Annotated in this window: 112 protein-coding genes, 7 tRNA genes, 1 rRNA gene, 1 pseudogene and 3 other annotated features (1 of these 124 running past the window's edge); of the genes and pseudogenes, 53 read left to right on the top strand and 68 right to left on the bottom strand. The window is 62.7% G+C overall.

Annotation, left to right across the window (positions count from 1 at the left end):
* The 3 genes in view from folC to HMPREF0291_RS05365 are tightly spaced (at most 40 nt apart) and all read right to left on the bottom strand, a layout consistent with a single transcriptional unit that may run on beyond the window.
* A protein-coding gene (gene folC, locus HMPREF0291_RS05375; protein WP_083770350.1) for a bifunctional tetrahydrofolate synthase/dihydrofolate synthase crosses the window boundary here: on the bottom strand, window positions 1-878 show its 5' portion. The gene continues 556 nt to the left of window position 1, outside the view; the window shows 878 of its 1434 coding nt (coding positions 1-878); it begins with the start codon at window positions 876-878; its stop codon lies off the left edge, out of view.
* A 28-nt stretch (window positions 879-906) separates the two neighbouring features.
* On the bottom strand, window positions 907-3669 hold the full coding sequence (locus tag HMPREF0291_RS05370) for a valine--tRNA ligase (RefSeq protein ID WP_198002237.1): 2763 nt from the start codon (window positions 3667-3669) through the stop codon (window positions 907-909).
* A gap of 40 nt (window positions 3670-3709) precedes the next feature.
* The gene (locus tag HMPREF0291_RS05365; protein WP_005289103.1) at window positions 3710-4693 is read right to left on the bottom strand and encodes a malate dehydrogenase; all 984 of its coding nucleotides are present in this window, start codon (window positions 4691-4693) and stop codon (window positions 3710-3712) included.
* A gap of 195 nt (window positions 4694-4888) precedes the next feature.
* Here HMPREF0291_RS05365 and HMPREF0291_RS05360 point away from each other — a divergent pair, with 195 nt between their 5' ends.
* Entirely contained in the window at window positions 4889-5707 is an 819-nt protein-coding gene (locus HMPREF0291_RS05360; protein ID WP_005289100.1) for a TetR/AcrR family transcriptional regulator, read from the top strand.
* Window positions 5708-5721: 14 nt separating this feature from the next.
* Here HMPREF0291_RS05360 and clpX read toward each other — a convergent pair whose 3' ends face one another.
* Window positions 5722-7002 (bottom strand): ATP-dependent Clp protease ATP-binding subunit ClpX, encoded by a 1281-nt coding sequence (gene clpX, locus HMPREF0291_RS05355; RefSeq protein WP_005289097.1) that lies wholly within the window; start codon window positions 7000-7002, stop codon window positions 5722-5724.
* Window positions 7003-7203: 201 nt separating this feature from the next.
* On the opposite strand from clpX, the gene HMPREF0291_RS05350 reads away from it, so the two are divergent.
* From HMPREF0291_RS05350 to HMPREF0291_RS05340, 3 genes are all read left to right on the top strand, one after another.
* Window positions 7204-7977 carry an alpha/beta fold hydrolase gene (locus HMPREF0291_RS05350; protein ID WP_040424254.1) on the top strand — a complete coding sequence of 258 codons (774 nt, stop codon included), beginning with the start codon at window positions 7204-7206 and terminating at the stop codon, window positions 7975-7977.
* Between the two features lie 108 nt (window positions 7978-8085).
* The gene (locus HMPREF0291_RS11280) at window positions 8086-8595 is read left to right on the top strand and encodes a hypothetical protein (protein WP_005289092.1); all 510 of its coding nucleotides are present in this window, start codon (window positions 8086-8088) and stop codon (window positions 8593-8595) included.
* 95 nt (window positions 8596-8690) lie between these two features.
* Window positions 8691-9197, top strand: a complete 507-nt coding sequence (locus tag HMPREF0291_RS05340) for a hypothetical protein (RefSeq protein ID WP_005289090.1) — start codon at window positions 8691-8693, stop codon at window positions 9195-9197.
* Between the two features lie 234 nt (window positions 9198-9431).
* On the opposite strand, the gene HMPREF0291_RS05335 is transcribed toward HMPREF0291_RS05340, so the two are convergent.
* From HMPREF0291_RS05335 to HMPREF0291_RS05320, 4 genes are all read right to left on the bottom strand, one after another.
* Window positions 9432-10052: an ATP-dependent Clp protease proteolytic subunit gene (locus HMPREF0291_RS05335; RefSeq protein WP_005289088.1), complete on the bottom strand. Its 621-nt coding sequence runs from the start codon at window positions 10050-10052 to the stop codon at window positions 9432-9434.
* A gap of 26 nt (window positions 10053-10078) precedes the next feature.
* A complete protein-coding gene (locus HMPREF0291_RS05330) occupies window positions 10079-10660 on the bottom strand; it encodes an ATP-dependent Clp protease proteolytic subunit (protein WP_005289085.1) in 582 nt (193 codons plus the stop codon).
* Between the two features lie 160 nt (window positions 10661-10820).
* On the bottom strand, window positions 10821-12245 hold the full coding sequence (tig, locus tag HMPREF0291_RS05325; RefSeq protein ID WP_040423542.1) for a trigger factor: 1425 nt from the start codon (window positions 12243-12245) through the stop codon (window positions 10821-10823).
* Between the two features lie 72 nt (window positions 12246-12317).
* A tRNA-Pro gene (locus tag HMPREF0291_RS05320) sits at window positions 12318-12391 on the bottom strand.
* Between the two features lie 349 nt (window positions 12392-12740).
* On the opposite strand from HMPREF0291_RS05320, the gene HMPREF0291_RS05315 reads away from it, so the two are divergent.
* Complete coding sequence (locus HMPREF0291_RS05315) at window positions 12741-13928, top strand: IS481 family transposase (protein ID WP_005287373.1); 1188 nt, start codon at window positions 12741-12743, stop codon at window positions 13926-13928.
* Between the two features lie 97 nt (window positions 13929-14025).
* Here the strand turns inward: HMPREF0291_RS05315 and HMPREF0291_RS05310 are convergent.
* Window positions 14026-14100, bottom strand: a tRNA-Gly gene (locus tag HMPREF0291_RS05310).
* Window positions 14101-14192: 92 nt separating this feature from the next.
* Between HMPREF0291_RS05310 and HMPREF0291_RS05305 the strand changes: the two genes are divergently transcribed.
* The 7 genes from HMPREF0291_RS05305 to efeB all read left to right on the top strand — a co-directional run bounded on the left by HMPREF0291_RS05305 (window position 14193) and on the right by efeB (window position 21734).
* The gene (locus HMPREF0291_RS05305; protein WP_005289078.1) at window positions 14193-14996 is read left to right on the top strand and encodes a hypothetical protein; all 804 of its coding nucleotides are present in this window, start codon (window positions 14193-14195) and stop codon (window positions 14994-14996) included.
* A gap of 67 nt (window positions 14997-15063) precedes the next feature.
* On the top strand, window positions 15064-16065 hold the full coding sequence (locus HMPREF0291_RS05300) for an NAD(P)H-dependent flavin oxidoreductase (protein WP_256001602.1): 1002 nt from the start codon (window positions 15064-15066) through the stop codon (window positions 16063-16065).
* A gap of 1 nt (window position 16066) precedes the next feature.
* Window positions 16067-16843 carry an enoyl-CoA hydratase-related protein gene (locus HMPREF0291_RS05295; protein ID WP_005289072.1) on the top strand — a complete coding sequence of 259 codons (777 nt, stop codon included), beginning with the start codon at window positions 16067-16069 and terminating at the stop codon, window positions 16841-16843.
* Between the two features lie 47 nt (window positions 16844-16890).
* The gene (locus HMPREF0291_RS05290; protein WP_005289069.1) at window positions 16891-18108 is read left to right on the top strand and encodes a peptidase M75 family protein; all 1218 of its coding nucleotides are present in this window, start codon (window positions 16891-16893) and stop codon (window positions 18106-18108) included.
* Between the two features lie 151 nt (window positions 18109-18259).
* Entirely contained in the window at window positions 18260-19201 is a 942-nt protein-coding gene (gene efeU / locus HMPREF0291_RS05285; protein WP_005289067.1) for an iron uptake transporter permease EfeU, read from the top strand.
* A complete protein-coding gene (gene efeO, locus HMPREF0291_RS05280; RefSeq protein ID WP_005289063.1) occupies window positions 19198-20463 on the top strand; it encodes an iron uptake system protein EfeO in 1266 nt (421 codons plus the stop codon). The genes efeU and efeO overlap by 4 nt, the downstream gene beginning before the upstream one ends.
* A gap of 2 nt (window positions 20464-20465) precedes the next feature.
* The gene (gene efeB, locus HMPREF0291_RS05275) at window positions 20466-21734 is read left to right on the top strand and encodes an iron uptake transporter deferrochelatase/peroxidase subunit (protein ID WP_005289060.1); all 1269 of its coding nucleotides are present in this window, start codon (window positions 20466-20468) and stop codon (window positions 21732-21734) included.
* Window positions 21735-21743: 9 nt separating this feature from the next.
* On the opposite strand, the gene HMPREF0291_RS05270 is transcribed toward efeB, so the two are convergent.
* Genes HMPREF0291_RS05270 through HMPREF0291_RS05255 form a run of 4 tightly spaced genes read right to left on the bottom strand, consistent with a single transcriptional unit; the run spans window position 21744 to window position 25544 of the window.
* The gene (locus HMPREF0291_RS05270; RefSeq protein ID WP_005289057.1) at window positions 21744-22517 is read right to left on the bottom strand and encodes a glycosyltransferase family 2 protein; all 774 of its coding nucleotides are present in this window, start codon (window positions 22515-22517) and stop codon (window positions 21744-21746) included.
* Complete coding sequence (locus tag HMPREF0291_RS05265; protein WP_005289052.1) at window positions 22514-23476, bottom strand: glycosyltransferase; 963 nt, start codon at window positions 23474-23476, stop codon at window positions 22514-22516. Before HMPREF0291_RS05265 ends, HMPREF0291_RS05270 begins: the two co-directional genes overlap by 4 nt.
* Window positions 23473-24588: a glycosyltransferase gene (locus tag HMPREF0291_RS05260; RefSeq protein WP_005289049.1), complete on the bottom strand. Its 1116-nt coding sequence runs from the start codon at window positions 24586-24588 to the stop codon at window positions 23473-23475. Before HMPREF0291_RS05260 ends, HMPREF0291_RS05265 begins: the two co-directional genes overlap by 4 nt.
* Window positions 24585-25544 (bottom strand): glycosyltransferase, encoded by a 960-nt coding sequence (locus tag HMPREF0291_RS05255; RefSeq protein WP_232210330.1) that lies wholly within the window; start codon window positions 25542-25544, stop codon window positions 24585-24587. The genes HMPREF0291_RS05260 and HMPREF0291_RS05255 overlap by 4 nt, the downstream gene beginning before the upstream one ends.
* Before the next feature lie 61 nt (window positions 25545-25605).
* Between HMPREF0291_RS05255 and HMPREF0291_RS05250 the strand changes: the two genes are divergently transcribed.
* Genes HMPREF0291_RS05250 through HMPREF0291_RS05235 form a run of 4 tightly spaced genes read left to right on the top strand, consistent with a single transcriptional unit; the run spans window position 25606 to window position 28897 of the window.
* Entirely contained in the window at window positions 25606-26469 is an 864-nt protein-coding gene (locus tag HMPREF0291_RS05250) for a WcbI family polysaccharide biosynthesis putative acetyltransferase (protein ID WP_005289044.1), read from the top strand.
* Window positions 26469-27374: a glycosyltransferase family protein gene (locus HMPREF0291_RS11775; protein WP_005289040.1), complete on the top strand. Its 906-nt coding sequence runs from the start codon at window positions 26469-26471 to the stop codon at window positions 27372-27374. The genes HMPREF0291_RS05250 and HMPREF0291_RS11775 overlap by 1 nt, the downstream gene beginning before the upstream one ends.
* Entirely contained in the window at window positions 27371-28528 is a 1158-nt protein-coding gene (locus HMPREF0291_RS11770; RefSeq protein WP_156774810.1) for a glycosyltransferase family 2 protein, read from the top strand. The genes HMPREF0291_RS11775 and HMPREF0291_RS11770 overlap by 4 nt, the downstream gene beginning before the upstream one ends.
* 9 nt (window positions 28529-28537) lie before the next feature.
* Window positions 28538-28897 carry a DUF4440 domain-containing protein gene (locus HMPREF0291_RS05235; protein ID WP_156774809.1) on the top strand — a complete coding sequence of 120 codons (360 nt, stop codon included), beginning with the start codon at window positions 28538-28540 and terminating at the stop codon, window positions 28895-28897.
* Between the two features lie 367 nt (window positions 28898-29264).
* Here HMPREF0291_RS05235 and HMPREF0291_RS05230 read toward each other — a convergent pair whose 3' ends face one another.
* Both HMPREF0291_RS05230 and HMPREF0291_RS05225 read right to left on the bottom strand, forming a co-directional pair.
* Complete coding sequence (locus tag HMPREF0291_RS05230; protein ID WP_005289032.1) at window positions 29265-29753, bottom strand: ribose-5-phosphate isomerase; 489 nt, start codon at window positions 29751-29753, stop codon at window positions 29265-29267.
* Window positions 29754-29802: 49 nt separating this feature from the next.
* Complete coding sequence (locus HMPREF0291_RS05225) at window positions 29803-30417, bottom strand: DsbA family protein (RefSeq protein ID WP_040424246.1); 615 nt, start codon at window positions 30415-30417, stop codon at window positions 29803-29805.
* Window positions 30418-30466: 49 nt separating this feature from the next.
* On the opposite strand from HMPREF0291_RS05225, the gene pepN reads away from it, so the two are divergent.
* On the top strand, window positions 30467-32890 hold the full coding sequence (pepN, locus tag HMPREF0291_RS05220; protein WP_005289025.1) for an aminopeptidase N: 2424 nt from the start codon (window positions 30467-30469) through the stop codon (window positions 32888-32890).
* Between the two features lie 146 nt (window positions 32891-33036).
* On the opposite strand, the gene HMPREF0291_RS05215 is transcribed toward pepN, so the two are convergent.
* Window positions 33037-34227 (bottom strand): cystathionine gamma-synthase, encoded by a 1191-nt coding sequence (locus tag HMPREF0291_RS05215; protein WP_005289022.1) that lies wholly within the window; start codon window positions 34225-34227, stop codon window positions 33037-33039.
* Between the two features lie 108 nt (window positions 34228-34335).
* On the opposite strand from HMPREF0291_RS05215, the gene HMPREF0291_RS05210 reads away from it, so the two are divergent.
* Both HMPREF0291_RS05210 and HMPREF0291_RS11545 read left to right on the top strand, forming a co-directional pair.
* A complete protein-coding gene (locus HMPREF0291_RS05210; RefSeq protein ID WP_005289019.1) occupies window positions 34336-34737 on the top strand; it encodes a globin in 402 nt (133 codons plus the stop codon).
* A 49-nt stretch (window positions 34738-34786) separates the two neighbouring features.
* Window positions 34787-35692 (top strand): D-arabinono-1,4-lactone oxidase, encoded by a 906-nt coding sequence (locus tag HMPREF0291_RS11545; RefSeq protein WP_005289016.1) that lies wholly within the window; start codon window positions 34787-34789, stop codon window positions 35690-35692.
* A 179-nt stretch (window positions 35693-35871) separates the two neighbouring features.
* Here the strand turns inward: HMPREF0291_RS11545 and HMPREF0291_RS05200 are convergent, their stop codons facing one another.
* The 5 genes from HMPREF0291_RS05200 to HMPREF0291_RS05180 all read right to left on the bottom strand — a co-directional run bounded on the left by HMPREF0291_RS05200 (window position 35872) and on the right by HMPREF0291_RS05180 (window position 41581).
* Entirely contained in the window at window positions 35872-36603 is a 732-nt protein-coding gene (locus tag HMPREF0291_RS05200; protein ID WP_232210329.1) for a hypothetical protein, read from the bottom strand.
* Window positions 36551-36964, bottom strand: a complete 414-nt coding sequence (locus HMPREF0291_RS05195; RefSeq protein ID WP_005289010.1) for an acyl-CoA thioesterase — start codon at window positions 36962-36964, stop codon at window positions 36551-36553. Before HMPREF0291_RS05195 ends, HMPREF0291_RS05200 begins: the two co-directional genes overlap by 53 nt.
* 36 nt (window positions 36965-37000) lie before the next feature.
* Entirely contained in the window at window positions 37001-38671 is a 1671-nt protein-coding gene (gene ettA, locus HMPREF0291_RS05190; RefSeq protein ID WP_005289005.1) for an energy-dependent translational throttle protein EttA, read from the bottom strand.
* A gap of 110 nt (window positions 38672-38781) precedes the next feature.
* A complete protein-coding gene (ssb, locus tag HMPREF0291_RS11540) occupies window positions 38782-39390 on the bottom strand; it encodes a single-stranded DNA-binding protein (protein ID WP_005289002.1) in 609 nt (202 codons plus the stop codon).
* Between the two features lie 151 nt (window positions 39391-39541).
* Window positions 39542-41581 carry a cytochrome c oxidase assembly protein gene (locus tag HMPREF0291_RS05180; RefSeq protein WP_005288999.1) on the bottom strand — a complete coding sequence of 680 codons (2040 nt, stop codon included), beginning with the start codon at window positions 41579-41581 and terminating at the stop codon, window positions 39542-39544.
* A gap of 59 nt (window positions 41582-41640) precedes the next feature.
* Between HMPREF0291_RS05180 and HMPREF0291_RS05175 the strand changes: the two genes are divergently transcribed.
* Window positions 41641-41714 (top strand) — tRNA-Arg (locus tag HMPREF0291_RS05175).
* A gap of 100 nt (window positions 41715-41814) precedes the next feature.
* Here HMPREF0291_RS05175 and HMPREF0291_RS05170 read toward each other — a convergent pair.
* Window positions 41815-43002: an IS481 family transposase gene (locus tag HMPREF0291_RS05170; protein WP_005287373.1), complete on the bottom strand. Its 1188-nt coding sequence runs from the start codon at window positions 43000-43002 to the stop codon at window positions 41815-41817.
* A 318-nt stretch (window positions 43003-43320) separates the two neighbouring features.
* On the opposite strand from HMPREF0291_RS05170, the gene HMPREF0291_RS11765 reads away from it, so the two are divergent.
* The 7 genes from HMPREF0291_RS11765 (at window position 43321) to HMPREF0291_RS05140 (ending at window position 46307) form a co-directional block, all read left to right on the top strand.
* On the top strand, window positions 43321-43494 hold the full coding sequence (locus HMPREF0291_RS11765) for a hypothetical protein (RefSeq protein WP_005288996.1): 174 nt from the start codon (window positions 43321-43323) through the stop codon (window positions 43492-43494).
* Window positions 43494-43745, top strand: coding sequence for a hypothetical protein (locus tag HMPREF0291_RS05165; protein ID WP_005288993.1), 252 nt, complete (start codon window positions 43494-43496; stop codon window positions 43743-43745). Before HMPREF0291_RS11765 ends, HMPREF0291_RS05165 begins: the two co-directional genes overlap by 1 nt.
* 121 nt (window positions 43746-43866) lie before the next feature.
* A complete protein-coding gene (locus HMPREF0291_RS05160) occupies window positions 43867-44442 on the top strand; it encodes a hypothetical protein (protein ID WP_005288990.1) in 576 nt (191 codons plus the stop codon).
* Window positions 44443-44467: 25 nt separating this feature from the next.
* On the top strand, window positions 44468-44662 hold the full coding sequence (locus HMPREF0291_RS05155; RefSeq protein ID WP_005288987.1) for a helix-turn-helix domain-containing protein: 195 nt from the start codon (window positions 44468-44470) through the stop codon (window positions 44660-44662).
* Between the two features lie 20 nt (window positions 44663-44682).
* Window positions 44683-45483, top strand: a complete 801-nt coding sequence (gene cmrA, locus HMPREF0291_RS05150; protein WP_005288985.1) for a mycolate reductase — start codon at window positions 44683-44685, stop codon at window positions 45481-45483.
* Between the two features lie 35 nt (window positions 45484-45518).
* Window positions 45519-46172, top strand: a complete 654-nt coding sequence (orn, locus tag HMPREF0291_RS05145; protein ID WP_005288984.1) for an oligoribonuclease — start codon at window positions 45519-45521, stop codon at window positions 46170-46172.
* Between the two features lie 59 nt (window positions 46173-46231).
* Window positions 46232-46307: transfer RNA gene (locus HMPREF0291_RS05140), tRNA-His, on the top strand.
* A 67-nt stretch (window positions 46308-46374) separates the two neighbouring features.
* Here the strand turns inward: HMPREF0291_RS05140 and HMPREF0291_RS05135 are convergent.
* Complete coding sequence (locus HMPREF0291_RS05135; protein ID WP_050748791.1) at window positions 46375-47574, bottom strand: L,D-transpeptidase; 1200 nt, start codon at window positions 47572-47574, stop codon at window positions 46375-46377.
* 317 nt (window positions 47575-47891) lie between these two features.
* Between HMPREF0291_RS05135 and HMPREF0291_RS05130 the strand changes: the two genes are divergently transcribed.
* The 3 genes from HMPREF0291_RS05130 to HMPREF0291_RS05120 all read left to right on the top strand — a co-directional run bounded on the left by HMPREF0291_RS05130 (window position 47892) and on the right by HMPREF0291_RS05120 (window position 49219).
* A tRNA-Lys gene (locus tag HMPREF0291_RS05130) sits at window positions 47892-47964 on the top strand.
* 81 nt (window positions 47965-48045) lie between these two features.
* On the top strand, window positions 48046-48609 hold the full coding sequence (locus tag HMPREF0291_RS05125) for an LOG family protein (RefSeq protein WP_005288974.1): 564 nt from the start codon (window positions 48046-48048) through the stop codon (window positions 48607-48609).
* Window positions 48610-48661: 52 nt separating this feature from the next.
* Entirely contained in the window at window positions 48662-49219 is a 558-nt protein-coding gene (locus HMPREF0291_RS05120; protein ID WP_005288969.1) for an isochorismatase family protein, read from the top strand.
* Window positions 49220-49291: 72 nt separating this feature from the next.
* On the opposite strand, the gene HMPREF0291_RS05115 is transcribed toward HMPREF0291_RS05120, so the two are convergent.
* Window positions 49292-49570 (bottom strand): DUF3618 domain-containing protein, encoded by a 279-nt coding sequence (locus HMPREF0291_RS05115; RefSeq protein ID WP_040423535.1) that lies wholly within the window; start codon window positions 49568-49570, stop codon window positions 49292-49294.
* Window positions 49571-49637: 67 nt separating this feature from the next.
* Between HMPREF0291_RS05115 and bcp the strand changes: the two genes are divergently transcribed.
* The 4 genes from bcp to HMPREF0291_RS05095 all read left to right on the top strand — a co-directional run bounded on the left by bcp (window position 49638) and on the right by HMPREF0291_RS05095 (window position 51215).
* A complete protein-coding gene (gene bcp, locus HMPREF0291_RS05110) occupies window positions 49638-50111 on the top strand; it encodes a thioredoxin-dependent thiol peroxidase (RefSeq protein WP_040423533.1) in 474 nt (157 codons plus the stop codon).
* Window positions 50112-50185: 74 nt separating this feature from the next.
* A tRNA-Leu gene (locus HMPREF0291_RS05105) sits at window positions 50186-50267 on the top strand.
* A gap of 53 nt (window positions 50268-50320) precedes the next feature.
* Window positions 50321-50803, top strand: coding sequence for a hypothetical protein (locus tag HMPREF0291_RS05100; protein WP_156774807.1), 483 nt, complete (start codon window positions 50321-50323; stop codon window positions 50801-50803).
* A 31-nt stretch (window positions 50804-50834) separates the two neighbouring features.
* A complete protein-coding gene (locus HMPREF0291_RS05095; protein ID WP_005288958.1) occupies window positions 50835-51215 on the top strand; it encodes a DUF3817 domain-containing protein in 381 nt (126 codons plus the stop codon).
* A 95-nt stretch (window positions 51216-51310) separates the two neighbouring features.
* On the opposite strand, the gene HMPREF0291_RS05090 is transcribed toward HMPREF0291_RS05095, so the two are convergent.
* The 10 genes from HMPREF0291_RS05090 to clpS form a co-directional block, all read right to left on the bottom strand.
* On the bottom strand, window positions 51311-51688 hold the full coding sequence (locus HMPREF0291_RS05090; RefSeq protein WP_050748790.1) for a hypothetical protein: 378 nt from the start codon (window positions 51686-51688) through the stop codon (window positions 51311-51313).
* A gap of 98 nt (window positions 51689-51786) precedes the next feature.
* Complete coding sequence (rdgB, locus tag HMPREF0291_RS05085) at window positions 51787-52389, bottom strand: RdgB/HAM1 family non-canonical purine NTP pyrophosphatase (protein ID WP_005288953.1); 603 nt, start codon at window positions 52387-52389, stop codon at window positions 51787-51789.
* An 11-nt stretch (window positions 52390-52400) separates the two neighbouring features.
* The gene (gene rph / locus HMPREF0291_RS05080) at window positions 52401-53132 is read right to left on the bottom strand and encodes a ribonuclease PH (RefSeq protein ID WP_040424232.1); all 732 of its coding nucleotides are present in this window, start codon (window positions 53130-53132) and stop codon (window positions 52401-52403) included.
* A 10-nt stretch (window positions 53133-53142) separates the two neighbouring features.
* Window positions 53143-53919, bottom strand: a complete 777-nt coding sequence (locus tag HMPREF0291_RS05075) for an MBL fold metallo-hydrolase (RefSeq protein WP_005288947.1) — start codon at window positions 53917-53919, stop codon at window positions 53143-53145.
* A 52-nt stretch (window positions 53920-53971) separates the two neighbouring features.
* Window positions 53972-54826, bottom strand: coding sequence for a glutamate racemase (gene murI / locus HMPREF0291_RS05070; protein WP_005288943.1), 855 nt, complete (start codon window positions 54824-54826; stop codon window positions 53972-53974).
* A gap of 37 nt (window positions 54827-54863) precedes the next feature.
* Window positions 54864-55397: a MarR family winged helix-turn-helix transcriptional regulator gene (locus HMPREF0291_RS05065; RefSeq protein ID WP_005288940.1), complete on the bottom strand. Its 534-nt coding sequence runs from the start codon at window positions 55395-55397 to the stop codon at window positions 54864-54866.
* A gap of 197 nt (window positions 55398-55594) precedes the next feature.
* Entirely contained in the window at window positions 55595-56362 is a 768-nt protein-coding gene (locus HMPREF0291_RS05060) for a rhomboid family intramembrane serine protease (RefSeq protein ID WP_083770259.1), read from the bottom strand.
* A 13-nt stretch (window positions 56363-56375) separates the two neighbouring features.
* Window positions 56376-57362, bottom strand: a complete 987-nt coding sequence (locus HMPREF0291_RS05055) for a P1 family peptidase (RefSeq protein WP_005288931.1) — start codon at window positions 57360-57362, stop codon at window positions 56376-56378.
* Between the two features lie 4 nt (window positions 57363-57366).
* Window positions 57367-57906 (bottom strand): DUF2017 domain-containing protein, encoded by a 540-nt coding sequence (locus HMPREF0291_RS05050; protein WP_005288929.1) that lies wholly within the window; start codon window positions 57904-57906, stop codon window positions 57367-57369.
* Between the two features lie 50 nt (window positions 57907-57956).
* Window positions 57957-58244, bottom strand: a complete 288-nt coding sequence (gene clpS / locus HMPREF0291_RS05045) for an ATP-dependent Clp protease adapter ClpS (RefSeq protein WP_040423530.1) — start codon at window positions 58242-58244, stop codon at window positions 57957-57959.
* 195 nt (window positions 58245-58439) lie between these two features.
* On the opposite strand from clpS, the gene HMPREF0291_RS05040 reads away from it, so the two are divergent.
* Both HMPREF0291_RS05040 and HMPREF0291_RS05035 read left to right on the top strand, forming a co-directional pair.
* On the top strand, window positions 58440-59756 hold the full coding sequence (locus tag HMPREF0291_RS05040; protein ID WP_005288924.1) for a nicotinate phosphoribosyltransferase: 1317 nt from the start codon (window positions 58440-58442) through the stop codon (window positions 59754-59756).
* Window positions 59756-61768, top strand: a complete 2013-nt coding sequence (locus HMPREF0291_RS05035) for an ATP-dependent DNA helicase (RefSeq protein ID WP_005288922.1) — start codon at window positions 59756-59758, stop codon at window positions 61766-61768. Before HMPREF0291_RS05040 ends, HMPREF0291_RS05035 begins: the two co-directional genes overlap by 1 nt.
* Here the strand turns inward: HMPREF0291_RS05035 and HMPREF0291_RS05030 are convergent.
* The 3 genes from HMPREF0291_RS05030 to ctaD all read right to left on the bottom strand — a co-directional run bounded on the left by HMPREF0291_RS05030 (window position 61726) and on the right by ctaD (window position 65740).
* Window positions 61726-62544: an aminoacyl-tRNA hydrolase gene (locus HMPREF0291_RS05030; protein WP_005288919.1), complete on the bottom strand. Its 819-nt coding sequence runs from the start codon at window positions 62542-62544 to the stop codon at window positions 61726-61728. The two genes, HMPREF0291_RS05035 and HMPREF0291_RS05030, sit on opposite strands and share 43 nt — an antisense overlap.
* On the bottom strand, window positions 62544-63794 hold the full coding sequence (gene serB, locus HMPREF0291_RS05025; RefSeq protein WP_005288916.1) for a phosphoserine phosphatase SerB: 1251 nt from the start codon (window positions 63792-63794) through the stop codon (window positions 62544-62546). The genes HMPREF0291_RS05030 and serB overlap by 1 nt, the downstream gene beginning before the upstream one ends.
* Window positions 63795-63871: 77 nt before the next feature.
* A complete protein-coding gene (gene ctaD, locus HMPREF0291_RS05020) occupies window positions 63872-65740 on the bottom strand; it encodes an aa3-type cytochrome oxidase subunit I (RefSeq protein ID WP_005288912.1) in 1869 nt (622 codons plus the stop codon).
* Window positions 65741-66603: 863 nt separating this feature from the next.
* Here ctaD and HMPREF0291_RS05015 point away from each other — a divergent pair.
* On the top strand, window positions 66604-66894 hold the full coding sequence (locus HMPREF0291_RS05015; RefSeq protein ID WP_156774806.1) for an AAA family ATPase: 291 nt from the start codon (window positions 66604-66606) through the stop codon (window positions 66892-66894).
* A 235-nt stretch (window positions 66895-67129) separates the two neighbouring features.
* Here the strand turns inward: HMPREF0291_RS05015 and HMPREF0291_RS05010 are convergent, their stop codons facing one another.
* Complete coding sequence (locus HMPREF0291_RS05010; protein WP_005288907.1) at window positions 67130-67741, bottom strand: TetR/AcrR family transcriptional regulator; 612 nt, start codon at window positions 67739-67741, stop codon at window positions 67130-67132.
* 276 nt (window positions 67742-68017) lie between these two features.
* Here HMPREF0291_RS05010 and HMPREF0291_RS05005 point away from each other — a divergent pair, with 276 nt between their 5' ends.
* The 10 genes from HMPREF0291_RS05005 to HMPREF0291_RS04960 all read left to right on the top strand — a co-directional run bounded on the left by HMPREF0291_RS05005 (window position 68018) and on the right by HMPREF0291_RS04960 (window position 77701).
* Window positions 68018-69271, top strand: coding sequence for a sedoheptulose 7-phosphate cyclase (locus HMPREF0291_RS05005; RefSeq protein ID WP_005288904.1), 1254 nt, complete (start codon window positions 68018-68020; stop codon window positions 69269-69271).
* A gap of 131 nt (window positions 69272-69402) precedes the next feature.
* Window positions 69403-70287, top strand: coding sequence for a ketoacyl-ACP synthase III family protein (locus HMPREF0291_RS05000; RefSeq protein WP_232210326.1), 885 nt, complete (start codon window positions 69403-69405; stop codon window positions 70285-70287).
* An 8-nt stretch (window positions 70288-70295) separates the two neighbouring features.
* Complete coding sequence (locus HMPREF0291_RS04995; protein ID WP_005288899.1) at window positions 70296-71510, top strand: MFS transporter; 1215 nt, start codon at window positions 70296-70298, stop codon at window positions 71508-71510.
* The gene (locus tag HMPREF0291_RS04990; protein ID WP_005288896.1) at window positions 71507-72520 is read left to right on the top strand and encodes a zinc-dependent alcohol dehydrogenase; all 1014 of its coding nucleotides are present in this window, start codon (window positions 71507-71509) and stop codon (window positions 72518-72520) included. Before HMPREF0291_RS04995 ends, HMPREF0291_RS04990 begins: the two co-directional genes overlap by 4 nt.
* Window positions 72513-73379 (top strand): SDR family NAD(P)-dependent oxidoreductase, encoded by an 867-nt coding sequence (locus HMPREF0291_RS04985; RefSeq protein ID WP_005288894.1) that lies wholly within the window; start codon window positions 72513-72515, stop codon window positions 73377-73379. The genes HMPREF0291_RS04990 and HMPREF0291_RS04985 overlap by 8 nt, the downstream gene beginning before the upstream one ends.
* Window positions 73324-74223: an NADP-dependent oxidoreductase gene (locus tag HMPREF0291_RS04980; RefSeq protein ID WP_005288892.1), complete on the top strand. Its 900-nt coding sequence runs from the start codon at window positions 73324-73326 to the stop codon at window positions 74221-74223. The genes HMPREF0291_RS04985 and HMPREF0291_RS04980 overlap by 56 nt, the downstream gene beginning before the upstream one ends.
* Complete coding sequence (locus HMPREF0291_RS04975) at window positions 74220-74990, top strand: VOC family protein (protein WP_005288889.1); 771 nt, start codon at window positions 74220-74222, stop codon at window positions 74988-74990. The genes HMPREF0291_RS04980 and HMPREF0291_RS04975 overlap by 4 nt, the downstream gene beginning before the upstream one ends.
* Window positions 74991-74995: 5 nt before the next feature.
* On the top strand, window positions 74996-75649 hold the full coding sequence (locus HMPREF0291_RS04970; RefSeq protein WP_005288885.1) for an HAD-IA family hydrolase: 654 nt from the start codon (window positions 74996-74998) through the stop codon (window positions 75647-75649).
* A complete protein-coding gene (locus HMPREF0291_RS04965; protein WP_005288882.1) occupies window positions 75646-76590 on the top strand; it encodes an ROK family protein in 945 nt (314 codons plus the stop codon). The genes HMPREF0291_RS04970 and HMPREF0291_RS04965 overlap by 4 nt, the downstream gene beginning before the upstream one ends.
* 19 nt (window positions 76591-76609) lie before the next feature.
* Window positions 76610-77701, top strand: coding sequence for an alcohol dehydrogenase catalytic domain-containing protein (locus HMPREF0291_RS04960; RefSeq protein ID WP_005288879.1), 1092 nt, complete (start codon window positions 76610-76612; stop codon window positions 77699-77701).
* Between the two features lie 700 nt (window positions 77702-78401).
* Here the strand turns inward: HMPREF0291_RS04960 and HMPREF0291_RS11270 are convergent.
* Window positions 78402-79346, bottom strand: coding sequence for an ATP-binding domain-containing protein (locus HMPREF0291_RS11270; protein ID WP_198002217.1), 945 nt, complete (start codon window positions 79344-79346; stop codon window positions 78402-78404).
* Between the two features lie 54 nt (window positions 79347-79400).
* Window positions 79401-80096 (bottom strand): annotated as a pseudogene (locus HMPREF0291_RS11265) (AAA family ATPase); the annotation flags it as partial.
* Between the two features lie 71 nt (window positions 80097-80167).
* On the opposite strand from HMPREF0291_RS11265, the gene HMPREF0291_RS12125 reads away from it, so the two are divergent.
* Together HMPREF0291_RS12125 and HMPREF0291_RS04945 are read left to right on the top strand one after the other, a co-directional pair.
* Window positions 80168-80296 (top strand): hypothetical protein, encoded by a 129-nt coding sequence (locus HMPREF0291_RS12125; RefSeq protein WP_005288869.1) that lies wholly within the window; start codon window positions 80168-80170, stop codon window positions 80294-80296.
* Between the two features lie 471 nt (window positions 80297-80767).
* On the top strand, window positions 80768-81085 hold the full coding sequence (locus tag HMPREF0291_RS04945; protein ID WP_005288862.1) for a hypothetical protein: 318 nt from the start codon (window positions 80768-80770) through the stop codon (window positions 81083-81085).
* On the opposite strand, the gene HMPREF0291_RS04940 is transcribed toward HMPREF0291_RS04945, so the two are convergent.
* From HMPREF0291_RS04940 to HMPREF0291_RS04885, 12 genes are all read right to left on the bottom strand, one after another.
* Complete coding sequence (locus HMPREF0291_RS04940) at window positions 81069-82724, bottom strand: recombinase family protein (protein WP_083770255.1); 1656 nt, start codon at window positions 82722-82724, stop codon at window positions 81069-81071. The two genes, HMPREF0291_RS04945 and HMPREF0291_RS04940, sit on opposite strands and share 17 nt — an antisense overlap.
* On the bottom strand, window positions 82615-83217 hold the full coding sequence (locus tag HMPREF0291_RS04935) for a GNAT family N-acetyltransferase (protein ID WP_005288855.1): 603 nt from the start codon (window positions 83215-83217) through the stop codon (window positions 82615-82617). The genes HMPREF0291_RS04940 and HMPREF0291_RS04935 overlap by 110 nt, the downstream gene beginning before the upstream one ends.
* Before the next feature lie 4 nt (window positions 83218-83221).
* Window positions 83222-83731 (bottom strand): P-loop nucleotide/nucleoside kinase family protein, encoded by a 510-nt coding sequence (locus tag HMPREF0291_RS04930; protein WP_256001618.1) that lies wholly within the window; start codon window positions 83729-83731, stop codon window positions 83222-83224.
* A gap of 172 nt (window positions 83732-83903) precedes the next feature.
* Window positions 83904-84248 carry a histone-like nucleoid-structuring protein Lsr2 gene (locus HMPREF0291_RS04925; RefSeq protein ID WP_005288849.1) on the bottom strand — a complete coding sequence of 115 codons (345 nt, stop codon included), beginning with the start codon at window positions 84246-84248 and terminating at the stop codon, window positions 83904-83906.
* A 175-nt stretch (window positions 84249-84423) separates the two neighbouring features.
* Window positions 84424-84630, bottom strand: coding sequence for a helix-turn-helix domain-containing protein (locus HMPREF0291_RS04920; protein WP_050748789.1), 207 nt, complete (start codon window positions 84628-84630; stop codon window positions 84424-84426).
* An 82-nt stretch (window positions 84631-84712) separates the two neighbouring features.
* On the bottom strand, window positions 84713-85981 hold the full coding sequence (locus HMPREF0291_RS04915) for a tyrosine-type recombinase/integrase (RefSeq protein ID WP_005288844.1): 1269 nt from the start codon (window positions 85979-85981) through the stop codon (window positions 84713-84715).
* Window positions 85982-86346: 365 nt separating this feature from the next.
* Entirely contained in the window at window positions 86347-87348 is a 1002-nt protein-coding gene (gene nrdF, locus HMPREF0291_RS04910) for a class 1b ribonucleoside-diphosphate reductase subunit beta (protein ID WP_005288840.1), read from the bottom strand.
* A 127-nt stretch (window positions 87349-87475) separates the two neighbouring features.
* Entirely contained in the window at window positions 87476-89638 is a 2163-nt protein-coding gene (nrdE, locus tag HMPREF0291_RS04905) for a class 1b ribonucleoside-diphosphate reductase subunit alpha (protein ID WP_005288836.1), read from the bottom strand.
* Window positions 89639-89717: 79 nt separating this feature from the next.
* The gene (gene nrdI / locus HMPREF0291_RS04900) at window positions 89718-90245 is read right to left on the bottom strand and encodes a class Ib ribonucleoside-diphosphate reductase assembly flavoprotein NrdI (RefSeq protein ID WP_005288833.1); all 528 of its coding nucleotides are present in this window, start codon (window positions 90243-90245) and stop codon (window positions 89718-89720) included.
* 74 nt (window positions 90246-90319) lie between these two features.
* Window positions 90320-90553, bottom strand: a complete 234-nt coding sequence (nrdH, locus tag HMPREF0291_RS04895) for a glutaredoxin-like protein NrdH (RefSeq protein WP_005288829.1) — start codon at window positions 90551-90553, stop codon at window positions 90320-90322.
* Window positions 90554-90925: 372 nt separating this feature from the next.
* On the bottom strand, window positions 90926-91048 hold the full coding sequence (gene ykgO / locus HMPREF0291_RS04890; RefSeq protein WP_005288826.1) for a type B 50S ribosomal protein L36: 123 nt from the start codon (window positions 91046-91048) through the stop codon (window positions 90926-90928).
* 124 nt (window positions 91049-91172) lie between these two features.
* Window positions 91173-92564, bottom strand: a complete 1392-nt coding sequence (locus HMPREF0291_RS04885) for a sugar porter family MFS transporter (RefSeq protein WP_050748866.1) — start codon at window positions 92562-92564, stop codon at window positions 91173-91175.
* A 25-nt stretch (window positions 92565-92589) separates the two neighbouring features.
* On the opposite strand from HMPREF0291_RS04885, the gene nadE reads away from it, so the two are divergent.
* The gene (nadE, locus tag HMPREF0291_RS04880; RefSeq protein WP_040423520.1) at window positions 92590-93441 is read left to right on the top strand and encodes an ammonia-dependent NAD(+) synthetase; all 852 of its coding nucleotides are present in this window, start codon (window positions 92590-92592) and stop codon (window positions 93439-93441) included.
* Window positions 93442-93459: 18 nt separating this feature from the next.
* Here nadE and HMPREF0291_RS11535 read toward each other — a convergent pair whose 3' ends face one another.
* The 4 genes from HMPREF0291_RS11535 to HMPREF0291_RS11530 form a co-directional block, all read right to left on the bottom strand.
* Window positions 93460-93870 carry a type II toxin-antitoxin system VapC family toxin gene (locus HMPREF0291_RS11535; RefSeq protein WP_083770252.1) on the bottom strand — a complete coding sequence of 137 codons (411 nt, stop codon included), beginning with the start codon at window positions 93868-93870 and terminating at the stop codon, window positions 93460-93462.
* Window positions 93860-94207 (bottom strand): type II toxin-antitoxin system Phd/YefM family antitoxin, encoded by a 348-nt coding sequence (locus tag HMPREF0291_RS04870; protein ID WP_005288803.1) that lies wholly within the window; start codon window positions 94205-94207, stop codon window positions 93860-93862. Before HMPREF0291_RS04870 ends, HMPREF0291_RS11535 begins: the two co-directional genes overlap by 11 nt.
* Window positions 94208-94278: 71 nt before the next feature.
* Window positions 94279-95046: a fructosamine kinase family protein gene (locus HMPREF0291_RS04865; RefSeq protein WP_005288801.1), complete on the bottom strand. Its 768-nt coding sequence runs from the start codon at window positions 95044-95046 to the stop codon at window positions 94279-94281.
* Between the two features lie 50 nt (window positions 95047-95096).
* A complete protein-coding gene (locus tag HMPREF0291_RS11530; protein WP_083770250.1) occupies window positions 95097-95435 on the bottom strand; it encodes an ArsR/SmtB family transcription factor in 339 nt (112 codons plus the stop codon).
* A 106-nt stretch (window positions 95436-95541) separates the two neighbouring features.
* On the opposite strand from HMPREF0291_RS11530, the gene HMPREF0291_RS04855 reads away from it, so the two are divergent.
* Window positions 95542-96699, top strand: coding sequence for an MFS transporter (locus HMPREF0291_RS04855; protein ID WP_005288798.1), 1158 nt, complete (start codon window positions 95542-95544; stop codon window positions 96697-96699).
* A 30-nt stretch (window positions 96700-96729) separates the two neighbouring features.
* On the opposite strand, the gene HMPREF0291_RS04850 is transcribed toward HMPREF0291_RS04855, so the two are convergent.
* From HMPREF0291_RS04850 to pgm, 9 genes are all read right to left on the bottom strand, one after another.
* Entirely contained in the window at window positions 96730-97200 is a 471-nt protein-coding gene (locus HMPREF0291_RS04850) for a methylated-DNA--[protein]-cysteine S-methyltransferase (protein ID WP_005288796.1), read from the bottom strand.
* A gap of 56 nt (window positions 97201-97256) precedes the next feature.
* The gene (locus HMPREF0291_RS12185; protein WP_083770248.1) at window positions 97257-97700 is read right to left on the bottom strand and encodes a protein-tyrosine phosphatase family protein; all 444 of its coding nucleotides are present in this window, start codon (window positions 97698-97700) and stop codon (window positions 97257-97259) included.
* Between the two features lie 9 nt (window positions 97701-97709).
* Window positions 97710-98804 (bottom strand): ABC transporter ATP-binding protein, encoded by a 1095-nt coding sequence (locus HMPREF0291_RS04845; RefSeq protein ID WP_005288791.1) that lies wholly within the window; start codon window positions 98802-98804, stop codon window positions 97710-97712.
* 2 nt (window positions 98805-98806) lie between these two features.
* Window positions 98807-100414: an ABC transporter permease gene (locus HMPREF0291_RS04840; RefSeq protein WP_005288789.1), complete on the bottom strand. Its 1608-nt coding sequence runs from the start codon at window positions 100412-100414 to the stop codon at window positions 98807-98809.
* 9 nt (window positions 100415-100423) lie between these two features.
* A complete protein-coding gene (locus HMPREF0291_RS04835; protein ID WP_005288786.1) occupies window positions 100424-101461 on the bottom strand; it encodes an ABC transporter substrate-binding protein in 1038 nt (345 codons plus the stop codon).
* Between the two features lie 197 nt (window positions 101462-101658).
* Window positions 101659-101731, bottom strand: a tRNA-Ala gene (locus HMPREF0291_RS04830).
* An 86-nt stretch (window positions 101732-101817) separates the two neighbouring features.
* The gene (locus tag HMPREF0291_RS04825) at window positions 101818-102582 is read right to left on the bottom strand and encodes a DsbA family protein (RefSeq protein WP_005288784.1); all 765 of its coding nucleotides are present in this window, start codon (window positions 102580-102582) and stop codon (window positions 101818-101820) included.
* Window positions 102583-102630: 48 nt separating this feature from the next.
* The gene (locus HMPREF0291_RS04820; RefSeq protein WP_255998620.1) at window positions 102631-103053 is read right to left on the bottom strand and encodes a MauE/DoxX family redox-associated membrane protein; all 423 of its coding nucleotides are present in this window, start codon (window positions 103051-103053) and stop codon (window positions 102631-102633) included.
* 177 nt (window positions 103054-103230) lie between these two features.
* Entirely contained in the window at window positions 103231-104889 is a 1659-nt protein-coding gene (pgm, locus tag HMPREF0291_RS04815) for a phosphoglucomutase (alpha-D-glucose-1,6-bisphosphate-dependent) (protein ID WP_005288778.1), read from the bottom strand.
* 90 nt (window positions 104890-104979) lie between these two features.
* On the opposite strand from pgm, the gene HMPREF0291_RS04810 reads away from it, so the two are divergent.
* Both HMPREF0291_RS04810 and HMPREF0291_RS04805 read left to right on the top strand, forming a co-directional pair.
* On the top strand, window positions 104980-105327 hold the full coding sequence (locus HMPREF0291_RS04810) for a CrcB family protein (RefSeq protein ID WP_005288775.1): 348 nt from the start codon (window positions 104980-104982) through the stop codon (window positions 105325-105327).
* Entirely contained in the window at window positions 105324-105752 is a 429-nt protein-coding gene (locus tag HMPREF0291_RS04805; protein ID WP_005288771.1) for a FluC/FEX family fluoride channel, read from the top strand. The genes HMPREF0291_RS04810 and HMPREF0291_RS04805 overlap by 4 nt, the downstream gene beginning before the upstream one ends.
* Window positions 105753-105786: 34 nt before the next feature.
* On the opposite strand, the gene HMPREF0291_RS04800 is transcribed toward HMPREF0291_RS04805, so the two are convergent.
* From HMPREF0291_RS04800 to rrf, 3 genes are all read right to left on the bottom strand, one after another.
* On the bottom strand, window positions 105787-108330 hold the full coding sequence (locus HMPREF0291_RS04800; RefSeq protein WP_232210325.1) for an ABC transporter permease: 2544 nt from the start codon (window positions 108328-108330) through the stop codon (window positions 105787-105789).
* 17 nt (window positions 108331-108347) lie between these two features.
* Window positions 108348-109136, bottom strand: coding sequence for an ABC transporter ATP-binding protein (locus HMPREF0291_RS04795; RefSeq protein WP_005288765.1), 789 nt, complete (start codon window positions 109134-109136; stop codon window positions 108348-108350).
* A 662-nt stretch (window positions 109137-109798) separates the two neighbouring features.
* Window positions 109799-109916: ribosomal RNA gene (gene rrf, locus HMPREF0291_RS04790) — 5S ribosomal RNA — on the bottom strand.
* Window positions 109917-110095: 179 nt separating this feature from the next.
* Window positions 110096-110952, bottom strand: a sequence feature (23S ribosomal RNA rRNA prediction is too short).
* Between the two features lie 10 nt (window positions 110953-110962).
* Window positions 110963-111333: a sequence feature (23S ribosomal RNA rRNA prediction is too short), on the bottom strand.
* A 50-nt stretch (window positions 111334-111383) separates the two neighbouring features.
* Window positions 111384-111726, bottom strand: a sequence feature (23S ribosomal RNA rRNA prediction is too short).

Here is a 111726-nt window from a genome sequence, read left to right as displayed (position 1 = left end):
GCCTGGTGCGGCCCGGACAGAGGCAGGAAGATCTCGTCGTACTCGCCCGATAGCCCGCGCAGTGTCAACGTCTGTCCACCAACAGCGACGGTGGAGGACTCCACACCGAACTCCTGCCCCAGACGAGCCACCGCGCTGCCCACCTCGACGGTGCGCTCGAGCACGACGCGCATGGCTTCGGGCTCTTGGTCCGCGACCACTGTCACGGACTCCGGGCTCTTCACGATGCCTGCCTTCTCCGCCGCGATCTGCTCGATCGTGTCGCCGAGGTAGTCGGTGTGGTCCAGCCCGATCGGCATGATCACGTCGACATCCGCGTCGACGACATTGGTCGCGTCCCACGTCCCGCCCATGCCCACTTCGACGACGGCGATGTCCACTGGGGCATCGGCAAACGCCGCCAAAGCAATCCCGACAATCGCTTCGAAATAGGACAGGGGGTGGTCGGATTCGTCGTCGACAAGCTGCATGTAGGGCTTGATTTCTTCGTACACGCGCACGAAGTCGCCTGGGTGGATGGGCGCGCCGTCGATACCGATGCGCTCGATGACGGATTGCAGGTGCGGGCTTGTCGTTCGGCCCACCCGCGCGCCGAATGTGCGCAGCAGAGATTCGATCATCCGCACCGTCGAGGTCTTGCCGTTCGTGCCAGCGACGTGAATGACCTTGTAAGACTGCTGCGGTTGCCCCAGCAGATCCATCAGCATCTCGATGCGGTCCAGCGACGGATCCAGCTTCGTTTCCGGCCACCGCGCCCGCAGCTCCTGCTCGACGCGCGCGAGTTCAGCGAGGTCACGCTCGGTCACAGGCTTATCGACGGTCTCTTCTTCCATCTCCTGCCCGTCCCCGAGATTGAGGACCAGACCGTCCTCATCCATATCGACGTTGAAGCTGTCGTCGGTCAAACTATCCTCCCAATCCGACGAGGCGGGCGGTGACGCGCTCGACCTCTTCCTGCGCGACCTGCTGGCGGGTGCGGATCTTCGCCACGACGTCCTCCGGCGCCTTGGCCAGGAAGGCCTCGTTGCCGAGCTTTTTGCCGGTGGTCTCCAGTTCCTTCTGCGCGGCGGCGAGATCCTTTTCCAGGCGCTTGCGCTCAGCGGCAAGGTCGACCGTGCCCGAAGTATCCAGCGCCACGTCGATCGTGGCGTTGCTCAAGCGCACCTCGACGCTTGCCGACGGCGCAAACCCCTCCTCCGGAGCCTCCACCTTCGCGATCGACCGGACCAGCTCCTCCTGCCCGGCCAGGTCGGCTGCCGCGAAGTCGAGCTTCGCTGGAACCTTCTGCGAGGGCTTGACACCCTGGTCGGAGCGGAAGCGGCGCAGCTCAGTGATCAGTGCGATTGCGTCCTCAATGCGGCGCTGCGCTACCTCGTCGGGTTGCGCGCCGCCGTTGGTGTCCTCCGCTGTCGGCCACTGTGCCAGGCAGAGAGACTCTTCTTCCGTGAGCGCTTTCCACAGGACTTCGGTGACGAACGGCATCGTCGGGTGCAGCAGGCGCAGGACCACGTCGAGGACGCGGCCGAGAACGATCTGCGTGTTGCGTCCGCGTGCGCGGTCCGCCTCGCTCGCAGAATCAGTGTCGCGCGGAATCTGGGTCTTGGCGATCTCCAAGTACCAGTCGCACAGCTCGTCCCAGGCGAAGTGGTAGAGCTCCTCGTTGGCTTTGGAGAACTGGTAGTCGTCGAGAAGCTCGTCGACGTGGCTGCGCACTGTCTCGAGGCGGTCGAGGATCCACCGGTCTGCGTCAGTGAGCTGCTCGCGGGGCGGCAGCGGTCCAAGCGCAGCGCCGTTCATCAGCGCGAACTTCGTCGCGTTGTAGAGCTTGGTGGCGAAGTTGCGGGCAGAGGCGGCGTTGTCATCACCGATCGGCAGGTCGATGCCCGGGTTAGCGCCGCGAGCCAGGGCGAAGCGCAGTGCGTCCGCACCGTAGTCGCGCACCCAGTCCATCGGGTCGATGCCGTTGCCCAGGGACTTCGACATTTTCCGGCCCTTCTCATCGCGGACGAGGCCGTGGAGGAAGATGTGCTCAAAAGGTATCTGCGGACGGCCGTCGGCGCCAGAGCCGAGGACATCCGGGGTCTGCGTGCCGGCGAACGTGCCGAACATCATCATGCGCGCGACCCAGAAGAAGAGGATGTCGTACGCGGTGACCAGCACGGTCGTGGGGTAGAACTTCTCCAGCTCCGGGGTCTTCTCCGGCCAGCCCATCGTCGAAAATGGCCACAGCGCAGAGGAGAACCAGGTGTCCAGGACGTCCGGATCCTGTTCGTAACCGGCCGGCGGCTCCTCGTCGGGGCCACAGCAAACAATGTCGCGCTCGCCGTTCTCGTCCTCGGGGCCGTACCAGATCGGAATGCGGTGGCCCCACCACAGCTGGCGCGAAATGGTCCAGTCGTGCATGTTGTCCACCCAGTCGAAGTAGCGCTTGCTCAACGACTCAGGGTGGATCTCGGTGTCGCCGGAACGGACGGCATCGCCGGACATGCGGGCGAGCTCGTCGACCTTGACAAACCACTGCAGCGAAAGGCGCGGTTCGATTGGCTCGCCAGTGCGCTCGGAGTGGCCAACGGAGTGGACGTAGGGGCGGACTTCCTTGACAATCCTCCCCTGCGCGTCAAGTGCCTCGCGCACCTTGACGCGCGCGTCGAAGCGGTCGAGCCCGTCGAACTGGGTGCCGGTGTTCGCGATGTGGCCGGTGGAGTCCATGATGATCGGCATGTCCAGGTCGTGACGCAGGCCCATCTCGTAGTCGTTCGGGTCGTGCGCCGGGGTGATCTTCACGGCACCGGTTCCCAGCTCCATGTCGACGTAGTCGTCGGCGATGACCTTGATTTTCAGGTCGTCGCGGAACGGGTGGTCGAATTCCTGGCCCACCAGGTCCGCGTAGCGCTCGTCATCGGGGTGGACGGCGATGGCGACGTCGCCGAGCATCGTCTCAACACGGGTGGTGGCCACAACAAGGTGCGGCTCATCGTCGTTAAGCGAGCCGTAGCGGATGGAGACGAACTCGCCCTCGACGTCCTCGTACACTACCTCAATGTCAGAGACAGCTGTCTCGAGCACCGGTGACCAGTTGACCAGGCGGTAGTCGCGGTAAATCATCCCAGCGTCATAGAGCTGTTTGAAGATGGTCACGACGGCGCGGTTCAGACCGTCGTCAAGCGTGAATCGCTCCCGCGACCAGTCGACGGAATCGCCGATCGCCCGCATCTGCGAGGTGATGGTGCCGCCGTACTTTTCTTTCCACTCCCACACGCGGGAAATGAACTCGTCGCGCCCGTAGTCGTAGCGGTCCTTGCCCTCGGTCTCTTTGAGCATGGCCTCGACCTTGGTCTGGGTGGCAATGCCAGCGTGGTCCATGCCCGGTAGCCACAGCACCTCGAAGCCCTGCATGCGTTTACGGCGTGACAGGGAGTCCATCAGCGTGTGGTCGAGCGCGTGACCCATGTGGAGCTGACCAGTCACGTTCGGCGGCGGCAGCACGATCGAGTAGGCGGGCTTGTCCGAGGCCGGATCAGCAGTGAAGTAGCCCTTAGCTACCCAGTCCTCGTAAATGCCCTGCTCGATCTCCTGCGGCTCCCAGCTCTTCGGCAGGGAGTCGGCGCGGTTGGCGCCGATGAGGGACTCGTTGAATGTGTTGCCGCTTTGTTCAGTCACGCAGAACAGTCTAGCGGGGTCAATGCTCGCGCTGATAAGGGGGAAAGCTCTAGAACAGCTTGTCCGCGATCTCCGCTTCCGCGCGCAGTGCCTCAATGTTGGCGTCGATGCGCTCGCGCTGGAACTCGTTCAAATCCAAGCCTTCGACGACGCTCCACCGGCCGTTGATGCCGATGACCGGAAGGCCGAAGACCAGGCCCTCATCGACACCGTAGCTGCCGTTCGACACCACAGCCGACGTCACCCACTTGCCTTCAGTGCCGGCGACCCAGTCGCGCATGTGGTCCACGGCCGCCGACGCAGCAGAGGCCGCAGACGAGCGCCCGCGCACTTCGATGATCTCGGAGCCACGCTTAGCGACGCGCGGAATGAACTCCTCGACATACCAATCACGCTCAACACGATCCTTGACCGGCTGGCCACCAACAGTGGCGTACTCAATGTCCGGGAACATGGTGTCGCCGTGGTTGCCCCACACCGCAATGGACTCAAAACGGCTCGAGTGCTCGTCCAGCTTTTGGGACAGCATGGAGATCGTGCGGTTGTGGTCCAGGCGCATGAGCGCGTTGAAATGCTCGGGGCCGACATCCGGGGCAGCCTTGTTGGCGATGTAGGTGTTGGTGTTGGCCGGGTTACCGATCACCAGCACACGCACGTCATCCGCCGCGTGGTCGTTGATGGAGCGGCCCTGGTCGATGAAGATCTTGCCGTTGGCCTCCAGCATGTCCGCACGGGATTCGCCCTTGCCGCGCGGCTTCGCGCCGACGAGGAACGCGGCGTTCGTGCCGTCGAAAGCCTTCTGCGCGTCATCCGTGACGTGCAGATTGCAGATCTTGTTCAGTGCAGAGTCGCTGAGTTCCATGGCTACGCCGTCGACCTTCTGCACGTTGTCCGGGATGTCCATCAGCGTCAGATCCACCAGGGTGTCGGGGCCGAACACTTCGCCAGCACCGATGCGCCACAGCAACGAGTACGCGATGTTGCCGGCGGCGCCGGTGACAGTGACTTTCACGGGTTGGTTCGGTGCAGTCATAGTGGATGATCTCCTTGCTGTAGCGTCTCACCCCCTGCCGGGGTTGTCCTCCAGGTCCATGCTACCCCCGTTCTTCTAGGGTTTTTCCACCCTGACTGCCCCGTTTACCCCCATATTCGCCCACCGTGCGAACAATTTAGGCAATCTTATGGTTGATCAATTAAGTATTTATCCCCCGGCCCCGAGGAGGCAGACGTGTCCGACCTGACCGCGCAGCGCAATCCGGTTGGCCACTCCGCGCCCGCAGTCAAGGCCCGCATCGAGCAGGCCGTTGATGTCGCGCTGCGCGAATTCGCTCGCAACGGGTACGCCGCCACCCGGCTGGAGACCATTGCTACGGAAGCCGGTGTGACCAAACGCATGCTGCACTACCACTTCGGCGACAAGAAGGGCCTATACGTCAGTGCCCTGCAACGCGCTGCATGGTCCTTCTCCCCGCCGCAGGAATTCCTTGAGCGCACCTTCAAGGTGCCTGTTGAGGGCATCCGCCGCTTTGTAGACTCGATCTTCCACCAGATGGTCCAGCACCCGGACTCAATCCAGCTGTTCCTGCGTGAGAACCTCGACCCGGTTCTGGACAAGAGCGACGTGACCGCCATCTGGAGCAACATGGACATGATCCTCCAGATCGAACGGTTACTCATGATGGGTCAGGATGCCGGAGCATTCCGTCCCGGCGTGTCCGCCTCTGACCTTGGCTTCATCATCGCCTCGACCGCGTTCTTCCGCGTGGGCAATAAGGACACGATGGACAGTTTCGGCGCGATCAACCTGTTCACCCCGGACAACACGGAGGGGATGCGGCGGCTCACCATTGACCTAGTGTTGTCGTTCCTGACCTCGACGATCCCTGACACTGGGCACAATTCTTACCTGACAGTGTCACTGCCGAGGGACATGCAGGCAGGCTCGTCTGACTCTGAGCAGGGGGACGATGCGCTGCCCGTCGATTACAGCGTGGGCGAATCCGCCGACGACATTTACGACAACGGCAGCGGCGCCGGCACTCTGTAGCTCAGGTCCCCGGCTTAAGCGGACTTCTTGGCGTCGCGGAGCACGTAGTCCGGCTCAGCGTCGTCGTTGACCACCGCATCAGTGATGACCACTTCGTCCACGTCATCGCGGTCCGGCAGGTCGTACATGATCGGGACGAGGATCTCTTCCATGATCGCGCGTAGGCCGCGGGCACCCGTGCCGCGCTCCGCTGCCTTTTTCGCCACGGCAGACAGTGCCCCGTCGTCGAACCGCAACTGCGCCCCATCCATGTTGAACAGGCGCTGGTACTGCTTGACCAGAGAGTTCTTCGGCTCAGTGAGCACGCGCACCATGGATTCTTCATCGAGGTTCTCCACAGCGGCAAGAATCGGCAGACGGCCAATGAACTCGGGGATGAGACCGAACTTGACCAAGTCCTCCGGCTGCACCTGAGCGAGCATGTTGGCTTCCTCGCGCTCCGCGGCCGAATCGATCTCCGCGCCGAAGCCGATTCCCTTCTTGCCCACGCGTTCGGCGATGACCTTGTCCAAACCGTCGAAAGCACCCGCCACGATGAACAGGATGTTCGTCGTGTCCAGCTGGATGAACTCCTGGTTGGGGTGCTTGCGCCCACCTTGCGGCGGCACGGATGCAACGGTGCCCTCGAGGATCTTCAGCAGCGCCTGCTGCACACCCTCACCAGACACGTCACGGGTGATGGAGGGGTTCTCCGACTTCCGGGAGATCTTATCCACCTCGTCGACGTAGATGATGCCGTTCTGGGCGCGGTTCACGTCAAAGTCTGCTGCCTGCAGCAACTTCAGCAGGATGTTCTCCACATCCTCGCCGACATAGCCCGCCTCCGTCAACGATGTCGCATCGGCGATCGCGAACGGCACGTTGAGCATCCGGGCGAGGGTCTGCGCCAGGTAGGTCTTACCCGAGCCTGTCGGCCCGAGCAGCAGAATGTTGGACTTGGCAATCTCCACGTCCTCATCCCGCTTGCGAGCCCCCGATGCAGCGGACTTCTCCGTGCGGACACGCTTGTAGTGGTTGTACACAGCAACGGCCAAGGTGCGCTTCGCGCGGTCCTGCCCGATCACATACTGGTCCAAGAACGAGGTGATCTCAGAGGGACGCGGCAGGTGCCCGTCGTCGCTCGTCTCCTGCGCCTGAGCGCCGGCCAGCTCTTCCTCGATGATCTCGTTGCACAGCTCAATGCACTCATCGCAGATGTAGACGCCGCCGCCGGCAATGAGCTTGCGCACCTGCTTCTGGCTCTTGCCGCAGAAGGAGCACTTCAGCAAATCCGAGCTGTCTTGCGTTACTGCCATGGGATGTGTCTCAACTCTCGCTTCTGTCTCGCCACTTAGAACTGACAACCTCAACGCTACCCGGCGGGTGGAACATTCCCGTCCGCCCCCGAGCAGAAAACATGTGAGGTTTCGGTCTCTCGAGTGTAACCGCCCAAGCCGCCAAAACCGGCATTGATCGCGCGTCTGCAGGATGCCGGTAGTTCGGGAACAATGAATGCCATGACAATCCTTGACGCACAAGTATCCGGCAATGAAAACAGTGAAAAGACCGTTGTCCTGCTGCCGTCCATCGGCACGACCCACGAGTCGTGGGATGCGCAGCTTCCCGCATTAGAAGACGAGTTCAAAGTGGTGTGCATTAACCACCGCGGCCACGGCGAGTCCCCCGTCCCGGCGGTCAATCTGGGCATGACCACGGTCGACGACCTCGCAAGCGATGTCATCGAGACCCTCAACTCGCTGGGCATTTCCTCCTGCGCAATCGTGGGCCTGTCCATGGGTGGTGCGATTGCACAGCACCTCGCCGCAACGTCCGACTTGGTCGAGCGCGCGGTCTTCGCTTCCACGGCGACGTTCCTCGGCGGGGCCGGCAAGTGGCAGGAGCGCTCCGACACCGCCCGCAACGAGGGCATGGACCCGATCGTGGATCCTACGGTGGACAACTGGTTCACGGACGGGTTCAAGGCAGAGCACGGTGATGTCGTCGATAAGTTCAAGGCCATGGTCGGCTCTGTCGATCCGGAGGCGTACGCGCAGTGCGGCGATGCCTTGGCCAAGTGGGGTTTTGATGAGCGCCTGCAGGAAATCACCGTTCCGGTCCTGGCCATCGCAGGTTCCAACGACCCCTCCACCGGCCCCGACAAGCTCCGCGAGATCGCCGATGGAGTCACGGGACCGAGCGAGATGAACGTCATCGAGCCCGCATCCCACCAGGTGGCAACGGAACAGCCCGACATGTTCAACGAAGCTCTGGTCGCGTTCCTCAAGGCCTAAGCTTTACGACGTTTCCTCGCCCCGATCCGGAGCGTTTCCCCCACCACAACCGCGATCCCCGGTTATGTTTAAAGCATCCCGTTAATTGACGATGCAAGGAATATCGCCATGATCGCCCTCCCGCGCCTACACACCCGCCGAGCAGCTGCTGCCGTCGGCGCAGCTGTTCTGCTCCCGCTCAGCCTCGCCGCATGCGGTGGAATCGAAGAACCCACTATCGACGACAGCGCCAGCCCCGAACCCCTCGACCCGGTGACCATCACCGAGACGATGTATGACGAAGCGGAGACCGAGGCTGAAGAAGAACCGGTCGATGATGAGCCCGCAGAACAAGCTCCGGTTGAAGAGTCCGAGGACCCCGTCGAAGTGTCTTGTTCCGCCGTAGAAGGAGACTTGGAGCATGACGGCAGGGTGCTCGGAGAATGTGACGGTGAATGGGCTTACGGCTACACCCCTCAGTCCGACGACTCCGTGTACTACATGCTTTCAGGCACCCACTGGGTGGAGATCCAGCCGGACGGCCAAACCTTTACCGGCTTCAACTGTTACGACGTGGACTCCTACGCAGACGATGGCGCACCGGCGTTCATCACTGACAAAATGATGGAGTGCGATTAGGAATTTAACGGGCAAAAGCTGCGTAACCAGTGCCGAGCCATTCATCCTAGGTAGTTTGGCCTGTACAACTGTTGGTTGATTTGCCGGAGGCCACAATGACTACTCGTTCTGCAACCCACACTCTCAGCACCCTCGTTTGCGCGGCTCTACTTCCTCTCGGGCTAGCCGCATGCACCGAGGACGCCCCGCTGCCAGAACCCGCCCCGAGTCCTGAGACCACAACGGAAACTGTCTCCGAGGAGACTGAACCAGAAACAGACGACAGCTCCACCACGGTCACAGTCTCCGAAACGGAAAAATCGACTGACGCAGCCGCGGCTGCGGAACCGGCCGAATCCCCGACCGGCCCGTGCGAGTGGACCCCCGCAGAGGAAGGCGATATCGGTGACACCATCTCCGCCTACTGCGACGGACAGTTCGCCGTGATCGGGAAGTACCGCTCCGACAACGTGGAATACCTGCACTGGGACGGCAACGACTGGCAGCCAATTGAGCACGACGGACGCGATCCGGCGTCGAACTTCAAGTGCTACGACCACGACAAGGTGCGCGAGATGGGTGCGCCGGAAGAGTTCGTCGAAAAGCTCACTCCGTGCCGCTAAGAGTGGTGCCAAGATTTAGTTCGCATGGTTGCATTGGTAATAAGATCTGACCTGGTCTTTTGGCTACCAAGATCAGGCCCGATGCAAACTAAATCTGCGGGACTAGAAGTCGTGGATCTGTTGCGGCGCCGGAACCGTTCCTCGGTTTGGCGCGTGAATGCGAATAAAGACAACGCCCCCGCGAATCCAGGCCGGTGAAGGCTGGACGCGGGGGCGTCGATAAGCGAAAAGCTCTTATGCGTTGAGCTTGCGGTAGTCGAAGACCTGGTCGATGATGCCGTACTCGACAGCTTCCTCAGCGGTGAGGATCTTGTCGCGGTCGGTGTCGATGCGAACCTGCTCAGCGGTGCGGCCGGAGTGGCGGGCCAGCGTCTCCTCCATGAGGCGGCGCATGCGCTCGATCTCCTGGGCCTGAATCTCCAGGTCAGAAACCTGGCCCTGGGTGCCCTGGGTGGCCGGCTGGTGAATGAGCACGCGGGAGTTCGGCAGCGCAGCGCGCTTGCCCGGAGCACCAGCAGCGAGAATCACTGCCGCAGCGGATGCGGCCTGCCCCAGGCAGACGGTCTGCACGTCGGGGCGGACGTACTGCATCGTGTCGTAGATAGCCATCAGGGAGGTAAAGGAACCGCCCGGGGAGTTGATGTACATCGTGATGTCGCGGTCCGGATCTTGGGACTCCAGGACAAGCAGCTGCGCCATGATGTCGTTGGCGGACGTGTCATCGACCTGGGTGCCCAGGAAGATGATGCGCTCCTCGAAGAGCTTCGAGTACGGGTTGGTTTCCTTCGTGCCGTACGACGACTGCTCGATAAAGCTCGGCAGAACGTAACGGGAGTTAGGCATCTGGAAAGACATATTTTCTCCTTTGAATCTCTGCCGGGTTAGTTGCTGATGGTGCCTTGGGCGTTGGAGATCACGTGGTCGACGATCCCGTAATCCTTTGCCTCCTGCGCGGTGAACCAGCGGTCGCGGTCCGAGTCCTTGGTGATTTGCTCGAAGCTCTGGCCGGTGTGCTCCGCGATGAGCTCCGCCATCTCTTTCTTCGTCTGCGCGAACTGCTCCGCTTGGATGGCGATGTCAGCTGCGGTACCACCCACGCCTGCCGACGGCTGGTGCATCATGATGCGCGCGTGCGGCAGAGCAAAACGCTTGCCCTTCGTGCCGCCCGACAGCAAGAACTGGCCCATCGATGCAGCCAGACCCATGCCGTAGGTGGCAATGTCGCACGGCGAGTACTTCATCGTGTCGTAGATCGCCATGCCCGCCGTCACAGAGCCGCCCGGAGAGTTGATGTACAGCGAGATGTCGCGGTTCGGATCCTCTGCGGACAGCAGGAGGATCTGCGCGCACAGCTTGTTCGCAATCTCATCGTCGACCTGCTGGCCGAGGAAGATGATGCGCTCACGCAGCAGGCGCTCGTACACCGAGTCACCCAGGTTCATGCCGGTGGCCGGGGTTGTCATCTACAGTGCTCCTTCTAAATCAGTTTTCGTTGCGTCTCAAGTAACGCCCCACCCTAGTCGCGGATTCCCGCCGGGCGGTCTGTGTTCGCTGTCAGCGTGCGGGCTAACGGCAAACCCCGGCAGACGGGAGAATGTCCAGCCTGCCGGGGTGCACGAAGATTTACTTCTCGTCTGCCGAATCAGCGTCAGCGGCGTCAGCGTCTGCCTCAGCGGCTTCAACCACGGCTGCGTCGGCAGCCTCTGCCTCAGCAACCTCGTCCTCGTCGAGTTCACCGAAGTACTCGTTCGGATCGATGGTGTTGCCGTCCTCGTCCTTCACGGTGGTGCGCGCGATAGCGGCGGCCAGTGCCTTGCCGCGGCGGACATCGGCGTAGAGGTTTGCCACCTGGCCGGACTGCTGCAGCTGCATGATGAACTGGTTCGGGTCCATGCCGTAGGACTGGGCGGTGAACAGGATGTGGTCGGTCAGCTCCTGCTGGGACACCTCCGGCTCTTCCTGGTCGGCGACAGCATCGAGGAAGAGCTGGGTACGGATGGAGTCCTCGGCGTTCTCGCGGGACTCCTTGTCGAACTCCTCGCGGGTCGTGCCCTGCGCCTCGAGCAGCTGGGCGAAGGCGGACTCGTCGTGAGCCATCTGGCCGAGGATCTGGTGGAGCTGGTTGTGGACCTGCTCGTCGACAGCTGCGGTGGGCAGCTCGAAGGAGGACTGTGCCAGCGCGGCCTTGAGGACCTCGTCGCGGATGTCAGCAGCCTGCTGGTTCTTGCTGTTTTCCTCGAGCTGGGTCTTCGTGGACTCGCGCAGCTCCTCGACGGTGTCGAACTCGGAGGCCATCTGCACGAACTCTTCGTCGAGCTCCGGCAGGGTGCGCTCCTTGGTCTGCTGGACGGTCACGGTGATGGTGGCCTGCTCGCCCTTGTGCTCGCCGTATTGGATCTCGGACTCGAACTCAGCGGACTCGCCGGTCTTGAGGCCTTTAATGGCCTTGTCCAGGCCTTCCATGAGGTCGTCGCGGCCGATCTCGTAGGAAATACCCTCCGTGGAGGCTTCCTCAATCTTCTCACCGTCGACGGTTGCCTCGAGGTCGATGACCGCGAAGTCGCCCTTCTTCAGCTTGCGCTTGGTGTCCTTGAGTTCGCCGAAGCGGGCGCGCAAGTTGTCCAGCTCCTCGTCGACAGCGTCGTCGCCGACCTTGATCGACGGCACCGTGACGGAGATCTTGGAGAAGTCCGGAACCTCAATCTCCGGGCGGATGTCCACCTCAGCGGTGAACTCGACGTGGTCATTGTCCTCAATCTCGGTGATCTCGATCTGCGGCTGGCCCAGCACGTTCAGCTCGTTCTCGGTGACGGCCTGCTCGTAGCGGGTCGGCAGCATATCGTTGACAACCTGCTCGAGGATCGGGCCGCGGCCAAATCGGGCGTCGATAAGCTGGCGCGGAGCCTTACCGCGACGGAAACCCGGGATGTTGACCTGCTGAGCAATGGCCTTGTACGCCTGGTCGATTTCCGTGCCGAGCTCCTCGAAGGGAACGGTCACGGTCAGCTTCGCGCGAGTGTCGCTGAGCTTGTCCACGGAAGTCTTCACGGAAATACTCTCCTGGCTAGTTGTCTTCGTTGTCGTTAGGTTCACCTGGGCGCCGCGTAAAGCGGTGCCCTGTCGGGGCGACAGGATTTGAACCTGCGACCCCCTGCTCCCAAAGCAGGTGCGCTACCAAACTGCGCCACGCCCCGTAAGCTGCTCAGGGGTTCACCCCGCTAGCTCACGGGAGACGATTCTACGTGGGCCCAATGAGGGCAGTTTCATCGGGGGCCAGGAATGAACAAGAGCTGACTCCGGATTTCCAGGAGCCAGCTCTGTGGTGGAGGGAATGACGGTGTCTGAAGTCATGACATAGTTGACACGGCGTGCCTGGGACAGCATTCCTGATGGTTGACAGGTCAGTCGCGACATTGTTGACACTTAGGGGGTAGAAACAATCTGGGGTGATGGTTGACACCTCAGTCGCGACATCATTGACACCTCCCGCCACCCCCGCGTGTTTAGTGACGGTGCTGGTATCAGTCGGGACATCGTTGACAGATGAACAGCCCGAACCGAAATCTCGCCATCGTCAAAGCCGTCCGCGATCAAGGCGAACCAGTCACCAAAGTCGCCAAACGATTCGGCATCTCCCGCCAACGCATCTACAAGATCCTCTCCGAGTTCGACGCCGGAGGCGAACAAGCCATCGCCCCCAAATCGCGCGCGCCGCACACCCACCCCAATGCCGTGCCGGAGACCCTGCGCAACCACATCATCGACATGCGCAAAGAACTCACCAAAGCAGGTTTCGACGCAGGGCCCGACACCATCGCTTTCCACTTAGGACAACAAGGCCTGCGTGTGCCGTCAACATCGACGATCCGCCGGATCATCACTGAAGCCGGACTTGTTGCCCCGCAACCGCAAAAGAAACCACGCAGCTCCTACATCAGGTTTGAAGCGGCCATGCCCAACGAATGCTGGCAGGCCGACATCACCTACCTCTTCCTCATCGACGGCAGGCGCGTAGAAGTCCTCGACTTCATCGACGACCACTCCCGCTACCTGCTATCGATCACCGCCCGGCCAGCATTTACAGGGCCAGCTGTCGCAGCAGAACTACAGCGCCTCATCGACACCTACGGCCCACCGGCATCCACACTCACTGACAACGGGCTGGTGTTCACCGCCCGACTAGCCGGACGCAAAGGCGGCAGAAACGCATTCGAGAAAACACTTAACGACAACCGTATCCAGCAGAAAAACGGCCGGCCAGGCCACCCACAAACCCAAGGCAAAATCGAACGCTTCCACCAAACACTCAAACGCTGGATCAACGCACAACCACCAGCAGAAACCATCCCCCAACTACAACGGCAGCTCAACGAATTCACCGCCTACTACAACACCGAACGCCCCCACCGATCACTCGGACGCCGTACCCCACACCAGGCCTACACAACAGGACCTAAAGCTGAACCAACCTTCACCCCGAAAGAAGAATGGCGCACCCGCAACGACGTCGTCGCCGCCAGCGGCAAAGTCACCATCCGCTACGCCGGCAGGCTCTACAGCCTAGGAATCGGCCGAGCCCACAGCGGCGAAGAAGTCCTGATGATCATCACCGACAACCACATCACGACATCACTAAAAGAAACCGGCGAACCCATCACCGAGCACTACATCGACACATCCCGCAACTACCAAAAACCATACTGGCGAAAAGGCCAACCCCCACTGACCTGAAAACCACAACCGGCGCCTTGGAAAAAATAAACACCAAGACGCCGGTTTGTCCACCATGTCGCGACTCATCTGTCAACAATGTCGCGACTGATGACAGTGGAGGGAATGACGGGAATCGAACCCGCGTCTTCAGCTTGGAAGGCTGAGGTATTAGCCACTATACGACATTCCCACTGCGGTTTAAGCGCGCAGACAATCCTAGCCCAGCCTCACGCGCGGGACCAAAAATGGAACTTGCGGGGCGGTTCATCCGTTGTGACTAGTGTGAGCGTACTTAGTCTTCTCCTTATTGTCGTAGCGATCGGCGGCGTGATGGCGCTGATCAACAACTCCCAGAACAGCAGCCAGCGTGCGATCAATAGCAACGCGTCGCTTGACGACGCAAAAGCGGACGCCCAACGGTGGGTCGACCGCCTGGGACACCAAGTGCTGACGATATCGGGCGAGGATGCCGCCTCGACGCAGGCCATGGCCGACGCTTCCGAGCGCTACAACGCAGCGAACTCCGCACTGCAGAGCGCCACCACGGTCAGGCAGGCCCAGCTGGCACGTGAGTCAGCCTTGGAAGGCATGCACTACGTCAACGCCGCCCGAGAGATCCTTGGGTTGGCACCGGGACCAGCCCTGCCTGAGCTGGAAGCGCAGCGTCAGGCAGGCAAGGTCACTGAGCGCCGCACCGTTGAACACGACGGCCAAGCCGTGACGGCGTCGCCCTACGCCAGCGCGGACACCCCGCACTACTACCCCGGCGGCGCCGTTGCTGGCCGTCCGGTGCCGGCTGGCTGGTACTCCACCGCGTGGTGGGGTCCCGCCATGATGACGGGCATGTGGGCGGCGAGCTCCATGATGTTCTACTCCGCCATGTTCGCCGGCATGGGGGGCACACCCAGCTCGGACGAGTTCGCCGCTGGCGACTTCGGGGCCGACGGCGGCGGTGCAGAGGACATGGGAGATATGGGTGTCGGTGATGCCGGCGACATGGGTGATGCCGGGGACATGGGCGGCGGATTTGGCGACGGCGGTGGCTTCGGCGATGGCGGCGGATTCGACTTCGGCTTTGATTTCTAGCCGCTCGATCGTTATCCAGGTCTCATAGGCTCGCCGGGTGTAATGTAGGTCTCAACCGACACGCTATTTGAGTTCAAGGAGGCCCGACATGGCCAAGATCAACACCCGCATTAACGAAATGCTCGGCATTGAGCACCCCATCATCCAGGGCGGCATGCAATGGGTCGGCAAGGCCGAGATGGCAGCTGCCGTTTCCAACGCGGGCGGCCTCGGCATCATCACCTCCCTGACCCAGCCCACCCCGGAAGACCTGGGCAAGGAAATCGACCGCTGCCGCGAGATGACCGACAAGCCCTTCGGTGTGAACCTGACCATCCTGCCGACGATTACGCCGCCGCCGTACGAGGAGTACCTGCGCGTTGCCATCGAGAAGGGCATCAAGATTGTTGAGACCGCCGGCGCCAACCCGGCACAGCTGGTGCCAGGCCTCAAAGCTGCGGGCGTGACCGTGATCCACAAGTGCACCTCTGTGCGCCACGCCATCTCCGCCCAGAACAAGGGCGTCGACATCCTCTCCATTGACGGCTTCGAGTGCGCTGGCCACCCGGGCGAGGACGACATTCCGGGCCTGATCCTGCTGCCGGCTGCTGCGGACAAGCTGGAGATCCCCTTCGTCGCCTCGGGCGGTTTCGCTGACGGCCGCGGTCTTGCCGCTGCTCTGTCGCTGGGCGCAGAGGGCATCAACATGGGTACCCGCTTCGTGGCCACCGAGGAAGCTCCGGTGCACCAGAACGTCAAGCAGGCCATTGTTGACCGCTCGGAGCTGGACACCAACCTCATCCTGCGCACGCTGAACAACACCGCCCGTGTGGCGAAGAACGCGGTGAGCGACGAGGTCGTCGAAAAGCTCAACCAGGGCGCGCAGTTCCCGGAGATCCGCGACCTCGTGGCCGGTAAGCGCGGCGCGCAGGTGTACGAGACCGGCGATCTGGATGCTGGCATCTGGTCCGCTGGCCCGGTCCAGGGCATCATCAACGACATCCCGTCCTGCCAGGAGCTGCTGGACCGCATTGTTGCTGATGCAGTGGAGATCATCGAGGGCCGCCTGGCTGGATTTGTGGCGAAGTAATATGCGCGAATTCAAAGGCAACATCACCTCCGAGATCGTCGAAGATGGCGCGGTGACCATCGTCCGTATCTCCAACCCAGAGAAGCGCAACGCTTTGGAGCCGGACTCCTACTGGTCCATCGGCGACGCAGTGAATGAGGCGGACGCGAACCCGGCGACCCGGTGCGTGATCGTCACCGGTGATGACGCAGCATTCTGCTCTGGCATGGACCTGACCGTCTTCATCAGCGGTGAAGAAGAGATCTCCGCAGGCAACTTCACCGCTATTGAACACATGGTGAATGCGATCACCCGCGCCTCCGTCCCGGTCGTGGCTGCCGCTGAAGGCGCCGTCGCCGGCATCGGTGCTTCACTGGCGTGCGCGTGCGACCTCATTGTTGCGGGCCAGAAGACCTTCATCAGCCTGCCGTTCGGGCGCATCGGCCTCATGCCGGACGGCGGGGCCGTGGCAACGCTTGCGGCATCGATTGGCCGCCACCGCACGATGCAGCTGGTGCTGCGCCACGAGCGCATCCCCGCCGCCGACGCCGTGTCATGGGGCCTGTTCACCGAGGTGGCGGACAACGCGCTCGAGCGTGCCCTCGAGTATGCCCGTGAATTCCGCTTCTCGCCGCGCGGGGCGCTTGCTGACGCGAAACGTGCCGTCAACCGCGCTTCCTTGGCCCAACTGCCGCTCAGCCTGGCCGAGGAAGCGCGCGCCCAGACCGCTCTGGCCCACAGCGCCGAGCACAAAGAAGGCGTGAAGGCGTTCCTGGAGCGCCGCGAAGTCACCTTCTAAGTCCGCTAGCCGGAAGTCTTCATAGCCCCACAGGATAAAGTGGGGCTATGAAGCGTTCCCCAGCCCTGCTCGCCGCACTGGCCCTGACTCTTCCGTTAGCTGCATGCGCGGGAGGCTCCGCGGGCAGCGCGGACGATGAAGAGAAGCAGGTCACTGTCGCGGATGACACCTGCGAGGTCGGCGACGATGAGGCCGACAGCGGCAAAGTGGCATTCGAAGTGACCAACGATGGCGGGCGTGAGACAGACTTTCTCGTTCTTGCGGAAGAGGGCCGCCGGGTCGTGGCCAAGCGGGGCGCCATCAAGCCCGAGGAAACGGCGGAGCTGTCCGTCGAACTGCAACCCGGCACCTATCTCACCGCCTGCAGGATGAGCGAGCGCGGGCCGTACATCGAAGCGGCCGAATTCACCGTCACCGGCGACGAGGTCGACTACACGCAATCCCGTGGGCAGCGCGAGAAAAACGCCCGCGACAATTACCTCACCTTCGTCCAAAACGAAGCAGCAGAACTACTTCCCGCGGTCGAAGAGTTCGCTGAAGCGTACGCCTCCGGCAACGACGAGCGTGCCAAAGAGCTCTATCCCGCCGCCCGGGTCCACTACAAGCGCATCGAGCCGATCGCCGAAAGGTTCGGGCTTCTCGATGCACGGATCGACGCCACCGAAGTCGAATACACCGAACAGGCCGAAAAGCTGCTTGAAAAGGATCCGACGTTCACCGAATGGCTCGGTTTCCACCGCCTGGAAAAGGACCTGTGGCCGCCTGCGGAGGGCGACGAGAATTCTGACGGTAGCTCCGCCCTGCAAAAGTGGGAGCCGTCCACCCCGCAGGAGCGCCGCGAGCTTGCAGACGCGCTCATCGCCGACGTCGAGCAACTCCACGGCACCATCAACGACACACCGTTCCAGGAAAGCGACGACATCACCTTCGAGTCGATCACAGGTGGCGCGCTGACCCTGCTCGATCGTATGGCGGAGACCGCAGCCACCGGCGAGGAGAATTGGTGGTCCGGAACAGACCTCAGTGACCTGGAGGCCAATACCGAAGGCGTGCGCGTCATCTTTGACACGGTCGCAGACCTCGACAGGGACAACAAAAAGCACGAAGAGCTTATCGACGACACCGACTCACGCCTCGCCGCGCTCGACAACCTCATTACGAAGCAGAAGGAAACTGGCCCAGACACCGGCCAGTCTGGTGACCGAGCAAAGCTAGTTGAGGTGATCGCAGCCCTGCGCAGCTCACTGGGCGACCTGATTGCCTAGGCTGTTCCCACCCCTTGTGATTTTCGCAACATTAACGGTACGAAAATCACTAAAGGATTCACTGTGCCCACCCCAGTGCAGCTAAGGTTAGCTTTGCTTGCCTTAGGCAAGCCTATCTTGCCAAGTAACGCACTAGAAAGTCACGGTGCACATGTTCATTGCCGCGTTCCTGGTCGGCTTACGCGAAGGTCTCGAAGCGACGCTGATCGTCGGCATGTTGCTTGCCGCTGTCCAGCGCCAAGCTGAGACGAACCGCCGTGGCGCAATGCGCATTGTTTGGACCGGAGTCGTGATCGCAGCTGCGATCTGCCTTGCCTTGGGCGCGCTTTTCACCTTCGGCCGTTACGGCTTGAGTTTCCGCGCTCAGGAGGCGATTGGCGGGATCATGTCGCTCGTGGCGGTCATCATGATCACCGGCATGATCCTCTCTTTGAGCAACGAAAGCGGCCGACTGCGCACGATGCTCGACGATAAGACAGGCGAAGCCCTAAGCCGCGGACGTCAAGCGATTTTCTGGCTGGCGTTCGTCGCAGTCGCGAGAGAAGGAATCGAGCTGACCTTGTTGCTGTGGGGGTGGACGAGGACCCCGTCGGCCGTCGTTGGCGCGTTCTCCGGCATAGCTGTTGCTATCGTTCTGGGCTGGGCCATTTACCGCGGGGCACTGCGTTTGGACTTGGGCACGTTCTTCCGCTGGTCAAGCGCCTTGCTCATCGTTGTCGCCGCCGGGATCCTCGCGTACGCGGTGCACGACCTCCAGGAAGCGCAGTTCCTCCCGGGACCATTCTCCGGTGAGCCTATTGCTCCGACCCATCCACGCACGGGCGAAGTTCTCACCGGTTTCGCCACGTATCCATTCTGGATGGCGTCGTTCCCCTTCGGCTGGGCCTTCGATGTCTCCGGCGCGATTGACCCGTCGGGCATCGTCGCCACGCTCCTGCAAGCGTTCACCGGCTTCATGCCGCAGATGTCGTGGCTTCAGGTCATTGCCTGGGGCGCGTACATGGCTGTCATTGTGCCGATCTTTGTCGGGCACGTCCGTGCGTCGAAAAGCGAAAAGCGTATCGACGCTGAATCACGAAAGGTAAATCTATGAAGCGTTCCCCAGCACTTGTCGCCGCACTGGCTATGACCCTGCCATTGGCAGCATGCGTGGAAAACACTGCTGACGGTGAAGGCCTGCAGGTCACCGCGAAAGAGGACGCATGCGAAGTCAGCGCCGGTGAGACCGAAAGCGGAACCACGACGTTCTCCATCACCAACCAGGGCGAACGCGTCACAGAATTCTACGTGCTCGCCGAAGACGGACTGCGCGTGATCGCCGAGCGCGAGAACATCACCCCCGGTGGCACGGCGGACCTGATCGTCCAGCTTGAACCCGGCAGTTACCACACCGCGTGCAAGCCAGGCCTGCGCGGTGCGAATGTCGGCCAGGCCAAATTCACAGTCACCGGTGAACCGATCGAATACGACGCGTCCGACGAGAAGCGTTTCAACGAGGCGCGCGACAACTACGTCGCATTCGTCCAAAATGAAGTCGCTGAGCTGCTACCCAAGGTCGAAGAGTTCGCTGAGGCGTACGCCTCCGGCAACGACGAGCGGGCGAAGGAACTCTACCCCACCACGCGTGTGCACTACGAGCGCATTGAACCGGTCGCCGAGGCACTTGGCGTGCTGGACCCGCGCATCGACTACCGCGAAGTGGACTACATCGCTGAAGCCGACGAGCTCGCTGAAGAGGACCCGACGTTCACTGATTGGTTGGGTTTCCACCGCATGGAGAAGGACCTCTGGCCGCCTGCCGAGGGCGACAAGAACGCCGACGGCTCCCCGGCCCGCGAGGACTGGGAGCCGTCTGACCCGGCAAAGCGCCGCGAAATCGCGGATGCGCTGATTGCCGACATCGGGCAGCTGAGCGAGACCGTGAACGCAGACGACTTCATCGAGAGCAACGACATCACTGTCGACACCGTCTCCAACGGCGCGATGGGCCTGCTTGAGGAAGTGGCCACCACAAAAGTCACCGGTGAGGAGAACTGGTGGTCCCACAAGGACCTGTATGACTTCCAGGCGAACATCCAGGGCTCCCGCATTGCGTTTGACATGGTCAAGGACATCGCCGCCGAACGTGGCGAGGAGGGCAAAGAACTCGTCGCTGACATCGAAGAGCGCTACAACGACGTCCAGGAACTCCTTGACGGGTACGGCTCCTTAGAGAACGGCTACGTCGATTACGACGAGGTCGATGCCGGCCAGCAAGCTGAACTCACCCGCGCCATCGACGCGCTGCGCGAACCCCTGGCCAAGCTCACCGGAACTGTCCTGGGCCTGAATGTCGAGAGCAGCGAAGAGAACTAGCCATGAGCAGGTTCGAACTCGACCGGCGAAAGTTTCTTGCGCTCGGAGGCGTCGGTGCTGCCGGGGCGGCTGCAGCAGCGTGCGCGCGGGAAGATTCGCGCGATAGCGGAAGCGGTGGCGCCGGCGGTATTGACGGTGCGAGCCATGAGGAACTCATCGTCGACTTCGCTGGGGCGCACCAAGCCGGCATCATCACGCCGATGCAGAACAACCTGCATTTCGCTGCGTTCGACATGTCCGAGAAAGCCGACCAGAAGAAACTGATCCGGCTGCTGGAGCGGTGGACTGACGCCGCCCGGCGCCTCACGTTGGGCGGCGAGGTGTCGTCGAAAGGCGCATTCGGCGGTGGGGCGAACTTCCCACCGGATGACTCCGGTGAAGCGTTCGACCTGGGGCCGTCTGCCCTGACCATCACGATCGGGTTCGGGCGCAGTCTGTTCCGGGATCAGTTCGGCCTGGCGGACAAACTGCCTGACGAGTTCAGCGAGATGCCGACAATGACCAACGACTTCCTCAATCGCGAGCAATCCGAAGGCGACATCTGCATCCAGGCCTGCGCGAACGACCCGCAAGTAGCCACACATGCGATCCGGAATCTGACCCGATTGGCTGTTCCGGATGCGTCGCTGCGCTGGACCCAGATCGGCTTCGGCAAAGCCTCGGTGACCAGCGCCGAGGAGCAGACCCCGCGCAACCTTTTCGGCCAAAAGGACGGCACCGCCAACATCCGCTCCGACGACGAAGAGGAATTAGACCAGCACGTGTGGGTGCAGGAAGATTCCTCTCAGCCGTGGGCAGCCGGCGGGACGTACCTGACAGCGCGGCGCATCGCGATGAACATCGAGGTCTGGGACACCCTCCAACTCGAGGAGCAGGAGCGCGTCACCGGCCGCGACAAGGTTGCGGGTGCACCTCTGACCGGCACCGACGAATTCGACGAGCCGGATTTTGACGCGGTGAACGACCGTGGTCGGCCCGTCATCGACCGCGGTTCCCACCTGTTCAATGTGCACCCGGCTCAAAACGGCGGGATTCGCATGCTGCGCCGCGCCTTCAACTACGTCGACGGCTCCAACGAGCAGGGACGCATGGACGCGGGGTTGTTCTTCATCGCGTTCACCCGCACCCCGGACCGTTTCGCTACCGTCCACCAATCGATGTCGCGCGACGAGATGTTCCTGGAGTATCTCAAGACCACAAAGACCGGCACTTATTTGATCCCGCCGGGCGTGGGTGAAGAGGGATTCATCGGCGAAGGAATGTTCGCTTGAGGGGCGTGCTTATCGGCGTTGCCATGTGTCGTCGATAAGCGCGATGGCTCCTGCATCTTCGAACTCGTGAAGCCAGCCCTCCATTGGCCACGTGCCCCATTTGAAGTGGAAGACGGCGGCGTTGCGGAGAATGTCGTCGAGGTGCTCCCACGGCGGCGAGGAAACGGGGTGCCACTGGTGGTAGGCGTGCGCGCCGCCGACCCAGATGAAGTCAATGCCGTGTTCGCGCAGGTTCCACGCGAAATCGGTGTCTTCGCCGCCGTAGCCGGAGAAAGCGGTGTCGAAGCCGCCGAAAAGCTCGTCGATGCGGCGCCACGTGTCAGCGGTCAGCGCGAAGGATAAAGACCAGAAGAGGTTGTAGTCATCGGCAGGGACGAGCTCGCCGGCTGGCGGGTTCGGCCGGGCTTCGTGCGGCTGGGGGTTGTCGGTGCGTAGCTCTCCCTCCGGCAGGTACGTCACCGGGCCGGCGAGGACGGCCTCGGACGCGTGGTCAAGTGCGTCGAGATATCGGTCCGCCAGCCCGGGGCCCGGGAGGCAGTCCGCGTCGAGGAAAATGAGCTGCTGGTGCCCGCGCGCGAGCGCTTCGGCCGCACCCGTGTTGCGGGCGAGGGCGAGATTGGGCTCCTCGAGCGGAACCACATGCGTATCGGGCAGTCGGGCGGCGAGCTCCTCGGCATCAGCAAGCGCGACGAGAATGTGCTCGATGCCATCAGGAATGAGGGACGCCTGGCGGGCGACATGATCGGCGCGCGCCGCGTTAGCCAATGTGATGATCGCGGTCATGAGGCCCCCAGGATGACATCGGCTGCTCGGCGCGCGGCCCCGTCGGTTTGCCAGCCGCGCTGGGGATCGTCCCAGAACGTGTCCATTTCAGCCGCTTGGTGCAGCAGCGCCGGCCACATGGCTGGCTCGGGGAAGGATTCGGGGACAAGCGCGAGGCCAGCGTCGCGGAGCACCGCGGCCGTGGCCTCCTGTTCGGCGAAGGGGCGGGGCTGCGGCAGGACAATCGCGGGTGCTCCGCAGGCGGCGACATCAGCCACGGAGTTCTGCCCGGCGGCGACCACGACGACCCCGGCGCTCTGCAGCATTTCGGTGAGCTTGGCATCATCGTCGACACGGCTGGCCCCGTCGAGAATGGTGAAATCCCAGTTCGGGCAGACGCGCTCGACCTCGTCCCACGAGTCGCGGTCCCAGGTGGAGCCGCCCGTGCCGGCCATGACGAGCACCGACCGCTCATCGCGGCCGCGATCGGCTAAGCCGCGCAGCCGGGAAATGCCCCCGACGGCATGCAGTCGGTCCGCGTGCGCCCCCAAATGCGCAGGCACGGGCACCCAATCCGGCCACGCTGCGACGATCGCGCTGGCTTGGGCGTAGCCGAGCTGGTGGGGAGCATCGTCGCGCACACCCGGCATGGCCACGGTGACCACGGGCACGCCGAGGAGCCGGGCAAAGACGGCGACCTCCACGGAGCAGTCGACGTAGAACACAGAGGGGTCGTTGGCCTCCACCCATGCGGCAATCTGCTGCATCCGGGAACGGTAGCCCTCATGGGTGGTCGGCGCGTAGTGAAGGGTTCCTCCGGCGGTAAGCGGGTCGGAGGTGGGGGCGCCGGCGTCGTCGAGAAGCACGACGTCTGCGCTGGGGTGCGTGGACAAAATCGTCGCGTCGGGTAAGTGGCGCGCGATTTCGCGGCAGCGCTGGATGTGACCGGAGCCGTGGTGGTGCGCATACAAGCCGATCATTTGACCATCACCTCGCGGTAAAGATCCACGTAGCGGCGGGCGGTCTGGGTGAGGCTGTGGTTCTCCACGACCCACGCACGGGCTGCGGCGCGGTCGACATGAAGGGCCTTGTGGATCGCGCCGGCGAGCGCAACGACATCATCGGGCGGGACGAGCACTGCCGGCGCGGTAGCCAAGAGCTCCCCCATGCCGCCGCGGTCGAAGGCGGCGACGGGCGTGCCGCACGACATCGCCTCGAATGCGACCAGCCCGAACGGCTCCTCCCAGCGCGGGGTGACCACGCACACCGCATGCTTGCCGACGAGCCGACGCAACTCCCCATGCGACAACTCCCCCAGCCAGCGGATCAGGTGGCCGTCCAAACGCGGGGCGATCTGCTCCTGGAAGTAGTCGTGGTCGCCCTTGCGGCCGGCGATCGTCAGCGGCAGGCCGAGGAGGCGGCACGCATCCATAGCCAAGTGCAGGCCCTTCTCGGGAACGATCCGGCCGAACCACACCGCACCAGGGCCGCCCGGGCCCGGTGCCCACTTGCGCGTGTTCACGCCGTTCGGGATGACTTCAATCGGGCCGTGGACGGCAGGCGGCATCTCCCAGCTCGCAGCAGTGGTCGCGCTGACGGCGGCGAACCGGCCTGCGGCCTCACCGGCTGCTTCGACAACCGCGAAGATTTCCGGCAGCTGTGGCGTATGCAGCGTGGTCACCATGGGCAGCGGGTCTGGCGACGCAGGCGAGGGGAACATGGCGGGGCTCAAGCTGTTGTTGTGCACAACGTCATACCCCTGCGCGACCAAGTGCTCACGTAGCGCGAGGAAGGCCTGCTCCTCCCGCTCGCGCCCACCTACCGGATAGCCGGTGTCGGTGGCCAGTTCCAGCGAGTCTCCCCAGTTCACACCCGGCAGTTCGTGGCTTTTGACGTTTCCGTCCGAGCCTTTCGCGGCGTAGAAGTCCACCCGGTGGCCTTCGTTGCGCAGCGCGGTGACCATGGTGTGGCAGAACGCCTCGAGGCCGCCGGCGAACGGCTCGCGAATCGGGTAACGGGCGGGGGCAACGAAGGCGATGCGGAGGTTTTGGCCGCGGGCAGGAGTGCACCCCTGGAGCAAGGTGATGGTCACGGGCGGACCTCCGCACTCTCTGCCAGGGCTGCACGGTACACCGCGGCGTAGGCCTGCTTGATGCCTTCCAGCTCAGCGTGGCGGTTCCCCTGGTACGGAATTTGGCCGCGCTCCAACAACTCTGCGGCGGCGCGGCCGGCGGCAGTGCCGTCACCTGCGGCATATTCAATGACCGTGTCAGCCGTATCTGCCTGCGAGGCATAGCAGCCGCAGTCCGGCACGGCCACGCTCACACCCAGGTCGCGGCACATCTCCAACCAACCCGAGTGGGTGCCGCGCACATACGGCAGAACGCATACCGCGTGGCTGGCCACCGCGGCATGCAATACAGCGTCCTCCATCGGCTCGTGCACGACCAGATTGAGGTCTGCCAGCTCACGGCGCAGGGTCTCGGTGGCCTCAACGTCATGGACGTAAACAGTCAGCGGCACCTGCTCCGCCAGCTCGCGGTAGAAGGCCGGCTCTGCCACGACATTGCCGCGCAGTGATTTCAAGAACACAGCCACCCCGAATGCCGACGGGTCGGGGTCCCGCGTTTCGGTGATGAGGGGGTGGGGGATGACGTGGACGTCGTCACGCGAATACCGCTGCGCGATGACATCGGTGGCGGCACTGGTGAGCGTGACCACCTGCGCCGCAGCGTCGATGAGCACAGCCAAGCTCTCGTGGTGGGCCGCCTGGTCCTCGAGGTGCGGATTGTCCAGATCATGCACAGTGAGCACGAGTGGCACCGGCAATGCTGCGACAAGTTCGCGCAGCTCATCGGGGCTGTAATGCTCGAAACCGAAGTGGATGTGCACGAGATCCATTTCCCGCGGCTGGTCCCAGTAGGACGCTGCGAGCGCGGGGTGGGGCCACCATTTGCCGTCAATATTCGGGTCCGGTGGAAAACGCACGCCTTCCGGCTGAATCGCCTGCGTGTAGACATGTTCAGCGGGGATCGACAGAACGTTCACACCCACCGCCTTTCCTCTTCCGGGGCACCCGACCAATATAAACGTTTCTGCAATTGTTGGCATGACTATATTCGGGGCCATGTTCTTGACCGTCGTGGGCAACTGCCAAGCCGAGTCCCTGCGCAAACTCCTGGCTAGCACCGGGCATTTCGAATCCGAGCGCATCCCTCCTGTACACGAGCTCACCCAAGCCGATATGGGGTGGTTCGGTGACATGCTCGCGCGCACGGATGTTCTGGTCACCCAACCGATCCGCGAGGACTACCGCGGCCTGCCCGTCGGCACCGCGCAGATGCTCGCCCAGCTGCCGCCCGGTGCCCGCCACGCGATCGTGCCGGTGCTGCGTTTCGACGCGCTCATGCCGTTCACCGCGATCATCCGCGACCCCGCCGACTCCTCGCTCAACCCGCCAGTCGTCCCCTACCATGACCTGCGGATCCTCTGCGCCGCTGCGCAAGGCTTGGACGCGCCCGTCACGCCGTCACTCGCGCCTGATGCTTATCGACGAGCACTTGCCATGTCCGTCAACCAAATCCGCACCCGCGAAGAACGCTTCGACTCGGTGAGGATTTCTGACTACCTGGAAACCCTTCCCGTTTGGCACATCATCAATCACCCCGACAATGAGACCTTGGCGGTCGTGGCATCCCGCATCCTGCAGACATTGGGGTTGTCCGGGTCCGTGACCATGCCTGAGTACGAAATGCTCGGCGAACTCGACGCACCGCTCGACCCCGGCGCGTGCGCTGCCCTCGGCGTATCGGTGCGCGGCCGGGACGCGTGGATGCACAGGGAAACGGGGGAGATTCCGTGGGAGGAGATCGTCGACAAGCAACTGGCTCACTACCGCGAGCGGCCCGCACTGGTCGCGCACGGGTTGGAGCGCCACGCGGAACGGATTGCGAACTTGGAGTTGATGCCCTGATGCCCACGCACCTCATTGTCGGGCCCGACTCGCACGGCGTGACCCGGTACGCGCTGGAGTTGGCAGCAGCTACCGATGCCCCTGTGCTGCGCGAATCCGAGTTCAGCGCGGTCGCCCTGCCGGATTCTGTCGATTCTGTGCACGTCGCCTTCACCGATCACCTCTTCGGCGACTCCCCCGCTGCAGCTGTCGACGCACTGCTCACCCGGGTCGGGTCGCGGCAGCTCAGCGTGAGCTTCCACGACATCCCCCAGCCCGAAGAAGGCGCTGACCGTTTCGCCCGCCGCGCCGCCGCCTACCAACGTTTGGCCGCTGACGCTAACGTCGCCGTAGTGAACTCGGAGCACGAGGCTGAATTCTTCCGTGACGCCGGTATCGACGTGGGTGTGATCCGCCTGCCGATCCCGCTGATCGACTCAGCGTTCGAGCCGGAACCGGGGACCGTGGGAATTCTCGGATTTCTGTACCCAGGCAAAGGGCACGAAGAGCTTATCCGCGCCCTACGCGGCACCGATTACCGTCTGCGTTTCCTGGGCTCCGTCTCTCCCGGCCACGAGGAGTGGGCGCGCGGGCTCGAGGCCCATGCGGAGATCACGGGTTGGCTTTCCGACGCTGACCTGGCCGCCGAAATGGGCCGCATCCAGATTCCCGTCTGCGCGCACCGGCACTTCTCCGCCTCCGGGTCGCTGATGACGTGGTTAGGAGCCGGCCGGCACGTCCTGGCCAACGATTCCGACTACACCCGCGAGATCGACGAGTGGCTGCCGGGACGCATTACCCGCGTGCAGCCCGATTCGTGGCGCTCTGCAATCGACGCCTACGCAGCCACCCCCTCACCGCAGATGACAGCCCCGGAGTACGGGTGGGCAGACGTCGCTACGCAATGGCGAAAGGCATGGGCATGATCAGCGTCATTATTCCCCACTACAACGACCCTGACAGCCTCGCGAAGGTGATTGCGGCCGTGCGCGCGCAGGAAGGCGTCGGCGAGGTCGAGATCATCGTCGCCGATGACGGCTCCGCGGTCGTGCCCGACATGCCCGGCGCGACGGTGGTGACGCAGGAGGATCTCGGTTTCCGCGCTGCCACGGCACGCAACCTCGGGGCGAGTACCGCGACGGGCGACGTGCTCGCCTTCCTCGACGCTGACACTGTGCCCGAGCCCGGTTATCTCGCTGCTGCGTGCCGGCATGTGGAGGAGGATTGGCGGGCGGTGGTCGTCGGCAAGCGACTCACGGGCGCCGCGCGCGAGGAACCCGCATGGCTGCGCGACGCCTGGCGCGACACCGACAACCTCTCGCGTGCCGACGACACCTCCTGGCGCTTCATCATCTCCTCCGTCCTGACCTGTTCGCGCCGGTTCTTCGACGCCATCGGCGGCTTCGACGGGACCTTCGTCGGCTACGGCGGTGAGGACTGGGAGTTCGGCTTCCGCGCGTGGAACGCCGGCGCGACCTTCGTCCGCGAGCCAGATGCTGTCGCGGTCCACGACGAGGAAGATTTCGGTGGGCGCTACAACAACCCCAACGAGGAAGCCCGCGTCAAGAACATCGAATCGGTGGCGCTGGCGCACCGCATCACGCACCCGCTCGCCCGGCCCGACGGGGTGCACTTCGAAAACGCCGACATCGGCGTGCGCGTGAGCCAGCACGAGCTATTGGAATCGCCAGGGGTGCTCGAGCAGGTCATCGCGTCGTGGTTGCGCGCGGACGCAATCGTGTACTGCGACCCCGCCCTTGACGTACCGGACCTATTCCGCCACGAGCCCCGCGTGAGGACCGCGCCGACGGGCCCGGAGAACCCTGCGGAACAGCACCGCATCAGCGTCGATCTTGCCGACCCGTGGGCTCTGTCCGATCCCGCAGCATTCCACCGGGCTACCCAGGACACGCGTGTTGGCACGGGGTGGAGGGTTGATGTGGCGGGGGTGCCGTCGATAAGCGTGCGTACTGCGCGGGCCCGTGCGCTGGCCAGCGAACCTCGCTCCATCGAGCGTCCCGTGGGAATTGAGTGGGTCGATGGTCCCGTTCGCCTCGAGCGATACTTCGCCGGCTGGTAGAAAATGGTTATGGACCTCAACACGCTTCTGGGCCTCGAGCGCCAAGGCTGGGACTCGCTATGCGAGCAGCGCGGCGGCACGTTCTACGGCGAACTCATGACCGATGACGCCGTCATGGTGCTGGTCAACGGCATGATCATGGACCAGCCCACCATCGCCGCGAGCATGAACGATGCGCCGCCGTGGGACAGCTACCAGATCACAGACCCGCAGCTCATCCCGCTAAACGACGGCGCCGCCACCCTCCTCTACAACGCCTCCGCCCGCCGCGGCTCTGACAACTTCGAAGCCCTCATGACCAGCACCTACGTGCTGGTAGACGGGCAGATCCGGATGAAGCTGTACCAGCAGACCACCGTCACGCACTAGATCAAGCGCTGACCTTGCCGGGCAGGGTGCGTGCGGGCGCGCGAGCGCAACCTCCCGAATCAGCCGAAGTTCTGCATCGTCCCCCATGCGCTCAATTGTGTCGTGCGCGGCGGTTTTGCGCTAGCCACGCAAAGGGCGGTAGGCCATTTTCGTGCTGTCCACACGTCAAGTAACTGGGTTCACTCCTGTAACACGTGACCTGGGGATTTACGCGGGCATTTTCAACGGCACGAAAATGCACTTTTCCTTATGCTTCATTTCGCTTATCGACGTCGCCAACGCCCCGAAAACGCACCAGCCCCACGCGGCTCACAGTCGACGTGGGGCGATTTCAGGCTCAGGAGGCGGCGACGAGCCCGCGCCTTTTCTAGAGCGTCTTCGGAGCTGGGATCTCCTCAGTCTCGCCGGTCTCCTCGTAGCGGGCGAGGATGTCGATGCGACGCTGGTGACGCTCCTCGACCTGGTGGTCCGGGGTGATGCCGACGAAAGCGTCGACAATCGCGAGCGTCTCCTCAAGAGAGTGCATGCGACCACCGATGCCGATCAGCTGGGCGTTGTTGTGCTCCCGTGCGAGCTGAGCGGTCTCAACCGACCAAGCCAGAGCGCAACGGGCACCTTTGACCTTGTTCGCGGCGATCTGCTCGCCGTTGCCTGAACCGCCGAGCACGATGCCCAGCGACGACGGATCGGCGACAGTCTTCTCCGCTGCGGCGATGCAGAACGCTGGGTAGTCGTCTGCAGCGTCGTACTCGTGTGCGCCGCAGTCGACGACCTCATGGCCGGCAGCCTTGAGGTGCTCGGCGATCTCGTTCTTGCGCTCGAATCCGGCGTGGTCTGCTCCAAGGTAAATACGCATGGTTCCCAGCGTAACCAAAAGCGACCGCGCCCGGCGCACCCCGCACGCCTTAGACCTGCGGCGCCTCGGTACGGGAGCGCTTGAGCTCGAAGAAGTAGGGGTACTCGGCCAGGCCCAGTGCGTGGTCGAAGAGCGCACCTGCTTCCTCGCCGGTGGGAACGCGGGTGATCACCGGGCCGAAGAAGGCAGTCTCACCGAGCTGGATGACCGGGGTGCCCACCTCATCACCGACAGCGTCCATCGCGCCCTGGTGGTAGCTGCGGAGCACATCGTCATAGGACGCTTCGTTCGCCACCGATGCGTAAGACTCATCCAGACCGACTTCCTCCAGCGCCTTCTTGATCACGTCGTCATACGCGCCGTAGCCCTTCTGGCCTCCCTGGCCGCCGGGGTGGATGAGGGTGCCCATGGCGGTGTACAGGTCGTCGATAAGCTCGGGGCGCTCCTGCTTGACCTTGGCGAACACGCGCGCCGGGCCCCAGTTGGCTTCCATCATGGCCATGTAGTCTTCGGGGAGGTCGCGGCCGTCGTTCAGCACGGACAGCGACATGGGGATCCAGTCGATCTCGATGTCGCGGGCTTTTTCAACTTCCTTGATCCAGCGGGAGGTCTGCCAGCAAAACGGGCAAGATGCGTCGAACCAGAACGTTACGTTTTCCATTATGACCCTTTCGTTGATGGAGGCTTGCACCCTCAACGGTACGTTGGTTTGCATGAAGACGAATTTGCTCAGGACCGATGCACACGCCCGCGCTGCACTGATCAGCGATATTCACTACGACGTGGCTCTCGACATCACCGGCGCGGACACATTCACCGCCCGCACCACGATCACATTCAACTCCGGCGAGGGCGAGACATTCTTCGACCTCCTTGCGGACAGCTTTGAGGCGACGCTCGACGGCACGCTTATCGACGATCGCACGCTGCAGCTTTCTACCGGACAGCACGAACTGACCGTCACGTCCACGCACTCCTACTCCCACACGGGCGAAGGCCTGCACAAGTTCACCGATCCGGCGGACGGCAAGGAGTACCTCTACACCCAGTTCGAGCCGGCGTACGCGCAGCTGGTGTTCGCCTGCTTCGACCAGCCGGACCTGAAGGCCACCTACGATATTTCGGTCACTGCGCCGAGCAAGTACGTGGTGGTGCTCAACGAGGAGACCTCCCGCGCCGAGAACAGCGATGGCACTGCTACGACGTCGACGAGCATCTCCTACCCGCTGTCGACCTACCTCATCGCGGTGTGCGCCGGCGAGTACGAGTCTGTCCACGACACCTACTCCGACGAGCAGAAGACGATCCCGCTGGGCCTGTACGCTCGCGCGTCGCTCATGGAGCACCTCGACGCCGACCGCCTGTTCCGTGAGACCAAGGAGGGCTTTGCGTACTTCCACGAGAACTTCGGCCGGCCGTACCCGTTTGGCAAGTACGACCAGATCTTCTGCCCCGAGTACAACATGGGCGCGATGGAGAACGTCGGTGCCGTGACGCTTCGCGACGAGTACGTGTTCACCTCCGAACCCGCTCCTTACCGCATCGAGCGCCGCAACGACACGATCCTGCACGAGATGGCGCACATGTGGTTCGGTGACTTGGTGACCATGAAGTGGTGGGATGACCTGTGGCTCAACGAGTCCTTCGCCACCTGGTCCGCCGCGATCGCACAGGCTGAGGCGACGGAGTTCACCAATGCGTGGGTGACGTTCGCCAGCGTCGAAAAGGCGTGGGCCTACGCGGCCGACCAGCTCCCGTCGACGCACCCCGTTGGTGCCGACGCCCCCGACATCGAGACCGCCGAGCAGAACTTCGACGGCATCACCTACGCCAAGGGCGCGTCCGTACTCAAGCAGCTGCAGGCCTACGTCGGCCGCGACGAGTTCTTCGCTGGGGTGCGCAAGCACTTCGACAACCACGCGTTCGGCAACGCCGAATTCGCTGACCTGCTCGGCGCGCTCGAGGAGACCTCCGGCCGCGACCTTTCGGACTGGTCGCAGCAGTGGTTGCGCACCACGGGCGTCTCGCGGCTCTACCCCGAGATCGCCGCGGATAGCTTCACGGTGGTCCAGGAGTCCGAGGTGCAGCGCACGCACCGCGTGGGCGTCGGCATTTATTCGCTTATCGACGGTGCGGTCCGCAGGACCCATCACGTCGAAATCGACATCACCGGCGAGCGCACCGAGGTCCCCGAGTTCGCCGGGGTGGCGCACGATCTCGCGCTGGTCAACGACGAGGACCTCACCTACTGCCTGATGGGTCTGACCGAGGAGCACATGGACTTCGTCCTCGAGCACCTCGGCCGCATCGAAGACCCGATGGCCCGCACACTGTGCTGGTCCGCCGTGTGGGAGGCAGTCCGCGACGGGCGGTTGCCGGCACGCGAGTTCGTGAAGCTCGTCGCCCGCTTCGGCGCGAACGAGGACCAGCCGGCAGTGCAGGAACGCATCGTCGCGCAGGCCACCACGGCCGTGAAGAACTACGTCGATCCGGACTGGCAGGCGCAGGGCTTCGACCTGCTCAACCACGCCTTCCGCGGTGCCCAGCCAGCGGCGATTTACGACCGTGCGTTGTCTCGGCTGCGCCTCGACAACGATTCGATTCGATACTTCCGCGAGCTCCTGGAGAACGAGACCAACCAGGAAGTGCGCTGGCTGGTTCTCACGGCTCTCATTGCCGCCGGCGAGCTCGACGCCGATGCTGCCGAGCAGGAGGAGGATCCCTCCTCCGAAGGTGAGGTGTCGAGGTTGCGGGCGCGGGCGGTCGTCGATAAGCGATGGGCGTGGGACGAAATCATCGCCGGCGAACGCTCGAACCTGGCGCTGCGCTTCCTCATGGATGGCCTGACGTTCAACGACCGCGGGCTTGAGGGCTTGACCGATGAGTACTTCCGCGTTGCGCCTGAGCTGTGGGAGCGGCTGTCAAACGAGATGGCGCAGCGGACGCTCGAGGGCATCTACCCGTTGTGGGATGTGTCGGAGGAGGCTGTCGCGAAGGCCGACGAGTTCCTCGCCGGCGACATCCCGGCAGGTCTGCGCCGCATCATCTCTGAGGGGCAGGACCGGGTAGCGCGCTCGCTGCGGAACCGGATCGTGGACGCTGCGGCAGCGGAGAGTGCAACGGGTGACGGCGCGTAGGGGCTCTCCCCCTACCCCTCGGGCCCCGTCCAGATATAGTTCGCACCGTTCCCGCTGCAACGAAATCTGACCTGGGGTTTTGATGCCCCTGGCGGTCGCGGGTGTCAACTATATCTTGGGGCCACCCGCGGAGGGTCGGATCTGCGCTAGATCTGCGCGATGGCCTGCTCGAGGTCGGCGATGAGGTCCTCGGTGTCCTCAATGCCGACGGAGATGCGCACCAGCTCCGGCGGGACCTCAAGCGCTGAGCCCGCGACGGAGACGTGGGTCATGGTGGCGGGGTGTTCGACGAGGGACTCGACGCCGCCGAGGGATTCGGCCAGGCAGAACAGCTTCGTCGAGCGGCAGAACGTCATGGCCTGCTCAGCGGTCTGGAACGCCACTGAGACCATGCCGCCGAAGCGGCGCATTTGCTTGACGGCGATGTCGTGCCCCGGGTGGTCTTCCAGGCCCGGGTAGTAGACGCGGGCGACCTTGTCCTGCTTGGACAAGTAGTCAGCGACAGCCTCTGCGTTGTCGCAGTGCTTGTCCATCCGTACTGCCAGGGTCTTCGCGCCGCGGGCGGTGAGGTAGGTGTCAAACGGCGAGGGGATCGCACCGATCCAGCCGAAGAAGAAGCGCAACTGCTCCTCCAGGTTGTTCAGCGCGTCGAAGCTACCTGCGGTGATCGCGGAAACGCCCTCGTGCCCTTCCACGGCGTTGCGGCCGACAACGACACCGCCGACCACGTCAGAGTGGCCGCCGATGTACTTCGTGGTCGAGTGCAGCACCACGTCCGCGCCGAGATCCAGCGGCTGTTGCAGGTACGGGGATGCAAAGGTGTTGTCAACGACGAGCGTGGCGTCACCCTTGACTGCCGAAAGCCCCTCGATATCAGCAATAGACAGCAGCGGGTTCGTCGGCGACTCAACCCACACCACCTTGGTGTTCGGCTGGATCGCAGCGGCGACCTCGTCGACGTTGGTGATGTCCACCGGGGTGTTCTCCACGCCCCACTGGGTGAAGATCTGCTGGATCAAGCGGTAGGTACCGCCGTAGGCATCGTTACCGATGACGATGTGGTCGCCAGGCTTGAGCAGGATGCGCAGCAGCGCGTCGACAGCGGCCATACCGGAACCGAAAGCCACGCCGTAGTCAGCTTTCTCCAGCGCCGCGACGGTCTTCTCCAGCGCGTCGATGGTCGGGTTGCCCACGCGGGTGTACTCGAAACCGTTGCGGGTCACTGCCAGATCGTCCTGCGCGAAGGTCGTGGACGCGTAGATCGGCGTGTTGATCGACCCGTACAGGGAGTCGGGCTCGTAACCGGCGTGGATGGAGTCGGTGGAGAAGCCGGGCATCGGCGGGGTCCTTTCGTCGATAAGCGGGGCGTCGATAAGCGTGCTCTGCCCCAGAGTAGACCAAGCGGTTCATTTGCTCTGATTCGCCCCCTGGTTAACATTCAATGCATGGATTCGCTTTATAGCGCACTCGGCGGCGAGGACTTCTTCCGTCGCCTCGTCAGCGGCTTCTATGCGCAGGTCAAGACCGATGACCTCATCGGCCCGATGTACCCGGACGATGACTGGGACGGTGCTGAGGACCGTCTTCGCTGGTTCCTCGCACAGTATTGGGGTGGGCCGCCGACGTTCAACGAGCAGCGCGGTGCTCCGATGCTGCGGCGGCGCCACTTCCCCTTCCGCATCGGCATGGCGGAGGCTGAGCGCTGGCTCGAGCTGATGAGCAACTCCCTCGACCAGTTCAGCGAGGATGAACTCAACCCTGCCCAGCGCGAGGCGTTGTGGAACCACATGCAGCGTGTGGCGTACATGATGATCAATCAGCCTGGTGAACATCCCGGTATGCGATAAATATTCAAAACGGCCAATGGGTTAGTTTTGCCCAACTACGATTACCCGTATGCCGTCTACGGTGACTCGCCCGTCCCAGACGCTGTTGAGCATCGTGCCGTCGCTGATCAGCGCTGGCCGCGCCGTCGCCCTCTGCGCCGCCGTCGACATCGCGGCGTTCGACTACAACGCGTCCCAAATGACGTCGCGGGCGCGGGGGTTGCCGATTCGTGTGGCATCCAAAAGCTTGCGCAGTGTCGCTGCTTTACGACGCGCACTCTCCCACGACGGGTACCGCGGCATCCTCGCCTACAGCGTGCCGGAGGCGATCAACCTGGCACGCGAGGGTTTCGACGACATCGTGGTGGCCTACCCGTCGGTGAACAAAGTCGCGCTAGCTGAGCTAGCTGCAGATGCGTCGCTGCGCGGGACGATCACCGTCATGGTCGATTGCGTAGCGCACCTCGACCTCATCCGTGCTGCCCCCTTCCTCAACGGTGTCGCCGCCGACGCCATGGCCGCCAACCGCTACCGTTCCCGCGCCCACGAGGTCTTCGCCACCCCACGTCGCGTGAAGTTCCACGAGATGGAGGTCGCCGTGCCGCTCGAAGCCGGCCCGGAGACAGTGCGCGAGATCCGCCGCGAACTGGACAAACGCGGCTGGATCATTCCCTTCCCGCTCGAACTGCGCTCCACAGCCGCCGACGACGTGGCCCTGTCCACCTCCACCGGGCGTGAATCGATGTACATCGCTTTCCACGTGCCCAAGGCGATGAACCCGCACGACTACTTCCCCCACCTCGAGCCGATCCTCAAGGCCGCCGACGGCCGGCCGCACTGGGGCAAGATGCACACCATGGGCCGGGAAGACTTCGCCAAGACCTACCCGCGTTTCGACGAGTTTTGCTCCCTCCGCGAGCAGATGGATCCGGACCGCACCTTCGGCTCGGAGCACCTCACCCGCTTGTTCGGGTAGTCGGCCCCAGCCAGTCTCGAGCTGGGTTCATATCGGACGGGGGACTGGTTCGCCTGCCATAGGTACACCCATCGCAGTTCGCCTTTGACGGTTCGCCTTTGACGGTTCGACGACGGGGAAAACTGCAGGTCGCGTCTAGAACCGCAGCATGAAAGTCGAACGACGAAAGGCGAACGGAGCTAGAACAGCAAGTTGAGCCCAGCCGAGTGGTACACGCTACCGAAGGGCGCATCCATTCGGATCCAGCGGCCAGCCGTAGAGATGCGCAAGTGCCGGGGAATCTCCGGCGGCGCCGAGGGACCAGGTATCAGGCCGAGGGATGTGCAGGTGAAGATCATGCGCATCGGGATCTCTACTGCGTCCGTCGGCGTCGAACTCTCGGCCGGTGTGGTGGGGGACTGCACCGTCAGAACGATCTGCTCCAGCAAGGACCGCGGCGGGCCCAGGGGACCGGAGAACTGGCGGGCTAGCCTGCGCCCCTGATCGGCGAGGTCGCGGACCACGGCGACGGGCACCATCTCGCGCTCGACGAAACCGGTCTTCGGCGGCAGAGCGCCGATCCAGTCGTGGTCGCGGGCGGGGCCGAGCTCGGATCGCCCCTCGGCAAGGGCTGCGTCCAAGTCGCGGGCCGACACGACCGCTCCGTCGCGCGAGACCGACCCCGTCACCCGGCGCGAAGCCACGCAATCGAACGGGGTGGTCACGAACACGTCGATCGGGGTGCTGCTGCCGGGGGCGGATGGGGCGTCGCTAAGCACGGCGAAACGCGCGGAAGCCTGCGCATCAAGATGAAGCGCGCGGGAGGTCAGGGCTTTCAGCCCCGCCGCTCCCGCGCTGACATGTAGTGCTTCCAGGGCGCTACTCCCCAGCCTTGGCGGTGAGGATGCCGCGCTCCTGCTGGGTGATCTCACGCGGGGACGCGGTAGACAGGTCAACGGCGACGAGCACGCAGGTCACAATGCCGCACACTCGACCCTGGCGGTCCTTGATTTCCTGGACCGTCTTGAAAGAGGTGTTGCCGATCTCAACGACAGTAGAGACCACCTCCACCTCGAGAGAGTCCGGCATGACGGGACGCAGGAAGTCGACCTCAGCGCGGCGGACGAAGACACCGAACTCCTGGCCGTTGTTCTCGAACTGCTCCTTGGTGAACCTGATGCGGGCCTCTTGAGCGATATCAAGGTAGGCGCAGTTGTTCAGGTGGCCGTAGCGGTCGAAGTCGTTCCAGCGCAGCGCGATGATGTGCGTGTTCGCCGGGTTGTTGTCTGCCATGTGGTTCCTTTCGAAGAGCAGCTCGAAAAAGCAGCGTTAGCGGGTGAGTTTACGGTGGGTGACGCGCGACGGTTTCGCCGCTTCCTCACCGAGGCGGTCGACCTTGTTGGCCTCGTAGTCGCCGAAGTTTCCTTCGAACCAGAACCACTTGCCCTCCTCGATGCTACCTTCCCAGGCGAGGATGTGGGTGCAGGTGCGGTCGAGGAACCAGCGGTCGTGGGAGATCACCACAGCACAACCCGGGAAGTTCTGCAGGGCGTTTTCCAGGGAGCCGAGGGTTTCAACATCGAGGTCGTTTGTCGGCTCATCGAGCAGGATCAGGTTTCCGCCCTGCTTCAGCGTCAACGCCAGGTTGAGACGGTTACGCTCACCACCGGAGAGCACCTTCGACGGCTTCTGCTGGTCCGGGCCCTTGAAACCGAACGCGGACAAGTACGCGCGCGACGGCATCTCGTTCTGGCCGACGTGGATGTAGTCCAGGCCGTCGGAGACGACCTCCCACACGGTCTGCTCCGGGTCGATGTTCGCGCGGTTCTGGTCCACGTAGGACAGCTGCACGGTATCGCCGACCTCGACAGAACCAGCGTCTGGATCCTCCAAGCCGACGATGGTCTTGAACAGGGTGGTCTTACCCACACCGTTCGGGCCGATGACACCGACGATGCCGTTACGCGGCAAGGTGAACGACAGGTCCTTGATCAGGGTGCGGCCGTCGAACCCCTTGTCCAGGTTCTTGACCTCGACGACCTTGTTGCCCAGACGCGGCGGCGTAGGGATCTGGATCTCTTCGAAGTCGAGCTTCTTGTACTGCTCCGCCTCGGCCGCCATCTCCTCGTAGCGCTCCAGACGGGCCTTGTTCTTCGCCTGGCGTGCCTTCGGGGAAGAACGGACCCACTCCAGCTCGCCCTTGAGGCGCTTCTGCAGCTTCTGGTCCTTCTTGCCGGCAATCTCCAGACGCTCGGCCTTCTTCTCCAGGTAGGTGGAGTAGTTGCCCTCGTAGGGGTAGAGCTTGCCGCGGTCGACCTCGCAGATCCACTCCGCGACGTGGTCGAGGAAGTAGCGGTCGTGAGTGACGGCCAAAACAGCGCCCGGGTAGTCCTGCAGGTGCTTCTCCAGCCACAGGACGCTCTCGGCGTCGAGGTGGTTCGTAGGCTCGTCGAGAAGCAGCAGGTCCGGCTGGCTGAGCAGCAGCTTGGCCAGTGCGACGCGACGGCGCTCACCACCGGAGAGGTTGGTCACCGGGGAATCTGACGGCGGGCAGCGCAGCGCCTCCATGGCCTGCTCGATCTTGGAGTCGACCTCCCACGCGTCAGCGGCGTCGAGCTCCTCCTGGAGCTTGCCCATTTCCTCCATGAGCTCGTCGGAGTAGTTGGTGGCCATCTCGGTGGCGATCTCCTCGAAGCGCTGCTTCTTCTCAAAGATGTCGCCCAGGCCCTCTTCGACGTTCTCGCGGACCGTCTTGTCCTCGTTGAGCGGCGGCTCCTGCAGGAGGATGCCCACGGAGGCACCGGGGTCGAGGAAGGCCTCGCCGTTGTTCGGCTGGTCGATGCCGGCCATGATCTTCAGCAGCGAGGACTTACCCGCTCCGTTCGGGCCCACGACACCGATCTTGGCGCCGGGGTAGAAAGCCATGGTGACATTGTCCAGGATGACCTTGTCACCGACGGCCCTGCGAACGTTCTTCATCGTGTAGATGAACTCAGCCACTAGGGGCCCCCTTTACATGCGTGTTGGCGGCTATTTGCGTAAACCACCACAAAGGGTACATCACGCACTCACCGCCTGATCCGCAAGCAGAGAAACCGTTCCTGTGCGCTCTACGCCGCCCCCACCGTTTCCTCTTCCGGGGCGTGCTCCCCCATGTCAGACGGGCCGTGGTTCATCAGGGACTCGAGTGCTTCGTCGTCATAGCTCGGTGGCTCTGGCTGGGCCGTCGGCTGGTTGGTGGGCTGGCTGGTGGGCTGGTTAGTTGGTGTCTCGCCGATCTCCCCGGCAATGTCCTCGCGCGTGCGCAGATTGACCGACGGGATGTCGCCCGCGGTGTGCTCCTTGGCGGTCGTGCATTTCGACGACGCCTGGTACCTGTTGAGCTCCAGCGCCACCTGAGCCGCCTTGATCAGCTGCTTGGAACGCTTTGTGCCGCCCTCATCCACCCAAGTCTCAGTAACGAGACGGCCGACTACGACGGCGGGTAAGCCCTTCCGCAGCGATGCCTCGACATTGACGGCCAGTTGGCCCCAGCACTCGACGTCGATGAACAGGCTGTCAGCGTCCGCCCACACGGGCCGGCCGTCAGCGGTGGTGCTGTCTGTGCGCACGCGGCGACTCGATGCGAGACGGAACTTGGTCAGGGTCGAGCCGGTTTTGAAGATCTTGCAGACGGGATCGTCGGTGAGGTTTCCAGAAAGCGTGATGGGTGATTGCATGGTCGGAGTTTCCTTTCGCGGTTTGCTGGTGGGTGGGGTGCCCTTCCAGGGTCGACCACGCGAACAACCTGCGCAAAGAGGTCCGAAAAAGCCTGTGGATAACGGTGAGTTATCCACAGGCGGGTGGGGGCGGGAGGCGTCGATAAGCGAGCTACTTCTCGCTGCGACGGCCGGTCTGCGAGTACTGCGCGAGCATCTCGTTGTAGGCGCGCCATTCCGCATCGCCCGTCTCGTCCTCACTGCGGTCTGTAGCCCTCGCATCTGCACGATCTTCCCGCAGCCACCCCAGAAGAAGGATGATGAAGACCACTGCCATCGGGAAGCTTCCCGACGCCCAACCAATGCCCCCGCCGACCTTCTGATCGCGGAGCAGATCCGGGTTCCATGGGAGCCCAAGATTTTCGTAGAAGCTTTCCGCCAGAACAATATTGAGCTGCATCAGGTACACGCCCATGAAAAGGTGCAGCGGCATGGAGACAACAAACCAACCGAAGCGGGCCACGGTCGGGCGTCGTCCCGGGATGTGGTCGGGGCCAATGAGATCCCAGAAGTAGAAGTACCCGGAGACTAAGAAAACCGCGTTCATGATCACGTGCCCCGCGTGCTCTGACACCGCGACTTCGTAGAGCGATGGGAAGACATAGAGGATGTAGAACACGACCAGGAACTGGATCGTCGACACCGGCGGGTAGGTGATCACACGCAGGAAGGTGGATTCCTCGAAGGCCTCCACCCACGCGCGGATGTTGAACTCCCCTGCCGGGTAGGCCTGTTTGATCAGCGTCAGCGGCGCACCCATAACCAACAGGACGGGCGCACCCATGGACAGGATCATGTGCACGATCATGTGGATGGAGAAGCTCGCCGGCATGTACATGCCCAGGCCAGAGGACATGGTCACAACAATGGTCGCGCATCCGGCGATCCACCAGGCGGTGCGCCCGCGGTCCCAGCCTTCAACCCGACGGGTGAGATGCAGGTAGTAGATGGCCAGCAAGATGGCGATGACGCTGAAGAGCACCTCGAAGCGCCACATGGTGAAGATGTTTGCCACTGTCGGTTCGACCTCAAGGTTGTAGCCCATCTGGACCTGCATGTTGGTGATCGCCGGGTCGAGCGGCGCAGGCGGCGGAGTGCGCCCCATGGACACGGCCACACCCGTCACCGCAGCCATGACCAGCGCCTCCACGACCGCAATGCGGGTGAACAGCGGCGGCTTCCGGTCCAGCTGCGGGATTGTGATCTGCCGGTGCGCGAAGCCGAGCAATCCCAGCACGACCAAACCGATTGTTTTGAACAAAACGGTCCAGCCGTAGGCGGTGGAGAGAAGATCGTCGAAACGCACGCGGATGAGCGCGTTAATCACGCCAGAGATGGTCATGGCGAAGAACGCGAACAGGGCGATGAGCGAGTAGCGGTGCACCGCCTGCTGCATGTGCGGGCCGAGCCTGCGCCCGTGCGCGATGAGTGCGAGCAGCCCGCCAACCCAGATCATCATGAACACCAGGTGCCACAGGTACGAGTTGGTGCCGTAGTCGTGGTTGCCTCCGGTCGCGGAGTGGCCGGACATGCCCAGCGGCATCACTGCGGCGATCGCGCCGAGGAAGAGCGGCGTTTGCGCCACCCATGATCCCGCCGCGAAACCGAAACCGGCGACGATCGCTGCAATGGCTGCCACGAGCAGCCAGATCTTCGCGTCCGCCACGCGGTCGAGCGCGGTGCCCCACATCTCGGCGGAGAAGAGAATCTGGGATAACGGTGTGCCGGAGACGTCGGAAAGCACGAGCGGAACCATGAGCACACCGATTACGGCCAGCCCGGCGCTCGCCCATGCCCCCGTGCGCGCGGCCAAGTGCCCATCGACGGTCAGTCGGGCAGTTTTCAGGGGGCCGTCTGGCGGGATGAGGTAGGCGGAGAACATGAAGGAGCCCGTGGCCAGAGCAGCAAGGAGCCATGCAATTGCGCGTATCGACGGCAACCCCACCGTGGTCACCACCCCCGGGTCCGGAATACCCAACGACGCCAACGAGCCGCCCAGGAACGCCTGCGCAAGGGCCCCAGCGACCACCGCGGCGACTGCGAACGCAGCCAGATAGATCGGCCAGGCCGCACGCACATGCCCACGCGACCGCTCGCGGGCCACCGAGTCCTGCTTGCGTTCCGCCTGCTCCACCGCCTGGTCTGCTGACATGGCCTTTACCCTACTTTCGGTGCAGTGGGATACGATAATTCCCGCCCCAGTGGGGCACTGCCTCCGTAGCTCAGTGGATTAGAGCATCCGGTTTCTACCCGGCTGGTCGCGGGTTCGAATCCTGCCGGGGGCGCTTTTGTCATCAGTCGCGACATTGTTGACAGATGAGTCGCGACATGGTGGACAAACCGGCGTCTTGGTGTTTATTTTTTCCAAGGCGCCGGTTGTGGTTTTCAGGTCAGTGGGGGTTGGCCTTTTCGCCAGTATGGTTTTTGGTAGTTGCGGGATGTGTCGATGTAGTGCTCGGTGATGGGTTCGCCGGTTTCTTTTAGTGATGTCGTGATGTGGTTGTCGGTGATGATCATCAGGACTTCTTCGCCGCTGTGGGCTCGGCCGATTCCTAGGCTGTAGAGCCTGCCGGCGTAGCGGATGGTGACTTTGCCGCTGGCGGCGACGACGTCGTTGCGGGTGCGCCATTCTTCTTTCGGGGTGAAGGTTGGTTCAGCTTTAGGTCCTGTTGTGTAGGCCTGGTGTGGGGTACGGCGTCCGAGTGATCGGTGGGGGCGTTCGGTGTTGTAGTAGGCGGTGAATTCGTTGAGCTGCCGTTGTAGTTGGGGGATGGTTTCTGCTGGTGGTTGTGCGTTGATCCAGCGTTTGAGTGTTTGGTGGAAGCGTTCGATTTTGCCTTGGGTTTGTGGGTGGCCTGGCCGGCCGTTTTTCTGCTGGATACGGTTGTCGTTAAGTGTTTTCTCGAATGCGTTTCTGCCGCCTTTGCGTCCGGCTAGTCGGGCGGTGAACACCAGCCCGTTGTCAGTGAGTGTGGATGCCGGTGGGCCGTAGGTGTCGATGAGGCGCTGTAGTTCTGCTGCGACAGCTGGCCCTGTAAATGCTGGCCGGGCGGTGATCGATAGCAGGTAGCGGGAGTGGTCGTCGATGAAGTCGAGGACTTCTACGCGCCTGCCGTCGATGAGGAAGAGGTAGGTGATGTCGGCCTGCCAGCATTCGTTGGGCATGGCCGCTTCAAACCTGATGTAGGAGCTGCGTGGTTTCTTTTGCGGTTGCGGGGCAACAAGTCCGGCTTCAGTGATGATCCGGCGGATCGTCGATGTTGACGGCACACGCAGGCCTTGTTGTCCTAAGTGGAAAGCGATGGTGTCGGGCCCTGCGTCGAAACCTGCTTTGGTGAGTTCTTTGCGCATGTCGATGATGTGGTTGCGCAGGGTCTCCGGCACGGCATTGGGGTGGGTGTGCGGCGCGCGCGATTTGGGGGCGATGGCTTGTTCGCCTCCGGCGTCGAACTCGGAGAGGATCTTGTAGATGCGTTGGCGGGAGATGCCGAATCGTTTGGCGACTTTGGTGACTGGTTCGCCTTGATCGCGGACGGCTTTGACGATGGCGAGATTTCGGTTCGGGCTGTTCATCTGTCAACGATGTCCCGACTGATACCAGCACCGTCACTAAACACGCGGGGGTGGCGGGAGGTGTCAATGATGTCGCGACTGAGGTGTCAACCATCACCCCAGATTGTTTCTACCCCCTAAGTGTCAACAATGTCGCGACTGACCTGTCAACCATCAGGAATGCTGTCCCAGGCACGCCGTGTCAACTATGTCATGACTTCAGACACTGCCGGGGGCGCTTTCCCATACCCCTTTCACCTGCGATTACGGCCCCGCGCAGCGCAAAATCGCTAGACTGGTCGCATAACCGAAATCACCTAGCACGATTGAGGAGCGACCATGAGCAAGGACAGCATCCCAAGCTTTGACCAGGCGCAAGACGCCGACGATGCAGCCAAGGCGGCCGTCAACCCGACGCCGACCCGCGACGACAGCATCAACAACCTGGGTGACCCGGACGCAGACGGCAACTTCCAGGACCGCACCGAGAAGGAAAGCGAGAAGGCGAACTAATGGCCGACAACACGCAGGCAAATAACGCACAGCCGGGCGACGGTCCCGACAAACTTCTGGACGCTGCAACGCGCCGCATTGGCAACGAGCCCGACACTGACCCCATCTCCGACCTTGAGCGCCTGGAGTCCCGCGACCTGGACAACCTGGACAAAGAGGACTTCGACGACGACAACGAGGGCGACGACGACTCCAGCTACGCCAACGACAACCCGGACGGCCCGTCCGAGGTCAACCGCGGCGACGAGTAACCCGCAAACGCACTCAGCGCCGACCCCGACACAGGGGCGGCGCTTTTTCATCCTTGACGCCATATCGAATTGCGATATTATCGATTATCGAGAGTATCGAATCACGATAAGGAGTTGAGTTATGAACATGTCTATGGACACGAACCAAACCGCTAAGCCTCCGACAGAGAAACAAACGAAAGATTTCAACTCGAGCACAATCGGAGTCACCGCCCTAGTCGCCCTCTGGATCAGCTTCGAAATCTTCGAGATGATCCACAACGGTATCGTGATCACCCGCCTATCCCCTGCCGTCGAGGGTGGCATCGTTTTTGCCGATATCCCCAGCGGCGCCCAGTGGCTTTACGGCATTGGTCTGGCCACGAAGTACATCGGCCTCCTCGGCACCGGGATGACACTGAGCATGATCGGCTGGAACATGTCCAAAGGGCGGATCTTCACGCAACGCAACGTCGCTCTCCTTAACTTCGGCACTGGCGCGATGTTCGCTTATTTCATCGGTCGCATCGGATTCGAGGGTCTGGGTAACAATTTCGTTGCCTCGGATCTGGGCCTGGAGCGCTGGTGGGACACCGGTGTCAGCACCCCGTACTCCGAGTTCACACCAGCACTGATCCTCCTGTTCACCCTCGGCCTCGCTTCCATGCTTCTGCGCCGCGGCGCCCGGTTGAAGGAGGACGTGGACGGCCTTGTCTAATCCGACTAATCTAGGCGAGCCTCAGGTGGTCTGCCACTTGGACCGGCTCATGGAAGAGCGTGGCATCACCGGCGCGGCACTCGCGGAGCAGGTCGGCATCACGCCGGTGAACCTGTCCGTGCTCAAGAACAACCGCGCAAAGGCAGTCCGGTTCTCCACGCTCGCCGCGATCTGTAAAGCCTTGGACTGCCAACCGGGAGACATCTTCTCCGTGCAGTAGCCTGCAGTAGGCTCGCACGCATGAGCTTTCCCCAACCGTCCATCAATTCCTACGCGCTGATCACCGGTGCCAGCCAGGGCATCGGTGAGGCCATGGCCCGCGACTTCGCTAAGGCGGGCTACAACCTCATCGTTGTGGCCCGGCGCGAGGACGTCCTGCAGAAACTTGCCACCGAGCTCGAAGATGCCCACGGCGTCGGAGTCATCGTCGCCGCTAAGGATCTCTCTGTGGCCGAGCAGGTCGATGAGCTCATCGAGCTTATCGACGAAAAAGCCATCTCCATCTGCGTCAACTCCGCCGGTATCGCCTCCTTCGGGCCGTTCATGAACCAAGACTGGGATTACGAGACAAACCAGTACAACTTGAACGCCACGGCGGTCTTCCGCATCACCAAGGCAGTGTTGGACCAGATGGTTCCGCGCGGCGAGGGCGCGGTATGCAATGTCGGCTCCGCCGCCGGCAACGCCCCGATCCCGAACAACGCAACCTACGTGTTCACCAAGGCCGGCGTGAACACGTTCACCGAATCGCTGCACTACGAGCTGAAGAAGACCGGCGTGCACTGCACCCTGCTCGCCCCCGGCCCGGTGCGCGACGCCGTCGTTCCGGAGGAAGAACAGTCCATCGTGGACAAGGTCGTCCCAGACTTTCTGTGGACCAGCTACGAGTCCTGCTCCGAGGAAACCATCGCTGCGATGATGAAGAACCAGCGCCGCGTCACCCCCGGGCCGCTGTCGAAGGCGATGGACTTCCTATCCTCCTACGCCCCGCGGGCCGTGATCGCGCCGGTGACCGGCTGGTTCTACGCCAAGATGGGCTAACCGCCCCCACAACACGGGCGGGTACGTTGGAAGGCATGAGCGAAGAACCCTCCGCAGAACCCACTACCCTACCCGCCAAGGACGACCGCATCGTCTGGATCGACCTCGAGATGACGGGACTCGACCCACAGCGTCACGTCATTGTCGAGGTCGCAGCCCTCGTCACCGACGCGGAGCTGAACATCCTGGACGGTGGCATTGACCTTGTCGTCCACGCCACCGATGCCGAACTGGCCGAGATGGATGACTTTGTCACCGAGATGCACGGCAGCTCCGGCCTGACGGAACAGATCAAGGCTTCCACTGTGGCGTTGCGCGAGGCGGAGGAGGCGGTGCTGGAACTCGTCGATAAGCATTGCGGCGAGCACCGCCCACCGCTGGCTGGCAACTCGATCGCCACTGACCGCACCTTCATTCGCGCGCACATGCCGGAACTGGACGAGCGTCTGCACTACCGGATGATCGACGTCTCCACCATCAAGGAGCTCACCCGCCGCTGGTACCCCAAGGCGTACTACAACCAGCCCGGGAAGGGCATGGCGCACCGCGCTCTCGCCGACATTGTAGAGTCCATCCGCGAGCTCGACTACTACCGCCGTGCCGTGTTCGTCGCCGCCCCCGGCCCCGAATCCACCGCGGCAGCAACGTGCGCAACCAAGTCGACCGAGACCTACCAGCCGTTTTTGTAAAACCGGCGCGGTGAACTAATGTGATGTAGCGCTGCCGACGCACGCGACGGGCAGCGATGGTGGCTGTAGTTCAGCTGGTAGAGCACCAGGTTGTGATCCTGGGTGTCGCGGGTTCGAGTCCCGTCAGCCACCCCAATGCGAAAGGCCCTGTCCGCCCTTGAGAGGGAACGGACAGGGCCTTCTACTTTGGCCGCTTTGGTGGCTAGAAGTCCTCGCCAGCCTTGACGGACTGGCCCGGCTCAAGCTCGATGTTCCAGTAGCCCAGGCCGTCGTACGGGCTCAGCGTTTCGCCGCCGGTGTTAATGATTTCCACCGGGTCGCCGCGCTTGGTGTTTTGCAAAAACCACAGGGCATCGTCAGGGCGCGCGTTGATGCAGCCGTGCGACTGGTTGTGCTTACCCAGCGCCCAGATTGCCCACGGCGCGGAGTGGACGTAGATGCCCGAGTAGGACAGCTGCGTCGCGTAGTCGACCGGGGTGACGTAGCCGCCGTTTTCCAGCGCCAGGCCGTACGTGCGGGAATCCATGACCAAGTGGTCGTGCTGGTCGCCCACGACATATGTGCCGTTCGGGGTGTCAAAGGCCCCGTCCTCGCCGAGGGAGACCGGGAACGACTTGATCTCTTCGCCGTTCTTGAACACGGTCAGCGTCTTGCCGTAGTTGTTCAACACCGTGCGGAACTCATCGCCGACGGTGAAAGAGGTCTCTGCGTCCTCAGCGCCATAGATGCCCTCGCCCAAGTTGCGGCCGTAGAAATCTGCCTTGACGGTCACCTCGGTGCCGGGCTCCCAGTACTCCACCGGGCGCCAGCGCAGCTGGTTGGCGTCCAGCCAGATGAATCCACCCTCGGTGTCATTGGATGTTTCGACAGTGATCGCGTCCTCAACAGCCTGCTTGTCGCTGGGGGCGATGTCGAAGTAGAACGAGATCGCCTGACCGACGCCGACTTCTTCGCCTTCCTGCGGGCTCAGAGAAGCAGTCGACTGCGCCGACGGAGTCACCGTGGAGAACGTCGCCGTGGAGGTCTTCCCGGATTCCGTGGTGGCTTCGACGGTGTACTCGCGGCTGTACCCGAGCGGCTCTGCCGTGGTCCACTCCGTCTTGTCGTCGTTGAGCTCGGCTTCAACCTCTTTGCCGTCTTCGTTGGTCATGGTGACCTTCTCAAGACCGGCGGGGGCGGTCACGGTGACTGGGACACCCGGTTCCACGTCCTCGGCACCGTCTTCGACAGAGATCTCTGCGGGGTCATCCTTGACCTCTTCCGCCGTCTCCGACGCGTCTGCATTCTCCGCTGCGTTCCCATCCTGCTCGATGGTGCACGCCGCCAGGGCCGAACCCGCGATCACCAATGCAACACCTGCGGCTGCCGCGCGCCTGACACGCGAACCCCAGCTCTTACTCATCCTCGAAACACACAACCCTTATTCAAGTCCCAAACAGGTGCCATACACGTGCAAGGCCCCATCGCAATAACTACTCACAATATAGATCGCCGGCACACGAATTCCAGTCGCAGGGCAGCCCTCGCACCAACCTGTCACGAAGCTGATATAAACCGTGTACCGTCGCGTTATCGCATCGTTACTATCCATTCACCGACGCATGCGGACCCGTCCATTCACCGCGTCCAGCACCCCTCCGCTTTTCAACTGTGACCTGGCGATTTCACCCTGCGCAGACCTAACTGCTATATTTTCTCTTCGTTGCCGTAACGGCCAACGCGCCACTAGCTCAACTGGCAGAGCAGCTGACTCTTAATCAGCGGGTTCGGGGTTCGAGTCCCTGGTGGCGCACAATACGACAGGCTGGGAGTTGCTCCCGGCCTGTTTTTCTTTGCCCGCATTCCACACCCAGCCTTTTGTACCCTGGGGCACGTGAATATCTCCGCAGTGACTGTGTTCGCGGGGGCGCGCGAGGGTGTGGACCCAGCAATGACGTCCCTCGCGCACGCCTTCGGTACCGCGTTGACGCGCCACGGAATGACCCTGGTGTACGGCGGCGGCCGGCTGGGCATGATGGGCGCTCTCGCTCAGGGGGTCATTGATGCCGGCGGCGCCAGCGTGGGCGTCATGCCAGAGCACCTCGCCGCCCACGAGGTGGCGCACACAGGGTTGGGGGAACTGGTCATCGTGGATACGCTCGCGCAGCGCAAACGCATCATGAGTCAGCGGTGCGACGCGTTCGTCGCGCTCCCTGGTGGTGCGGGCACGCTCGACGAGCTTTTCGACGAATGGACCAACCAGCAACTCGGCCTGCACACCAAACCTATTGGCCTGCTCAGCGCTGATTTCTGGCGGCCGTTGACGGACATGATCGATCACATGGTGGCCCACGGGTTTGTGCGCCAGGAAGACCGCGACAGTCTCGTTGTGGCTGACGATCCGGACGAGCTCCTCGCCGCACTGATGCACTGGACACCCCAACCGCCCCGGTGGTGAGCACGGTGGTGAAAGCATCCGCGCACCGGCCACGCGGGCTAGGCTGGCACGCATGAACCACGCACTCGTTGTCGTTGACGTACAGAATGACTTTTGCCCCGGCGGCACCCTCGGCACCGCACGCGGTGATGAAGTGGCTGCCACCATCGCCGAACACATCGCCGCCGCCGATAATTACTCCCACATTGTCGCTACCCAGGACTGGCACATTGATCCGGGCAACCACTTCTCGGAAGAGCCGGACTTCGTCGACACCTGGCCGGTCCACTGCGTCGCGGACTCCGAAGGTGCCGCACTGCGCGCGTCTATCGCAGATGTCCGCTTCGACGAGTACTTCCGCAAAGGCGAGTACGAGGCGGCGTACAGCGGCTTCGAGGGGGCGTCGGCAAGCGAGGGCGCGCTGCTCGCTGACTGGTTGAAAGCGCACGATGTCGCTGGCATCGATGTCGTCGGCATCGCCACCGACCACTGCGTGCGCGCCACCGTGCTCGACGGGCTGAAGGAAGGCTTCAACGTGCGTGTACTGCGCGAAATGTGCTCGCCTGTCGACGACGCACGCGGCGCCGCCGCCCTCGAGGAGATGCGCAGCGCCGGTGCCGAGCTGGCCTAAACCAGTCTAGAAACACGACCAGCGCACCCCGCAACGGATATTGCGCAGGGTGCGCTTGGGCGCGACGAAGGACTACTTGCGGTCTGCCAGCAGGCGCTGCAGGTCCTTGAGATCCTTCTTCTTCTTGCGCTTGTTGGACACGTTGATCACCACAATGGCGGCAATAGCGACACCGATGCCGGCGAGAACCTTCTGCACCTTGTCGTCTTTCATCTTGTTCTGCACCTGAGCCTTCGCGTTGTTGGCCAGGTTCTCCGGGCGGGTGCGGTCAGCGATCTCGTCGATCGTCTGGGCCAGGTTGCCGCGGGTGCGCTCGATGTCGCGCTGGATGTCGTTAATGTCGCGTGCCACGTCATACTCCTTTGTGGATAAATTTCTCTCGCCACCACAGTACTGCATCCCCGCTACAGTGGCGGGCATGACTGAAAACACACGCTTGACCCCCGGCGATAAGGCTCCCGACTTCACCCTCACCAACGACAAGGGCGACACCGTGTCGCTGAGCGACTATGCGGGTCAGCGCGTCATCGTCTACTTCTACCCGAAGGCGAACACGCCGGGCTGCACCACCGAGGCGTGCGATTTCTCCGAGAACTTGAGCCAGTTCAATGACGCTTCTGTCGCCGTTGTGGGCATCAGCCCTGACACCCCGGAGAAGCTGGCGAAGTTCCGCGCCGACCACGACCTGGGCTTCGAGCTGCTGTCCGACCCGGACAAGGAGGCAATGACCGCATACGGCGCCTTTGGGGAGAAGAAGAACTACGGCAAGATCGTCCAAGGCGTCATCCGCTCCACCTTCCTGGTCGATGCCGACGGCACCATCGAATCCGCCCAGTACAACGTCAAAGCAACCGGCCACGTTGGCCGTTTGCTGCGCGATCTGGACCTCTAGCTTTCGCCGTGAACTACGCACCCTGTACACTGTGAACCGCTTCGCGCACCGGGCATCGGCTCATGCGCGAATAGGCGCCCGTGGCGGAATTGGCAGACGCGCTGGATTTAGGTTCCAGTGCCGTAAGGCGTGAGAGTTCAAGTCTCTCCGGGCGCACTACTCATTCCCGGCGCTTTTGGCGCACTTAGGCCGGTTGATAGACTTTCACTGTGACCGAACCAGCGCCGGGCTCCTCTTCCAGCCCCGAAGAACAGCCGCAACGCGACCATGTGCGCGTGAAGGCGTGGCACGTGCTGCTGCTCATCGCTGCTGTGATCGTCTCGCTGATGCTGGCTAACTGGCAGTGGTCGCGCTACACCTCCGGCACCGGTTCGCTACAAAACCTCGGGTACGCGCTGCAGTGGCCCATGTTTGGCCTTTTCCTCATTTTCATTTACCGCGCAGGCATGCGGATGGAAAACGAGAAGATTGACGCGGAGAACTCCGGCGACCGCATGCAGGCGCTTTACGACGCTGATGCCGCCACCTTCGGCAACCCCTCCCCCAGCCCGAACCAAACCGACGCCGCGCCCGAGTCCCGCCGCACTGCCGACGAGGACCTCCTCGAGGACTTCCTGCCCTCGCGCCCGGAGCTCAACGTCGAGGAGTTCAACGCCCTGAACACGCCGCGACGCCGCCAGCACGACGCGTGACGCCCAGTACTACAAGGAGAAACTACACCCCATGACAACGCCTGATAGCCAGCCCGCCCCGCAGCCGGGCCAGCCCCGTGTTCACCCTGAGCGCCAGCGCCGCGTGAAGACCGCACTGAACCTCTTCTCCGTTGCTGCGTGGGTCACCGGTGTCATGCTGCTGCTCCTGTGCGCACGCATGATCATGGAGTACGGGCTGAACATGGATGTCAGCGCATTGAACTGGGTGGCGGTCGGCCACGGCTGGATGTACGCGCTGTTCCTTCTGGCCACACTCAATCTGGGCATGAAGGCACGGTGGTCGGTGCAGACATGGCTGGTGACCGCACTGGCCGGCGTGGTGCCGTTTCTCTCCTTCTTCGTAGAGTACTGGCGCCGCCGGGAGGTCAAGGCAGAGTTCGATCTGGCGTAGTGCCAACGCTGGATGGGCGCGTCCAGCCCCCTAGAAAACGTGAAAGGACCGGTGTGAAAACCGGTCCTTTGTTATTGCGCTAGAAGTCGGTGGGGCTATTCGCCGACCTTGGTCAGCACGAGAATGTCCTTGGCGTCGCCACCGTCCGGGGTCAGGGTGAGCGAGTTCTCGGTCTGCTCGGTCTTGTACTTCAGGTCCTTGCCGGTAATAACGTCGGCAAGCTTCAGGTCGTCGCCGTCGACCTCGCAGCGGGCGGTGTCAGACTCGTTAGTGTCCGGGTTGGTGACCATCCACTCGCAGTCGCCGCCGTTGATCTTCAGAGTGACCTTGCCCGCTGCGACACCAGTCTCTGCGTCCTGGCCGGTGCCCTCCCAGGTGCCGTCCAAGGAGTTACCACAGGCAACGAGCAGACCTGCAGACATCACGGTTGCACCTGCGAGTGCGATTGCCTTCTTTGCTGACTGAACAGTCATTTTTGCGATTCCTCCAATGAGTTTGATTAGCATTTAATAATTCGACTCTACCAGCGCGGTGCTCCCTCACTCCGAGACGCAGCGGCCCGAGCCGATTGCTACCGTAGTGCCGCGATATGCGTGGCGAGCTCGCGCAGTGCTTTTCCGCGGTGGGAGCGGGCGTTCTTTTCCTCCGCACTGAGCTCAGCAGACGAGCGCCCGTCAGCATCAGCAGGCTGGAACAGCGGGTCGTAACCGAAGCCGTTGGAGCCGCGAGGCGCGCGCAACAGCGCACCTTCCCAGCGCCCCTCAGCGGTGACCTCGGAACCGCCGGGCACGACGAGCGCGCAGCAGGACACGAACGCTGCACCGCGATGCTCGTCAGGAATGTCGCTGAGCTGTGCTAACAGCAATTCGTTGTTGGCAAGGTCGTCACCGTGGCCGCCCGACCACCGCGCAGAGAGAACACCAGGCATGCCGTTCAAGGCGTCGACGGCGATGCCGGAGTCATCCGCCACGCACGGCAGACCGGTAGCCGCTGCCCCGGCGCGGGCTTTGATGAGCGCATTTTCGGCGAATGTCAGCCCCGTCTCCGCAGGCTCGGGGTAGGCCTGCACGTCGCGCAAGGAAACGAGCTCGATCCCGTCGATGCCGAGCTCAGAGAGAACAGTTTCCAGTTCTCCGAGCTTCTTCGCGTTTCCGGAGGCGACGAGGACACGCACAGGATTGGGGGTTACCACCCGAGGGCCGCCTTTTGTGCGTCGATAAGCTCACGGCATCCCTTTTCCGCGGCGTCGAGCATCAAGCCGAGCTGCTCGCGGCCGAAGAGGCCGTGCTCACCGGTGCCCTGCACCTCGACGAAGTCACCGGAGTCCGTCATGACCACGTTGAGGTCGACCTCGGCGCGGGAGTCCTCTTCGTACGGCAGGTCGAGGCAGACGCGGCCATCGACAATGCCCACAGAGACCGCAGCAACAGGGGCGAGCAGCGGCTCGCCGGGGACGACTCCTTGCTCCTTGAGGTAACCGATCGCGTCCGCAAGCGCGACGTACGCGCCCGTGATCGAGGCCGTGCGAGTGCCGCCGTCAGCCTGCAGGACATCGCAGTCGAGCTGAATCGTGTTCTCCCCCAGCGCCGTGAGATCCACAGCGGCGCGCAGCGAGCGGCCCACCAGACGCGAGATTTCATGCGTGCGGCCCTTGACCTTGCCCTTCATCGACTCGCGCGGCATGCGGTCGTGGGTCGCAGCCGGCAGCATCGCGTACTCGGCGGTCAGCCAGCCTTCGCCAGAGTCCTTCTTGAAGCGCGGCACGCCCTCTTCGGCGGAGGCGGTGCACATCACGCGGGTGTTGCCGAACTCGACGAGCACGCTGCCCGCCGGGTTTGAGGTGAATCCGCGGGTGATGCGCACGGGGCGCATTTCGTCCAGAGCGCGGCCGTCGGCACGCAAGAAAGCTTCAGTCATGCCCACGAGCCTACAACTCGTAGACTGCCTTAGCCTCGCCGAGCACGATCTCGCCTTCGAACTCCGTGCGCGCAGCTTCCAGCGTGGCTTCCTTGTCCGACCACGGTTGGATGTGCACGAGCACAAGCTTGTCGACGCCTGCCTCACGCGCAATCACACCCGCTTCCTGCCCCGACATGTGCATGCCCTCAGGGGTGCCGTCACCCTTGTACGGGCCCCACGCGGCTTCGCAGAGGAAGAGGTTGGCGTTACGCGCGGCGTCGATAAGCGTGGGCGTGTAGCAAGAATCGCCGGAGAAGCAGATGACCTTGCCTGAATCGCGGTGCCCCACGCGCAGCGCGTGCGACTCTGCAGCTGGGTGGACAACAGGAAACGGAGTGACCGTCACCGAGTCGATGTCGACGGGCTTGCCGGATACCCATGCCTGAAAGTCGAACGTGTCGGACAGGTCCGCGATGTCATCTGGCCCGTCGCCGCACATTCGGCCAATGTGTTCCGGGGTGTAGCTGGGCCCGCACAGCTTGTGGCGCTGCCCGGCAGGAGCCGTCGGGTGAAAGCGGCGCCACACGCACAGCGACGCGGTATCGGAGCAGTGATCCGCGTGCAAGTGGCTAAACAGCAGGTGCGCATCAGACGGGTCCGCGACTTCCTGCATGGCAGCCAGCGCACCGGGACCAAAATCCATGAGGATGCCCGGCTCGTTCGCCCCCGTCTCAATCAGGTAGGAAGAGCCTGGGTTGCCCGGCGCTGCCAAGGACCCCGTGCACCCGAGAACTGTCAGCTTCATAACGTTACTGTTACACAAACCTGAGGGAAAGGTTAAGCCAGAGAGCGGAAGATCACGCATGGTTTTCCTCTGAGACACCCGCCACAGACGCGCCTGCAGCAGGGCCGAGGAAGCGCGGGCCGAGGCGGTGGAAGGGTTCCGGATCACCGGTCGATTCGAAGGTGCGGGCCGGCTCATGGTCAACATCGGCGAACATATCGCGCTCCGTGAGAATACGCAGCACGTCCTTGGCGGTCTCTTCCGCAGAAGAGACGAGGGTGACATCATCGCCGATAGCCAACTGAATCACACCAGACAGCAGCGGGTAATGGGTGCACCCAAGCACGAGCGTATCCACGCCCGCCGCCTGCAGCGGCTCCACATAGCCTTGGGCTACGCCGAGCACTTGACGGCCGTGAGTGACACCGGCCTCCACAAACTCGACAAAAGCGGGGCATGCCGCCGCCGTCGCTTCAATCCCGGGAGCCAGGGAAAACAGATCCTGATACACACCAGAACGAATGGTGGCTTGGGTACCAATGACGCCGACTTTGCCGTTCCGTGTCGTCGCAACAGCGCGGCGCACGGCGGGTTTGATCACCTCGATGACGGGGACGCTATAGCGCTCGCGCGCGTCATGCAGGAAAGCGGCGGAAGCCGTGTTGCACGCAATGACGATCATCTTGCAGCCACGCTCCACGAGATCGTCCGCAATCGCCATAGCGTGGCCGCGCACCTCGGCGAGCGGCTTCGGGCCATAGGGCCCGTTCGCGCCGTCGCCGATGTAGATAACTGATTCCCCCGGCAGCTGGTCCATGACAGAACGTGCGACTGTCAGACCGCCGAAGCCGGAATCAAAAATGCCGATGGGGGCGTTATTGCCCCCACCGACGTTGTCATCGCTGAAGCTGTCACCACTGTCAATCATAATTGGCCAGTCTAGTGGCAGCCGCAGCCGAACTGCATTAAGCGGCGTCCAGGCCGGAGGATTCGCCGACCAGCGGGGAGTCCGCGACGACCGGGCGTGCCGACTCCGCCAGAGCAGCAGCCATCTTGGCCAGAGCGGAGGAGACGACCTCCATCTCGTAGTCCGACAGGTTGTCGAACATGATGCGGCGCATCTCGCCCACGTGGCCCGGGAGCCCTGCATCGACGGTCTTGGCGCCGGCCGGCGTCAGCGTAGCGAAGGTGGAGCGGCCGTCGTTCGGATCCGGGGTACGGGAGACGAGGCCCTTCTTCTCCAGACGCGTGACAACGCGGGAGAGGTGAGACAGAGACATCATCGTTGCGTCAGCCAGTTCGGTCATGCGCAGAGACTTCTTCGGAGCCTTTGCCACGTTCAGGAGAGCCTGAAACTCGAAGTAGGTGACACCTGCATCACGCTTGAGCTGTGCGTCCAGAGTCGACGGCAGCTTCATGTGGCAGGCCCAAACGCGCGTCCAGGTCTCAGCCTCGTGCGCAGAAAGTCGTGTGTTCAAGTTCGCGTCCATGTTTCCCATAACGCTTAGTATAATCTAAGACCTTAGAAGTTCATGTGCTGACACAGAAAATATTTCTTTTGCATGTACCGAAAACGCAGTGAACAGGTCTTTTGCTCAGAAAATTTTCTGAAAATCTGAATTTAATCTGATTTCCTTGTCCATAACCGAACAATGAATGCGCGACAAAGAAGCCTTTGCCCATGTAGTTCACAGGTTCAGCGCGCTTGCCTCCGCGCCTGTTTCTCAGCCTTCCGGGATTGCTTCCTGGCCTGCAGTTCCGGCGGATCGTCCGAGGTGATCAGCACACCAGCGGCGACACCGCCAAGGCCGCCGAACAGGTGAGCCTGCCAGCTAATGCCGTCCTGCATAGGCAAGACACCCCAAATAAATCCTGAGTACATCAGGCCCAGAACACCCGCCAGCGCAATCTGGCTGCCGGAACGGTTGAAGAATCCGCGTACAAGCAAGTAGCCCAGCCAGCCGTACACGAGCATGGAGGCGCCGATGTGGTTTGTCCCCAACCCGCCAAGAATCCACGTGCCGATCCCGCCCACCAGCACCACGAAGGCCGTGACCTCCCAGAACACCCGATGCCCGGAGTAGCCGATCAAAAACGCGAAAATCGCGCCGGGGATCGTGTTGGACATCAGGTGCTCGAAGTTCGCGTGCAGGATCGGCGATGAGAGGATGTGCGGCAGCGAAGAAGGGTCCAGCGGGTGAATGCCGAAGTACGTCAACCGGCCGCCGAAGATGACCACATTGACTATGTGCACCGCCCAGATGAGCACCACATATCCGATGGCGTAGGTGAAGCCCGTTCGCGTTTGCTGGCCGCGGGAGCGGTACGGACTCCTTTGCTGAGAGGGCACAACGGGACCGCCGCCAACGCCGGGAGCACCGTGCTGACCGGGTTGACCACCGTAGGGGTTGAAACCGTATGTAGGTCCCTGGCCAGGATGCGGGGAGGAATATGGATAGCTCATGGTGCGGCCAAGCTTAGGTGATCTCGTTCCACGCGGCGACACCATAACCAGGTTCAGCGGCCGCGACGCCACGGACGATTGCAGCTTCGACGCACCGAGCGGACGCGTCGCACAAGGCGTAGTAGAGGTCCGGGTCCGCGGCGGCTGCGGACCCCGTGTATGCCTCCGGCTCGGCGGTGGAGACGGCGAACAGGGTATCGCCGTCGAGAGGCGAATGTGCGGGGCGCACGGCGCGAGCAATCCCGTCATGGCCGGTCATCGCGAGGCGCTCAAGCTTTTCGATGCCCACCGGGCAGTCCGTCGCCACCACCCCGATCGTGGTATTCAGTTTCGGTTGGGGTCGCACCAACGCGGCAAAGGCATCCAGGTCCACAGCGGGGCGGGCGGGGTCACCGAAGAAGCGGCCAGTATCCGGGTCAATGACACTGCCGATCGGATTGGCCACGACAGCGGCGGCAACGGTGAAATCGCCGACACGTGCTTGCGCGACGCCGAACCCGCCGCGGAGAACGCCGGCGGTCGCGCCACAGCCGGCACCGACTGAACCAACAGGCACGGCAGAGACCGCATCACCGCTGTGGCCGTCGAGAGCCGCACGCACTGCGGCGGCACCGTCCTCGGGGCTGGGCCGGTGGTTCGGGTCGCCGATGATGAGGTCGAAGATGACGGCAGCGGGGACAATCGGCACCCGGGGGCCCGGGTTGCTTTCACCGAATACTGCGAACCCGAGGCCGCGGGATTCCAGCTCGCGCATCGCGCCATCGGCTGCGGCCAAACCGAAGGCAGAACCCCCGGCCAGCACGATCGCGTTCACGCGCTCCACTGTGTTGTGGGGTTTGAGTAGGTCAGTTTCCCGGGTGCCGGGGCCGCCACCGCGCTGGTCGACGGCTGCCACCATGCCGGCGGCAGACGTGGAGACAAGCGCCGTCACTCCTGTGTCGCCTAGCGATTGGTGGCCGAGGGCTAAACCGGGGAGGGAGAAACCGTCGATAAGCTCCATGCGTTTATTCCCCCATCAGCGCTTGCAGCAGCGATTCCTGGCAGTACGCGAGCCACTCGACAAGGTTGTCGCGGTCCTGCTCAGCAGCCTCTGTCGGAGCGTCGGCGGCAGCGACGTAGAGGCGCATGTCGTTCAACGCGGCGATGACCTGCTGCGCCTCGTGCTCCTCGACACTCACCGCGACCCCGCCAGTCGGACCAAGCGCAGTGTTGATCACCTGCAAGTTCGCCAGCTTCGCCTTGATGATGTCCGTTTCGTGCAGGCTGCGCAGCAGAGCGTTGTCGCCGTCGAATTCTTCGTCCCCGGCGCGCTCAAAATCCGGCAGGAGGCGGGCGAGCGACGGGTCCGCCGGCGCCTCGGTGTGGCCGGAGGGCATATCCATCATCTCCGCGAGCTCATCCTTCGGCGCAGACTGCGCGCGCTGGATCAACGCCTCCGACACCGTGGCCGTGAGATCCCCAATGACCTCGCGCTCCATCGGCTCGAACACAGTGCTAAAGCGTGTGGCCCGCATCAGGCCTTTCTTCCGCCGCCACGGCTGCATGCCTTATCTCCTTTCCAAGCCCGGCCACATCACGCGGCCGGACGGGAACTTTAACCAGCTTGCTGCATCGTGGCCCACAGACCCGCGGTGTGCAGCTTCTTCACGTCGCCCTCGACCTTGTCTTTCTCGCCGGAGGACACCACGGCTTTGCCTTCGGTGTGCACCTGCATCATCAGCTCCTGGGCGCGCTTGCGGCCGTAACCCAGCACTGTCTGGAACACGTAGGTGACGTAGCTTTGCAGGTTCACCGGGTCGTCCCACACAATGCACATCCACGGCAGGTTCTCCGCCGTGTCGACGTTGACCTCAATCTGCTCATCAAGGTCAGGTGTGGCCATGGGGGAACCCATCCGGACACCGGGCCGAATCTCAGGGTTGACACCAGTCATGGCTTCAAGCGTACTAAAGAGTGCTCTGCGCGTACGCCCCACGCTGCCACGGCCACTGCCACTGCTACTGACACGGCGCTGACACAACACCGACACAGCTCTGTCCTTGTCGTTCGAAGACGAGGAAAGACTAGGCTTGACTGCATGAACGAACAGCCGTCAACCGCCTTTCTCACCGACATGTACGAGCTCACCATGCTCGATGCATCCATAAAGGACGGCACCCACTCGCGCCAATGCGTTTTCGAAGTCTTCGCCCGCAAGCTGCCCAACGAACGCCGTTACGGGGTTGTCGCAGGCACTGGCCGCCTGATTGAAGCCGTGGAGAAATTCCGTTTCACTGAAGACCAGTTGTCCACGGCCGACTTCCTTAGCGAGGAAACCCGTGAGTACCTGCGCAACTACCGCTTCACCGGGCACATTGACGGCTACAGGGAAGGTGAGCTGTACTTCCCCTACTCCCCCATCCTCACCGTGCGCGGCACATTCGCAGAATGCTGCATCCTGGAGACGGTCATCCTGTCGATCCTCAACTCCGACTCCGCGATCGCCTCCGCCGCCTCGCGCATGGTCACGGCTGCCGACGGCCGCCCGATCATGGAGATGGGTTCGCGCCGCACCAACGAGCAGGCTGCGGTGACAGGTGCACGCGCCGCCTACATCGCCGGGTTCGGCTCCACCTCCAACATGGAAGCCTCCCTGCGCTACGGCATCCCGGCATCCGGTACCGCCGCCCACGCCTGGACGCTGCTGCACACCAACCCTGACGGCACCCCGAACGAGAAGGCCGCTTTCAAGGCGCAGATCGACTCCCTCGGTGTGGACACGACCCTGCTGGTGGATACCTATGACATCACCCAGGGTGTGGCCAATGCCGTGGAGGTCGCGGGCCCGGAACTCGGCGGCGTACGCATCGACTCCGGTGACCTGGGCATCATGTCGCGGCGCGTGCGGGCGCAGCTCGATGAGCTCGGTGCGTACAACACGAAGATCATCGTTTCCTCCGACCTGGACGAATTCGCCATCGCCGGCCTGCGGTCGGACCCGGTCGACGGCTACGGCGTGGGCACGTCGGTAGCCACGGGTTCCGGAGCTCCCACGGCAGGAATGGTGTACAAGCTTGTGGAGGTAGACGGTGTGCCCGTCGCTAAGCGCAGCTCCGGCAAGCAAATGAAAGGCGGCGCGAAGGGCGCCCTGCGCACGTACCGCGGCTCCGGTGTCGCGGTCGACGAGATCGTTTACCCGCTCGATAAGCACCCCGGCACCCCGACGACGCTGGATTACCGCGAGTTGGTTGTCCCGCTCATCCGCGACGGTGAAGTCGTCGAGGGGCTAGATGACCTTGAAGCGACCCGCACCCACCTTGCGAAACAACGCGAAACGCTGCCCTGGGAAGGTCTGTCGTTGTCCCGCGATGAACCGGCGATCCGCACACGCTTCGTCGGATTCCCGGAAGAGTGATGGAACGGTTGTCGCTGTCTGCGCGCGAGCTTCTCGACGCTGCCGTCGAATCCCTCGGCGGCACGCAACGCCCGGGGCAAATCGCCATGGCGGAGGCCGTTTCCAAAGCGCTTGCCGAGGAACGCCACCTCGCCGTCCAAGCGGGCACCGGCACCGGCAAATCTTTGGCCTACCTGGTGCCCTCGATCCGGCACGCGCAGGCGAACGACACGACCGTGATCGTCTCCACGGCAACGCTCGCTCTGCAGCGCCAGCTGGTAGAGCGCGACCTGCCGCGCCTGGTGGAAGCCCTTGACCCGCTGTTGCCGCGCACCCCGACGTTTGCCATTTTGAAGGGCCGCTCCAACTACGTGTGCCTGAACAAGATCGGTGTTCTGGACGGCACCGGGGACGGACAGGAAGCACTGGTCGACGAAGAAGACGTCTCCTGGCTCGGCCGCCACGTCAAACGCGTGCACGAATGGGCCGAAGAAACCGAGACCGGTGACCGCGATGACCTTGAACCCGGTGTGCCCGACAAAGCATGGCGGCATGTCTCCGTCACTGCCAACGAGTGCTTGGGCGCCACACGGTGCCCGCACGGTGCCGAATGCTTCGCCGAAGCCGCCCGTGTGCGCGCCGGCGAGGCTGACATCGTGGTGACCAACCATGCGCTTTTAGCCATCGACGCGCTTTCGGGTGCCTCCATCCTGCCCGAGCACTCCGCCGTCATCATCGACGAGGCCCACGAGCTCGACGGCCGCGTCACCTCCGTGGCCACCAATGAGATCTCCCCGCACGCGCTGCGGCTCGCGGCCCGCCGCGCCGGGAAGCTGGGAGAAAACAGGCGCAGAGACACGCTCGAGGAGCTTATCGACGACTTCGCCGCCGTCCTCGACACCGAATCCCCCGGCCGCTGGGAAACGATCTCGGATCCCACCCGCGCCGCCTTCGTCGCAGTGCAGGATGAACTGCGCCGCACCGGAGAGGCCATCGCCCGCGCCCCAGAAGGCGAAGCGACCAAAGACCCGGAGACCGCAGCCGAGCGAGAGAACCTGCGCAATCACCTTGGTGAGCTGTACACCTCCTTCGATCGCATTTTGAGCGTCTTTGACGAAGACGATCCCGCCAAGCATTTCGACGTTGTCTGGCTCGCCCGCAGCGCCTCCTCCAGCCCGGAGTCCGCCTCCGTTTCAGTAGCGCCGCTGTCCGTGTCGGCTTTGCTGCGCGACAACTTGTTTGGCGAGAAGACGGTCGTGCTCACCTCCGCCACCCTTGCTGTAGGCGGCAACTTCCGCGCGATGGCCGCGGCCTGGGGGCTTCCCGACGGCACCTGGGACAGCCTCGACGCCGGCACCCCCTTTGACCCGCGTCGCTCTGGAATTCTCTACACCGCCAAGCACTTGCCGCCGCCGGGCCGCGACGGCATCAGCGATGGCACCCTCGACGAGATGGCTGAGCTCATCACCGCGGCCGGCGGACGGACGCTGGGATTGTTCTCCTCTCGCCGTGCCGCACAAGAAGCCGCCGACGCGCTGCGCACCCGGTTGCCCTTCGACATTCTGGTCCAAGGCGACGACACCATCGGCGCACTGGTGAACAAGTTCGCCGCCGGGGAGAACGTGTGTCTGTTCGGCACCTTGAGCCTGTGGCAGGGTGTCGATGTCCCCGGCCGCTCCCTCTCCCACGTCATGATCGACCGGATCCCCTTCCCCCGCCCCGATGACCCGCTGCTCCAGGCCCGCTCACGCGCCGCCGACGCCGCCGGCCGCTCCGGGTTCATGGACGTCTCCGCCACCCACGCCGCACTCCTGCTCGCCCAGGGTGCTGGCCGGTTGCTGCGCAGCACCACCGACCGCGGCGTCGTCTCCGTCCTGGACAGCCGTTTGGTGACAAAGCGCTACGGATCCTTCCTCCGCGCCTCCCTCCCCGACTTTTGGGAGACGACAGACCCCGGGGTGGTGCGCGGCGCGCTGCGCCGACTCGTGGCTCAGCCTGCTGAGAAGTCCTCGGCCGAGTCCTCCGCCGAATAGGCACCAGGATGCGCCACCACCGTCACTGACCCTGGAGCGACCTCCGTGAACCCGCTATCGCGGACGGGGACAGACGCGGGAAGCGCCGCGGTGGCGCGGATAAGCTCCCGTGGCATCTCGCGGACCGCAAGGGGAAAGCCGTCGAGAGCCCAGCGCACCGCCCACGCTTCGCTCATCTGCGCGGCAAGCAGCATCGACCCGTGGCCGACCTGGGCGGCGGCCTTACCCGCGGTCATTGCGAGCGAGCCGTCGACAAGAATCACTGGCACCGATGACATCTCGATGTCACCGACACTGGGCGCCGGCAGGTCATCGTGCGGGAGGTCGGTGCCTTTGATCTGCAGTTTGCCGATCGCGTGCGGAACCTCCCCGACGGCGGACGGAATGAACGCGCGAGCTTCGGCGACCGGACCCGTTGCGCTGGATCGGAACGTGCAGCCGGGCAGCGTCTGCGCGTTCTCCCACGCGGCACCGCGGGCACGGCGGGCGATCTTGCGGATCCGGTGGCCGTACCACTGTGCTAGCGCGTCGCGCCAGGCGGACTCTTGCCCCGCGCGCGGGTCGAGACACACAGCTGCAGCGGCTTGGGCAGCGGCCACCAGAGCGTCATTACGCTGCGGCGGGTCCGCTTTCGGAATGTGCAGCGCGATCTGCATCGCCTGAACGGTGGCGGGATCGTCTGGGTCTTCTGCGCCGCGGTGGTCGTCGGCAAGGCTCGCGGCTAGGAAGCGGTGCGCTGCCGCGATGAGCGCGGCTGTGTCAGCTGTTTCCGGCATTAATCGAGCGCGACTTTGCCGTCGATACCGTGCTCCTCGTTGAGCGTATCGATCTCATGGCGCGGCACACCCATGATGTACAGCACCGAATCCAGGAACGGATGGGTGACCGAGGTGTCCGCGACCTCGCGCAGCGCTGGCTTCGCATTGAAAGCGATGCCCAGACCGGCCGCGGTGAGCATGTCGATGTCATTCGCACCGTCGCCAACGGCCACCGTCTGGGACAAACGCAGGCCCGAATCTTCAGCGAACTCGCCGAGGAACTCCGCCTTCGCCTTGCGGTCCACGACCTTGCCGATCACCTTTCCGGTGAGTTTCCCGTCCACGATCTCGAGCGTGTTCGCGCGCACGTAATCGAGGTCCAGGTCGGCGGCCATCGGCTCAAGCACCTGGATGAACCCACCCGAGACGACAGCGGTGCGGTAGCCCATCTGCTTCAACGTGCGGATCGTTGTGCGCGCGCCAGGCGTGAGTTCGATGTCGCGTGCGACGCTGTCAAGCACCGACGCGTCCAGCCCCGCCAGCGTTGCGACGCGCTCGCGCAACGACTCCTCAAAATCCAGCTCCCCGCGCATCGCGCGTTCGGTGACCTCGGCGACCTCCGCTTCACGACCCGCGTGAGCAGCGAGCATCTCGATGACCTCGCCCGTGATGAGGGTCGAATCGCAGTCGAAACACACCAGGCGTTTCGAGCGGCGGGCCAGACCAGCGCGCTCAATCGCGATATCGACGCCGAGAGCTGTGGTGAGCTCCGCTAACGCTTGGCGCACCGTGTGACTGACCTCGTCGCCGGAACCAGGAATGGTGATCGACAACTCCAATCCCGTCACCGGGTAATCAGAAATGCCGCGGATACGGTCGATGTTCGCACCGAAGTCCGCGAGGGTGCGGCCGATTTCAGAGACCGCCTCCGCCGTCACCGGATCGCCCAGCACGACCACAGCATGGGTGGAACGGCGACGCTGCGGAGCCAAAGATGCCTCGTCCGTCTCGATGGTCACCGATTGGTCCGCCAGCTCCGGCGCCGATTCAAGGTCGTGGCGTAGCGCCTCGACACCGCTCGTAGTGACGCCCGCGAACGCCGCGAGAGCAAGACGGCCACGGAACTGCGCCTGCTCAACGTCCAGCAGCTGCACCCCGTGCTGGGACAACACCGCGAAGAATGCCGCACTCACACCGGGGTGATCAGCCCCCGACAACGTGATCACTGCGTGCTGGAGGCCGGGTTGAAGTGTCACCGAATACGTCATGAATTCGAACCTACAGCAACAGGCCCCGCTCCACGATGTGGGGAGCGGGGCCTGCCGGTTAGTTCAGGAGTGGCCTACTAGTCGGTCGCCTTGGTGGAGCCGGAGTCGCGGCCGTCTGCCGGACGCACCTTGGTCACGGTCTCCGTGGCAGTGCGCTGCGAAGCAGAGGTCACGGTCTCGGACTCACGGGAGTCAGAGCCAGTGCGCTCGTTCTCTTCCGGGGTGGTTGCCTCAGAGCGCGGGTCGTGGTGGCCGGTGTGGGCCTCACGGCGCAGGGTCTCCACCATGTGCGGGTAGTGCAGCTCGAACGCGGGGCGCTCAGAGCGGATACGCGGCAGGGAGGTGAAGTTGTGGCCAGGAGGCGGGCAGGAGGTTGCCCACTCCAGGGAGTTGCCGTAGCCCCACGGGTCGTCGACGGTGACGACCTCGCCGTAGCGCCAGGACTTGTACACGTTCCAGATGAACGGCAGGAAGGCGATACCCAGGATGAAGGAGCCGATCGTAGAGATCTGGTTCAGCAGGGTGAAGCCGTCGGAGTCCAGGTAGTCGGCGTAACGGCGCGGCATGCCCATGTTGCCCAGCCAGTGCTGGACCAGGAAGGTCATGTTGAAGCCGATCATGACGAGCCAGAAGTGGATCTTCGCCAGGCGCTCGTCGAGCATGCGGCCCGTCATCTTCGGGAACCAGAAGTAGATGCCTGCGCACGACGCGAACACGACCGTACCGAAGAGGGTGTAGTGGAAGTGCGCGACAACGAAGTAGGTGTCAGACAGCTGGAAGTCCAGCGGCGGGGCAGCCAGCATAATGCCGGTCAGACCACCGAAGAGGAACACGAACAGGAAGCCGACGGACCACAGCATTGGGCTTTCGAAGGTGAGGTGGCCGTTCCACATGGTGCCCACCCAGTTGAAGAACTTCACGCCGGTCGGAACAGCAATCAGGAAGGTCATGAAGGAGAAGAACGGCAGCAGAACCGCACCGGTGACGTACATGTGGTGCGCCCACACAGCCATGGACAGGCCACCGATGGCCAGGGTTGCAAAGACCAGGCCGATGTAGCCGAAGACCGGCTTGCGGGAGAAGACCGGGATGACCTCGGAGATGATACCGAAGAACGGCAGTGCCAAGACGTAGACCTCGGGGTGGCCGAAGAACCAGAACAGGTGCTGCCACAGAATGGCGCCACCGTTGGCCGGGTCGAAGATGTGGCCGCCGAGCTTGCGGTCGTAGAGGACACCGAGGGCTGCAGCGGTCAGCAGCGGGAAGATCATCAGGGCCAGGATGGAGGCCACGAAGATGGTCCAGGTGAACACCGGCAGACGGAACATGGTCATGCCCGGCGCACGCAGGGTGAGCACGGTGGTGACCATGTTGATGGCGGAGGCCAGGGTACCGATACCGGTTGCTCCGACACCGAGGATCCACAGGTCAGCACCCACACCCGGGGTGTGGATCGCGTCTGCCAGCGGCAGGTACATAGTCCAGCCGAAGTCGGCGGCACCACCTGGGGTGAGGAAGCCGGCGAGCATAGCGATGACACCAGCGGTGGTGATCCAGAAGCCGAACGCGTTCAGACGCGGGAAGGCGACATCCGGGGCACCGATCTGCAGCGGCAGAACGAAGTTAGCGAAGCCCCACACGATCGGGGTACCGAATGCCAGCAGCATCACGGTGCCGTGCAGGGTGAACAGCTGGTTGAACTGCTCGTTAGAAAGGAACTGGAGACCCGGGGAGAAGAGCTCCGCGCGGATCAACAGTGCCATCAGGCCACCGACGAAGAACCAGATAAACGCCGTGATGATGTAGAAAATGCCCAGCTGTTTGTGGTCCGTGGTGGTCATCAGGCCCCAAAGGCGGGTGCCTTTGCGGGCCTTGCCGGTCGGCTCCGGCCGTGCCGGTGCAGCCTCGACGACATCAGCGTCGAGCCGTGGTGCCACAGCAGTCATACGTATCCTCCTGAATTAACTTCAGCCGCTCCACCCCCAGTGGGATTTCCTGGGGGCGCCCCAGCCAAGCTTCCCCGGAGCTGACGAAAATCAGCTCGCAGAGGTCATAGATAGGACGCGGCTAATACCGCTTCATCTTAACCAGCGGTCCAGTGAAATTCCAGATGACCGGCAGCGTCTTCGCGCTGCCCATTTCGGAAGCAACCACTCACCCAGCTCACAGCCCCGAACCGGCCGGAAGCGACCGTGCACTCGTACAATGCACGCCCGGCAACGCTTGGATTTCAACCCAGAACGGGGGCGGTACAACCCCGGAATAGGGTAAGCCAAAGAATACCCCGACCGGCCCGGGAAACGGATCGGTCGGGGCATGGGACCCACGGGTCATCGGCGGGTTAGAAGTCCCAGTTCTTGCCTTCTCAGAGCGCCCAGTCGCCGTCCTCCCTGGTGAGAGGCGATAAATCCTGCGGCCCCTCCAGCTCCGATGACCGCTCGTGCCATCTACGTGCCACTCACGATCGAAGCCGCTCTCGCCAACCAGATCGTTGCCGTCGCACATGCCCAGTTTACCGCCGGACGGCCCCATCTGCGCGATAACTTATGTGAGCTACACGCAGTGCGTCGCGCGCTCTCCCTCTGGATCAGTGGCTCACCCGGGGAGGTCGGTGGATGGTCCCACCGCCTGGGGTAGCACTGGCGATGCCACATCTTGCGTTTGACGGCACTATCGTGGACAAGACTGGGGACCGACGCGGGTCAAAGTTGGAGGAAGCGGGTATCGTGGGCAAATAGGGCGCAGGCAGCGTCTTATGATGGCGATCAGGAGCCGTCATCCGGATCTAGCGCTGAAAGAGAGTGCGCGATTGAAGCTTTCACGACTGAAGGTCGCAAACCATCGGCGCCTCGAGGACCTCGAGATCAAGATCCGCGCCCATCTCGTCCTGGTTGGCGCCAACGATGTCGGCAAGTCGTCGCTGCTTCGTGTCATCGATCTGGCCCTCGGGGCGAGTGTCGCTCAGCTTTATGCCTCTCTGTCGGTAGATGATCTTCGCGATACGACGGAGTCGATGGTAGTCGAAATTGAGCTGACCGGGTTTAGCGCTGACGATCGTGCTCTCTTCCCAACCGGAAAGCGTCGCACGAGCCCGCCCTGATGCCGCTGGCCTGCCGCGACCGCACGTCCTCGCGGCTGAAACCGTGCATCGTGGGAAGCCCGCACCAGACGGCTACCTCCGTGCCGGGGTCTTCTTTGACATCGCTCCGTCAGGTTGCGTCGTCTTCGGGGATGCAAAGAGTCCGCATCGGCTTGAGTCGGCAATAGCGACACACTGTTCCGCGGAGGGAGGGCTGAGCAACGTGGGTTCTTGAGCAGGCCGACCCACGGGAGGTTTAGGGACTTTGCAAGGTTTGCTCAACTTGAGCGAAGGTCATCTCAGCCGTGGAGCGCAATTCATCTACAGAAGCTCCATCGCGACCTCGCTGGGCCATGCCTTGCAATACGGTCCCGACGAAGCTGGCGACGGCCACAGGATCAACTGCTTCGGAAATTTGCCCTGCCTCGAGATCGGCTCGCAAGACACCCTCAATGCGCCTGATGTTTGAATGGCGATGCGCCTCGAGTTTCTCTTCGACATCGCGGTTCGCATCCGTTACACAGGTTGCAGCGCTGACGATTAGGCACCCCCCCGGCCCGCTCCTATCGGCATACTCATTCGCTGCCTCAAAAAGCAGTCGGTGAATCAGAGAGAGAGAGTTCTTCTCCTCCTCAAGGGCAAGTGAAGTGAATCGCCCCTTGGTGTTCAAGTAGCGCTCTACAACCTGATCAAAGAGCTGGCGCTTGCCGTCAAAGGCTGCATAAAGACTCGACGCCGTAATCCCGATCGCTCGCGTCAAATCGGCAATAGAGGTGCCTTCATATCCGTGTCGCCAGAAGACTTCCATTGCAGTATCTAGCGCCGCCTGGGTGTCGAACCGTCTACCTTGGCCGCGCACACCGGCCATAAGGGACCGCCTCCCATCGCATGTCATCGAGCGACACAATCATACGCCGCTTCCTTGGAGACGCATGTGATGCTCGCCTCGGGGTCAGCATCGTCACACTCGTGTTGCGATCATTCCACGAATAATGTTAGCCTCGTGTAGGCGGGAGGTTCCTGCGCCGACCGGACCCCCGCCCCCTGAGCAGACAACTGTCGGCGTCGTCGTGCCACGGCGCCTGAGCACCCCATGTCCCTGGCATGCGGCGTAGCTCGAACATCAACAGACTTGGAGACCCAAATGGCAGAACGTCACCCAGAAGGACTGTCGCGATCGACCACCCGAGACGGCGTCGACCGCTGGACCGTGCGAGCAGTCCACGAGGTCACGTACGACGTAGTCGCCGCACGAGCGCTCTTCGACGTCACGAACTCCACGCTGGCCACGGCAGGTGCGATCCCCGCCGCCGCCGAGCGCTCGCGACGGCTCATCGTCATCGACGAAACCGTCGAACAGCTCTACGGAAGCCAGATCCGCGGCTACTTCACCCACCACGGCGTGCAGGCCACGTACCACGTCCTCGAGGCCCATGAGATGGTCAAGAACTGGGATTCCGTCGACTCGGTGATCCGCGCCATGGCAGAGGCTGGAATTGACCGCCGCAGCGAGCCCGTCATCGCAATCGGCGGAGGGGTACTGCTCGACATCGTGGGCTTCGCCGCCAGCATCTACCGCCGGAGCACGCCCTACATCCGTATTCCGACCACATTGATCGGCCTCGTGGACGCCGGCGTCGGTGTGAAAACGGGAGTGAACTTCGGCACGGGAAAGAACAAGATCGGTAGTTACGCCGCTCCGGCTGTGACCTACGTGGATCGTTCCTTCCTGCGCTCACTCAATCGACGGCACCTGTCTAACGGTATGGCAGAGATCCTCAAGATCGCGCTCATCAAGTCCCGCCGCCTGATGTCGCTCCTGGACAGCTATGGACGCGCCATCCTCGACGATGGATTCGTCGGCAGCACCCCTGCCCTCGCAAACGCGGCAGACGACATCATCGGAGCCTCGATTCACCTGATGCTTGAAGAACTCCAGCCGAACCTGTGGGAAGCAAACCTGGAGCGGTGCGTCGATTATGGCCACACCTTCAGCCCGACCGTGGAGATGAAGGCACTGCCTGAGCTTCTCCACGGGGAAGCCGTCTGCATCGACATGGCACTGTCCAGCGCCCTTTCCTTCCACCGCGGACGCATGACGCGCCACGAGCTGGCCCATGTGCTTTCCACGATGCAGGATCTTGACCTACCCATTTGGAACAGCTCACTCGAGGAACCTGGGGTCCTCGACGCAGCACTGGCCGATACAGTGCGCCACCGCGGTGGAAAGCAGCGCATTCCGCTGCCCGTGGGTATCGGCGACCACGAGTTCGCCAACGACGTGTCCGCGGACGAAGTCGCAGACGCTCTGGACACCCTGCGAACGCTCGCCGAGATGCAAGCAGGAGACATCGCCGCATCATTGGAGCCCAAGCACGACCTGGCACTGAAGGCATGAGGTGGGACAGCCTCTACATCGGAGGCCTCGGAAGCTACCTGCCCAGCACTGTGGAAACAGCCGCCGACGCTGTCACAGCCGGGCGTCTAACCCATGAAGAACTGGAGAAATCGCGACAAGTCAGCGCCGCCGTGGGACAGCCCGAGGAGTCCGCTCCGGTGATGGCGGTTCGTGCAGGCCGCGTTGCACTGGAAGAGTACGGCGCGGAGCACCCAACAGAAGCGAGCCCTGAGCTCATCGTTCACGCAGTCGCCCTCCACACCGGCCTCGAGGCATGGAATGGGGGCGCCTACATCGGCAATGAGCTCGGCTTCCCCGAGACTCTCGCTATCGAGATCCGCAACACGTGCGCCGGCTCCATCGTCGGCATCGACCTGCTCGCGAGGCGCCTCGATAATGAAGGCTACGGCATACTCACCGCATCAGATGTGTGGCGTCTGCCCATGTTTGACCGGTGGGCCACAGACTCAGGCCTAGCATACGGCGATGCTGGTGCTGCCATCGTTCTTACACGATCCGCCGGACCGTTCCAGGTGCTGTCGACCGCGCTGACACAGAACTCACGCTTCGAACAGATGCATCGCGGTAACGCTCCGCTAGATCTTCCGGAGTACCGAGAACCGCTCCCCTTCAGCATGCGCGCCAGGTCAGCCAACTACGCACGCACCTATGGCCTCGAATCGTTCTGGAAGGCAAACGCCGAAGGACTCCAACGATCTGTGGACCAGGCCCTCGACGACGCTGGCATCGACCTCGCCGCTCTTCGTGCATGGTCAGTCCCTCACTTCGGCGAGACGCTGCTACGCAGACAGTGTCTCGAACCCCTCGGCCTCGCACCCACGGACACGACCAGCCGGTTCGGTTCGCAGATCGGACACACCGGCGCAGCCGACCCCCTCCTCGGCCTGCAGCATCTGCGGAGCGAATCCACACTCACACCCGGCGACCACGTCGCCCTCATCGGAATTGGCGCAGGTTTCACCTGGGGCTGCGCAGTTCTTCGCTACCACGGATAGGAGAACACATGAACTCACAAACCAGCGAGTCCACCACGAGCAAGACCCCCGTCAATATCAACCTCGCCATCACCTGGATGCTCCTGGGAGTATTCGGGGTCGGAACCGTCGAATACCTCGTGGCCGGTGTTCTGCCCCAGATCTCCAGCGATGTCGCCGTCACGGAAGCGACCGCCGGACTCCTCGTGACTGTCTACGCCCTCACCGTCGTCATCGGCGGGCCGCTTCTGACGATCATCACCTCCCGTGTCCGACGCATCCCCCTGGTCCTCGTGCTCATGGCATTGTTCATCGTCGGCAACATATTGACCGCCGTCGCACCGAACTTCCCCGTACTGGTCATCGCTCGGGTGATGACCGCACTGCCGCACGCGACGTTCTTCGCACTCTGTCTCGTTCTCGCAACCACACTCGTAGAACCCGAATTCCAGGGCCGCGTCATCTCCCGCATCACACTCGGGCTCAATCTCGCGACGGTACTGGGCGTCCCCCTGGGAACACTGGTTGGCAACCAGTACGGATGGCGGTCCTCGTTCCTCATCATCGCGGGCATCCAGACCCTCGTCACCGTCGCTCTTGTGCTGACGACGCGACGAGCACCAGAGCGCACCTCGGGCAGCATCTCGGCAGAAGTACGGGTCTTCGGCCAGGGCGAGGTCCTCAAGGCTCTTGGCCTAACCATGCTGAGCCAGTCCGGGCTTTTTGTGCTCTTCACCTTCATCGCACCGTACCTCGGGCAGCATGCCGGATTCAGCCCCAATGTCATCACCGTTCTCCTCTTCGTCTTCGGCGTGGGGTCTATCGCTGGCAACATGCTCGGCGGCTACTTCTCAGACCGGAACATGAACGCAACGCTGTACATCGCACTGGGCTCGCTCGCTCTTTCTCTTCTCCTACTTTTCCTCTTCGGCAACCACACCTGGTTCGCCGCACCGTGGATGTTCGTGGTCGGGGCAGCTGGGTTCTCGATCATTCCCCCGCTGACGTCGAAGCTCATCGGCGCGGCAAGCAATGCCCCGAATCTTGCCACCACGGTGAACATCGCAGGATTCCAGCTCGCGAACGCCGCGGGAGCCTGGATTGGCTCCACCGCCCTGTCTTTCGGATTCGGGATTGGCGTCCTCCCAGCCATCGGCGCCGTCCTCGCCCTCGCAGCTGCGGCACTTCTGTGGATCACCAACCGTGCGAGCACCTCTCGCGTACGTGACGGGAGCGCAGAATGAAGGCAGCTCTCCTCACTGGCACGCGAGCCGCCGTACCCCGCGAAATTCCAGACGCTGTGCCGGCGGGCACAGATGTAGCGCTGATACGGATCGCCTACGTGGGGCTCTGCGGTTCCGATCTCGAGCTCTACCACGGGACATCGAAGTACCTCCGCGCCGGGCAGACCACCTACCCGCACCACTTCGGACACGAGTGGGTCGGCACCATCGAAGAGCCTCCCACCGGCCCAAACGCGGACCACCTCAAACGCGGAACGGTCGTCACCGGTAGCACCATGCTCTCCTGCCACACCTGTACCACATGCCGATCCGGCCACAAGAATCTCTGCCTCCGTGTCAGGGAGGTCGGCCTGTACGACCACGCCGGTGCCGCGGCAGAACTCCTGACGATGCCCGCACCCGCACTCACGGTTCTCGACGACACGGATTCCGCCGAACCACGCCCCGGCCACGTCCTCGTCGAACCACTAGTCACTGTCCTCGAGGGGATCGCGAAGCTGTGCCCCTCACCGGGCAACCGCATCCTGGTCATCGGCGGAGGAACCATGGGTAGTCTCGCCGCGCTCGTGCTCGCAAGCTACCCGGTCGAGGTTGTCGTCCTCGATCCGACCTCGCCGGCTCACCTCGCACACCTGGGCATCAAGACCGTCACCGGTCTGCCCAGTACCGGTGGCGAGCTCTACGACGCGGTGTGGGAATGCTCAGGAGCCCAGAGCGCAACAGAAGAGGCACTGACATGCCTCAAAGTCGGCGGCTGCGCCGTATTCATCGGCGTCCCGTCCGCAGACACGCGGCTCAACGTCTCCGAACTCGCACTCAACGGACAGAGCATCCTTGGCGTCCGGCACGGTGTCGACCACTATCCCGCGGCAGCCGAGTTCATCCGCCAGCATCCACAGCAGATCGACCAGCTTGTCGACCGCGTCTATCCGCTCACCGAGGTCAGCGCGGCGTTCGAAAGGCTCGAGCAGCCTCGCGAACGGCCGAAGGTGGTGCTGAAGATTGGATGAGCAGCGTACTGCCCTTGTCACAGGAGCAAGCAGCGGAATCGGAAGCGCCATCGCCCGGCGACTCGTCCACGACGGCGCCCGAGTGCTGGTCGGCTACCATTCCGGACGCTCACGGGCGGAGCAGCTCTGCAACACCCTGAATACCAGCAACGTGGGTGAGGCAGTTCCCGTACACATCGACCTGACCGACCCGAGGAACATTCCGAGTCGATTTGACGAGCTCACAGCGGAATTCGGACCCGTTCACCACCTCGTCAATAACGCAGGGGTTAATGACCGATCGCCAGCGCTGGCACTCGACTACGCTCGCCTGGAAGAGGTCATAGCCGTCAACCTCTCCTCGCCCCTCCTGCTGTCCTCGGCAGCAGCATGCTATTTCGTGGCCAACGACGTCACCGGTTCTATCGTCACCGTCACATCGGTACACGACCAGATCCCGATAACGGGAGGAACGCTGTACTGCGCTTCCAAGGGCGGGCTGGCAGTAGCGTCTCGTGCTCTGGCTCTCGAGTTCGCCGAACATGGCATCCGCCTGAACTTGGTGGCGCCCGGAGAAACAGCGACCCCGATGAACGGAACCCCGCAAGATTCGGATGGGGAAATCGTCGAACGTCCGGCAATTCCGATGGGGCGAGCCGGCCAACCGGCCGAGATCGCCAACGCAGTCGCCTGGCTCCTCAGCCCCGAGGCCTCGTACATGACGGGAGCGACACTCTACGTCGACGGGGGCCTCATGCTCACCGCCGCCGAAGAAAACGCCAAGGCCGCATCCACACCGATCACCTCCACGAAAGGACACACTCATGAAAGCAGCAACAATCCACCACACAGGATCCGCCTCGGAGATCCAGATCATTGACATTGCGACACCAGACGTCGGGCCTGGCGACATTCGGGTGAAGGTAGGAGCGGCAGCCGTCAACCCCGTCGACGTGAAGACCCGATCCGGGTTCCTGAACATGGACCTGAGCTTCCCTGTAATTCTCGGCTGGGATGTGGCCGGAACTGTCGATGCTGTCGGCTCCGACGTGTCACGGTTCCGTGAAGGAGACCAGGTCATGGGGATGGTCGCGCAACCAGCGCGGGACCAGGGAACCTACGCCGAGTACGTGAGCGCACCCCAGGAGCTGTTCGCACCCGTCCCCACCGGGGTCAGCATGCAGCAGGCCGCCGCTGCGCCCCTGACCGTACTTACGGCCGCGCAGATGTTGAGCAAGCTTGATCTGCCTGATAAGGCACGCGTTCTCGTCACGGGGGCGGCCGGAGCGGTCGGACGAGTCGCCGTGCAGTGGCTACTGCAGGCCGGACATCGGGTGGACGGACTGGCTCGTCTCAGCGACACCACTGACCTCACAGCCCTCGGCACCGAGGCAGTCTACGACTCCACGAACAGCCTCCCCGACGCGACATTCGACGCGGTCATCGACACCGCCGGAATCGCAGAAGCCATCGCGAGCGTGCGCGATGACGGCCAGTTCATCTCCATCGCCGACAACACCCAGCCCCAGCCCGAGCGCGGAATCACCCCGACGAAGAGCTACGTCCAGGAAAACGGTCGACAGCTCGCCGAGATCGCAGATCAGCTGGCACAGGGCACACTTTCTGTGCCTGTCGGACGGACTTATCCGCTCTCGCAAGCTGCCGCCGCTCATAGCGATTTCGAACGTGGCGGCCTCCGCGGAAAGGTGCTGCTGATCCCATGAGCCAACCGCAACAGATCACGCTGGCCGTCCCCGACGTCGACGCCGCCGCTCGGTGGTTGGCCTCCATTGTCGGAGGGCCGACAGGTAGTGGACCCGTCTTTGCGTTCGATCCGGGCGTGGAAGTCAGGCTCACGGCCTGCCGCGCAGCACGCAGAACGCCACCGTCGATCACCGATCTGGGAACGCTCCACCTGTGCTTCCGTGTCGACGGGATCAACGAGGTCGTGGACCGAATCAATGGCCTCCCCGGCACCGAGGCTCTCGGCGACATCATCGAGACACCAGACGGTCCGATCCAAGGCAATAAGTGGATCTACTTCCGGTCGCCCTGGGGAAGCCTCTTCGAGCTTCAAGAGTGGCCGGACCCGCCCGCCTACACCCGTGAGAACAACGCACGCCTGTACCACGAGCACCCACGACAGAGAGCCGGGGCGCTGCCCGGTATCCGCGGTCTCGACCATGCCGGATACAGCGTCGCGAATCTCGACTCCAGCATCGCCAACCTAACGGAGAAGGCTGGTGCACAGTACGTGCTCGGCACCTCACTGACGGTGGACGAGGCGTTCACCCGCCGTCAGTTCGGCATCGACGTGGCCTGTACGTCGACAATGGCCATGGTCGTCGCAAGCGGCCTCAACATCGAACTCTTCGAACACGGGGTGGGCGAACAAGAGTCACCTCGCGGCATCGATGAGGTCGGTGGACACTCACTCGTGCTCTCCGGCACCCCGTGGGCGTCAGACATCGCAGACGTGAAAGCGAAGTAGCTCCGATGACCCATTTGGAATGCTCCGCGCTACTGTTCGATCTCGACGACACACTTGTCCTCTCCACGCCGTCTATCGAGGCGGCGTGGCACGGGTTCGCAGACCGGCACGGCCTCGACTTCGAAAAGGTCCGCACGCTGTTACCCGGGCGGCGCGGCCGCGACATCCTAGCTGCCGTCATGCCGACGATGACCGACGCCCAGGCCGCCAACGAGCTCGACATCATCCGCCGGAGCGAGATCGCCGCAGCCGAGACGATCATGCCGGTACCAGGAGCAGAAGCCCTCACGCGTATGCTTCCCAAGAATCGATGGGCAGTCGTGACTGCGGCCCCAAGAATGGTGATGGAAGCCCGGCTCTGCGGCGCGGGGCTGCCTACCCCCGCGGTCACGATCTGTGCGGAGGACGTGGTCGACGGGAAACCATCACCGGAAGGGTTCCTTGCGGCCGCGGGCCACCTCGCAGTCGACCCTCGACACTGCCTGGGCTTCGAAGATTCGACCGCAGGATTCCAGGCACTGACGGAAGCGGAAATCAAGACGGTCGCAATCGCTGAACACATGACCGTCTACGAAGGGACAATCGTTTGCTCCATTGGAGACTACCAAGGCGTCACCATCGAAGTAGCGGGCGACCGCATTCGAATCGAGATCCCGTGAACGCCTTCCTTGTTGACATCGGAGGGACCTGGACCCGGTTCCGCAGCGGTTCCAACGTCGAGCGGGTTGCCACTCCCAGCAAACTTCGTCATCCTCAGAAGTCCAGCGATGTGCTCGCCCGGGAGCTGGTTCTCCTCCTCGCAGGACGCGTGCCGACGGACACCGATGCGCATGTTTCACTCGGTGCAGCCTACGATCCGGAAACCGATATCGCCTACGGCTCTGGACCCCTTTGGGGAACGGGACGCCACGACATCCCCTTCCGTCGGCTCCTCGAACGACAGCGTCCCGATGTGCGATGGACAGTCACCAACGACGTCACGGCCGGCCTTGCACACTTCACGAAGATGTACGCCCGGCCGGCCGACCGACAGGTAATGTACGTGACAATCAGCAGCGGCATCGCGCTCCGAACCGCGCATCTCCCCTCACGGCGCATCCACGTCAACGCAGAAGGTCTCCAGGGCGAAGTCGGACATCTGCCCGCTACCTCAACTGCGATTGAAGCAGTCCGCGGACTAACCTGTGAATGCGGAGGAGTAGGACACATCGCCGCAATAGCTGCCGGCCCTGCAATACCGCACGTCGCCGAAAAACTTGGCATCGACAGCTACAACCAGCCGAGGGCGTCAGAGGATGGTGCGCCGACCGAGATGGACGAAAGACTGCTCAGAGTCATCATCGAACCGATCGCGAATCTCATTCGCACGGCATGCGTCCTTCAGCCTCATATTGATCTGATTGGAATCGGTGGTGGAGTTCCCTCCGGAATTGGAACTCGCTATAAGCATGAACTCTATCGCCAGCTTTCCGCAGCTCAGTCGTATGTCGACAGCCAGTCCAACGAAGGCCCAAGACTGCATTTAGTTTCCTCCGACCAAGTCTGCCCTGAGACTGGCGCGGCTCTAATGGCGCAGGGATACCTCGAAAACGTGAAGTAGGAGAAAGGTCTTTAGGTCCATGATGAAGCACAAGGCCATCGTCCGGCGTGGTACTCAATGCGCACTCGAGCACCTGCATGAAGGGATAGCTGGTATCGGGGAACTTATTGTCGCTCCGGAGAAAGTCAGCATTTGTGGGACCGACATACAGATCCTTCGAGGTCTGCGTGACGATCCGGCGCCGGTTGTCGGTCACGAAGGGCTTGTAAAGGTCGTTGAAGTCGGTGAGGGAGCAGTCGGGTTCGCGGTGGGCGACCGCGTCACCATCAACCCTACTCACCCGTCCGACCCGGACTTCCTGCTGGGTCACAACATCAACGGACTCCTTCAGCAGCGGGTTCGCATACCTCGGACGGCCGTGTCTGGCGGTTTAGTTTCCCACGTTTCGCCGTGTATTCCCGCAGCGCGCGGAACCCTTATCGAGCCACTAGCGGTGGTTACGTACGCTCTGGAGTGTCTCCGACTCGAAGATCCCGACAGCCTTCTCATTGTGGGAGACGGGCTCATAGGAAATCTTGCAGCAATCGCCGCACCTCGCGTGCTTGGAGAGCAAGTGTCGATCGGCATGGTGCACCGGTCAGAACTCGGTCGCGAGTGGACGCAGGCCCACGAGCCGCGCGTTACCAACGGCCGTACAGTCGCGGAACTCGAACCTGTCCTAGGGAAACGCATCGCAATGCTGTCAGCGACGCATCGGGCCGGAACAGCACTGGGATTGACCGAGGCGGCACGGACGCTCGGCACGCGTGTCGTCGCCGCACATCTCGTGGGCGGACTCGCCCCCGGGACTATCAGCCCGGAACTCCCTGGTATCGATCTACACGGCGTGCGCGCCGCGAACACGGGTGGCCCTTGGCCCCCGGCGCGCGTCAGCTTCTCCAGTGCAGAGCGTTCAACAGTCGTCACTGGAAACCGTGGTGTGCCCAATAGGAGACTGGAAGCGGCAGCGATCCTGCTTGAAGAACCTGATTTTGGCGATAGGGCTGATCGCCTGATTACCCATGATCAACCGCTTCGGGAGGGCGTCGAAACCCTCAATAGCATGCTGTCGTCCGGAAGCCGAGTGGTGGACGGCGAGCTGGTGATTCGCCTCGTGATCGGCATGTCTTGAAGTTGTCAAGGAACTTTGGCCTCGTCCCCAATCCATCTTGCGAAAGGCGTGTATTTATACCATCTCACAACACAGTCCCCCTTCTCTGGAATCGTGCCACGCCTCGCGGCATAGGGGCTCCAGGAGCTACTGAGAAACCCCTGATCGTTCTGGCTAGTATCTCGTCGTGCATCGGGTCTGGGTTCGCGGTCGGACGGTGAGCATCCGGCGGAGGGCAGCCGCCGAGTGCCGGTATTGGGCATCCGTACGAGCTGCTCGACACGGGTATGTTCATCGGGCTGTCAGATGGTCACAGGAGTCGCTTGAGCATGAGTCGTGGTGGGTTGACGAACTCGTGGTGGATTCGGTCGCGCCACGGCGTCGCGATCGTGTCGCGCCAGGCCTCGCTACCTTGGAGCTCGTGATGCGCGCGTGGTGCTGCGTCGATCGCGGTATGCCGGACCGCTGCGCATCTACGAATGTCCCTCGTGCGGCTCTTGGCATCTGACGAAACGACGTAGCTGGGACGCAGCGACGCCCAAGACCTAGCATGCGCCGCTATAGGCCGCGACCCGGGCCTTCCCTGGAAATGCTGTGCGATGGTCGTACGTTGGAAGGTGTTTCCTTCGCCTGGGCTCTGCGGAGCGCAGCGAAGGCATACCGGTACTCGACAGCTTGCTGGGCCGACGCGATCCTCTTGGCCTCTCCCAGAGGCTTCGGATCAGCGATGCCGTAGCGGTGCCGATACAAGGCCACCGTCGTGGCGTGCCTCGTCCACAGATTTCGGGACCGAGTGTCCTTGCCCGGTGTGCCGAGTCGCTTGATCTACGGCTCGCCCTCCCTGATCGCATGATGGAGCAGCCGTCCCGCCGCGGACTCGATGAGCTCCCGCCGCTCCGCGAGCGCGGCGCGCATGTCGTCCGAGATAGGTTCGGCCGGTGTCGGGATGAGACCGGCGACGCGGCGCCGGTTCGCGGCGCCGGTTCGCGGCGCGACGGGTGGACTGGTTCAGTGTGGCGCGATCGAGCCACGCGGCGAGCTCGGCGGCCGGGTCCGTGTCCTCATCGGCCGGCGGGATCTGCGGGGCGAGCGCAGTCAAAGCCGCGGTGACGTCGTGGCCGGAGGCCTCATGCCGGGCGAGGGCGGCTTCGAGGTACTCGTAGTACGGGCTGGTGAACACCTCGTCCCCGATCTCACCGGTGGAGAACGGTGCGATGTCGATGAGGGCTTCCCACCGTTCGGTCTGAGCTTCGCGGGCGAGGAGGTCATACTCGTCCAGAAGTGTCGCAAGGGAGGCGCGCTTGTCGACCTCGACCTGGCGGGTTTCGGTGGCGGAGAGGTCGGCGTCGCTGCGGGCGAGTACCCGTGCGAGCTGCTCGACGCGGGTGAGTTCCTCGGGCGGGTCGAGGTGGGGTTCGACCTCGTGCGGGTCGGGCTGGATGACGTAGGCGTGGTTCTCGTGCATGCCGCGGGTAAGGCCGACGTAGAGCAGTTCGCGGGAGGCGGTGTCGGGGTCGACGAGGGTGTGCGCGGTGTCCACGGTCGAGCCCTGGGCCCGATGGACCGTGGACGCGTAGCCGAGCTCGAGATGCTCCCGCACATACTTCGCGGGCAGCACGAGTCGTCGCCCGCGCGGGGTGTCGCCTTTGCCGAGCCGTCGCACCACCAGCGCCCCATCCTTACGATGGGAAACCACGTGCCAGCGGTCGCCGTTCTTCACTCACGACTTGCCCGTCGTGAGGCGGCGTTCGTTGCGGCGGGTGACGACGAGGTCACCGACTCCGGCAGTGGTGCCGTCGTGCAACGCCGCCCCGGCCTCCTGCACGCGGCCGGCGGTGATGAGGTCGGCGCGGGCACGCTGGTTGAGCTCAGCGACCATCTCCGCGTTTCCGGCGAGCATGAGCGTGGAGACTCCCTGATCGCGGTCGTGCTGCCAGGCGGTGTAGACGGCATCGAGCATCGTCTCGAGATCCCCGTCATGCAGCCGCTGCTCGTCCTCGTACGTGTCGAGCACCGCTCGTTTGCCGTGTCGGAGGTCTCGGGAGGCGGCTTTCTCCCAGTCGTGGACGAACCGGCGCACGGTGTGCAGCTCCGGGGCACGCCGGCGGGCGCGTACGAGCATCCCGAACGCTCCGCCCGTTTCCACCGAGGACAGCTGTGCCCAGTCGCCGACCAGCACGATCTTCGCTCCGACCTCGGCGGCATGCGTGGCGAGGCGGTCCAGGGTCAGGGTGCCGGCGAGGGAAGCCTCGTCGACGATCACCAACTGCCCGGCCCGCAGATCCCACCTGCCCTCGTCGTGTTCGTAGAGGAGCTTCGGCACGTTCTCCGCCTGTATCCCGAGCGATTCCGCGAGGACTTCGGCCGCGGTCGCTGACGGTGCGAGACCGATCACCGAGTCCTTCCCGTGGTGGGCGGTCCAGGCCCGGTGACTACAACGTCATGACCCGCAACAGTTAGATGGAGGATATAGGAGATTGATATCCGATGAGTCAGACAGCGCCGGTGACTCCGTCCACGGAGTCCGTGCGCACCTGGTACGACCATGCGCTAGTCGAGGACGCGATGGTCTATGACATCACTGGTGAGGCCGTGACCGTGCTCTCGCCCGCATGAGCGAGGCCACCGATGACGGTGCTCGTGAGCGCTGGGCCGCCCGCCGCCGTCTGGTCAAGCAGCAGACCAAGGCCCTCGACTCGGTCGACCGTGCCGAGCTGATCGCCCAGCAGCAGGCGTGGGTGCGCGAGGCGCAGGCCCTGACCGACCTACCCCTAGCTATAACTGGCGGGGCAGAAGAGGTGGCGGCTATACCCCGACCCCGCGGGCCCCGCGGTTCGCCCAGGACGCGATCCTGGCCGAGGATCCCACCCTGGTGCCGAGCACCGGGGATGATCTGCGCGAGTACCACCCGGCCTACGCCCGGTTAATGTTCGAGGAGCCCTTGGTGATGCCGGAGCGGACGGCGCCGGTCTCGGGCGGACTGGTGCGCCTAGTCATCCACAATCAGCTCAATGATCTAGTTACCCGCGATGGCGACCGAAGCGCCCATCCGCCCGTAGCTGGGTGCGCCAGTAGCACCTGCTTCGTATGACACGCTCCAGCAACGACCGCACGACTTCGGCGACGAGTCCGGACGCTCCGCTCTACGAGGACGACCACCACACCAGAGCCCCCGATGAGGAGGGCCGCTGCGGTGATCAGCCGGAGTCGGCCGAGCCGGATTACCCGCCGGCGTCCGCACTCGAGGGAATCGTTGCCCCCGCGGCATACAGGGCCTTCACGGCGGGGTGGTCCGCCGGTGTTCTCCGACGGACCACCCAACCCGCCTCAGCAGAGGTCATCGACGACATCGCGACGATGCTCGACGCCGTTCACGTCGCCGATGCCCTCACTGAACAGGAATGATCTGCAACCGATCCTCAGCGGTTCCCTTGACCGGGAGTACATCGATGCTCTGGATCAGCCGCCGCAGATACGCCCGCTTCTCCTTAATGTCCCGGCCCTCCCATGTCGCGAACAGAGTCGGCCCATCCTCGAACGGGACCTCGTCGAGCTCCATCGCGTCCAGCCGCCGCTGCAGGGTCTCCACGCGCGTCTGCGCGTCCTCGATCAGTGTCAGCAGCACCGTCACCATCGCACCCCGGTACTCGCCGCTGCCTTGTTTGGCGACGAGCGTGTCTCGCTCGGCCTTGGCCTCATCGAGTTGGGCAAGCACCTCATTGATTCCCGCATCCGAACGTGCGGCCCGTCGACGTGCTCGCGCTCGTTCCAGGGCCTCGTCGGTGATCTGCGAGAAGAACCACCCCAGCACGTAGGCCTCCGCATTGTCCGCGTTGACCGAACAACCCTTCGAGCAATTGCCGGGGCCGTGCCTCCGGTTCGCCTGGCAGGTGTACTCAAACGCCTTCACCTTCTCTCCCGAGGCTTTCGTCCAGTACTTCTGCTTCCCGTACAGGGAGGCCCCGCACTGGCAGTACAGCAGCCCGGTCAGCAGCCACTCATGTGAGCCCCACGGCCGCCTAGTCTTCGACGTCCTCGCCTGTTCCAGAAGGCGTCGCACCCGCAACCAGGTCGCACGATCGCACACGGGCTCGTGAGCAATCACCGGTTCCCCGGCGGAGTCGCGGGCGATGTAATCCAGTAGCTCGATCGCCACTCCACGCTGGTGCTCGGGAACCTTCCGCATCCGATAGCCGACCATCCGCGGAGAGACCAGGAACCGGCGAATGCTCGCCTCATACACGGGGGCGCCCTTCGCGGTCGTGATCCCGTAGCGCTCCTGCCAGTGCCGGCCGATCTGGGCGAGGCTCTTGCCTGCCAAGACCATGTCCACAGCGTCCTTCAACGCCGGGTGCTCAACCGGATGCGGCTCCAACCGCACCCCTGAACGACCGAACTCATCGACCACGCGCGGGCCGGCCTGCCACCCGAACGGCAGTGTGCCCCCGTGGATGAACCCGGCCTCGGCGAGATGCCTCTTGGACGCGAGCTGTCGCTCGCTCATCGCGTCGGTCTCGACCTCAGCCAGCAGAGCCTTGATTCCAGTGACCAGCTTCGCGCCCGCCGTTGCAGTGTTGAGCTCATCGGCGCTGTCCTGGTGTGAGACCAGGTAGACACCAGCTTGCTGGCACTGGGCGATCCACTCGATCGTCTTCGCTGCGATCCGGTTGGTGCGATCCAGCTTCCAGAACGCCAGCGCCGGGACCTTCTCGGCCTTGATGTCCTGGTTGAGCTGGCGCCACCCCTTCCGTGTACGAGCAGCGGACTTACTGGCCGAATCGTTGTCGATGTACTCACCCATGACCGTCCAGCCGCCCTCGGCGGCCAGCTTCCGGGTCAGGTCAAGCCGCTGCCGCTCGATCGCGTCTGCCTTGTCCTTGTGGTACTTCGACAGCCGCAGGTACAGGTAGATCGGCTTGGTCCCCGGCAATGGCTCATCGGGACCGGTCCGTGCGAACGCTGGGTACACGACAGATCGGCGACTGCGGCCAGGCCGTGCGTTCGGCCCGGGACGGTGCCTCGTCTCGCTCGTGTTCGTAGCCATCAGTGACCTCCTTGGAGAAGGAGGTGCACTTTTCATTGCACGACTCGTAGAGCGAGCGTGCCGGGGCGTGGCCCTCATCGCCCCCGGTGCCGATCCGCGCCAGCGCACAACCGGCCCCGCGCATTATCTCCAGAGCCTCCTCCATCAGCCGTCGCCCTGCCCCGCTGCGCTGGGCGGCGGGGTGCACGGCGATCATCTCGACCTCTCCCGTCGCCGTCCCGAGCGGTCGGTCAGCCTGCACCGTGACGACGGCAAAGCCCGCGACGAGCCCGCCGATCTCGGCCACGAGTGTTCTCGCCGCGCTATCGAGGCACGTCCGACGGATTTGCGAGGCCTGCTTCGATCGCCAGTCGGGGTAGGCAAGGTCGTAGAGGCGGTCTCCGAGAATCTCGCGCCATGACTCGAACACCGGCTGCCACGCCCGCAGGCCCAGCTCGACCAGTGACTCGAGGTCATTGTCGCGGTAGGTGCGGATGCCCAGGTCCTCGGTCATGGCGTCACCTCGTGCCGAGCGCCGTCGGCCAGCGCTCGGCGATCCAGCCCCGCCATCCGTCCCCGTCGGGGGCCGGCATGGTGTACAACGCCTGCAGCTCGTCCGCATCAGGTTCCTGGAGCATGGCACGCCACTCGTCGAGCTCAGCTTGCGTGACCGGCCAGGTCTGCTCCGGCGTTTCCCTCCAGCGTTTGGCCACTCGTTCGGCCTGCGTCTGCTTGTCGACAGGGACATACTCAGTACGCGTGGTTGCTCCAACGGTTCCGGCGAGCCAGTTCAGCGCGGCCCGCTCATCTCGGCCCCAGAAGCCGAAGTCGAGGATCACCGAGGCGCCCGCCCGGAGGATCTCGACCGCCGTCCAGATCAAGCGCCCCTCGACGACGTCGCGCATCCCCTCTGGGTCCGAGTGCTGGAAGAGGGGCGCCATCCACTCGTCGGGACTCAGCCGCACAGCGCCCGTCCGGGCCGCGAGTTCCTTCGCCCTCGTCGATTTCCCCGCACCCACGTGCCCCACGATCAGAACCAGTTCAACCACTTCTCAAGGATACGGGTGGCCCGCGACCGATCCCGCCTGGACGCAGCGCGTACCCGGTCCGCACGGCCGCCGTCCACGGCTGGGCCTCCCTAATAGGAGACAAGTCTTAGCCCCGAATCGTGTGCTCGTCCGACCGGCGACGAAGCACGATTCAGTGCGCAGCGTTGTAGGCGTCGATGACGGCGTTGGGTACCCGTCCACGGGTGGGGACGTCGTACCCGTTCTCCTGTGCCCACTGGCGAATCTCGCTGAGCTTGTATCCGCTGCGCTGCTGCGTAGCGGCCCGGCGCGCGCGGGAGGACGCTCGGACACCAGCCGATCGGGCAGTCTTGAGATAGGGAGCCAATGCGTCGCGCAGCTCCTGCGCGTGGCTGCTGGAGAGGTCGATCTCGTAGGTCCGCTTGTCGAGCCCGAATGTGACGGTTGTCCCCTCCTCGGGTTCGAGCACCGTGCCGTCGAGATCGTCCACGAGTAGTTCGATGGTCTGCCTGCTCATGGGAGGAGTCTATGCTCCCGGCAATCCCGGGCGTCGCGGCGCCTCCACATCGAGACTGGCTCCCTGGCCTGGACCGGATGGGACAAAATCGCGTGGTTCCGAATCCGAGACTTTGCGGCCCACCGCACGAGTGAGGGGGCGGGGCGCAGATACCCCGCCCCCTCACCTGCCTTTGTCATCTCGCCGACGGGATTTCAACGAGTAGGCGGTCATGCAGTTCGTCCAGATCAACACGGATCAGGCGTCCGACCCGGTAACCATGGATGGTTCCGTCCGCGATTCTGCGCCGCAGCGTCTTGACCGAGACGCCGAACTGTTCTGCCGCTTCCGTCAACGACACCAAGTCGGGTCTCGATGATTCTGATCGACTCCGAACGTCCATCACTTGTCCTTTCAGCTAGCGAGTTCCCCTCCCTTCACAGGTGTCCATCGGTGTCCGGAGAGGACTCTGATGACTCGCTCTTCTAGGCGGCAAGCTGAGCCTCGACACGGTCACTCATACGATTGGCCAGTTCCCGATCACGAGTCATCGTGGAATGCTGGTAGCGCAGCACAACCCGCATATCGGCATGGCCGCCTCGGCGCATCAACTCGGCCAGGGTCGCGCCCTCTTGCGCAAAGAGGGTCAGGCCGGTGTGCCGAAGATCATGGAATCGGAATCCCAGCGGCACGCTCTTGGCCGTATCGCGGGCGTCACCCCAGAGATGCCCCCACTTGGTGTGTGACAGCGGCACGCTGCCACGGACGCTGGAAGGAACCACGGGAGCCTTCGCCTCGGACGCGACGTTGTCTCGCAGATGCTCCTTGAGACGCTCCACCATGATCCGCGGAACGCTCAGTGCTCGCTTGCCAGCCTCGCTCTTCGGGTCCGACATAGCGCCCGTGTTCGCGTTGAACTGCCGGCGCACATACAAAGTGGCAGTGCCGTCGTTATGCCACTGGATGTCCCGGCGCTGCAGTCCGAGGCACTCATCACGACGCAACTGGCACCAAGCGGCAAGCAGGACCATGATCGAGTACAGATCCGGCGTCGCCTCATAGAGGGCTTCGACCTGCTCCGGAGTCGCAACGTCATCCTCTGGATCATGATCGTGATCATGCCGCACCGATTCCTGCTTGGGGATCGAAATGGGAGGTGCCGCCGGGATGATCCCGTCTCGAGCTGCCTGTCGCAGGATCATCATGAGCACGATCAGCACCGGACGGGTGATGCCGTTGAACTTCGACTTCGGATTCAGCGGCGCCGGAATCTGATCCAGACGACGGGTCATGACCCGAATGCGAGCCATGTCAATGCGTTGGATCTCCGTGTCGCCGAACTCGGGAATCAGGTATCCGGTGACCTTGCTCTTGTAGGAACGCACCGTGGCGACCGCCCGCTTCTTTCCCCCGCGCGTCGGTTCGAGGCGAATGAACTCGATCCAGCGCTCGGCGTACTCGGCGAAACCGATCGACCTCGCCTCCTCGGCTTCCGCTTCCGCTCGACGCCGAGCCGCGACGACCGAGGGTGGCTCCCATTCTCCCTGCGCGATCTTCGTGTGCACGCTGGCGAGCCACGTGCGAGCGTCGGTCTTGGTGAGGAACGTCAACGGCTTGTCGTCCTCCGTGCGGGCCGAGTGCATCTGCCCGTCTGGGGCCGGGTAGCGCGCCTGCCACCGTCCTGAGGGGAGCTTCCGCAGGCTCCCCCAGGTCTCTCTCTTCGCCGCCGTCTCAAGCTTCTTCGTGGTGCTCATCGTGCCCTCCAGGTGCCGCGAATGGACTCACGCGGACCGTCGTGCCACTCCGTGCCACTAGGTCGTGCAGTCCCTTCGAACCGGCCTCTCACCTGGCCTTTTACGAGCTCCGACGCGAGCCTATTGGCACGCTGTGGCACGCAGCCGGTGGCAGGCTGCCCCCAAATTTCGGGCTGCGAGCCACCCCGCGCTTGGCTGGAAGGTGCGCTCGTGCCACCCCCGTGCCATACCGAACGGATACTGATGTTCATCTGTGCTCTCCTCTGTCCTTCGGATGGACGCACGAAAAAAGGCCCGGACCTGCAGAAACCTGCGGGTCCGGGCCTCCCATCAGCCCTTTCGGGCCTCAAGCAAGCTCTGGGGTCTCAGAAGTCCCAGTCGTCGTCCTGCGTGTCCTCGGCCTTACCGATGACGTAGGAGGAGCCGGAGCCGGAGAAGAAGTCGTGGTTCTCGTCGGCGTTCGGGGCAAGCGATGCCAGGATGGCGGGCGACACGCGCGTCTCGTCGACCGGGAAAAGCCCCTCGTAACCGAGGTTGTTCAGTGCCTTATTGGCGTTGTAGCGCAGGAAGCGCTTGACGTCCTCGGTCCAGCCGAGCGGATCGTAAAGGTCCTCGGTGTACTGGATCTCGTTGTCGTAAAGGTCGTAGAGCAAGTCGAAGGCGTGCTCCTTGAGCTCGTCCTGGCGCTGCTGGGACTCGTCGCGCAGGCCGACTTGGTACTTGTAACCGATGTAGTAGCCGTGCACTGCCTCGTCGCGAATGATCAGGCGGATGATGTCGGCGGTGTTGGTCAGCTTGGAGTGCACCGACCAGTTCAGCGGCAGGTAGAAGCCGGAGTAGAACAGGAAGGACTCCAGCATCACCGAGGCGATCTTGCGCTTGAGCGGATCGTCGCCGCAGTAGTAGCTCTGGATGATTTTGGCTTTCCGCTGCACTTCGGCGTTTTCTTCAGTCCAGCGGAAGGCGTCGTTAATCTGCGGTGTCGACGCGAGCGTCATGTAGATGTTCGAGTAGCTCTTCGCGTGGACGGACTCCATGAACGCGATGTTGGTGTACACAGCCTCCTCGTGCAGTGTCTTCGCGTCCGGGATGAGGGAGACTGCGCCGACAGTGCCCTGGATCGTGTCCAACAGCGTCAGGTTCGCAAACACGCGCATCGTGGACAGCTGCTCAGCGTCGTTGAGCGTGTTCCAGCTCGGGATGTCATTGGACACGGGGATTTTCTCCGGCAGCCAGAAGTTACCGGTGAGGCGGTCCCACACCTCCTGGTCTTTGTCGTCAGGGATGCTGTTCCAGTTCACGGCCTTCAAAGGCGCGGGGTGGGATTCGACGTACGCCTCGTAATCGTGGGTCTCCTCGTGGGTCATGCCACCCATCCTAGAGGGTTACGGGCATTTGCTTGACGACGCACCCAAACCCCTCCCCCAAAAATGCCACACCCCGAGGGGGAACGCGACGGTTCCGACCCTCGGGGTGCGACTGGGCACAGGAAAACTAGAGCATGCAGGACACGCAGCCCTCAACTTCAGTGCCTTCCAGCGCCATCTGGCGCAGGCGGATGTAGTAGAGCGTCTTGATGCCCTTACGCCACGCGTAGATCTGGGCGCGGTTGATGTCGCGGGTGGTGACGGTGTCCTTGAAGAACAGCGTCAGAGACAAGCCCTGGTCCACGTACTTCGTGGCTTCAGCGTAGGTGTCGATGATCTTCTCGAAACCGATCTCGTATGCGTCCTTGAAGTAGCCGGCGTTCTCGTTGTCCATGTGCGGCGCCGGGTAGTAGACGCGGCCGATCTTGCCTTCCTTGCGGATCTCGATCTTGGAGGCGATCGGGTGGATCGACGACGTCGAGTTGTTGATGTAGGAGATCGAGCCGGTCGGCGGAACTGCCTGCAGGTAACGGTTGTAGATGCCGTCACGAGCAACGTCGGCCTTGAGCTGCTCCCATTCCTCAGCGCTCGGGGGCTGGGCGGAGGAGCCGTCGAAAAGCTCCTTGACGCGCTGCGTCTTCGGCTGGAAGTCGGCCGGGTTGTAGCGGTCGAAGAACTCGCCGCTGGCGTACTCGGAGTCCTCGAAGCCCGCGAAGCGCTGGCCCTTCTCCACGGCGATCTTGTGGGAGGCCTTGAGGCACTCGTACATGATCGTGGCGAAGTAGGCGTTGGTGAAGTCCAGGCCTTCCTCGGAGCCGTACTCGATGTGCTCGCGGCCGAGGTAGCCGTGCAGGTTCATCTGGCCCAAGCCGATGGCGTGCGAAGCATCGTTGCCCTCGCGCACGCTCGGCACCGAATCGATCGAGGTCTTGTCCGCGACAGCCGTCAGGCCGCGAATGGCGGTCTCGACGGTGCGGGAGAAGTTGTCCGAATCCATTGCCATCGCAATGTTGAGAGAGCCCAAGTTGCAGGAAATGTCGTGGCCGATCGTGTCGTAGGTCAGGTCCTCATTGAGCACGGATGCAGAGTTGACCTGGAGAATCTCCGAACACAGGTTGGACATGTTGATCCGGCCCGTCTTCACCGGGTTCGCACGGTTGGCGTGGTCCTCGAAGAGAATGTACGGGTAGCCGGACTCGAACTGGATCTCGGCGATCGTCTGGAAGAACTGGCGCGCCTTGATCTTCGTCTTGCGGATGCGCGGGTCCTCCACCATCTCGTCGTACTTCTCCGTGACAGAGATGTCGGCGAACGGCACACCGTAAACGCGCTCGACGTCGTACGGGGAGAACAGGTACATGTCGTCGTTGCGCTTGGCCAGCTCAAAGGTGATGTCCGGGATGACCACACCGAGCGAGAGCGTCTTGATGCGGATCTTCTCGTCCGCGTTCTCACGCTTGGTGTCCAAGAAGCGCATGATGTCCGGGTGGTGCGCGTTCAAGTACACCGCACCAGCACCCTGGCGGGCGCCGAGCTGGTTGGCGTAGGAGAAGGAGTCTTCCAGCAGCTTCATCACGGGGATGACACCGGAGGACTGGTTCTCAATGTGCTTAATCGGTGCGCCGGACTCGCGGATGTTGCTCAGCAGCAGCGCCACACCACCGCCGCGCTTCGATAGCTGCAGGGAGGAGTTGATGGCGCGGCCGATGGACTCCATGTTGTCCTCGATGCGCAGCAGGAAGCAGGACACCAGCTCGCCGCGCTGTGCCTTACCCGCATTGAGGAAGGTGGGGGTGGCGGGCTGGAACCGGCCGGTCATAATTTCGTCGACAAGCGCGGAGGCGATCTCCTCGTTGCCGTCGGCGAGGAACAGTGCGGTCATGGCCACGCGGTCCTCGAAACGCTCCAGGTAGCGGCGGCCGTCGAAGGTCTTCAGCGTGTAGGAAGTGTAGTACTTGTACGCGCCGAGGAAGGACTGGAAGCGGAACTTGAAGGCGTACGCCCGCTTGAACGTGGACTTCACAAAGTCCCAGTCGTAGGCCTTGATGACGTCCGGCTCGTAGTACTTGTTTTCCACCAGGTAGTTCATCTTTTCTTCCAGGTCGTGGAAGTAGACGGTGTTCTGGTTGACGTGCTGGAGGAAGAACTGGTTCGCGGCCTCACGGTCTTTGTCGAACTGGATGTGGCCGTTCTCGTCATAAAGGTTCAGCAGCGCGTTGAGCGCGTGGTAGTCGAGCTGATCTGCCGTGTCGACGGGCTCAGCGACGGTCTTTCCCGTTGTGGCGGTCACTGTAGTCGGGCCTTTCTTGTGCGGGAGTTCATGGAGCGTTTATAGGAGAGGTACAGCTATGAAGTTGTGAAGTCTGTTTTCACACCGTTTGGTAGCGCTTGCGCAACTGTGCCAGCCGCCGCGCGCTGTCGTCGACGCGGGTCTGCACGTGCTCGTCGAGCCGATCTTTTTCCGTGGATGTCATCGGGCCCAACCCGAGCCGCTCGCGGTGGGCGATAAGAGAATCACGCACGTGCGTGACGTCGTATTCGGTGCCCATCATTTCGAAGCGGTAGAGGTAGGGCACGCCCGTCTTAGCGGAGATCACCTCGCCTGCCCGGCCGAAATCAGGGCCGAAGTTGGAGTTGCCTCCCGCGATCACACCACGCAACAAAGCACGATTGTGCGGGTCATTGAGAAAGTGGATAACTTGCGGTGGCACGGGGCGCGAGTTCCCTTCGCTTATCGACGCCCCTCCCCCATACGTCGGCACAACCAAGACATAGGGCTTCTCCACTGTCAGTGGTTGCTGCGTGCGGCGCAGCGGAATGCGTGCCGCCGGCAAACCCAGCTTGCCGACAAACCGGTGCGTGTTCTCCGTCGTAGAGGAGAAATAAACCACCAGCATGCGCTACTCACCTATCTTCGGGCATACGATAAGCCGCCAGCTGGTGACGGCTTAACGGGCAGTGGGAATCGAGCTTAGGCAGCAGCCTCGGCGAGGGTGCGGATGCGGTCCGGACGGAAACCGGACCAGTGGTCACCGTCAACTTCCACGACCGGGGCCTGCAGGTAACCCAGCGCCATCACGTAGTCACGGGCGGAGTCATCCAGGGAGATATCCACGGTGGTGTAGTTCAGACCTGCACGGTCGAGGGCCTTCTTGGTCGCGTTGCACTGCACGCATGCGGGCTTGGTGTAGAGGGTGATGGACATGGCGGGGACGACTCTTTTCTGCTCGGGAAAACTGCTCTGATTACACGGCTTTGAACGTGGCACTTGGGCCTGTTGGCTTCCGGGGAACAACCAGCTGTTCACATCCCGGGGGCGAACACTTTGAAACACTATACGTTGTAGGAAAAACAAGCAACCACTACTACATATAGTAGTTACAAACATGGTATTTGCAGGATACGGCCACTAAATCACCTACATGTAGTTACCCCGGAATGTTTTACGCGTCCAGAATGGCTTACATGGGTGAAATTTTCCCGGAAAAGTGACTTATTTCACATTCTTTGGAAAATGGAAAGCGCCCCCGCCGCGAGCTTTCGCACGCAAGACGGGGGCGCTGACGCTAAGAACCGCTTAACCCTGACGGGCCTTGAAACGCGGATCCTTCTTGTTGATCACGTACACCTTGCCGTGGCGGCGCACAACCTGGGCGCCCGGCTTGTTCTTCAGCGACCGAAGCGACTTGCGGACCTTCATCGGGCGCTCCTTTCTTTGTTGACTCTGCTGACACAATAGGCTCTGCGTGAGTGCCTTTATTTATCACGGCGCGCCCAGACAGGCGCTGCCGCACAACGAGGGACCATGTTACCCGAGCAGCCCCTTAACCACCAAAACGCTGCTTCATCTCACCAGCCACACTGTCGAGGGTACGGCCCACCGTCTCCGGAACCATGACCTTGACAAATCCGGCGGCCGCGACACCGCACATCGCGAACATCACGAACGTCGCCGTCGCCCCCACGGTATCCACGAGCGGCAGGAAGAACTGCGCCACCGCCCAGTTTGCCATCCACAGCGCCAGACCCGCCACACCCATTCCCACGCCGCGGATCTGTGGAGGCACCAGCTCGGAGATGAGCAGCCACGTCGTCGGCGACACCGCGGCTTGCTGGGAAGCAATGAACAGCGCCATGAACGCCAGCGCGAGCATTGCTAACGACGTATTCGCCTCCGCCGCCCGGTACACCACCGCCAGCAGCACCAGGAAGATCACGTTCAGCGTCAGGCCGCCGAGCAGCAGCCGCTTCCTGCCGATCCTGTCCACTAGCTGCAGGCCGATGTAACAGGCCACCACAGACACCAAACCAATCACCATCGAGGTGTACACCGAGTTCTGAGTGGACACCCCGACGTTGTTCATCATCGTCGGAGCGAAGTAGACGATGGCATTGACACCGGAGATCTGCTGCGTCACACCCAGCAGCGCGGCCACGAGCACCGTCATGCGCATCCACCTCGACCCCGCCAAGGTGCGCCACTGGCCCTGCTGAGCTGCCCGCACCTCCGCGTCCTCGCGCGTTGCCTGCGCGAGTTCGTCGGTGTCGATGCCGGTGCGGGAGGCGACGGCGCGGGCGTCGCTGATACGCCCATGCCGCGACAGCCAGACAGGCGTGTCCGGCAAGAACACCATGCCCACAGCCAAGACAGCGCCCGGCACCGCCGCCGCACCCAGCATGAGCTGCCAGCTGCCCGACGGTGCGAGAAGCGAATTGACCACGTACGCGAGCAACTGCCCCACCACAATCATCAGCGTGTTGAGCGACACGAGCCGACCACGCACCGCTGCCGGCACCATTTCCGAGATGTACATCGGCGTGACAATCGATACCGCACCCACTGCAACACCCAGGAATGCCCTGGCCGTACCGAGCATCTCCGGAGACGTCGCCAGCGCACACCACACCGACCCGGCGACGAAGAGCACTCCGCCCAGAATGAGCGTCACACGACGGCCCAACTTGTCCGCCACTGCCCCGCCGCTGACAGCGCCGAGTGCAGCGCCGACGAGCAGCATCGCTGTGACCATGCCCTCCTGCGCGGGCGACATGCCGAACTCGGGCGTGATGAACAGCAAGGCGCCGCTCATCACGCCGGTGTCATAACCGAAAAGAAGCCCGCCGAACGCCGCGATCGCGGCGACTGTACGGACGTACCTGCGCTGCTGCGCCGATGCTGTAGAACTCGTGGTGGACACAGCCTCAGTTGAAGTCATGCCCCACATAGTGCACCCGGCTACCATGGCTGTCATGTCAGACTCCGACCGGAACACGCAGCGAGAGATAGTGAACGCGCTGGCTGTGAAGCCCTTTATCGATCCAGCGGAGGAAGTCGCCGCCCGCGTCGATTTCCTCGCCGATTACCTCGCCGTGACTGGTGCCCGCGGCTACGTGCTGGGGATCTCCGGCGGGCAGGACTCCACCCTCGCCGGACGGCTCGCACAGCTCGCCGTGGAAAAGGTCCGTGCCAACGACCCCTCCAGCGAGTGCCAGTTCGTCGCCGTCCGTCTCCCCCACGGTGTGCAGTCCGACGAGGATGACGCGCAGCTCGCGTTGGACTTCATCCAGCCTGACCGCCGTGTCACCGTCGACATCGAACTGGCTACGACAGCGATGGCAAGGACAGTCGCCGCCGCACTCGACGGGGACGAGCTGACCGACTTCAACAAAGGCAACGTCAAAGCCCGCATGCGCATGATCGCCCAGTACGCGATCGCCGGCGAGCTCGGCCTCCTTGTCGTGGGCACCGATCATGCGGCTGAAAACGTCACCGGCTTTTTCACCAAATTCGGCGACGGGGCGGCCGACCTCGTCCCTCTCGCGGGCCTCAACAAACGCCAGGGCGCCCAGCTTCTGGAACACCTCGGGGCCGACAAACGCCTTTATGAAAAGGTGCCCACCGCCGATCTCGAGGACGATCGTCCTGCGCTTCCCGACGAAGAAGCACTCGGCATCACCTACCCCCACATCGACGACTATCTCGAGGGGAAGCAGGTTCCCGACGATGCGGCGCAGCGTCTCGAGCACCTCTGGGCCGTCGGCCAGCACAAGCGCCACCTTCCGCCCGGTCCCGCCGACACGTGGTGGCGTTGACGCCCCCGCCCCGAGAACCTAGAGTTCGCTTCCAAACGGATGGATGACCGTTGCACCGACAGTCGTGGCTGCACGCGCTAACTGTCGATCTGCCGTGACGAAATCACAGTGGAACTCACGAGAACGCAATAGAAGCCAGGTCCCCAGATGAATAGCGTCGAGCGCCTTCAGGAAACCAGGTATCGCCCCTGCAAATTCCACGACCTCGCTATTCAAACCGACGAGATTCAGTTTCGCCGCAAGGCCGAGGATCTGTGCGCCAAACTCTTCCGTTCTCTTGGGAACACGGGCGAGTTCGACTTTTCCGATCACAGAACTGACGAGATCTTTATCGTCGAGCACTTGCTTCGCCCACGCACTATGCACTTCGGAGACGGCGAGCGGAATGAGCGCTGACGTGTCTACGTAAACCGCACCACTAGAATTCACTACTCAGCGCCGCGTCAATGCGGTTGTCCTTGCGGTCTTCGAGGAATTGCTCAAGCGAATAACCGGTTCCCTCAATGGGCTCCCAGTTGATCTCCATGGGTACGCCCCTCTGCATGATCAGTCCGAGGTCCTCTAACCGGTCAATTCCGGTTCGCTGGCTCAGTGGCCGGATTTCCGCAACCGGCTTGCTGCGGTCTGTGATGGTCAAAGCAACCCCCTCCGATTGCACACGATCGATCACCCTGCGTGTTTGCTGGTTCAACTCACGCATAGACACCGTGTGGGAACGGTGGTGTTCTGCGAGAAGCTCTTGGAGCTTGCGTTCAACCTCGCCCATGGTGCAGACCCTCGTTTGTAGTACGTGTATTACATTGCGATTTTAGCAGCTACAACCAGTAGTTCAATCCCCTAACGGGTGAGGTCGAGGGTGCGCTCGGCGGCGTCGATAAGCGGGCGGGCGTAGCTCGCGCCGTGCGTGTAGCAGTGCACCGCGAGCGGGTGAAGCTGGTGGATCGGGATGCGGGCCTCCCAGTCGCGGCCGAGGTCGCCGCCGGCGACGAGGTAGCCCGATGCGATCTCGCTAACGTACGGAGCGCTAAAGAGCTCGAGCATCGCAATGTCTGTCAGTGGGTGTCCGCCGTGCGCCGCCGGGTCGATGAACCGCGGGCCGTCCGGCGAGAACAACAGGTTGCCCGCCCACAGATCGCCGTGGATGCGGGCGAGCGGGGCGTCTTCATCCTCCGCGACGAGTGCCTCGCACGCGCGTTTCACTGTCTCCAGCCCATCGGCGCTCAGCGTTCCGCCTTTGTGGGCTTTTTCCGCGAACGGCAGCACGCGCTGCTCCGTGAAGAACTCCGCCCAGCGCGGCACCGGGATGCAATCCTGCTGCGCGCGGCCAATATAGTTCGGCCCATCCCAACCCTCTGCAGGCGCGCCAAAGGCGTCTGCACCCATGGCGTGGATCGCGGCGAGCTCCTCCCCGGCGCGGCGCGCAGCCTCACGCGTTGGCCGTGCGGACGCGACCTCCTCGATAGTCAGGGTGTTCGCCTCCACATCGACGCTGTAAACCTCGACGACAGCGTTCGACCCTTCCCGCAGCCAGCGCAAATAGGCCGCTTCAGCTTCAGCGGCGCGGGGTCCAGTTCCGGTTTTAGTGAAAGTCTGGGGAGCAGTCATGCCTCCACGCTAGCTGCGCGCGGCGTTTCTCGTTCGAAGTGCTTTAAGTGCTACTTCAATCCCACTTCGATCGCATCAGTGTCCGCAACCCCCAGGAGAGACGGAAGGAGTCCTGGAAAGCGATCCTCCAGATCCTCGTTGCGAAGTCGGACAAAACAGCGCGTGCCTTCATCCCGGGTACGTGTTATACCCGCACTTCGCAGGGTCTTCATATGGTGGCTGAGAGTGGATTTCGAGACTGGGGCATCGATCTCGCCCCATTGCCGTTCCTCACCATCAGCAAGCAGTTGAACGATCCCCAGCCGCAACGGGTCAGACAGGGCAGCCAAGACACGCGTTAGAGAAAGGTCCTCCACATTCGGAGATTGATCATCAGAACGCCCGCGCATAGTTCAATAATTCTATCCGGCTAGCGAGCATGGGAAAACCTTGCTAACTTGTTCGATGTTTGTCAAACATCGAACTTTTCACCTTCGGTAGAACTAAGGAGCACCTGTGCCCTCTTCCCTTCCCTGGCTAACTGCCCTTTTCATCGCGACTCTCGCACTTGGAACTGATGAATTCGTGATTGCAGGCGTACTCAATCTAGTAGCCGCCGATCTGAACACCACGCCTGGTGCTGCTGGGCAACTGGTGACAGTCTTCGCAGCATCATTCGCCATCGGCGCTCCGGTTCTAGCCGTATGGCTCAACCGATTCGGCCACAAGAAGGCCCTTCTCGCTGGCCTATTGATCTTTGCTGCCGCGAATCTCGGATGCGCAGCCGCCACTACCCTGGCCACACTGCTCGCACTGCGCGTGCTTGCTGGTTTGTCAGCCGCAGCGGTATCTACGGCTGCATTCTCCGCTGCCGCCAAAGGCGCGCCTGACGGCAAGCAAGGCAAGTACCTGTCAATTGTGACCGCCGGACTTACCGTCGCACTTTTCACCGGCGTGCCATTGGGTACGTGGTTTGGCGCGGTTTTCTCATGGCGCACTACTTTCATTTTGATTGGTGCTGTCTCTCTGATGTCCGCGATAGTTATCCACCTGAGCATGCCCGAGTTACCTCACGATGAAACTAGAAGCGTGACCGATCAATTGGCTCCGTTGAAGAACCCGCAAGTAGCTCGAATGGTCGCTGCAATTTTCCTCTGTGGCGCGGGCGGTCTCATGTTCTACAGCTACCTCGCCCCCATAACTGTGGGGATTTTGGGCAGCGAAGAACTGCTCCCATTCATTCTCTTGGTGGTTGGGCTCGTAGGAGTGGGGTCAGCCTTGCTTGGCGGGAACCTTACCGACCAGATTGGCTCACGTAGAGCCCGCATAACCGTCCTGGGAGGCCATGCCGCAACGCTCGGCATCCTCGCATTGTTAGGCTGCTTTACCCCTCCGACGTGGCTTTTCATTGCCGCAGTGGGCTTTTGGGCTCTTTTCGCTTGGGCTCTCAATCCGCCGATGCAAGCAAGCACGATCGCTGCAGCACCGGAAGCTCCCATGACTGCAGTCGCGCTAAACATTTCGGGTCTTTACCTAGGCACCGCAGCAGCCGGAGCTATAGGCGGCGTACTACTTGACCACTTTGGACCGCTCTCCATACCAGTGGTCGGGACCGCATTTCTAGCGTGCGCTCTTTTGGCTGCCACCCCACCTATCCCGACCGCCGAACGCTAACCTAACTTTAGGAATCGTTCTTGCCTACAACTAGCCGCCCCCGGTGTGTTTCCGTTCAAGCTCGATCAATTCTCGCTTCATCTCGAGTCCGCCGGCGTAGCCGCCGAGTGATCCGTCGCTGCGCAGTACGCGGTGGCACGGCACGACGATCGGCAGTGGGTTCGTCGCGCATGCCGAACCGACTGCCCGCACCGCCCGCGGATTGCCGATACGCGCCGCAAGCTCGCTGTATGTTTCTGTGCTGCCATATGCAATGTCGCTCAGTGCGGCCTGTGCCTGTTCGCGAAACCCATCGCCGGAGCGGTCGAGCGGTACGGTGAAGTCTCGACGTTCACCGGCGAAGTACTGTTCAATCTCGGCTGCCGCCTGGCGCGTGACGGCATTGCTCTCGCCGTGCACAGCTCCAAAGACAACGTGCACGAGCCCGCTTTCCGACGCTTCTAACCCCAGCTCCCCCACCGGTGTCTTCACTGTTTGGGCTGCGACGATCGGCTGTGTCATGGCGTCGATGCTACCCGCTCTCACCACCCCGCCATCTTGCGCTGACTGAGCTGGCCCTAACGGCGATCATCCAGCACAATCGATTTCAACCACCTGCGCTGCCACGGCGTCTCAACAGCGCGGGGATGGTAGTTCTCCCGCACCCACCGGATTCCTTCTTCCGCAGAAAGTCCATCGAAAACAGTGAGTAATGCGAGCGCAGTGCCAGTGCGCCCGACCCCACTGCCGCACATGATGGCAACCTTCTCGTTCCGAGACCGTTCTCGTGCGAGCTGAAGAGCAGCGACCGCTTGATCAGTTGATGTGGGGACACCGAAATCTGGCCATCGCACCCAAATATGTGGACACGGAACCTCGACAGGTTCACGTCCGAGTAGAAGAACTAGAAAATCCGGATAGTTGCGCCGCGTGCGTCGAAGTCTTTTCCAACTACCACCCTTGAGGCGCGACCCGTCCGGAAGATCAACAACACCGTGTTCTCCGTCCGGCCACGCGCTCATGACCGTATGTTAGGCATCCGCCGGGCTGTCTACGTAGACCAGCGGTTGACGGATCTCCACCTGCACTTGATCATCCACCTCGGGCGCAGAGCTGGTGGATGTCCACGCACGGAACTCTGTCCCGTCCAAGTCGACGGTTACGGAGAACCCACTGACCTCGAACAAAGCGGACGTGACGGTAGCAGTTACTTCAGTGCCCGAGGATGACGAATCAATGGAAACAGCTTCCGGCAGCACCGCCACAGTGACCTGCTGACCGTCCTGGAGGAGACGCTGGTTCTCAGACGCATCACCGTCTTCCGACACAACCGTGACGTTGTCGACGGGCCACGATAACGCCGGTTTATCGACGGTGACGCGTCCGCCTGCAACAACACCATCCAACAGTGTCGCATCGGCGATGAACGACGCCACCCAGGCAGTAGCCGGGCGGGACACGATCGACATCGGGGTGCCGAACTGTTCCAGCTTGCCGTCCCGCAAGACCGCGATCCGGTCCGCGATGGCCAGCGCTTCCTTCCGGTCGTGCGTGACATGCACCGATGTCAGATCGGACCCCTTCGTCAGCGACACCAACTCGCGGCGCAATGAGTCACGGAGGGGTTCGTCGAGTGCTGAGAGGGCTTCGTCGAGAAGCAGCACCTTCGGCGTGGAGACAATCGCGCGGGCCAACGCCACGCGCTGTTGCTGGCCACCAGACAGGGTCGCAGGTTTGCGTTTGCCGTAACCGGCAAGTCCGACAGTCTCGAGAGTCTTCTCAACGTTGCTGGTGATCTCTGATCCCGCCGCACCTGAGCGGCGCAGAGGGTATGCGACATTGTCGGCAACGCTCATATGCGGCCAAACCGCATGCTGCTGGAACACCATGCCCATGTTGCGCTGCGCTGGAGGTGTTGCGGATTGATCTTTTCCGTCAATCCGGATCTCGCCTGTCGACGGTGCAATGAAGCCCGCGATCGTTCGCAGCAGGGTGGTTTTTCCCGACCCCGACGGCCCCACGAGCGCGACGAATTCGCCACTGGAAATGTCCAGGGTGATGTCCTTCAACCCCTCGGTCCCGTCAGGGAATTTGACGGACAGATCCCTTATTTCGATGTCGCTCATCTTTAAGTCTCCTTATCGGGGTTACGCACCGTGAGGGCCAAAGCGGCGATGCCAACGACCGCGAAAATGAGCGCGAGCGCCGATGCTTGGTTGTAGTTTCCGGATTGCTGCAGGTTGAAAAGTTGGACACCGATCGTTGTGGTGCCAGGGGCGACCAGAAGAACCGAGACGGTGAGTTCACGAACTGCCGTGACTGCAACGAGCACCGCCCCGGATGCCACCGCTGGCAGTGCCATTCGGCCACTGGTGTCCCACAGGGCGCGGAGTCGGCCCGCCCCCGAGATCTCTGCTGCCTCCTCCATCGCGCGTGGAGTCTTCGCCAACGGTGCACGCACCGCCTGCAGGACCATTGCCGTGAACGCGCATACGTAGGCCAACAGAATCACCCAGCGGGTGTTGTAAATTCCCGTGTAGCGGCCCACAATGACCCAGCCGACGCCGATGATAAGACCCGGTAGAGCCGACGGCAGCAACGTGAGCAGACTTAGCGCAGTGTTCGAACGCGCCCGCGTTCGCGTCACCAGCAGGCCAATGCTCCACCCGAGCAGCGCGCACAACAGGGCCGCGCCTGCGGCGAGCACAAACGAGTTCTGGAAACCGTCCTGCACACGCGGGTTGGACAACGTGTTCGTGAAGTTGCTGAGCGTAATGGTGTCCAGCGTCATCGGGATACCGGGGGCGGGCAACAGCGCCCGGTAAGCCAGCCCCAGAAGCGGGCCGAGCGTGATGGACAGTGCCAGAACCCAGGAAATGATCGTGATGGGCCATCGAGCTTTGCCTAGCGGAAGCTTCATCGACCCTTTACCTGTCGTGGTGGAAGCGTTCTTCGACACCAGGTAGTCGGCGACCACGGTGGCAATGCCGAGAAGCATGAGCACCGTTCCCACGGTGGACACCACCTGCAGGGGATTGCTCACCGTCCCCGATTCCATGAACCGGTAGACCATGGTGGCCAGCGTTTCATACTGCACCGGGGAACCGAGGATTGACGGAATTCCGAAGTCAGCCAGGTTTGACACAGCGGTGAGCGTGAAAGCACTGAGCAAGGCTGGTCCGAGAAGCGGGATAGTCACCGTGCGCAAGACAGTCGCGTTACCTGCTCCGCTCACCAATGCAGCTCGTTCAAGGTCCGCTGGAATCGAACGCAACGCGGCAGAGACAATGACGTACACCACCGGATAGGAGTGCAAGGTCATCAGGAAGATGATTCCGTCTGCACCGTAGATGTCCCACACTGGTTTGCCGAAAACGGCATTGAGCCCCTGATTGCGGCCGAACAGCTGAAGCCATGAAATCGCGCCCACGAAAGGCGGCACCAACAGCGGTGACAGAAGGAAAAGACGCAGCACACCAGACCCGGCCACGTCGGTTCGCTCCAACAAGATCGCAACAGCACCGCCTACGAGAACTGCACCCAGTGACGACAACAACGTGGTGTACGTCGAGTTCCAGGTAGCACTCCACAGTCCTTGCTCAATAAGCGTCGGAAACTGGTTCCCGCCGAGCGCGAGCGACACCACCATCGCGAGCGGAGCAATGAAGATCGCAGCGGCTAGTAACCAAATCCCGATTCGGGCAACGTTGAGGCCCGGCGAACGCTGTGCCTGCACGTACGGCCCCTACTTCATGGCCTTCTCGAAGGACTCCACCGAGCGATCCCGGTCCCCGGTCAGCGTCTCCAGGTCAGTGTCCATCAGCTCAATATCGTCCAGGCCAGGGGCATCGCCCGGGGTGTCGATTCCGTCGATAACCGGCAGGTAGTTCTGCTCGACCGCGAGCTTCTGACCGGCCTCCGAGAGCAAGAACGTGATGTACTTCTCCGCGGCCTCCTGCTGCTCCGAATTGGCGAACACGCCAATGGGTTCCGTGATGTACGGCGACCCCTCCGTCGCGTACACCTCCTTGATCGGCGAGCCTTGCTCTGCGAGGTCGCGCACCAGGTAGTCGACGACGATGCCGACCGGGTGGCCGCCACCTGCGATCTCCTGCGACGTCGGACCGTTGGACGCCGCAATCATCGGGCTGTTTTGTCCCAGGCCTTCAACCCAGGATTCCCCGAGCTCCTCATTATTCATCCACACGGTGGCGTTGAACGCGGCCGCACCGGACACACTTGGGTCCGGAAGGACAATCTTGTCGCGGAATTTCTCGTCCGTCAGGTCCACCCAGGACTCTGGCGCGTCCGACTCCTCAATTACGTCCGTGTTGTACGCGATGACAGTCGGAATGATGCGCGTGCCCACGTAGTATCCCTCGGGGTCAACTGCCTCCTCCATGACACTGCTGGTGTCGACGTCTTTGAGCTCGGCGAGCAAATCTTCGGACTTGAGACCTTCGAAGGTCGGCGCGTCAGCCGCCCACATCAGATCCGCTTCGACCTGGCCGGACTCACGTTCAGATTCGATGCGTGCTTTCAAGTCACCAGTTCCCGCGCGGTACACCTCGACCTGGATGTCCGGGTGCTCTTTCTCAAACGCTGCGTTGATTTCGTCGACCTTCTCCTCCGGTTCGGACGTGTAGATCGTGAGGACGGTGTCATCACCAGCGGCGCCGATGCCGGCATTGGGGTCCTCGGCCGGCTCCGAGCAACTGGAGAGACCGAGTGCGAGAGCACCCGTAAGGGCGGTGATGGTCAAGGACGTGCGGAGCAAGCGCATAACGACTCCTTCAAAGAGCGCGGTGAGATCGTGGATAGCCGAAAGAAACGAGGGGATGCTAACTGGTGCATAACCATCCTCATCCGCGACAGAACTTACCAAACTCTCAGAATTCTGCAGTGCGAGACGAAAACCGGTGCATAGAGCCGCAAAATATGCGAAAACCCGCGGCCACAACGGCCACGGGCTGAAAAAAGTGGAGCTAACGGGATTCGAACCCGTGACCCCCACACTGCCAGTGTGGTGCGCTACCAGCTGCGCCATAGCCCCGTAACTTCAGCGGATCTCCGCGAAGCGACTTCGATCAATATACACCGGGTGCGGACGAGACCAAAATCGCCCGCAGCCAGTGACTTTTAGCTAGCTAGCAAGTCGTCGAGCCAGTTCTCGAGGGGCTTGGAGTCGACATCCTTGCCGTCGACAAGCACGCGCGGGGAGGAAAGGTCACCGGTCTTGTCCACGAGGTCCTTCTCGTTGGCTTCTCCGAGCTCCTTGGCCTTGTCGACGTACTCGCCGTTACGGATCGCGTCAACCGCATCCTTGGAGGCACCGACTCCCTTCGCAAGGTCGGCGAGCTTCTCCGGGTCAGCGCTGCCGTACAGGCTCTCCTGCTCTTCGAGGAGGGCCTTGCGCAGGTTCCAGTACGCCTCAGTCTCGCCCTTATCGGCGAGCGCGAGAACAGCGGCCAGAGTGTTCGTGGAGTGGCCGAGCTGGTACTGCTCGCCGGTGCCGTCCAGGAAGACCAACGGCTGGATGTGGACCTTGACCTCGCCGGCCTTGATCTTCTCCAACATTTCGGCATCAGTCTTCTTCGCCAGGTCGGCGCAGTAGCTGCACGCGAAGTCCTCGTAGAGAGAGGCTTCCTTCGCGCCGTCGCTATTCTCGCCGGACAGAGTGATTATGTTGTCGGTCAGCTCCATGTTCACGCCGTCGACGGGCTCAACGTTCTCGGCGATGCGTTCAGCCTGCGCGCCGCGTCCGTTGTAAACGATCAGGCCGATCACCAACGCGCCGACGAGGAGAAGAGCGAGGATCGCCCAGAGGAAGCCTTTGCCGCCGGTCGAGTTGGGGTTGGACACCTTGGTGGAACCCTTGGTGTTCGACTTAGAAGAGGAAGTCACAGTGCATCACCTTATGCATTCGGGGTCAAGCTGTTCCAGCAGGTAAGTCTACGGGTACAGCGCGAATTTCTTAAACGGTCGGTAGATCATGAATAGCGTCACGGCAATCAGCCCGACGTCGCGGATGATGGCCCACCTCAGATCGCCGTCAGTGTGGTCCGGGTCGGGCCCGAAGCAGCCGCAGTCGATCTGCAGTCCGCGGGCATAGGCGGATGCCAGGCCGATGATGAAGAGGACGAGCACACCGAACGACACCCAGCCAGCGGGGCGAATCTTGATGCCCAGCAGCAGAATAAGGCCGCCAGCGAGCTCCAGTGGGCCGATAAGGTTCGCCAGCAGGCCGGACCAGTGCGGAGTGAAGATCTCGTACGCTTCGATGCTCTGCGTCACGGTCATATGTTTGCCGAGCTTCGACGCGCCCGACGTAATCCACATCGCGGCAAGTCCGAAGCGTGCGAGCGCGGAGAGCACATCGAGCGCACGTTCGCTTGTCGACGTCTCCTCTGTCCACTGGTCCCCGCCGTCTACGGCGCCAGCCTCTGCTACCTGCGCATCTTGCTTAATTGCCACCTCAATGACCTTAGTCGATGGGTGGGGTGCCGGGAAGTTTCCCGTGATGAGGTTTCTATCACCCTCACTAGCGGATTCTTATTCGTCGAGCACCGAACTGACCAGGTCTTGGGCTTCCTTCTGGACCTGCTCAAGGTGCTCCGCGCCCTTGAAGGATTCGGCGTAGATCTTGTATTTGTCCTCAGTGCCGGACGGGCGGGCGGCGAACCAGGCGCTGTCGGTGGTGACCTTCAAACCGCCAATGGCAGCGCCGTTGCCAGGGGCTTCGGTCAGCTTGGCCGTGATGTCCTCACCAGCGAGAGTGTCGGCAGTGACCTGGTCCGGGGACAGCTTCTTCAAGGTGGCCTTCTGCTCTCGGTTCGCCTCGGCGTCGGTGCGGGCGTAGACGGGGTCCCCAAACTTCTCCGTCAGTTCACGGTAGCGGACTGACGGGGTCTTGCCGGTCACCGCGGTGATTTCCGCAGCGAGCAGGTCCATGATGAGGCCGTCTTTGTCGGTCGACCACACCGTGCCGTCCTTGCGCAGGAAGGATGCGCCGGCGGATTCTTCCCCGCCGAAGCCGACGGAGCCGCTGATAAGCCCCGGCACGAACCACTTGAAGCCGACAGGGACCTCGACGAGTTCGCGGCCGAGCGAGGCGACGACGCGGTCGATTATCGACGACGACACCAGCGTCTTGCCCACTGCCGTGTCCGCACCCCAGCCGTCGCGGTGGGAGAAGAGGTACTCGATGGCCACGGCGAGGTAGTGGTTCGGGTTCATCAGGCCCGCGTCGGGTGTCACGATGCCATGCCGGTCCGCATCCGCGTCATTACCGGTCGCGATGTCGTACTTGTCGCGGTTGGCCACCAAACTCGCCATCGAGTTCGGCGACGAGCAGTCCATCCGGATCTTGCCGTCAGTGTCAAGAGTCATGAACCGCCACGTGGCATCCACATGCGGGTTGACCACGTCAAGGTTGAGCCCATGCGCCTCCGCAATGGCGCCCCAGTAATCGACGCTGGCGCCACCCATCGGATCCGCTCCAATGTGCAGTCCGGAGCTGCGAATCGCCTCAATATCCACGACATTCGGCAGGTCAGCAACGTAGTTCGCCATGAACGGGTGCTTGCCGGCGCGCTCATCGAGCACACCGCTTGTCGACGTCGTGTGCACCCCCTCCAGGTCATTCGCCAGATACTCGTTGGCGCGCGCGGCGATCCAGTCCGTCGCGTCAGTGTCCGCCGGGCCGCCGGATGGCGGGTTGTACTTGAACCCTCCGTCACGCGGCGGGTTGTGCGACGGAGTGATCACGATGCCGTCCGCGCGCTGCGGATCCGTGCCGGTCACACCACCGGCCAGGGTAGCGTTGTGGGCGAGAATTGCGTGGGAGACAGCGGGAGTCGGGGTGTAGCGGCCGGCATCGTCGACAAGCACTGCGACATCGTTGGCGAAGAGCACCTCGAGCGCGGAGATCATCGCGGGCTCCGACAGCGCGTGCGTGTCCCGGCCGATGTAGACCGGGCCACCGATGTTGTTGGCGCGACGGTAGTCGACGATCGCCTGCGTGGTCGCCCAAATGTGCTGCTGGTTGAACGCGTTGTCCAAGCTGGAGCCGCGGTGGCCGGATGTGCCGAACGCCACCTGTTGGTCCGGGTTCTGCGGGTCGATGTCGCGGGTGTAGTAGGCGGTGACTACCTCCGCAATATCGATGAGATCGTCGGGGCGTGCTGGTTGACCTGCTCGTTCATGCGCCATGGGTGCTCCTTGAAGTCCTGGTGTGTCTCCGTCGGGTACACACCCCATCTTTCCTTCACCGCTGACAAATTTCCACGAAAATCCGCTACCGTGAACCGCGTGGTAAGAGAAGGACTCGTTGTCGGCTTCGGAGCGTCATTCGGCGCGCTGGTGCGTTTCGCCCTCACGCCGCTCATGGCGTCGCACCCGCCGGCAGAACTGCTGGTGACGTTGGGGATCAACATTGTCGGGTGCTTCCTGATGGGCCTGTTCGATCCACCTGAGTTCTGGGGCAAAGGCTTCCTGGGAGGCTTGACGACGTTTTCCGCCGTATCCCTCGCATCCATGCAATCCAGCGCGCTCTTCGCGGCTGTGTACATGTTCGGCACGCTGGCAGTCGCCATCGTCGCATGGCTGCTGGGCGACGCCTTGCGTAACCGCGCAGGAGCCCCCGCGTGATCCCCGGGAATGTCGGTCCCGACGGCCTCGTCGGCGTGGGCCTCCGGGAAGCGCTGGGCACCGAGGCAGCCCTGGAGGTCGTGTTCATCCTCTTCGTCGCGGTCGGCGCCGGCGCGTTCCTCGGCGGCATTGCGCGATGGGCACTGTCGCTGGTGCCCGGCACCCATGTGGGTACGTGGGCGGCGAACATTGTCGGATCGGCCGTTTTCGGGTTTTCCACCCTCATGCCGGGAATGTGGCCCGCGTTCTTGGGCGCCGGGTTCTGCGGCGCATTGTCGACACTGTCCACGCTGGCCAAAGAGGGCGGCACGATGATCAAGAACAAAGAATGGGGCCAGTTGACCAGCTACGTTTTAGCCACCGCAGCCGGCGGAATCATTGCGGCGTGGTTCGGCACACTGTGGGCATCGCGAGCGTTTATGTGACTGTGTAGCCGTGTAACTGCGTGACCGTGCCCGGTCACTCGGCGATGGCGTCGAGCGGCGGTGTTTTCGCCGCCCGCTGCGCCGGCCACAACGCCGCCACCACACCGACAACGACGGAGCCGGCCAGCATGATCGCCAGCATCGTCCACGGGTAGGCGATGTTCTCCAGACCTTGGTCTGCGAGCACGGTGAGGAATGCCCAGCCCAGCGCGAGGCCCGTGATGATGCCCACGATGGCACCGAAGACCGCGATCTGCACCGATTCGAGAATGATCATGATGCGCACTTGACGCCTTTGCGTGCCGACGGCCCGGAGCATCCCGATCTCTTGCCGTCGTTCGATCACCGACAACGTGAGGGTGTTGATGATGCCCAAGATCGCAATCACCACCGCGAGCGACAGCAGCGCGTAGAGGATGTAGAGCATCTGGTTGATCATCTGCTGCGCTTCCCCGCCGACTTCCTCGGGCGAGCGGACTTGCACGACGATGTCTTCCTTGACCGCCTTCTCGAGGTTCGCACGCAAGGTGTCCTCGTCGACACTGCCGTCGCCGTTGGCGCCGACCATCTGGACATTGAGCGCATCCTCCGGCAGGAGCTCAGCCGCGGTGTCCTTGGAGACCACCCAGGTCTCCAGAATGTTGGACTCCCCGAACACCCCCTTCACCTCGACCATTGCGGGCGGGGCCGGCACTCCTGGCGCCGCGACCTCGACAGTGTCGCCGACACTGACCCCCTTCTCCTTAGCCAGAACTTCAGGCAAGATGACTCCGCCGCCAGTGAGGTCGGACGTGCCCTCGACCATGTCCAGGGCGATCAGATTGCCCGGGTCGCCGTCGATCACGTCGGTGATACCGCCGTCACCGAACTGGTAGCCGAACTCCCCCTCGACTGTCAGCGGGGTTCGGGAGTAGGTAACTACCTCGCCCACACCGTCGACCCCCTCGGCCTTTTCCGGCAGGTCTTGCGGAACCGGGAACGCGCCCATTTGGGGGCCGTAGAGGACCATGTCGGCGCTGACCTCGTTCTCTAAGACGTCGTCGACCGAGCGCTGCATCGTCGCCCCTAACATGCCGATCACCGTGACCAGCGCCACACCGAGTAAGAGCGCGAACGCCGTCGCCGAAGCGCGGCGCGGGTTGCGCTGCGAGTTCGTTGCGGCCAGCGAACCCACAGCACCGAACGGAGCTCCGATAGCGCGGCCGAAGACAGGAACGACCGGCAGGGACAGCGCAGGACCGGCCAAGAACAGCCCGATGATCACGCAGACCGCAGCGACTCCCACGAGACTCGCGCGCTGCCCTGTCGAACCGTCCTCCCACAGCACTCCCCACGCGGCGAAAGCTGCACCGGCGATCAGCAACACCACTCCGATGGTGGTGCGCACCTTCAGAGGCTGCGGAGCCGCCGATTCCGACGACCGCATCGCCTCAACCGGTTCGACCTGACCGGCCCGCTGCGCCGGCGCCCAAGCAGACAAGATGGTCACAATGGTGCCGATGACAACCGGCACTGCCACCGCATCCACCGACAAGCCCCAGCCAGCGCCGGGCAGCTCCATCCCCTGGGTCTCCATCAAAGCCCGGATAGCGGCGACCATGCCCATACCGGCGATCACACCGAGTGCGGATCCAATGAACCCGACGATGAGCGCCTCCGCCACCACCGAGCGGGTGATTTGCCCCTTCGAAGCGCCGAGCGCGCGCAACAGCGCGAATTCCTTCGTGCGCTGCGCAACGATCATGGAGAAGGTGTTGGCGATGAGGAAGGTGCCCACCAGCAAACCGACCAGGCCGAAGGCAATCAGAAAGTATGAAATGAAGGACAGGGCGTTGCGGATCTCTTCGGAGGTCTCGTCGGCAAGCACTTGCCCTTCTTTGACCTCGTAGTCCGGGTACTGCTCCCGCAGGTGCGCGCCGAGCTCCGGTGCGTCCACACCGTCCGCGGCTGCGACGGAAAGACCTGGGAGAGTGTCTTGTGAGGCCGACATGTCGCGGTAGGCCGGCTCATTCACCAGCAAGCTTAACGACGCCCCCTGGTCCAGCTCATCCGTGTACATGCCCGTCACCGTCATCGTGTGGCGGGCTTGCGGATCGACAACGATGATCTCGTCGCCGACGTTGATGTTGTAGCGCTCCGCCCCCTTCGCGTTCACGACAGCCTCACCGACATCAGCCGGCGCGGCCCCCTCGGCGATGTCGTAGGCCTCCCCTACCGCTTCTTCCGGCGGGTAGTACACCGAGACGGTAGATATGCCCGCTCCGGTCTGGTACGCCGTGCCGTTGGCATCAGCAATGACAACGGCTTTATTCGCACTGATGTTGACCCGGGAGGTCTTCGGGTCAGCGGCAATGTCGTCGTAAAGCTGCGCAGGGAGCGACGGTGCGTTCTCTCCCGGCAGGACCACTGCGTCGCTATCGGCGTAGGCGCTTGCCACAGCCGAATCGAACGTCTTCTCCAGCATGTTGGTGAACATTAGGGAGCCGGAAATGAACGCCGTGCCCAGCACGACTGCAAGCACAGTCAGCGCGAGCCGGAGCTTGTGCGCCGCGATGTTACGCAGCGACACTTTCGTCATAGCGGAAGACATCGTGGCTAGTTCTCGATTCCGGACATCGTGGAAAGGATGTCCTCCATCGTGGGATTGCGCAGCTCATCGACAATCCGGCCGTCGGCAAGGAAAACAACGCGGTCGGCGTAAGAAGCCGCGCGGGCGTCGTGCGTGACGATGACCACCGTCTGCTCATCATTGTCAACAGCCGTGCGCAGGATCTCCAGCACCTCCCGCGAGGAGTTCGAGTCGAGGTTGCCAGTCGGCTCATCGCCGAAAATGATCTCCGGCCGGCTCACTAGCGCGCGGGCGCAGGCGACGCGCTGCTGCTGACCACCGGACAGCTCGCTCGGACGGTGACTCAGGCGCTTACTCAGACCGAGGCGCCGCGTGATCTCGTCGAACCAGGCCTGATCGACGTTCCCACCGGCAATATTGGTCGGCAGCGTGATGTTTTCCTCCGCCGTCAGAGTCGGCACAAGGTTGAAGGACTGGAAGATGAAGCCGAGTCGATCACGTCGCAGCGCGGTGATCTGCTTGTCGTTGAGAGTGGACAGGTCCGTGTCACCGATGAAGGCGGAGCCGCTGGTGAAAGAATCCAGGCCAGCCATCGTGTGCATCAGGGTGGACTTGCCGCTTCCCGACGGCCCCATGATCGCCGTGAACTCATTACGACCAAAATCGACATCAATGCCATCCAGGGCGACGACCTGCGTGTCACCGACGCCGTACGTTTTGCGGAGCGCTACAGCGCGGGCCGCTGCTGCAGGAGCGTGACGCGTATCGACGGCATCACGCACACTCTCCCCCTCATTCAACGCGTGCTTACTCATGGCTAGAGCCTCCTCACTCGTTCCGGCACCCGACACTGCGAGTTGAATCGGTCACATCCTACAGTTTCCTTTGGATAGGCGAAAGACTCATAAGGGCGCAGCATCGCTCGCTGTGATGCTGCGCCCTCCGTCGAACTAACCCGGTACTAGCGCCCGATTCCGGCAGCCAGTTCGTTGTTCCGCTTGTTCCAGTAGCGAAGATATTCAATCAACAAGAAGACGAGCGGAACCGAAGCTGCGGCAGAGATCCACCTGACAATACTGAACGGAAAATCCGAGGACAGGTCGTTGGTGATTCAGCGTGTGCCTTCGGCCCATGCGGAGGACTCTTCGGCCCGTGTGCGTGTGTTATTTGCGGTAGTGTTTGTTTGCGCTGCTGATACGGTGTCGGGTTGTGCCGGGGTGGTGTGTGCGTGTGCTGGGAGTGCGGCTCCGGTGGTGAGAATAGCTGCCATCCCGGTAGCTGCGAGTGTGGTGCGGCCCATGATGTTCCCCCTTTTTTTTCACGGTTATGTGGTTCTATCTGTGAAGTCTTCGGGGGAGGAGGAATCGTTACAACCAGCGTGGGTTTAGGCAGACGCGGTTAACCCCCGGGGTGGCGCTGTGTGGCGCCGTTCCTCGGGGGTTGTTTGTGTCTGTATTGAGTTGTTTTTGTTGTTGTTGGTCGGCGGTAACTTACTCTCCCACACCCTCCCGGGTGCAGTACCATCAGCGCGGGTGGGCTTAGCTTCCGGGTTCGGAATGGGACCGGGCGTTTCCCCACCGCTATCAACCACCGACACACCTAATAGGGCTTGTGTGTCATGGTGACCACCACACTTCTGCGTGTGTGGTGTGGTCGGTTGTTTAGTTATCTGTATCTGTGGCATGTGTGTGGTGTGTCAGATACTGCATAGTGGACGCGAACAGTGTGCAATTGTTGGTGTTGTTTGTTTGTGCACGGTGTTTTTGTTTTGTTGTTGGTGTATTAGTACCAGTCACCTTCGCACATTACGGTGCTTCCAGATCTGGCCTATCAACCCCATCGTCTGTGGGGAACCTTAAATGAAACCTCATCTTGAAACAGGCTTCCCGCTTAGATGCTTTCAGCGGTTATCCCTTCCGTACGTAGCCAACCAGCGATGCTCCTGGCGGAACAACTGGCACACCAGAGGTACGTCCGTCCCGGTCCTCTCGTACTGGGGACAGCCTTTCTCAAGTTTCAACGCGCGCGGCGGATAGAGACCGAACTGTCTCACGACGTTCTGAACCCAGCTCGCGTGCCGCTTTAATGGGCGAACAGCCCAACCCTTGGGACCTACTCCAGCCCCAGGATGCGACGAGCCGACATCGAGGTGCCAAACCATCCCGTCGATATGGACTCTTGGGGAAGATCAGCCTGTTATCCCCGGGGTACCTTTTATCCGTTGAGCGACACCACATCCACAAGTAGGTGCCGGATCACTAGTCCCGACTTTCGTCCCTGCTCGACATGTTCGTCTCGCAGTCAAGCTCCCTTGTGCACTTACACTCTAGGCACCTGATTGCCAACCAGGCTGAGGGAACCTTTGGGCGCCTCCGTTACTCTTTGGGAGGCAACCGCCCCAGTTAAACTACCCACCAGGCACTGTCCCCAACCCAGATCATGGGCCAAGGTTAAGACATCCACTACGGTCAGAGTGGTATTTCACGTAACGACTCCACACCCACTAGCGTGAACGCTTCAAAGTCTCCCACCTATGCTACACAAACCGCAGTAAACACCAATACCAAGCTATAGTGAAGGTCCCGGGGTCTTTTCGTCCTGCCGCGCGTAACGAGCATCTTTACTCGTAGTGCAATTTCACCGGGCCTGTGGTTGAGACAGCAGGGAAGTCGTTACGCCATTCGTGCAGGTCGGAACTTACCCGACAAGGAATTTCGCTACCTTAGGATGGTTATAGTTACCACCGCCGTTTACTGGGGCTTAAATTCTCCGCTTCGACCACAAAGGGTCTAACAGGTCCTCTTAACCTTCCAGCACCGGGCAGGCGTCAGTCCGTATACATCAACTTGACCGTCTTCGCACGGACCTGTGTTTTTGATAAACAGTCGCTTCCCTCTCTTCTCTGCGACCACAACCAGCTCACACACGCATGTTGCGCTCACCAGTCATGGCCCCCCTTCTCCCGAAGTTACGGGGGCAATTTGCCGAGTTCCTTAACCACAGTTCACCCGACCGCCTGAGTATTTTCTACCTGACTACCTGTGTCGGTTTCGGGTACGGGCCGTACACACACATCGCTAGAGGCTTTTCTCGACAGCATAGGATCACCACCATCACCCACATATGGGCTACGCATCACGCCTCACACAAACAGGACCGCATTTGACTAGTCCATGTGCCACACGCTTGCACCACAATCCACTTAAGTGGCGTAGCTACCTGACTGCGTCACCCCATCACTGAACTACAACGGATCAGGCCCCACGCATCACACCCACCCGCAAACCAAAGGAATGCATGGCGGGTGGTCAGGGTGGTTAGTATCACCGCTTCGCACTTGGGCGCGTATGCACGGGTACGGGAATATCAACCCGTTGACCATCGACTACGCCTGTCGGCCTCGCC

The organism is Corynebacterium genitalium ATCC 33030, assembly GCF_000143825.1.
GTDB lineage: Bacteria > Actinomycetota > Actinomycetes > Mycobacteriales > Mycobacteriaceae > Corynebacterium > Corynebacterium genitalium.
This window is presented reverse-complemented; position numbering and strand designations above follow the sequence as displayed.

What these genes read in the sequence shown, in the direction of transcription:
- HMPREF0291_RS05295 (WP_005289072.1), top strand. Translation starts at nt 16,067, where the DNA reads ATGCGCGAATTCAAAGGCAACATCACCTCCGAGATCGTCGAAGATGGC.
- HMPREF0291_RS05035 (WP_005288922.1), top strand. Translation starts at nt 59,756, where the DNA reads ATGGAACGGTTGTCGCTGTCTGCGCGCGAGCTTCTCGACGCTGCCGTC.
- HMPREF0291_RS05095 (WP_005288958.1), top strand. Translation starts at nt 50,835, where the DNA reads ATGACAACGCCTGATAGCCAGCCCGCCCCGCAGCCGGGCCAGCCCCGT.
- HMPREF0291_RS11770 (WP_156774810.1), top strand. Translation starts at nt 27,371, where the DNA reads ATGATCAGCGTCATTATTCCCCACTACAACGACCCTGACAGCCTCGCG.
- HMPREF0291_RS05120 (WP_005288969.1), top strand. Translation starts at nt 48,662, where the DNA reads ATGAACCACGCACTCGTTGTCGTTGACGTACAGAATGACTTTTGCCCC.
- orn (WP_005288984.1), top strand. Translation starts at nt 45,519, where the DNA reads ATGAGCGAAGAACCCTCCGCAGAACCCACTACCCTACCCGCCAAGGAC.
- HMPREF0291_RS05230 (WP_005289032.1), bottom strand. Translation starts at nt 29,753, where the DNA reads ATGCGTATTTACCTTGGAGCAGACCACGCCGGATTCGAGCGCAAGAAC.
- HMPREF0291_RS04995 (WP_005288899.1), top strand. Translation starts at nt 70,296, where the DNA reads ATGAACTCACAAACCAGCGAGTCCACCACGAGCAAGACCCCCGTCAAT.
- bcp (WP_040423533.1), top strand. Translation starts at nt 49,638, where the DNA reads ATGACTGAAAACACACGCTTGACCCCCGGCGATAAGGCTCCCGACTTC.
- HMPREF0291_RS05235 (WP_156774809.1), top strand. Translation starts at nt 28,538, where the DNA reads ATGGACCTCAACACGCTTCTGGGCCTCGAGCGCCAAGGCTGGGACTCG.
- HMPREF0291_RS05330 (WP_005289085.1), bottom strand. Translation starts at nt 10,660, where the DNA reads ATGACAACCCCGGCCACCGGCATGAACCTGGGTGACTCGGTGTACGAG.
- ykgO (WP_005288826.1), bottom strand. Translation starts at nt 91,048, where the DNA reads ATGAAGGTCCGCAAGTCGCTTCGGTCGCTGAAGAACAAGCCGGGCGCC.
- nrdH (WP_005288829.1), bottom strand. Translation starts at nt 90,553, where the DNA reads ATGTCCATCACCCTCTACACCAAGCCCGCATGCGTGCAGTGCAACGCG.
- HMPREF0291_RS05075 (WP_005288947.1), bottom strand. Translation starts at nt 53,919, where the DNA reads ATGAAGCTGACAGTTCTCGGGTGCACGGGGTCCTTGGCAGCGCCGGGC.
- HMPREF0291_RS04935 (WP_005288855.1), bottom strand. Translation starts at nt 83,217, where the DNA reads ATGACCGAGGACCTGGGCATCCGCACCTACCGCGACAATGACCTCGAG.
- HMPREF0291_RS04975 (WP_005288889.1), top strand. Translation starts at nt 74,220, where the DNA reads ATGAGCCAACCGCAACAGATCACGCTGGCCGTCCCCGACGTCGACGCC.
- HMPREF0291_RS04915 (WP_005288844.1), bottom strand. Translation starts at nt 85,981, where the DNA reads ATGAGCACCACGAAGAAGCTTGAGACGGCGGCGAAGAGAGAGACCTGG.
- HMPREF0291_RS05060 (WP_083770259.1), bottom strand. Translation starts at nt 56,362, where the DNA reads ATGAGCTATCCATATTCCTCCCCGCATCCTGGCCAGGGACCTACATAC.
- HMPREF0291_RS05065 (WP_005288940.1), bottom strand. Translation starts at nt 55,397, where the DNA reads ATGGGAAACATGGACGCGAACTTGAACACACGACTTTCTGCGCACGAG.
- HMPREF0291_RS05270 (WP_005289057.1), bottom strand. Translation starts at nt 22,517, where the DNA reads ATGACCGCGATCATCACATTGGCTAACGCGGCGCGCGCCGATCATGTC.
- pepN (WP_005289025.1), top strand. Translation starts at nt 30,467, where the DNA reads ATGAAGACGAATTTGCTCAGGACCGATGCACACGCCCGCGCTGCACTG.
- HMPREF0291_RS04945 (WP_005288862.1), top strand. Translation starts at nt 80,768, where the DNA reads ATGACACGCTCCAGCAACGACCGCACGACTTCGGCGACGAGTCCGGAC.
- efeB (WP_005289060.1), top strand. Translation starts at nt 20,466, where the DNA reads ATGAGCAGGTTCGAACTCGACCGGCGAAAGTTTCTTGCGCTCGGAGGC.
- HMPREF0291_RS05010 (WP_005288907.1), bottom strand. Translation starts at nt 67,741, where the DNA reads ATGGCCGGTGTGCGCGGCCAAGGTAGACGGTTCGACACCCAGGCGGCG.
- ssb (WP_005289002.1), bottom strand. Translation starts at nt 39,390, where the DNA reads ATGCAATCACCCATCACGCTTTCTGGAAACCTCACCGACGATCCCGTC.
- ctaD (WP_005288912.1), bottom strand. Translation starts at nt 65,740, where the DNA reads ATGACTGCTGTGGCACCACGGCTCGACGCTGATGTCGTCGAGGCTGCA.
- HMPREF0291_RS04960 (WP_005288879.1), top strand. Translation starts at nt 76,610, where the DNA reads ATGATGAAGCACAAGGCCATCGTCCGGCGTGGTACTCAATGCGCACTC.
- nrdF (WP_005288840.1), bottom strand. Translation starts at nt 87,348, where the DNA reads ATGACCCACGAGGAGACCCACGATTACGAGGCGTACGTCGAATCCCAC.
- HMPREF0291_RS05090 (WP_050748790.1), bottom strand. Translation starts at nt 51,688, where the DNA reads ATGACTGTTCAGTCAGCAAAGAAGGCAATCGCACTCGCAGGTGCAACC.
- HMPREF0291_RS04980 (WP_005288892.1), top strand. Translation starts at nt 73,324, where the DNA reads ATGAAAGCAGCAACAATCCACCACACAGGATCCGCCTCGGAGATCCAG.
- HMPREF0291_RS05135 (WP_050748791.1), bottom strand. Translation starts at nt 47,574, where the DNA reads ATGAGTAAGAGCTGGGGTTCGCGTGTCAGGCGCGCGGCAGCCGCAGGT.
- nadE (WP_040423520.1), top strand. Translation starts at nt 92,590, where the DNA reads ATGGCTGTCATGTCAGACTCCGACCGGAACACGCAGCGAGAGATAGTG.
- HMPREF0291_RS04925 (WP_005288849.1), bottom strand. Translation starts at nt 84,248, where the DNA reads ATGAGCAGGCAGACCATCGAACTACTCGTGGACGATCTCGACGGCACG.
- HMPREF0291_RS05250 (WP_005289044.1), top strand. Translation starts at nt 25,606, where the DNA reads ATGACTATATTCGGGGCCATGTTCTTGACCGTCGTGGGCAACTGCCAA.
- serB (WP_005288916.1), bottom strand. Translation starts at nt 63,794, where the DNA reads ATGACGTATTCGGTGACACTTCAACCCGGCCTCCAGCACGCAGTGATC.
- HMPREF0291_RS05265 (WP_005289052.1), bottom strand. Translation starts at nt 23,476, where the DNA reads ATGATCGGCTTGTATGCGCACCACCACGGCTCCGGTCACATCCAGCGC.
- HMPREF0291_RS04850 (WP_005288796.1), bottom strand. Translation starts at nt 97,200, where the DNA reads ATGACACAGCCGATCGTCGCAGCCCAAACAGTGAAGACACCGGTGGGG.
- clpS (WP_040423530.1), bottom strand. Translation starts at nt 58,244, where the DNA reads ATGGCCACACCTGACCTTGATGAGCAGATTGAGGTCAACGTCGACACG.
- HMPREF0291_RS04990 (WP_005288896.1), top strand. Translation starts at nt 71,507, where the DNA reads ATGAAGGCAGCTCTCCTCACTGGCACGCGAGCCGCCGTACCCCGCGAA.
- HMPREF0291_RS11765 (WP_005288996.1), top strand. Translation starts at nt 43,321, where the DNA reads ATGAGCAAGGACAGCATCCCAAGCTTTGACCAGGCGCAAGACGCCGAC.
- HMPREF0291_RS05210 (WP_005289019.1), top strand. Translation starts at nt 34,336, where the DNA reads ATGGATTCGCTTTATAGCGCACTCGGCGGCGAGGACTTCTTCCGTCGC.
- HMPREF0291_RS05340 (WP_005289090.1), top strand. Translation starts at nt 8,691, where the DNA reads ATGACTACTCGTTCTGCAACCCACACTCTCAGCACCCTCGTTTGCGCG.
- HMPREF0291_RS11545 (WP_005289016.1), top strand. Translation starts at nt 34,787, where the DNA reads ATGCCGTCTACGGTGACTCGCCCGTCCCAGACGCTGTTGAGCATCGTG.
- HMPREF0291_RS04800 (WP_232210325.1), bottom strand. Translation starts at nt 108,330, where the DNA reads ATGACGAAAGTGTCGCTGCGTAACATCGCGGCGCACAAGCTCCGGCTC.
- HMPREF0291_RS05350 (WP_040424254.1), top strand. Translation starts at nt 7,204, where the DNA reads ATGACAATCCTTGACGCACAAGTATCCGGCAATGAAAACAGTGAAAAG.
- HMPREF0291_RS12125 (WP_005288869.1), top strand. Translation starts at nt 80,168, where the DNA reads ATGAGTCAGACAGCGCCGGTGACTCCGTCCACGGAGTCCGTGCGCACC.
- HMPREF0291_RS05290 (WP_005289069.1), top strand. Translation starts at nt 16,891, where the DNA reads ATGAAGCGTTCCCCAGCCCTGCTCGCCGCACTGGCCCTGACTCTTCCG.
- HMPREF0291_RS12185 (WP_083770248.1), bottom strand. Translation starts at nt 97,700, where the DNA reads ATGAGCGCGTGGCCGGACGGAGAACACGGTGTTGTTGATCTTCCGGAC.
- HMPREF0291_RS04970 (WP_005288885.1), top strand. Translation starts at nt 74,996, where the DNA reads ATGACCCATTTGGAATGCTCCGCGCTACTGTTCGATCTCGACGACACA.
- HMPREF0291_RS05195 (WP_005289010.1), bottom strand. Translation starts at nt 36,964, where the DNA reads ATGGCAGACAACAACCCGGCGAACACGCACATCATCGCGCTGCGCTGG.
- HMPREF0291_RS05055 (WP_005288931.1), bottom strand. Translation starts at nt 57,362, where the DNA reads ATGGAGCTTATCGACGGTTTCTCCCTCCCCGGTTTAGCCCTCGGCCAC.
- HMPREF0291_RS11280 (WP_005289092.1), top strand. Translation starts at nt 8,086, where the DNA reads ATGATCGCCCTCCCGCGCCTACACACCCGCCGAGCAGCTGCTGCCGTC.
- HMPREF0291_RS05315 (WP_005287373.1), top strand. Translation starts at nt 12,741, where the DNA reads ATGAACAGCCCGAACCGAAATCTCGCCATCGTCAAAGCCGTCCGCGAT.
- efeU (WP_005289067.1), top strand. Translation starts at nt 18,260, where the DNA reads ATGTTCATTGCCGCGTTCCTGGTCGGCTTACGCGAAGGTCTCGAAGCG.
- HMPREF0291_RS04865 (WP_005288801.1), bottom strand. Translation starts at nt 95,046, where the DNA reads ATGACTGCTCCCCAGACTTTCACTAAAACCGGAACTGGACCCCGCGCC.
- clpX (WP_005289097.1), bottom strand. Translation starts at nt 7,002, where the DNA reads ATGGCAGTAACGCAAGACAGCTCGGATTTGCTGAAGTGCTCCTTCTGC.
- HMPREF0291_RS04940 (WP_083770255.1), bottom strand. Translation starts at nt 82,724, where the DNA reads ATGGCTACGAACACGAGCGAGACGAGGCACCGTCCCGGGCCGAACGCA.
- HMPREF0291_RS05005 (WP_005288904.1), top strand. Translation starts at nt 68,018, where the DNA reads ATGGCAGAACGTCACCCAGAAGGACTGTCGCGATCGACCACCCGAGAC.
- HMPREF0291_RS11775 (WP_005289040.1), top strand. Translation starts at nt 26,469, where the DNA reads ATGCCCACGCACCTCATTGTCGGGCCCGACTCGCACGGCGTGACCCGG.
- HMPREF0291_RS04835 (WP_005288786.1), bottom strand. Translation starts at nt 101,461, where the DNA reads ATGCGCTTGCTCCGCACGTCCTTGACCATCACCGCCCTTACGGGTGCT.
- HMPREF0291_RS05165 (WP_005288993.1), top strand. Translation starts at nt 43,494, where the DNA reads ATGGCCGACAACACGCAGGCAAATAACGCACAGCCGGGCGACGGTCCC.
- efeO (WP_005289063.1), top strand. Translation starts at nt 19,198, where the DNA reads ATGAAGCGTTCCCCAGCACTTGTCGCCGCACTGGCTATGACCCTGCCA.
- nrdI (WP_005288833.1), bottom strand. Translation starts at nt 90,245, where the DNA reads ATGCTGGTGGTTTATTTCTCCTCTACGACGGAGAACACGCACCGGTTT.
- HMPREF0291_RS05050 (WP_005288929.1), bottom strand. Translation starts at nt 57,906, where the DNA reads ATGCAGCCGTGGCGGCGGAAGAAAGGCCTGATGCGGGCCACACGCTTT.
- HMPREF0291_RS04795 (WP_005288765.1), bottom strand. Translation starts at nt 109,136, where the DNA reads ATGAGTAAGCACGCGTTGAATGAGGGGGAGAGTGTGCGTGATGCCGTC.
- HMPREF0291_RS04870 (WP_005288803.1), bottom strand. Translation starts at nt 94,207, where the DNA reads ATGGGCGAGGTTGAACGCAAGCTCCAAGAGCTTCTCGCAGAACACCAC.
- HMPREF0291_RS05030 (WP_005288919.1), bottom strand. Translation starts at nt 62,544, where the DNA reads ATGCCGGAAACAGCTGACACAGCCGCGCTCATCGCGGCAGCGCACCGC.
- HMPREF0291_RS05365 (WP_005289103.1), bottom strand. Translation starts at nt 4,693, where the DNA reads ATGACTGCACCGAACCAACCCGTGAAAGTCACTGTCACCGGCGCCGCC.
- HMPREF0291_RS11530 (WP_083770250.1), bottom strand. Translation starts at nt 95,435, where the DNA reads ATGCGCGGGCGTTCTGATGATCAATCTCCGAATGTGGAGGACCTTTCT.
- HMPREF0291_RS04920 (WP_050748789.1), bottom strand. Translation starts at nt 84,630, where the DNA reads ATGGACGTTCGGAGTCGATCAGAATCATCGAGACCCGACTTGGTGTCG.
- murI (WP_005288943.1), bottom strand. Translation starts at nt 54,826, where the DNA reads ATGATTGACAGTGGTGACAGCTTCAGCGATGACAACGTCGGTGGGGGC.
- HMPREF0291_RS04885 (WP_050748866.1), bottom strand. Translation starts at nt 92,564, where the DNA reads ATGACTTCAACTGAGGCTGTGTCCACCACGAGTTCTACAGCATCGGCG.
- HMPREF0291_RS05160 (WP_005288990.1), top strand. Translation starts at nt 43,867, where the DNA reads ATGAACATGTCTATGGACACGAACCAAACCGCTAAGCCTCCGACAGAG.
- HMPREF0291_RS05215 (WP_005289022.1), bottom strand. Translation starts at nt 34,227, where the DNA reads ATGCCCGGCTTCTCCACCGACTCCATCCACGCCGGTTACGAGCCCGAC.
- pgm (WP_005288778.1), bottom strand. Translation starts at nt 104,889, where the DNA reads ATGGCGCATGAACGAGCAGGTCAACCAGCACGCCCCGACGATCTCATC.
- HMPREF0291_RS04845 (WP_005288791.1), bottom strand. Translation starts at nt 98,804, where the DNA reads ATGAGCGACATCGAAATAAGGGATCTGTCCGTCAAATTCCCTGACGGG.
- HMPREF0291_RS05040 (WP_005288924.1), top strand. Translation starts at nt 58,440, where the DNA reads ATGAACGAACAGCCGTCAACCGCCTTTCTCACCGACATGTACGAGCTC.
- HMPREF0291_RS05180 (WP_005288999.1), bottom strand. Translation starts at nt 41,581, where the DNA reads ATGTCAGCAGACCAGGCGGTGGAGCAGGCGGAACGCAAGCAGGACTCG.
- HMPREF0291_RS05335 (WP_005289088.1), bottom strand. Translation starts at nt 10,052, where the DNA reads ATGTCTTTCCAGATGCCTAACTCCCGTTACGTTCTGCCGAGCTTTATC.
- HMPREF0291_RS05170 (WP_005287373.1), bottom strand. Translation starts at nt 43,002, where the DNA reads ATGAACAGCCCGAACCGAAATCTCGCCATCGTCAAAGCCGTCCGCGAT.
- cmrA (WP_005288985.1), top strand. Translation starts at nt 44,683, where the DNA reads ATGAGCTTTCCCCAACCGTCCATCAATTCCTACGCGCTGATCACCGGT.
- rph (WP_040424232.1), bottom strand. Translation starts at nt 53,132, where the DNA reads ATGACTGAAGCTTTCTTGCGTGCCGACGGCCGCGCTCTGGACGAAATG.